Source organism: Rhizobium sp. 0TCS1.26 (assembly GCF_050455525.1).
In the GTDB taxonomy this organism is placed as follows: Bacteria; Pseudomonadota; Alphaproteobacteria; order Rhizobiales; family Rhizobiaceae; genus Neorhizobium.
Window position 1 is genome coordinate 1,002,759 of sequence record NZ_JBCIYV010000002.1, and the last position, 112,729, is coordinate 1,115,487.

At 63.9% G+C, this 112,729-nt stretch carries 111 protein-coding genes and 1 pseudogene (2 of these 112 only partly in view); 50 read left to right on the forward strand and 62 right to left on the reverse strand.

Annotated features, from left to right (window positions below; all coding sequences use genetic code 11):
• The 3 genes from AAIH46_RS12070 to AAIH46_RS12080 form a co-directional block, all read left to right on the forward strand.
• Positions 1–181 carry the 3' portion of a ribokinase gene (locus tag AAIH46_RS12070; RefSeq protein WP_430306100.1) on the forward strand. 719 nt of this gene lie to the left of the window's left edge, so the window shows 181 of its 900 coding nt (coding positions 720–900); its start codon lies off the left edge, out of view; it ends in the stop codon at positions 179–181.
• A 117-nt stretch (positions 182–298) separates the two neighbouring features.
• Complete coding sequence (locus AAIH46_RS12075; RefSeq protein ID WP_430306101.1) at positions 299–727, forward strand: Hsp20 family protein; 429 nt, start codon at positions 299–301, stop codon at positions 725–727.
• 43 nt (positions 728–770) lie between these two features.
• A complete protein-coding gene (locus tag AAIH46_RS12080; RefSeq protein WP_430306102.1) occupies positions 771–1,028 on the forward strand; it encodes a DUF1150 family protein in 258 nt (85 codons plus the stop codon).
• 27 nt (positions 1,029–1,055) lie between these two features.
• On the opposite strand, the gene trmB is transcribed toward AAIH46_RS12080, so the two are convergent.
• The 20 genes from trmB to AAIH46_RS12180 all read right to left on the reverse strand — a co-directional run bounded on the left by trmB (position 1,056) and on the right by AAIH46_RS12180 (position 20,467).
• Positions 1,056–1,760: a tRNA (guanosine(46)-N7)-methyltransferase TrmB gene (gene trmB, locus AAIH46_RS12085; protein WP_430306103.1), complete on the reverse strand. Its 705-nt coding sequence runs from the start codon at positions 1,758–1,760 to the stop codon at positions 1,056–1,058.
• Between the two features lie 2 nt (positions 1,761–1,762).
• Complete coding sequence (metK, locus tag AAIH46_RS12090; RefSeq protein WP_430306104.1) at positions 1,763–3,004, reverse strand: methionine adenosyltransferase; 1,242 nt, start codon at positions 3,002–3,004, stop codon at positions 1,763–1,765.
• Between the two features lie 198 nt (positions 3,005–3,202).
• The gene (locus AAIH46_RS12095; protein ID WP_430306105.1) at positions 3,203–3,622 is read right to left on the reverse strand and encodes a helix-turn-helix domain-containing protein; all 420 of its coding nucleotides are present in this window, start codon (positions 3,620–3,622) and stop codon (positions 3,203–3,205) included.
• A gap of 145 nt (positions 3,623–3,767) precedes the next feature.
• Positions 3,768–5,378 (reverse strand): apolipoprotein N-acyltransferase, encoded by a 1,611-nt coding sequence (gene lnt, locus AAIH46_RS12100; protein ID WP_430306106.1) that lies wholly within the window; start codon positions 5,376–5,378, stop codon positions 3,768–3,770.
• Between the two features lie 85 nt (positions 5,379–5,463).
• Positions 5,464–6,639, reverse strand: a complete 1,176-nt coding sequence (locus AAIH46_RS12105; protein ID WP_430306107.1) for a hemolysin family protein — start codon at positions 6,637–6,639, stop codon at positions 5,464–5,466.
• A gap of 9 nt (positions 6,640–6,648) precedes the next feature.
• Entirely contained in the window at positions 6,649–7,158 is a 510-nt protein-coding gene (ybeY, locus tag AAIH46_RS12110) for an rRNA maturation RNase YbeY (protein ID WP_430306108.1), read from the reverse strand.
• 15 nt (positions 7,159–7,173) lie between these two features.
• Complete coding sequence (locus AAIH46_RS12115; protein WP_430306109.1) at positions 7,174–8,229, reverse strand: PhoH family protein; 1,056 nt, start codon at positions 8,227–8,229, stop codon at positions 7,174–7,176.
• 37 nt (positions 8,230–8,266) lie between these two features.
• On the reverse strand, positions 8,267–9,670 hold the full coding sequence (miaB, locus tag AAIH46_RS12120) for a tRNA (N6-isopentenyl adenosine(37)-C2)-methylthiotransferase MiaB (RefSeq protein WP_430306110.1): 1,404 nt from the start codon (positions 9,668–9,670) through the stop codon (positions 8,267–8,269).
• 43 nt (positions 9,671–9,713) lie between these two features.
• The gene (locus AAIH46_RS12125) at positions 9,714–10,508 is read right to left on the reverse strand and encodes a lysophospholipid acyltransferase family protein (protein ID WP_430306111.1); all 795 of its coding nucleotides are present in this window, start codon (positions 10,506–10,508) and stop codon (positions 9,714–9,716) included.
• Positions 10,505–10,933, reverse strand: a complete 429-nt coding sequence (locus AAIH46_RS12130) for a Fur family transcriptional regulator (RefSeq protein WP_430306112.1) — start codon at positions 10,931–10,933, stop codon at positions 10,505–10,507. The genes AAIH46_RS12125 and AAIH46_RS12130 overlap by 4 nt, the downstream gene beginning before the upstream one ends.
• A 41-nt stretch (positions 10,934–10,974) precedes the next feature.
• Positions 10,975–11,469 carry a GNAT family N-acetyltransferase gene (locus tag AAIH46_RS12135; RefSeq protein ID WP_430306113.1) on the reverse strand — a complete coding sequence of 165 codons (495 nt, stop codon included), beginning with the start codon at positions 11,467–11,469 and terminating at the stop codon, positions 10,975–10,977.
• Positions 11,470–11,478: 9 nt separating this feature from the next.
• Positions 11,479–12,144, reverse strand: a complete 666-nt coding sequence (gene tsaB, locus AAIH46_RS12140) for a tRNA (adenosine(37)-N6)-threonylcarbamoyltransferase complex dimerization subunit type 1 TsaB (RefSeq protein ID WP_430306114.1) — start codon at positions 12,142–12,144, stop codon at positions 11,479–11,481.
• Between the two features lie 6 nt (positions 12,145–12,150).
• The gene (locus AAIH46_RS12145; RefSeq protein ID WP_430306115.1) at positions 12,151–12,717 is read right to left on the reverse strand and encodes a NifU family protein; all 567 of its coding nucleotides are present in this window, start codon (positions 12,715–12,717) and stop codon (positions 12,151–12,153) included.
• A 113-nt stretch (positions 12,718–12,830) separates the two neighbouring features.
• Positions 12,831–13,325 carry a universal stress protein gene (locus AAIH46_RS12150; protein WP_430306116.1) on the reverse strand — a complete coding sequence of 165 codons (495 nt, stop codon included), beginning with the start codon at positions 13,323–13,325 and terminating at the stop codon, positions 12,831–12,833.
• A 156-nt stretch (positions 13,326–13,481) separates the two neighbouring features.
• The gene (gene trpS / locus AAIH46_RS12155) at positions 13,482–14,546 is read right to left on the reverse strand and encodes a tryptophan--tRNA ligase (RefSeq protein WP_430306117.1); all 1,065 of its coding nucleotides are present in this window, start codon (positions 14,544–14,546) and stop codon (positions 13,482–13,484) included.
• A gap of 136 nt (positions 14,547–14,682) precedes the next feature.
• Positions 14,683–15,087 (reverse strand): VOC family protein, encoded by a 405-nt coding sequence (locus tag AAIH46_RS12160; RefSeq protein WP_430306118.1) that lies wholly within the window; start codon positions 15,085–15,087, stop codon positions 14,683–14,685.
• A gap of 55 nt (positions 15,088–15,142) precedes the next feature.
• Complete coding sequence (locus tag AAIH46_RS12165) at positions 15,143–16,750, reverse strand: ABC transporter ATP-binding protein (RefSeq protein WP_430306119.1); 1,608 nt, start codon at positions 16,748–16,750, stop codon at positions 15,143–15,145.
• A gap of 2 nt (positions 16,751–16,752) precedes the next feature.
• A complete protein-coding gene (locus AAIH46_RS12170; RefSeq protein ID WP_430306120.1) occupies positions 16,753–17,889 on the reverse strand; it encodes an ABC transporter permease in 1,137 nt (378 codons plus the stop codon).
• A complete protein-coding gene (locus AAIH46_RS12175) occupies positions 17,882–18,805 on the reverse strand; it encodes an ABC transporter permease subunit (protein ID WP_430306121.1) in 924 nt (307 codons plus the stop codon). The genes AAIH46_RS12170 and AAIH46_RS12175 overlap by 8 nt, the downstream gene beginning before the upstream one ends.
• Before the next feature lie 63 nt (positions 18,806–18,868).
• On the reverse strand, positions 18,869–20,467 hold the full coding sequence (locus tag AAIH46_RS12180) for a peptide ABC transporter substrate-binding protein (RefSeq protein WP_430306122.1): 1,599 nt from the start codon (positions 20,465–20,467) through the stop codon (positions 18,869–18,871).
• 356 nt (positions 20,468–20,823) lie between these two features.
• Between AAIH46_RS12180 and AAIH46_RS12185 the strand changes: the two genes are divergently transcribed.
• Positions 20,824–21,246, forward strand: coding sequence for a YcbK family protein (locus tag AAIH46_RS12185; protein ID WP_430306123.1), 423 nt, complete (start codon positions 20,824–20,826; stop codon positions 21,244–21,246).
• A 22-nt stretch (positions 21,247–21,268) separates the two neighbouring features.
• On the opposite strand, the gene murJ is transcribed toward AAIH46_RS12185, so the two are convergent.
• The 3 genes from murJ to AAIH46_RS12200 form a co-directional block, all read right to left on the reverse strand.
• Entirely contained in the window at positions 21,269–22,843 is a 1,575-nt protein-coding gene (murJ, locus tag AAIH46_RS12190) for a murein biosynthesis integral membrane protein MurJ (RefSeq protein WP_430306124.1), read from the reverse strand.
• The gene (locus tag AAIH46_RS12195) at positions 22,840–25,680 is read right to left on the reverse strand and encodes a [protein-PII] uridylyltransferase (RefSeq protein WP_430306125.1); all 2,841 of its coding nucleotides are present in this window, start codon (positions 25,678–25,680) and stop codon (positions 22,840–22,842) included. Before AAIH46_RS12195 ends, murJ begins: the two co-directional genes overlap by 4 nt.
• Positions 25,681–25,862: 182 nt before the next feature.
• Positions 25,863–26,864: a helix-turn-helix domain-containing protein gene (locus AAIH46_RS12200; RefSeq protein ID WP_430306126.1), complete on the reverse strand. Its 1,002-nt coding sequence runs from the start codon at positions 26,862–26,864 to the stop codon at positions 25,863–25,865.
• Between the two features lie 117 nt (positions 26,865–26,981).
• Here AAIH46_RS12200 and AAIH46_RS12205 point away from each other — a divergent pair, with 117 nt between their 5' ends.
• Positions 26,982–28,037 (forward strand): alpha/beta hydrolase family protein, encoded by a 1,056-nt coding sequence (locus AAIH46_RS12205; protein ID WP_430306127.1) that lies wholly within the window; start codon positions 26,982–26,984, stop codon positions 28,035–28,037.
• Positions 28,038–28,079: 42 nt separating this feature from the next.
• On the opposite strand, the gene mutS is transcribed toward AAIH46_RS12205, so the two are convergent.
• The 6 genes from mutS to AAIH46_RS12235 all read right to left on the reverse strand — a co-directional run bounded on the left by mutS (position 28,080) and on the right by AAIH46_RS12235 (position 36,591).
• Positions 28,080–30,722 carry a DNA mismatch repair protein MutS gene (mutS, locus tag AAIH46_RS12210; protein ID WP_430306555.1) on the reverse strand — a complete coding sequence of 881 codons (2,643 nt, stop codon included), beginning with the start codon at positions 30,720–30,722 and terminating at the stop codon, positions 28,080–28,082.
• Between the two features lie 342 nt (positions 30,723–31,064).
• Positions 31,065–31,937 (reverse strand): GNAT family N-acetyltransferase, encoded by an 873-nt coding sequence (locus tag AAIH46_RS12215; protein WP_430306128.1) that lies wholly within the window; start codon positions 31,935–31,937, stop codon positions 31,065–31,067.
• 107 nt (positions 31,938–32,044) lie between these two features.
• On the reverse strand, positions 32,045–34,057 hold the full coding sequence (locus AAIH46_RS12220; RefSeq protein WP_430306129.1) for an ATP-binding response regulator: 2,013 nt from the start codon (positions 34,055–34,057) through the stop codon (positions 32,045–32,047).
• Between the two features lie 64 nt (positions 34,058–34,121).
• A complete protein-coding gene (gene lspA, locus AAIH46_RS12225; RefSeq protein ID WP_430306130.1) occupies positions 34,122–34,640 on the reverse strand; it encodes a signal peptidase II in 519 nt (172 codons plus the stop codon).
• Positions 34,637–35,494, reverse strand: a complete 858-nt coding sequence (locus tag AAIH46_RS12230) for a TrmH family RNA methyltransferase (protein ID WP_430306131.1) — start codon at positions 35,492–35,494, stop codon at positions 34,637–34,639. The genes lspA and AAIH46_RS12230 overlap by 4 nt, the downstream gene beginning before the upstream one ends.
• Positions 35,491–36,591, reverse strand: a complete 1,101-nt coding sequence (locus AAIH46_RS12235; RefSeq protein ID WP_430306132.1) for a class I SAM-dependent methyltransferase — start codon at positions 36,589–36,591, stop codon at positions 35,491–35,493. The genes AAIH46_RS12230 and AAIH46_RS12235 overlap by 4 nt, the downstream gene beginning before the upstream one ends.
• A gap of 129 nt (positions 36,592–36,720) precedes the next feature.
• Here AAIH46_RS12235 and AAIH46_RS12240 point away from each other — a divergent pair, with 129 nt between their 5' ends.
• Positions 36,721–37,182: an SRPBCC family protein gene (locus tag AAIH46_RS12240; RefSeq protein ID WP_430306133.1), complete on the forward strand. Its 462-nt coding sequence runs from the start codon at positions 36,721–36,723 to the stop codon at positions 37,180–37,182.
• A 4-nt stretch (positions 37,183–37,186) separates the two neighbouring features.
• Here AAIH46_RS12240 and AAIH46_RS12245 read toward each other — a convergent pair whose 3' ends face one another.
• The 3 genes from AAIH46_RS12245 to sppA form a co-directional block, all read right to left on the reverse strand.
• Positions 37,187–37,534 (reverse strand): LapA family protein, encoded by a 348-nt coding sequence (locus tag AAIH46_RS12245; protein ID WP_430306134.1) that lies wholly within the window; start codon positions 37,532–37,534, stop codon positions 37,187–37,189.
• Positions 37,535–37,668: 134 nt separating this feature from the next.
• A complete protein-coding gene (locus AAIH46_RS12250; RefSeq protein ID WP_430306135.1) occupies positions 37,669–37,974 on the reverse strand; it encodes an integration host factor subunit beta in 306 nt (101 codons plus the stop codon).
• 27 nt (positions 37,975–38,001) lie between these two features.
• Positions 38,002–38,955 carry a signal peptide peptidase SppA gene (gene sppA, locus AAIH46_RS12255; protein WP_430306136.1) on the reverse strand — a complete coding sequence of 318 codons (954 nt, stop codon included), beginning with the start codon at positions 38,953–38,955 and terminating at the stop codon, positions 38,002–38,004.
• A 177-nt stretch (positions 38,956–39,132) separates the two neighbouring features.
• On the opposite strand from sppA, the gene lptC reads away from it, so the two are divergent.
• From lptC to ptsN, 6 genes are all read left to right on the forward strand, one after another.
• On the forward strand, positions 39,133–39,816 hold the full coding sequence (gene lptC / locus AAIH46_RS12260; RefSeq protein WP_430306556.1) for an LPS export ABC transporter periplasmic protein LptC: 684 nt from the start codon (positions 39,133–39,135) through the stop codon (positions 39,814–39,816).
• On the forward strand, positions 39,813–40,370 hold the full coding sequence (locus AAIH46_RS12265; RefSeq protein WP_430306137.1) for an LptA/OstA family protein: 558 nt from the start codon (positions 39,813–39,815) through the stop codon (positions 40,368–40,370). The genes lptC and AAIH46_RS12265 overlap by 4 nt, the downstream gene beginning before the upstream one ends.
• A gap of 30 nt (positions 40,371–40,400) precedes the next feature.
• Positions 40,401–41,195, forward strand: a complete 795-nt coding sequence (lptB, locus tag AAIH46_RS12270; protein WP_430306138.1) for an LPS export ABC transporter ATP-binding protein — start codon at positions 40,401–40,403, stop codon at positions 41,193–41,195.
• A 150-nt stretch (positions 41,196–41,345) separates the two neighbouring features.
• The gene (gene rpoN, locus AAIH46_RS12275) at positions 41,346–42,902 is read left to right on the forward strand and encodes an RNA polymerase factor sigma-54 (RefSeq protein WP_430306139.1); all 1,557 of its coding nucleotides are present in this window, start codon (positions 41,346–41,348) and stop codon (positions 42,900–42,902) included.
• Positions 42,903–43,201: 299 nt separating this feature from the next.
• Positions 43,202–43,774, forward strand: coding sequence for a ribosome hibernation-promoting factor, HPF/YfiA family (hpf, locus tag AAIH46_RS12280; RefSeq protein ID WP_430306557.1), 573 nt, complete (start codon positions 43,202–43,204; stop codon positions 43,772–43,774).
• A 67-nt stretch (positions 43,775–43,841) separates the two neighbouring features.
• Complete coding sequence (gene ptsN / locus AAIH46_RS12285; RefSeq protein WP_430306140.1) at positions 43,842–44,306, forward strand: PTS IIA-like nitrogen regulatory protein PtsN; 465 nt, start codon at positions 43,842–43,844, stop codon at positions 44,304–44,306.
• 84 nt (positions 44,307–44,390) lie between these two features.
• Here the strand turns inward: ptsN and grpE are convergent, their stop codons facing one another.
• A complete protein-coding gene (gene grpE / locus AAIH46_RS12290) occupies positions 44,391–45,029 on the reverse strand; it encodes a nucleotide exchange factor GrpE (RefSeq protein WP_430306141.1) in 639 nt (212 codons plus the stop codon).
• Positions 45,030–45,121: 92 nt separating this feature from the next.
• A complete protein-coding gene (gene hrcA / locus AAIH46_RS12295) occupies positions 45,122–46,207 on the reverse strand; it encodes a heat-inducible transcriptional repressor HrcA (protein WP_430306558.1) in 1,086 nt (361 codons plus the stop codon).
• 172 nt (positions 46,208–46,379) lie between these two features.
• Here hrcA and rph point away from each other — a divergent pair, with 172 nt between their 5' ends.
• The 5 genes from rph (at position 46,380) to AAIH46_RS12320 (ending at position 50,170) form a co-directional block, all read left to right on the forward strand.
• The gene (gene rph, locus AAIH46_RS12300; RefSeq protein ID WP_430306142.1) at positions 46,380–47,099 is read left to right on the forward strand and encodes a ribonuclease PH; all 720 of its coding nucleotides are present in this window, start codon (positions 46,380–46,382) and stop codon (positions 47,097–47,099) included.
• A 76-nt stretch (positions 47,100–47,175) separates the two neighbouring features.
• On the forward strand, positions 47,176–47,583 hold the full coding sequence (locus tag AAIH46_RS12305; protein WP_430306143.1) for a VOC family protein: 408 nt from the start codon (positions 47,176–47,178) through the stop codon (positions 47,581–47,583).
• A gap of 7 nt (positions 47,584–47,590) precedes the next feature.
• The gene (gene rdgB, locus AAIH46_RS12310) at positions 47,591–48,235 is read left to right on the forward strand and encodes an RdgB/HAM1 family non-canonical purine NTP pyrophosphatase (RefSeq protein WP_430306144.1); all 645 of its coding nucleotides are present in this window, start codon (positions 47,591–47,593) and stop codon (positions 48,233–48,235) included.
• Between the two features lie 6 nt (positions 48,236–48,241).
• Complete coding sequence (gene hemW, locus AAIH46_RS12315) at positions 48,242–49,417, forward strand: radical SAM family heme chaperone HemW (RefSeq protein WP_430306559.1); 1,176 nt, start codon at positions 48,242–48,244, stop codon at positions 49,415–49,417.
• Positions 49,418–49,432: 15 nt separating this feature from the next.
• Positions 49,433–50,170 carry a class I SAM-dependent methyltransferase gene (locus AAIH46_RS12320; RefSeq protein WP_430306145.1) on the forward strand — a complete coding sequence of 246 codons (738 nt, stop codon included), beginning with the start codon at positions 49,433–49,435 and terminating at the stop codon, positions 50,168–50,170.
• Positions 50,171–50,178: 8 nt separating this feature from the next.
• Here AAIH46_RS12320 and AAIH46_RS12325 read toward each other — a convergent pair whose 3' ends face one another.
• The 6 genes from AAIH46_RS12325 to mutM form a co-directional block, all read right to left on the reverse strand.
• Positions 50,179–50,424: a hypothetical protein gene (locus AAIH46_RS12325; RefSeq protein ID WP_430306146.1), complete on the reverse strand. Its 246-nt coding sequence runs from the start codon at positions 50,422–50,424 to the stop codon at positions 50,179–50,181.
• Between the two features lie 95 nt (positions 50,425–50,519).
• A complete protein-coding gene (locus AAIH46_RS12330) occupies positions 50,520–51,116 on the reverse strand; it encodes a class I SAM-dependent methyltransferase (protein ID WP_430306147.1) in 597 nt (198 codons plus the stop codon).
• Positions 51,117–51,133: 17 nt separating this feature from the next.
• Positions 51,134–51,832, reverse strand: coding sequence for a LysE family translocator (locus tag AAIH46_RS12335; RefSeq protein ID WP_430306148.1), 699 nt, complete (start codon positions 51,830–51,832; stop codon positions 51,134–51,136).
• A 46-nt stretch (positions 51,833–51,878) separates the two neighbouring features.
• On the reverse strand, positions 51,879–53,444 hold the full coding sequence (dnaA, locus tag AAIH46_RS12340) for a chromosomal replication initiator protein DnaA (RefSeq protein WP_430306149.1): 1,566 nt from the start codon (positions 53,442–53,444) through the stop codon (positions 51,879–51,881).
• A gap of 857 nt (positions 53,445–54,301) precedes the next feature.
• Complete coding sequence (gene rpsT / locus AAIH46_RS12345; protein ID WP_430306150.1) at positions 54,302–54,568, reverse strand: 30S ribosomal protein S20; 267 nt, start codon at positions 54,566–54,568, stop codon at positions 54,302–54,304.
• A gap of 209 nt (positions 54,569–54,777) precedes the next feature.
• Positions 54,778–55,668 carry a bifunctional DNA-formamidopyrimidine glycosylase/DNA-(apurinic or apyrimidinic site) lyase gene (gene mutM, locus AAIH46_RS12350; protein ID WP_430306151.1) on the reverse strand — a complete coding sequence of 297 codons (891 nt, stop codon included), beginning with the start codon at positions 55,666–55,668 and terminating at the stop codon, positions 54,778–54,780.
• A gap of 142 nt (positions 55,669–55,810) precedes the next feature.
• Here mutM and ubiE point away from each other — a divergent pair, with 142 nt between their 5' ends.
• The 5 genes and pseudogenes from ubiE to coaBC all read left to right on the forward strand — a co-directional run bounded on the left by ubiE (position 55,811) and on the right by coaBC (position 61,803).
• Positions 55,811–56,587, forward strand: a complete 777-nt coding sequence (gene ubiE / locus AAIH46_RS12355; RefSeq protein ID WP_430306152.1) for a bifunctional demethylmenaquinone methyltransferase/2-methoxy-6-polyprenyl-1,4-benzoquinol methylase UbiE — start codon at positions 55,811–55,813, stop codon at positions 56,585–56,587.
• Positions 56,588–56,624: 37 nt separating this feature from the next.
• Positions 56,625–58,199 (forward strand): 2-polyprenylphenol 6-hydroxylase, encoded by a 1,575-nt coding sequence (ubiB, locus tag AAIH46_RS12360; RefSeq protein WP_430306153.1) that lies wholly within the window; start codon positions 56,625–56,627, stop codon positions 58,197–58,199.
• Between the two features lie 116 nt (positions 58,200–58,315).
• Positions 58,316–59,592: pseudogene (locus tag AAIH46_RS12365) on the forward strand (hypothetical protein); the annotation flags it as partial.
• A 121-nt stretch (positions 59,593–59,713) separates the two neighbouring features.
• Positions 59,714–60,514 (forward strand): hypothetical protein, encoded by an 801-nt coding sequence (locus AAIH46_RS12370; RefSeq protein WP_430306154.1) that lies wholly within the window; start codon positions 59,714–59,716, stop codon positions 60,512–60,514.
• Positions 60,515–60,591: 77 nt separating this feature from the next.
• Entirely contained in the window at positions 60,592–61,803 is a 1,212-nt protein-coding gene (coaBC, locus tag AAIH46_RS12375) for a bifunctional phosphopantothenoylcysteine decarboxylase/phosphopantothenate--cysteine ligase CoaBC (protein ID WP_430306155.1), read from the forward strand.
• A gap of 6 nt (positions 61,804–61,809) precedes the next feature.
• Here the strand turns inward: coaBC and AAIH46_RS12380 are convergent, their stop codons facing one another.
• Both AAIH46_RS12380 and AAIH46_RS12385 read right to left on the reverse strand, forming a co-directional pair.
• Positions 61,810–62,337: a chromate transporter gene (locus AAIH46_RS12380; RefSeq protein ID WP_430306156.1), complete on the reverse strand. Its 528-nt coding sequence runs from the start codon at positions 62,335–62,337 to the stop codon at positions 61,810–61,812.
• Complete coding sequence (locus tag AAIH46_RS12385; protein WP_430306157.1) at positions 62,334–62,882, reverse strand: chromate transporter; 549 nt, start codon at positions 62,880–62,882, stop codon at positions 62,334–62,336. Before AAIH46_RS12385 ends, AAIH46_RS12380 begins: the two co-directional genes overlap by 4 nt.
• A gap of 135 nt (positions 62,883–63,017) precedes the next feature.
• Here AAIH46_RS12385 and AAIH46_RS12390 point away from each other — a divergent pair, with 135 nt between their 5' ends.
• Complete coding sequence (locus AAIH46_RS12390) at positions 63,018–64,016, forward strand: LysR family transcriptional regulator (protein ID WP_430306158.1); 999 nt, start codon at positions 63,018–63,020, stop codon at positions 64,014–64,016.
• Here the strand turns inward: AAIH46_RS12390 and AAIH46_RS12395 are convergent.
• Complete coding sequence (locus AAIH46_RS12395) at positions 63,992–64,786, reverse strand: class II glutamine amidotransferase (protein ID WP_430306159.1); 795 nt, start codon at positions 64,784–64,786, stop codon at positions 63,992–63,994. The genes AAIH46_RS12390 and AAIH46_RS12395 overlap by 25 nt on opposite strands.
• 271 nt (positions 64,787–65,057) lie before the next feature.
• Between AAIH46_RS12395 and otsB the strand changes: the two genes are divergently transcribed.
• Both otsB and otsA read left to right on the forward strand, forming a co-directional pair.
• Entirely contained in the window at positions 65,058–65,831 is a 774-nt protein-coding gene (otsB, locus tag AAIH46_RS12400; RefSeq protein ID WP_430306160.1) for a trehalose-phosphatase, read from the forward strand.
• Positions 65,828–67,252: an alpha,alpha-trehalose-phosphate synthase (UDP-forming) gene (otsA, locus tag AAIH46_RS12405; RefSeq protein ID WP_430306161.1), complete on the forward strand. Its 1,425-nt coding sequence runs from the start codon at positions 65,828–65,830 to the stop codon at positions 67,250–67,252. The genes otsB and otsA overlap by 4 nt, the downstream gene beginning before the upstream one ends.
• Here the strand turns inward: otsA and AAIH46_RS12410 are convergent.
• On the reverse strand, positions 67,201–68,112 hold the full coding sequence (locus AAIH46_RS12410; RefSeq protein WP_430306162.1) for a choline sulfate utilization transcriptional regulator: 912 nt from the start codon (positions 68,110–68,112) through the stop codon (positions 67,201–67,203). The two genes, otsA and AAIH46_RS12410, sit on opposite strands and share 52 nt — an antisense overlap.
• 95 nt (positions 68,113–68,207) lie before the next feature.
• Here AAIH46_RS12410 and choX point away from each other — a divergent pair, with 95 nt between their 5' ends.
• Positions 68,208–69,158: a choline ABC transporter substrate-binding protein gene (choX, locus tag AAIH46_RS12415; protein WP_430306163.1), complete on the forward strand. Its 951-nt coding sequence runs from the start codon at positions 68,208–68,210 to the stop codon at positions 69,156–69,158.
• A 29-nt stretch (positions 69,159–69,187) separates the two neighbouring features.
• Positions 69,188–70,702, forward strand: coding sequence for a choline-sulfatase (betC, locus tag AAIH46_RS12420; protein WP_430306164.1), 1,515 nt, complete (start codon positions 69,188–69,190; stop codon positions 70,700–70,702).
• 241 nt (positions 70,703–70,943) lie between these two features.
• Here the strand turns inward: betC and AAIH46_RS12425 are convergent, their stop codons facing one another.
• Together AAIH46_RS12425 and AAIH46_RS12430 are read right to left on the reverse strand one after the other, a co-directional pair.
• Positions 70,944–71,606, reverse strand: a complete 663-nt coding sequence (locus AAIH46_RS12425; RefSeq protein ID WP_430306165.1) for a S24 family peptidase — start codon at positions 71,604–71,606, stop codon at positions 70,944–70,946.
• Positions 71,607–71,787: 181 nt separating this feature from the next.
• Positions 71,788–73,371 carry a peptide chain release factor 3 gene (locus AAIH46_RS12430; RefSeq protein ID WP_430306166.1) on the reverse strand — a complete coding sequence of 528 codons (1,584 nt, stop codon included), beginning with the start codon at positions 73,369–73,371 and terminating at the stop codon, positions 71,788–71,790.
• Positions 73,372–73,470: 99 nt separating this feature from the next.
• Here AAIH46_RS12430 and dut point away from each other — a divergent pair, with 99 nt between their 5' ends.
• The 3 genes from dut (at position 73,471) to AAIH46_RS12445 (ending at position 75,736) form a co-directional block, all read left to right on the forward strand.
• Entirely contained in the window at positions 73,471–73,941 is a 471-nt protein-coding gene (gene dut / locus AAIH46_RS12435; protein WP_430306167.1) for a dUTP diphosphatase, read from the forward strand.
• A gap of 1 nt (position 73,942) precedes the next feature.
• Positions 73,943–74,860, forward strand: coding sequence for a GNAT family N-acetyltransferase (locus AAIH46_RS12440; RefSeq protein ID WP_430306168.1), 918 nt, complete (start codon positions 73,943–73,945; stop codon positions 74,858–74,860).
• A 264-nt stretch (positions 74,861–75,124) separates the two neighbouring features.
• Entirely contained in the window at positions 75,125–75,736 is a 612-nt protein-coding gene (locus AAIH46_RS12445) for a LysE family translocator (protein WP_430306169.1), read from the forward strand.
• Between the two features lie 24 nt (positions 75,737–75,760).
• Here AAIH46_RS12445 and AAIH46_RS12450 read toward each other — a convergent pair whose 3' ends face one another.
• From AAIH46_RS12450 to rsmI, 9 genes are all read right to left on the reverse strand, one after another.
• A complete protein-coding gene (locus tag AAIH46_RS12450; RefSeq protein WP_430306170.1) occupies positions 75,761–77,293 on the reverse strand; it encodes a YifB family Mg chelatase-like AAA ATPase in 1,533 nt (510 codons plus the stop codon).
• Between the two features lie 157 nt (positions 77,294–77,450).
• Positions 77,451–78,401 (reverse strand): glutathione synthase, encoded by a 951-nt coding sequence (gshB, locus tag AAIH46_RS12455; RefSeq protein WP_430306171.1) that lies wholly within the window; start codon positions 78,399–78,401, stop codon positions 77,451–77,453.
• 77 nt (positions 78,402–78,478) lie between these two features.
• Positions 78,479–78,988 carry a cupin domain-containing protein gene (locus tag AAIH46_RS12460; RefSeq protein ID WP_430306172.1) on the reverse strand — a complete coding sequence of 170 codons (510 nt, stop codon included), beginning with the start codon at positions 78,986–78,988 and terminating at the stop codon, positions 78,479–78,481.
• A 115-nt stretch (positions 78,989–79,103) separates the two neighbouring features.
• A complete protein-coding gene (gene ugpC / locus AAIH46_RS12465) occupies positions 79,104–80,231 on the reverse strand; it encodes a sn-glycerol-3-phosphate ABC transporter ATP-binding protein UgpC (RefSeq protein ID WP_430306173.1) in 1,128 nt (375 codons plus the stop codon).
• 1 nt (position 80,232) lies between these two features.
• A complete protein-coding gene (gene ugpE, locus AAIH46_RS12470) occupies positions 80,233–81,081 on the reverse strand; it encodes a sn-glycerol-3-phosphate ABC transporter permease UgpE (RefSeq protein ID WP_430306174.1) in 849 nt (282 codons plus the stop codon).
• Between the two features lie 9 nt (positions 81,082–81,090).
• On the reverse strand, positions 81,091–81,975 hold the full coding sequence (gene ugpA / locus AAIH46_RS12475; protein ID WP_430306175.1) for a sn-glycerol-3-phosphate ABC transporter permease UgpA: 885 nt from the start codon (positions 81,973–81,975) through the stop codon (positions 81,091–81,093).
• A gap of 75 nt (positions 81,976–82,050) precedes the next feature.
• Positions 82,051–83,367: a sn-glycerol-3-phosphate ABC transporter substrate-binding protein UgpB gene (ugpB, locus tag AAIH46_RS12480; protein WP_430306176.1), complete on the reverse strand. Its 1,317-nt coding sequence runs from the start codon at positions 83,365–83,367 to the stop codon at positions 82,051–82,053.
• A 146-nt stretch (positions 83,368–83,513) separates the two neighbouring features.
• Entirely contained in the window at positions 83,514–83,882 is a 369-nt protein-coding gene (locus AAIH46_RS12485; RefSeq protein ID WP_430306177.1) for a YraN family protein, read from the reverse strand.
• A complete protein-coding gene (rsmI, locus tag AAIH46_RS12490) occupies positions 83,872–84,783 on the reverse strand; it encodes a 16S rRNA (cytidine(1402)-2'-O)-methyltransferase (RefSeq protein ID WP_430306178.1) in 912 nt (303 codons plus the stop codon). The genes AAIH46_RS12485 and rsmI overlap by 11 nt, the downstream gene beginning before the upstream one ends.
• Positions 84,784–85,047: 264 nt before the next feature.
• Here rsmI and dnaN point away from each other — a divergent pair, with 264 nt between their 5' ends.
• The 6 genes from dnaN (at position 85,048) to AAIH46_RS12520 (ending at position 89,579) form a co-directional block, all read left to right on the forward strand.
• Entirely contained in the window at positions 85,048–86,166 is a 1,119-nt protein-coding gene (dnaN, locus tag AAIH46_RS12495) for a DNA polymerase III subunit beta (RefSeq protein WP_430306179.1), read from the forward strand.
• A 126-nt stretch (positions 86,167–86,292) separates the two neighbouring features.
• Complete coding sequence (pmtA, locus tag AAIH46_RS12500; protein WP_430306180.1) at positions 86,293–86,886, forward strand: phospholipid N-methyltransferase PmtA; 594 nt, start codon at positions 86,293–86,295, stop codon at positions 86,884–86,886.
• 171 nt (positions 86,887–87,057) lie between these two features.
• Positions 87,058–87,768, forward strand: coding sequence for an orotidine-5'-phosphate decarboxylase (pyrF, locus tag AAIH46_RS12505; RefSeq protein ID WP_430306181.1), 711 nt, complete (start codon positions 87,058–87,060; stop codon positions 87,766–87,768).
• Positions 87,769–87,788: 20 nt separating this feature from the next.
• A complete protein-coding gene (locus tag AAIH46_RS12510; RefSeq protein WP_430306182.1) occupies positions 87,789–88,076 on the forward strand; it encodes a DUF1330 domain-containing protein in 288 nt (95 codons plus the stop codon).
• 139 nt (positions 88,077–88,215) lie between these two features.
• A complete protein-coding gene (locus tag AAIH46_RS12515; RefSeq protein ID WP_430306184.1) occupies positions 88,216–89,196 on the forward strand; it encodes a complex I NDUFA9 subunit family protein in 981 nt (326 codons plus the stop codon).
• Positions 89,197–89,423: 227 nt separating this feature from the next.
• Positions 89,424–89,579 (forward strand): hypothetical protein, encoded by a 156-nt coding sequence (locus AAIH46_RS12520; protein ID WP_430306185.1) that lies wholly within the window; start codon positions 89,424–89,426, stop codon positions 89,577–89,579.
• A gap of 84 nt (positions 89,580–89,663) precedes the next feature.
• Here the strand turns inward: AAIH46_RS12520 and AAIH46_RS12525 are convergent, their stop codons facing one another.
• Positions 89,664–90,470 (reverse strand): undecaprenyl-diphosphate phosphatase, encoded by an 807-nt coding sequence (locus tag AAIH46_RS12525; RefSeq protein ID WP_430306186.1) that lies wholly within the window; start codon positions 90,468–90,470, stop codon positions 89,664–89,666.
• A 155-nt stretch (positions 90,471–90,625) separates the two neighbouring features.
• Between AAIH46_RS12525 and AAIH46_RS12530 the strand changes: the two genes are divergently transcribed.
• The 13 genes from AAIH46_RS12530 (at position 90,626) to guaA (ending at position 103,979) form a co-directional block, all read left to right on the forward strand.
• The gene (locus AAIH46_RS12530; protein ID WP_430306187.1) at positions 90,626–91,318 is read left to right on the forward strand and encodes a glutathione S-transferase family protein; all 693 of its coding nucleotides are present in this window, start codon (positions 90,626–90,628) and stop codon (positions 91,316–91,318) included.
• Positions 91,319–91,331: 13 nt separating this feature from the next.
• The gene (gene queG / locus AAIH46_RS12535) at positions 91,332–92,483 is read left to right on the forward strand and encodes a tRNA epoxyqueuosine(34) reductase QueG (protein ID WP_430306188.1); all 1,152 of its coding nucleotides are present in this window, start codon (positions 91,332–91,334) and stop codon (positions 92,481–92,483) included.
• The gene (locus AAIH46_RS12540) at positions 92,480–93,349 is read left to right on the forward strand and encodes an NAD(P)-dependent oxidoreductase (protein ID WP_430306189.1); all 870 of its coding nucleotides are present in this window, start codon (positions 92,480–92,482) and stop codon (positions 93,347–93,349) included. The genes queG and AAIH46_RS12540 overlap by 4 nt, the downstream gene beginning before the upstream one ends.
• Before the next feature lie 394 nt (positions 93,350–93,743).
• Positions 93,744–94,106: a septal ring lytic transglycosylase RlpA family protein gene (locus tag AAIH46_RS12545; RefSeq protein WP_430306560.1), complete on the forward strand. Its 363-nt coding sequence runs from the start codon at positions 93,744–93,746 to the stop codon at positions 94,104–94,106.
• A gap of 69 nt (positions 94,107–94,175) precedes the next feature.
• Complete coding sequence (locus AAIH46_RS12550; protein WP_430306190.1) at positions 94,176–95,456, forward strand: RsmB/NOP family class I SAM-dependent RNA methyltransferase; 1,281 nt, start codon at positions 94,176–94,178, stop codon at positions 95,454–95,456.
• A gap of 146 nt (positions 95,457–95,602) precedes the next feature.
• Positions 95,603–96,877, forward strand: a complete 1,275-nt coding sequence (locus AAIH46_RS12555) for an imelysin family protein (RefSeq protein ID WP_430306191.1) — start codon at positions 95,603–95,605, stop codon at positions 96,875–96,877.
• Positions 96,878–96,928: 51 nt separating this feature from the next.
• Entirely contained in the window at positions 96,929–98,512 is a 1,584-nt protein-coding gene (locus tag AAIH46_RS12560; protein ID WP_430306192.1) for a di-heme oxidoredictase family protein, read from the forward strand.
• Positions 98,512–99,621: an imelysin family protein gene (locus AAIH46_RS12565; RefSeq protein ID WP_430306193.1), complete on the forward strand. Its 1,110-nt coding sequence runs from the start codon at positions 98,512–98,514 to the stop codon at positions 99,619–99,621. Before AAIH46_RS12560 ends, AAIH46_RS12565 begins: the two co-directional genes overlap by 1 nt.
• A gap of 1 nt (position 99,622) precedes the next feature.
• Positions 99,623–100,705 (forward strand): DUF1513 domain-containing protein, encoded by a 1,083-nt coding sequence (locus AAIH46_RS12570; RefSeq protein WP_430306194.1) that lies wholly within the window; start codon positions 99,623–99,625, stop codon positions 100,703–100,705.
• A 55-nt stretch (positions 100,706–100,760) separates the two neighbouring features.
• Positions 100,761–101,213, forward strand: coding sequence for a TspO/MBR family protein (locus AAIH46_RS12575; protein WP_430306195.1), 453 nt, complete (start codon positions 100,761–100,763; stop codon positions 101,211–101,213).
• Positions 101,214–101,276: 63 nt separating this feature from the next.
• Positions 101,277–101,726, forward strand: a complete 450-nt coding sequence (locus AAIH46_RS12580) for a PaaI family thioesterase (protein WP_430306196.1) — start codon at positions 101,277–101,279, stop codon at positions 101,724–101,726.
• On the forward strand, positions 101,723–102,361 hold the full coding sequence (locus AAIH46_RS12585) for a 5'-methylthioadenosine/S-adenosylhomocysteine nucleosidase (RefSeq protein ID WP_430306197.1): 639 nt from the start codon (positions 101,723–101,725) through the stop codon (positions 102,359–102,361). Before AAIH46_RS12580 ends, AAIH46_RS12585 begins: the two co-directional genes overlap by 4 nt.
• 40 nt (positions 102,362–102,401) lie before the next feature.
• Positions 102,402–103,979 carry a glutamine-hydrolyzing GMP synthase gene (gene guaA, locus AAIH46_RS12590; protein WP_430306198.1) on the forward strand — a complete coding sequence of 526 codons (1,578 nt, stop codon included), beginning with the start codon at positions 102,402–102,404 and terminating at the stop codon, positions 103,977–103,979.
• Between the two features lie 172 nt (positions 103,980–104,151).
• Here guaA and AAIH46_RS12595 read toward each other — a convergent pair whose 3' ends face one another.
• Positions 104,152–104,724, reverse strand: a complete 573-nt coding sequence (locus AAIH46_RS12595; protein WP_430306199.1) for a TetR/AcrR family transcriptional regulator — start codon at positions 104,722–104,724, stop codon at positions 104,152–104,154.
• 82 nt (positions 104,725–104,806) lie between these two features.
• On the opposite strand from AAIH46_RS12595, the gene AAIH46_RS12600 reads away from it, so the two are divergent.
• Entirely contained in the window at positions 104,807–105,550 is a 744-nt protein-coding gene (locus AAIH46_RS12600; RefSeq protein WP_430306200.1) for an SDR family NAD(P)-dependent oxidoreductase, read from the forward strand.
• A 48-nt stretch (positions 105,551–105,598) separates the two neighbouring features.
• On the opposite strand, the gene AAIH46_RS12605 is transcribed toward AAIH46_RS12600, so the two are convergent.
• The 5 genes from AAIH46_RS12605 to AAIH46_RS12625 all read right to left on the reverse strand — a co-directional run.
• Positions 105,599–107,209, reverse strand: a complete 1,611-nt coding sequence (locus AAIH46_RS12605; protein ID WP_430306201.1) for a glycoside hydrolase family 43 protein — start codon at positions 107,207–107,209, stop codon at positions 105,599–105,601.
• A 69-nt stretch (positions 107,210–107,278) separates the two neighbouring features.
• Positions 107,279–108,412 (reverse strand): Gfo/Idh/MocA family protein, encoded by a 1,134-nt coding sequence (locus AAIH46_RS12610; RefSeq protein WP_430306203.1) that lies wholly within the window; start codon positions 108,410–108,412, stop codon positions 107,279–107,281.
• 23 nt (positions 108,413–108,435) lie between these two features.
• Positions 108,436–109,197, reverse strand: coding sequence for a sugar phosphate isomerase/epimerase family protein (locus tag AAIH46_RS12615; RefSeq protein ID WP_430306204.1), 762 nt, complete (start codon positions 109,195–109,197; stop codon positions 108,436–108,438).
• 43 nt (positions 109,198–109,240) lie between these two features.
• Complete coding sequence (locus AAIH46_RS12620; RefSeq protein ID WP_430306206.1) at positions 109,241–111,673, reverse strand: beta-mannosidase; 2,433 nt, start codon at positions 111,671–111,673, stop codon at positions 109,241–109,243.
• Positions 111,673–112,729, reverse strand: the 3' portion of a protein-coding gene (locus AAIH46_RS12625; RefSeq protein WP_430306207.1) for an ABC transporter ATP-binding protein. 32 nt of this gene lie beyond the right edge of the window; 1,057 of the gene's 1,089 nt are visible here — the last part of the coding sequence; its start codon lies off the right edge, out of view; the stop codon is at positions 111,673–111,675. The genes AAIH46_RS12620 and AAIH46_RS12625 overlap by 1 nt, the downstream gene beginning before the upstream one ends.

Genomic DNA, 112,729 nt, shown 5'->3' on the forward strand with positions numbered 1-112,729 from the left:
GCCGGTCGATACGGTGGGTGCGGGAGACACGTTCTGCGGCTACCTCGCTGCCGGCCTCGATCAGGGCCTGGACTTTGCCGCAGCGCTCAGACGTGCAGCAGTCGCCGGTTCGCTCGCCTGCTTGAAGAAGGGTGCGCAGCCTGCCATTCCGCTCTCGGCGGAAGTCGCGGAGCGGATCTGAGGCAGAGCTCAACAACCTGCCCCGCTTGCGTGGCAGCGCGGCGCCTCCCATATATCGTGGACGCCGCGCATGCCTTCGGGGTGCGCTCCGAAGTCGCTTGACATCAAGGACTGCACGATGAGCAGAATGACACAGTTCGCGAGCCCGCTTCTCCTCGGCTTCGATACCATGGAGGTCGCCCTTCAGCGGCTGGCCAAGGCGAATGATGGCTACCCGCCCTACAACATAGAGCGGCTGCGGCCGACCAGTGCCGGCGAACCGGATCGCCTGCGGGTGACGCTGGCGGTGGCCGGCTTTTCGGAAGAGGATCTCGACGTCAGCGTCGAGGAGAACCAGTTGACGATCCGCGGCCGGCAGAGCGAGACGGGCGAGCGCGACTACCTCTACCGGGGCATCGCGGCGCGCCAGTTCCAGCGCGTCTTCGTGCTTGCGGACGGCATGCAGGTGGGTGGCGCGAGCCTGCGCAACGGGCTTCTTGCCATTGATCTTATCCGGCCCGAACCGGCGCGCATGGTGCGAAAAATTAACATTTCCGTCTCAGATTAACTGTCTTGGCAGCAGTGCCAGACATGAATGGACGGAGGCTTCCATGCTCCTCAAAAATGCGACCTCGCAGCTGACGCAATCCGAGTTGGCTCACCTTGGCTCCGGCGAGATCGGTTATATCCGCCGGATGCGTTCCGAAGAGGTTTCCCGCTGTTTTCCCGAGGCTCCGGATATCGATCCCGCTCTTGACCTCTGGGCGCTGTTCGGCGCCGATGGCACGCCGATCCTGCTGACCGACAACCGTTCCAGCACCTTCTTCAAGGCAGCCGAAGACGACCTGAAGACCGTTAGCCTGCACTAGCGGTCAAGGCCAGAACGGCACGTCGAGTCAGACCCGGCGAAATGTCAGATAGGCGGAAGAGCGGCCCTCGCGCCGGGCTTTCGCCTCATAGCGGGTTCCCGGCCAGGTGGCGAAGGGTTCGAGCCAGTCGGACGGCTGCTCGGCAGTCCATTGAAAGCCGCCATGGGCGCGGCGATGCTGCAGCGTCCAGTTGACATAGGTGTCGATGTCGGAGGCAAAGCAGAACAGCCCGCCCGGCTTCAGCACCCGATGAAATCGTTCAAGATTGACCTGCGATACGAAGCGCCGCTTCCAGTGCTTCTTCTTCGGCCATGGATCCGGGTAGAGAAGGTCGATGCGATCGATCGATGCCTCCGGCATCCAGTCGAGCAGCTGCGTCGCATCGTCGTCATGGACGCGGATATTGTCCAGTTGCCGTTCGCTCACCTGTGCCAGCAGCTTCGCCATGGAATTGACGAAGGGCTCGACGCCGATGAAACCCGTTGCAGGGTTCTCACCAGCGCGATGCACAAGATGTTCGCCGCCACCGAAGCCGATTTCCAGGCGCAGGTTCTCGACCGGGCGCGCAAACAGCGTCTTGAGGTCGTCCGGCGCAGGCTGCGCCAGATCCACCTTCAAGGACGGCAGGAGCGTCGTCATCAGGTCGACCTGACGCTCCCTCAGTTGCTTGCCCTTGCGCCGACCGTAGAACGCCTCTGTGGCGCGCGATCGGCGCTCGGTTTCCTCAGCCATTCTCAGCCCTTCATTGCTTCCTTCAGCGGCTTGACGAGGTCGAGCTTCTCCCAGGAGAAGGAACCGTCGCGGCCAGCCTTGCGGCCGAAATGGCCGTAGGAAGCAGTCTTTGCATAGATTGGCTTGTTAAGGTCAAGATGTCGACGAATTCCGGTTGGGGAAAGATCCATCACCTGGCGGATCGCCGCCTCCACCTGGTCCTCGGTTGCACCCTTGCCGGTGCCGTGCAGATCGACGTAGATCGACAGCGGCTGGGCGATCCCGATCGCGTAGGAGATCTGGATGGTGCAGTTGTCGGCGAGGCCGGCAGCAACGACATTCTTTGCCAGGTAACGTGCGGCGTAAGCAGCCGAACGGTCGACCTTGGTGGTGTCCTTGCCGGAGAAAGCGCCACCGCCATGCGGTGCGGCACCGCCGTAGGTGTCGACGATGATCTTGCGGCCGGTCAGGCCGGCGTCGCCGTCGGGACCGCCGATGACGAACTTGCCGGTGGGGTTGATGTACCACTTGCAGTCGTCGGCGATCTTCAGGTCGCCCAGCGCTTCATTGATGTAGGGTTCCACGACTTCGCGGACCTTGGCGCTGTCCCAGCTGTCGTCGAGATGCTGGGTGGACAGCACGATCGAGACGGCTTCCGAAGGCTTGCCGTCGACGTAGCGGACGGTCACCTGGCTCTTGGCATCGGGACCGAGCTTGGCGACTTCGCCTTCACCCTTCTTGCGGGCGGTGGCCAGCAGCTGCAGGATGCGGTGCGAGTAGTAGATCGGCGCCGGCATCAGGTCGGGGGTCTCGTTGCAGGCGTAACCGAACATAATGCCCTGATCGCCTGCACCTTCGTCACCCTGCTGGTCGGCAGCGTTGTCGACGCCCTGCGCGATGTCGGCCGACTGCGAGTGTAGCAGCACGTCGATGCGGGCGGTCTTCCAGTGGAAACCGTCCTGCTCGTAGCCGATATCCTTGATCGCACGGCGGGCAGCCGCCTTGAATTTGGACGGGTTGATGACCTCGTTGCCGTCCTTGTCCTGCTTCATCAGGCTCGGCGGCAGGCGAACTTCGCCGGCGATCACCACGCGATTGGTGGTGGCGAGCGTTTCGCAAGCGATGCGCACCTTCCACGGATCGACGCCCGTCTTGGTCGCTTCACGGTAAACGAGATCGACAATTTCGTCCGAGATCCGGTCGCAGACCTTGTCGGGATGGCCTTCAGCGACGGACTCGCTGGTAAACAGATAATTGGCGCGCATGCTGGGATTCCCCTCAAGAACAAACCGCTGATTGTCGTAGTGAGTTCAGCTTGAAATGACAAGGACACAACGACATAAATATATCTTTATACGGCCATGGCAGCAGGCGATCCGGAAGAAACACGGATCCCTGGCGATCAAGACATGAAAAAGCGGCCTGGTGGCCGCTCTCAACTTCCGGATCCGGGAGGATGGGATCTATTCGAGTTCAGCCTCGGCGGCGAGCGCCTTGACGAGATCGACCAGTTTGCGGCGGACCTTCGGATCGCTGATCTTGACGAATGCGCGGTTCAACTGCAGTCCCTCGGAGGACGAGAGGAAGTCGACCACATAGTTCGAGCTGGTCGCTTCGGCCATGCCGGCTGCATTGGGAGCCTGATCGCCAGGGGCATCTTCGAAGAAGAACGATACGGGCACATTGAGGATGCTGGAGATGTTCTGCAGACGGCTTGCACCGACGCGATTCGTCCCCTTTTCGTATTTCTGGATCTGCTGAAAAGTAATGCCGAGGCTCTCGCCAAGCTTTTCCTGGCTCATGCCCAGCATGGTGCGCCGAAGGCGAATGCGACTTCCCACATGGATGTCGATCGGGTTCGGCTTCTTCTTATTCTCAATCATTGCAAAAGTCCTAGGTTAATCTCAGGCCCCCACCGCCCTCATGACGTGCTTCTCGACATAACTGACCTTACCGGTGCCCGGGCGATCAAGAGCAGCATACGTCGACACGGAGAGCGGCACACTATGCGTTCTTAGGGGTTTGCGGTCAATTGAGCCTGAATTTGAAACCAAAACGAGAAATTCCTGCAATCAGGAACAGGGCGACAACTATCAACCAGAAGTGCGTTTGCCGGCCGTAGCTGTCCCAAACCGGGACAGGAGAACCACCCAGAGTGGCATCAATGACGCCTTTCTGATTAAGCGCCAGCCCCTGTTCAACCCGGCCAAATGCATCGACGACACCGGAAATTCCATTATTTGCACTGCGAATCAGTGGGATGCCGTTTTCCACAGCCCGCAGTCTCGCCTGCTGGAAGTGCTGGTAGGGGCCGGGTGTGTCGCCAAACCATCCATCGTTGGTGACGTTGAGCAGTGCTGCCGCGCCTGCCACCAGCGGCTCGATCTCATCGGGGAAGATCGCTTCGTAGCAGATCAGCGGATAGAAGGACCGGCCGCTCGGAAGCGTCATCAGCGCATGTCGCGTGCCGGCCGTGAAGCCGCCCGGCATCTCGACGACATTGCCGATGCCCCAGCTGTTCAGGAGATCCTCGAAGGGCAGGTACTCGCCGAACGGCGTCAGGTGGACCTTGTCGACGGCGCCGATGATCTGGCCCTGGCTATCGATCGCATAGATCGAATTATAGTAGCGCGGCGGCTGGCCCGGAACCGCGTCCTCGGCACGCACCACGCCGGCGATGAGGATCTGGCCGTCAGACAGCATGTCTCCGATGCGGGTCAGGCCGTCACGATTCTGGGTGAGGATGAACGGAACCGAGGTTTCCGGCCAGATGATCACGTCGGGTCGGCGCGCGCCGTCTTTTGGCGGGAGCGCGCTGAGCGCCAGATGCTCCTCGAACACCGAAACCCGGTCGGAATTGTCCATCTTGCGGGCCTGGTCGATGACCGGCTGGACGATGCGCACGGCGAGCGGCTGCTCGCCCTGGGCGTCGACTGCCGGTGCCGGTGCCGGTGCCGCAGACAGTCGATAGGCGCCGTAGCCGAGATGTGCTGCGGCCAGCACTGCGGCAAGCGTCAGGCCGCCCGCCAGTCCGCGACGGGTGCCGAGCAGGGCTGGTGCCGACAGCACGAACACTGCAAGCGTCGAGACGCCGAAGATGCCGATGGGACCGGCCGACTGCATCATCAGCGGGATCGGCATGACGCCGTAGCCGATAGTGTTCCAGGGAAAGCCGGTGAACAGGAAGCCGCGCAACCATTCCGCCAGGCCAAATCCGACGGCAAGTGCCGCGAGCCGGCCGAAGCCGTCGGACCACAGGCACCCGGCAAGCCACGTGGCAAGCCCCCAGAAGATGGCAAGACAGGCAGGAAGCCCGAAGATGGCGAGCGGCAAGGCCCAGGCGAAACCCTCTGCATCGACGAGCAGCGCATTACCCAGCCACCAGAGGCCGGCGACGAAATAGCCGAAGCCGAAAAGCCATCCGAGCCAGAAGTTCGATCGCCAGCGGGCAAAGAAACCGGTTCCGGGAGCCGAGGCGGCCCCGTCCATCAGCCAGACGAGGAGGGTGAAGGAGACGAAGAGTGCGCCGATGAAGGAGAAAGGCGGCAGCGCAAGCGCACCGAGAGCACCGGCAAGGATCGCCAGGATCGCCCGACGCACACCCCACAGAAGGATGACCTTGCTGGCAATCCGCTCCATTGCTTACCGTTCCCCGCTCATCGCCCGCAACGGCCAGCGCCGCAGCACGTCACCCTCGCCCCGTCGTGTTTACGCAGGAACAGGTTCAGGGTCCACGCTGTTCGGCACCGCTGTCGGCGGTGTTCGGGTGGTGAGGCGGCGGTGGGCTCTCTGGACCGCCATGATCGGCCTCACCCTTGGCGAGCCGCCGACGTGCCACGAGCTGCCGCTTGCGGACGATACGGACCCGCTTGATGCGGCGGGGATCGGCGTCGAGGATCTGGAATTCGAACCCGGGAACAGCTTGCACCAGTTCGCCACGCACCGGAATGCGGCCGAGCGACGAGAAGATCAGGCCGCCGAGCGTATCGACGTCTTCCAGCTGATCGCGGACATCGAAGTCCGAGCCGATCGCTGCGGCGATTTCCTCAAGCTCGACCCGCGCATCGGCGATGAAGACATCATCGCTGGTGCGGGAGACCATGACCTCCTCATTGTCGTGCTCGTCCTCGACGTCGCCGATCACCATCTCGACGATGTCTTCGTGGCTGACCAGCCCGTCGGTGCCGCCATATTCATCGATCACCAGCGCCAGCTGCGTGCGTGCCGCCTGCATGCTCTGCAACAGGTCGGAAGCCTGCATCGACGGCGGAACGAAGAGGATCTTGCGCACTAGGCCGGCATCGGCAACGGTCGTGCTCAGGTCGACGCGACCGAGGTCGAACGCCGGCCGCGGCGTGCGCACGGTCTTTTCCTTCAGCACCGCATCCGGGGCGGCATCGACATGGACAGCCTTCGCCGCTGCGCCGCGGCGACGGTTGCGCGCCTGCTTGGCGAGATAGGACAGGAGATCGCGGATATGGACGAAGCCGCGCGGATCATCCAGCGTGTCGGCATAGACCGGCATCCGCGAGCGGCCGTTTTCCTCGAACTGAATGAGAAGATCGCCGAGCGTCATCGTCATGTCGACGGCTTCGATATCGGCGCGTGGCACCATGATGTCTTCGACGCGGACTTCGCGGAAGCGCAGGATGTTGTGCAGCATGGCCCGTTCTTCGGGCGAAAACGCGTTGCTGACATTGGTATCGGTCAGCAGCGCATCGGCAAGATCTTCGCGCAGTCGCTCCCCCTGCGATGGCCTCAGCAGCCGGACCACACGTGCCCAGAAGGAGCTGTGCGATCGGTGCGGAGCGTCACGTTTCGCCGGACTGCCGCCCTCTTCGGAAGACGACTGCTCGGAGTCGTTGCCGTCGCGGACGGCGCTTGTCGGATTATCGTTCATCGTTCCAATTTACACTATGGGATCTTGTCCCGCATAGGGATCAGATAGGCCAAGCGTGGCCAAAATGCGAGTCTCAAGGGATTCCATTGTCTCTGCTTCGTCAGTCTCGATGTGATCGTAGCCGAAAAGATGCAGGAAACCGTGCACCAGAAGGTGCGTCAGGTGCTCATCGAAAGGCTTGTCGAGATCGATCGCTTCCCGTTCGACGGTCTCCCGGGCAATGACGATATCTCCCAGCATCGGCCCCGGCATCTTGCCCGGCAGGACGGGGAAGGCCGGGAACGACAGGACGTTGGTCGGCTTGTCCTGACCACGCCACTCGGCATTGATCTCGCGAATCGCCGCGTCCCCGGTGAAAACCAGGGAAAGCTCGGAAGGTTGCGCCGGAAACGGCTGCTTCTCCTGCGCCTGCAGATAGGCTGCTGCAGCCGAGATCACCTTGTCCGTCAAGGTGAAGAGGCTGTCCTCGCTCGGCCAGCCTTCGTCTTCGACGCTGATCTGTATGTCTATGTCGGGCATCGCATCCGGTCCGCCTCAGCGGTCCTGCTCCTCGCTTTCCTCGTGAACAGCGTACTGCGCGTCGTAAGCCTGGACGATGCGGCCGACCAGCGGGTGGCGCACGATGTCTGTGTCCTTGAACCGGACGACGGAGATCCCCTCGATCTCCTTGAGGATCTGCAACGCCTCGACCAGACCGGACTTGACGCCGCGCGGCAGGTCGACCTGGCTCGGGTCGCCGGTGATGATCATCCGGGCGTTTTCGCCAAGGCGCGTCAGGAACATCTTCATCTGCATCGATGTGGTATTCTGCGCCTCGTCGAGGATGACGGCGGCATTCGCCAGCGTCCGTCCGCGCATGAAGGCGAGCGGGGCGATCTCGATGACACCTGCCGTGATCGCCCGCTCGACCTTGTCGCCGGGGATCATGTCGTAGAGCGCATCATATAGAGGCCGGAGATAGGGATCGACCTTGTCCTTCATGTCGCCGGGCAGGAAGCCCAGGCGTTCGCCGGCTTCGACGGCCGGCCGCGACAGGATGATCTTGTCGACGGCGCCGCGCTCGAGCAGCTGTGCGGCATGGGCAACCGCCAAATAGGTCTTGCCGGTACCGGCGGGACCGACGCCAAAGACCAGCTCGGAGCGCTCCAGCGCCCGCATGTAGGTGTCCTGCGTCGGCGTGCGCGCCTGCACGGTCTTCTTGCGGGTCGAGATCTGCGCCATGGAAAGCTTGGCCTTCCGCTCCAGGGTCGGGAGGGTCAGCTGATCGTCTGCCGCAACGGCCATGCGTATTGCACCTTCCACGTCGGAGGTTTCCACCGAGCCGCCCTTCTGCAGGCGCTCATAGAGAAAATCGAGAGCGCGGCGCGCCTGGTTGGTGGCAACGACCTCGCCGGAAATGCTGACGGAATTGCCGCGGGCGCGCGCATCGATCTGCAGGCGCTCTTCCAGAAGCTTGAGGTTCTGGTCAAACTGTCCGAACAACTCGCTGGCAAGGCGGTTGTTCTCGAACGTCAAGACGAAGTGATTGGCGTCGACCGCTGAGGTTCGGCTGTGGCGCGAGGGTGAGGTTACCAGTTCACGTCCGTTCAAGCAGTCAGGCTCCTCAAGAGATCCACCAAGACCTAAGTTAACGCTCAATTCTCTCGGCAAACAAGCTGTTTGGTCCTGTGCCGACGATTCGTACAGAAATAATGTCACCGATTTGCGATGACGCCGCATCGACATTGACGGACTGCAGCCAGGGAGACCGGCCGATCAACTGCCCCGGCATCCGGCCCGGCTTCTCCAGCAGGATGTCGATGGTCCGGCCGATGCAGGCCTCGGCAAACTCGTGCTGCTGCCTCAGCAACAACGCCTGCAACCGCTCCAGCCGCTCTGCCTTGACCGCGTCCGCGACCTGCGAACCGAGGTCGGCGCCGGGAGTTCCGGGACGCGTCGAATATTTGAACGAGAAGGCCTGGGCGTAGCGGACCGTCTCCACCAGCCGCAGCGTGTCCTCGAAATCGGCATCCGTTTCGCCGGGAAAACCGACGATGAAATCGCCCGAGAGCGCGATGTCGGGACGGGCGGAGCGGATCCGCTCGATCAGCCGCAGATATTCCTCGCCGGTATGCCGCCGGTTCATCGCCTTCAGAATGCGGTCGGAGCCCGCCTGGACCGGCAGGTGCAGGTACGGCATTAGAGCACGCAGGTCGCGGTGCGCCTCGATCAGCCGGTCGTCCATGTCGCGCGGGTGGCTGGTGGTGTAGCGCAGCCGCGCGAGGCCTCGGATTTCCGCCAGCCGGTAGAGCAGGTCGCCGAGCCCCCAGCTTTCGCCGTTCGGCCCCGCGCCGTGCCAGGCATTGACGTTCTGCCCGAGCAGAGTGATCTCGCGCACTCCGGCATCAACCAGCCGCTGCGCTTCGTCGATGATCTGCGACAGCGGCCGCGAGATTTCCGAACCGCGCGTATAGGGGACGACGCAGAAGGTGCAGAACTTGTCGCAGCCTTCCTGGACGGTGAGGAATGCCGTCACGCCACGCGCCCGGATCTGCGCCTTGTCGGTCTTCGGCAGGTGCTCGAACTTGTCTTCGACCGCATAATCGGTCTCGATCACCCGCTCGCCGGAGCGCGCCCGCCGCAGCGCCTGCGGCAGGCGATGATAGGTCTGCGGCCCGATGACCACGTCGACCGCCGGCGCACGCCGCAGGATCTCCTCGCCTTCCGCCTGGGCGACGCAGCCGGCAACACCGATCATCAGCTCGCCGCCGTTCGCCCGGCGCTCCTTCTTCATCTCGCGCAGGCGCCCGAGAGCTGAGTAGACTTTCTCGGCCGCCTTCTCGCGGATGTGGCAGGTGTTGAGGAGAACGAGGTCCGCCTCTTCCATGGCGTCGGTGGTCACATAGCCTTCGCTCGCCAGCGCATCGCCCATGCGCACCGAATCGTAGACGTTCATCTGGCACCCGTAGGTCTTGATGAACACCTTGCGCGTGTTGGCGATGTCACCGCCGGTGTGGGCAGCGGCAGGAAGTGTGGCGGTCTGTTCGGTCATGGTGGCTTCTTTACTGCAAGATCGCCCGGATTAGAAGGATGTTTCAGCCGGCTCGGCGGTAAAGCCGGCGCTGCAATTGCGCCCGCAGGCGGCTGACCACGGTCGCTCCGGCAACCTTGCGATTGGTCTCGGCGCGAAACTCGACCACCTCGCCGAAATCGACATCGACATCGATCGCCTGCGCCTTCAGCACGCCGAGAAGATGCGGCACCAGTTCGACATCGCCCGGCCAGGCGGCGATCGGTCGATGGTAGCGACCCATCGGCATGCCGTAGATGCCGGTATAGGCGATCGACACCGGCTGGACGTAGACGACTCCGTCCGGCGCCGAGGCGACAGCTGCGGCGGCAGCGCCGAACAGCGACGACTTGACGTCGAGAAGACGGTTGCCGTCGGAGGTGGTGCCTTCCGGAAACAGGACGATGATCTCGCCGCCGGCAAGCCGGTCGGCGATCTCGTTGACCTGATCGCCGGTGCGGCGCTTCTGCTCGCGAACGACGAACACCGACTTCTGCCATTTTGCGAGCAGCCCGAAGACCGGCCAGTCGGCCACTTCCGCCTTGGCGATGAAGGCAACGTCGGCGACTGCCCCGAGGACGAGGATATCCTTCCACGAGGCGTGGTTCGCCGCCAGCATCAGCGGTCTGCGGGCCTCGATCCGTCCGTGTGTGCGGATCCGGATGCCGAGCATGTAGCAGGCGATGCGGTGCCACCAGCGCGGCAGACGACGGCGCAGCCGCCAGTCGAAGCGCAGGGCCAGCAGCTGGAACGGCAGAAGGACAAGCGTCACCACCGAGAGGATGATGACGATGAGGCCGATCCGCAGCCAGTTGATCACGTGTCGTCCTTGTCCAGCGGAATACCGTAAAGCTCCAGACGATGACCGACGAGGCGAAAGCCATGCTCGCGGGCGATGCGCTCCTGCAGCGCCTCGATTTCAGCCGATCGGAATTCCACCACCGCGCCGGTCTTCACATCGATCATGTGGTCGTGATGCTCTTCCGGCACGGTCTCGTAGCGGGAACGGCCGTCGCGAAAATCGTGCTTCTCGATGATGCCGGCATCCTCGAACAGTTTTACCGTCCGGTAGACAGTGGAAATCGAGATGCGCGAATCGATCCGGGTGGAGCGGCGATACAACTCCTCGACGTCCGGATGATCGTCGCTGTCCTGCAGGATACGGGCGATGACCCGGCGCTGCTCGGTCATCCGCATGCCGCGTTCCGCACACAGCTCCTCAAGGGATTTTGAAAGGTCCGTCATATCGTACCGGCCTTGCATTCTCGGTCGCTCATCTGAACGGACTAACGAAGATCGCGCCGCATGACAAGCGCCGCGGACCGCGTGCCATCGGCCGCCGCATAGTAGGCCGGTCGACGGGCAACCTGCTCGAAGCCCAGCCGCCGGTAAAGCCCGACGGCAGCAACATTGTTCTCCTCAACCTCGAGGAACATCGTCTCGACGCCGCGCACCGTGGCCTCGCGCAGGGCGGCCTGCATCAGACGCCAGCCGAGGCCGCTGCGGCCGACCTTTTCGGCCACACCGATCGTCAGTATTTCCGCCTCACCAGCCGCTTCGCGGGAGAGAACGAAGCCGCCCAGCGGCCGACTGAAAAAGGCATTGGTCTGGAAGGCGCAGAAGCCGAAGACGCCCGGCTGCATCAAGAGACTGGCGATCTCCCCGTCGCCCCACTGCCGGGCGAAGCGCTGGCCGTGCAGATCCGAGACCGCGCGGCAATCGTCGAGCAGCATGGGAGCGATATCGAAGAAGGGTTTCCAGGTCAGATAGTCGTCGAACATTGCGAATCGTCAGGCACGGGCAAGAGCAAATCCGTCCTGGGGTTTAGCATCCGGACCACGCAGGTAAAGCGGTTTCGGACGCGCCGCGCCGGGACCCGCCGCGGCTCCGATGCGGGCAACCATGGCGATGTCGAAGCGGTCCGGTTCCGTGGATCCCGGCTCGCCCTGCAGCAGTGCCGCAGCGCTGCCGACGACCGTCGCGCCGAGACGGGCCGCCATGGACTTCAGGCTGTCGAGCGAGACGATCGCCGGATCTCCAAGCGGCCGTCCGTCGGCTGAGAACGCCTGCACATAGATCTCGTCGCGCTTGGCATCCATGGCGGCGATGACGGGTGTCAATCCAGTCCGCACTTCGGCAAGAAATGTCCTCGCCATCGCCTCCAGCGTCGTCACGCCGACGGCCTCGACCCCGAGCGCCAGCGCAAGTCCGCGCCCTGCGGCAACGCCGACCCGGATGCCGGTGAAGGATCCGGGTCCGATGGTCACGGCAATTCGATTGATATCCTGCATGTCGAGACGGGCTTGCGCCAGCACCTCGTCGATCATCGCCATCAGTCGTTCGGCGTGACCCTTGCCGATCCGCTCCATCGCCTGCGACAGGACTTCCGATCGGTCGGCGTCATAGACCGCGGCGGAACAATCCACCCCGGCCGTATCGATGGCGAGAAGCTTCATCGGCGATCAGAGAGCCTCGACGGCCTGGACTTCCGGAACGAAGTGCTTGAGCAGGTTCTGCACGCCGTGCTTCAGGGTCGCGGTCGAGGACGGGCAGCCGGAGCAGGCACCCTTCATGTTGAGATAGACGGTGCCGTCGCGAAAACCCTTGAAGGTGATATCGCCGCCGTCCTGGGCAACCGCCGGGCGAACACGCGTCTCCAGGAGCTCCTTGATCGTCGCGACGATAGTTTCGTCGCCGGTGGCGAAGAACTCGCCTTCCTCATCCGTGGCTTCCGCCATACTGGCGGAACCGCCCATGACCGGCTGGCCGGACATGAAGTGCTCCATGATCGAGCCGAGGATGGCCGGCTTCAGGTGCTGCCATTCCTGGGCTTCCTTGGTCACCGTGACGAAATCGTAACCGAAGTAGACGGCCGTCACGCCGGGGATATCGAACAGGCGGGCGGCAAGCGGCGAAGCTTCCGCGTCGTCGGCATTGCGGAAATCCGCCGTTCCCTTTTCCATCACGACCTTGCCCGGCAGGAACTTCAGCGTTGCCGGATTGGGGGTGGATTCGGTCTGGATGAACATCACGGTGCTCCTCGGCAGCCAAGACGGCGCCAGTTTAGAATTCTTCCAAAGAAGATAGTCCGGATCAGGTTTTCTTTCAAGTGCGCCTTTGACACAGGAGGGTCAAGACCCTGTCAGCAAAGCGCATCGATTTCGTCGTCGCTCAACGTGTCCGGCAGGACGGTCACCGGGATCGGGAACGCGGTGCTGCGCGCGGCAAGGGAGGCGACCAGAGGTCCGGGGCCTTCCTTGGCCGAGGATCCGGCGGCAAGCACAAGGATTGCGATGTCGCGGTCTTCCTCGATTGCGGCGTTGATCTGCTCGGAGGGGACGCCTTCGCGGATCACCACTTCCGGATCGATGCCGATCGTCTCGCGAACCTTCTGCGCCGCCTTGGCCATCACCGCCTCGGCTTCCTCGCGGGCTTCGGCGCGCATGATCTGCTCGACGCCCAGCCACTGCTGAAAATCGCCTTCCGGGATGACGAACAGCAGGACCAGGCCGCCATTGGTGTTCTGTGCCCGGCGGCCGGCATAATGAATGGCCTTTTCGCACTCCGGCGTGCCGTCGATGACGGCCATGAACTTGCGCCGGTGTCCTTCGAGCCTGGAAAGTCTTGTCGAAACCATGCTCGCCTCTCATTCCCGTCCACGTTCACGACCGAAGCAGTCGTGATGGCGAAATTATACGAACCGGCGAAAATGAAAACCCGCCGCAGAGACTGCGACGGGCATAGATTTTTACGGTAGTCACCGATCATCCGACTTCCGGCTGGTCGTCAGCGACTAGCGCAGGAAGCCGATGATGTCGAAGACGTCGTCCATCACCGCCTGCGCCCGCGCGCCTGCCCGCTCACCGCCGTCCCGCAGGATGGCGTCGATGTGGCTGGTATCGTCCATCAGCCGGCGCATTTCGGTGGTGATCGGTGCCAGCACGTGGACGGCGAGATCGGCAAGCGCCGGCTTGAACACCGAGAACTGCTGGCCGCCGAATTCCTTCAGAACGTCTTCCTTGGTGCGATCCGAGAGCGCTGCATAGATGCCGATCAGGTTGTCGGCTTCCGGCCGGCCCTTCAGGCCTTCCAGTTCCGACGGCAGGCCTTCCGGATCGGTCTTCGCCTTGCGGATCTTCTTCAGGATCTCGTCGGCATCGTCCATCAGGTTTATACGCGACAGGTCCGACGGATCGGACTTCGACATCTTCTTGGTGCCGTCGCGCAAGGACATGACGCGCGGCGCCGGACCATCGATCAGCGGCTCGACCAGCGGGAAGAAGCCGTGGATCGGCTCTTCGCCGACGACCATGTCGACACCCTTGCCGTTGGCGCGGATCTTCTCCTGGAAGTCGATGTTGAACTTCTGGGCAATGTCGCGGGCAAGCTCCAGATGCTGCTTCTGGTCATCGCCAACCGGCACATGGGTGGCACGGTAGACGAGGATGTCGGCGGCCATCAGGCTTGGATAGGCGAGCAGGCCGAGCGAGGCGTTCTCGCGGTCCTTGCCGGCCTTGTCCTTGAACTGCGTCATGCGGTTCATCCAGCCGATGCGGGCGACGCAGTTGAACACCCAGGCAAGTTCCGCATGCTGCGGCACGGCCGACTGGTTGAAGACGATATGCTTCACGGGGTCGATACCCGACGCGATGAAGGCGGCAGCGATCGAGCGGATCTGGCCGCGCAGGTCCTCATGCACGAGCTGGGCGGTGATGGCATGCAGGTCGACGACGCAGTAGATGCAGTCGTTGTTCTCCTGCAGCGCCACGAACTTGCGGATGGCGCCGAGATAATTGCCGAGATGCAGGTTGCCGGTCGGCTGAACGCCGGAGAAAACAAGCGGCTTGAAGCTGTTCATATCGTCCTCGATAGGCTGGTGGAGGGCCACAGGCTTTCGGAAACGGATCATCGGAAAGGGTGAAGGTCTGTCCGCGTTCCGCCCCTGAGGGCCATGGTACTAACGGCGCGCTTGAAGCACGGCGGATGGCCTGCGATCAAGAGGCAGTTTCGCCACGATGCTCGATCAGGTCCCAAAGGCTGCCATAGAGGTCGGAAAAGACCGCGACTGTGCCGTAGGGCTCGTGGCGAGGCTCCTCGATGAACGTGACGCCGTTTGCCGTGAAGGCTGCATGGTCACGGGCAAAATTGTCGGTGCTGAGGAAGAAACCGACGCGGCCTGCGGTCTGGTTGCCGACCGCGGCATGCTCCCCGTCGCCGTCCGCCCGCGCCAGGAGAAGCGAGGCGCCCTCGCCTCCTGTCGGCTTCACCACCAGCCAGCGCTTGCCCGCGTCGTCGAGCGGCTGATCGACCACGCAGTCGAAGCCTAGGACGTCGCAATAGAACGCCTTGGCGCGGTCGTAGTCGTCGACGACGAGCGTGACGAGGAACAGGCTCGGCATGCGGCGGTTCTCCAAAACATTTACGCCCGGCGAACCGGGCGTAACATGAAAGCGATCAATGGGTGAAGGCGGCGGCAATCAGCGCCTTCGTGTAATCCTGGGCAGGATCCTCGAAGATGTCCTCGGTCGGCCCCTCCTCGACGATGCGGCCGTTCTTCATCACCACCACATGATCCGAAATCGCACGGATGACGGACAGATCGTGGCTGATGAAGACGTAGGACAGGCCGTGCTTCTGCTGAAGGTCGCGCAGCAGCTCGATCACCTGACGCTGGACGGAGCGGTCGAGTGCCGATGTCGGCTCGTCGAGAATGACGACCTTCGGCTTCAGGATCATAGAGCGAGCAATGGCGATGCGCTGGCGCTGGCCGCCGGAGAATTCGTGCGGGTAGCGGTTGCGGGCCTGAGGGTCTAGCCCGACCTCTTCGAGGGCCGCGATCGCCCGGCGATCGCGCTCTGCCTTCGACAATTCCGGCTCGTGGACGAACAACCCTTCGGTGATAATCTCGCCGACCGTCTGGCGCGGCGACAGCGAACCGTATGGGTCCTGGAAGACGAGCTGCATCTGCTTGCGGTACGGGCGCATCGCCCGGCGGTCGAGAAGCGAGATGTCGCTGGTGTCGAACCGGTAGCGACCGTCCGATTCGAGGAGCCGCAGCAGCGCCCGCCCGAGGGTGGACTTGCCGGAACCGGACTCGCCGACGATGCCGATCGTCTGGCCGCGCCGCAGCGTGACGTTGACGCTATCGACGGCGCGGAAGGTCTTCTTGCTCTTGAACAGGATGCCTGAGCCGATGTCGAAGTCGACGACCACGTTACGGCCCTCGAGGATCACCGGCGCATCGGCCGCCGGCGGCGCCTTGGTGCCGCTCGGTTCGGCGGCGAGCAGCATCTTCGTGTAGTCTGCCTGCGGACGCTCGAAGATGTCGTCGCGGCTTCCCTGCTCGACGATCTCGCCGCGGCGCATGACGGCGACCCGGTCGGCGACGTGCTTCACAACGCCCAGATCGTGGGTGATCAGGATGATCGCCATGCCGAAGCGTTTCTGCAGGTCGGCGAGCAGGTCGAGGATCTGCGCCTGGATCGTCACGTCGAGCGCCGTCGTCGGCTCGTCGGCGATCAGCAGATCAGGCTCGTTGGCAAGCGCCATCGCGATCATCACGCGCTGGCGCTGGCCTCCCGACATCTCGTGTGGATAGCTGTCGATGCGCCGTTCCGGCTCGGGAATGCCGACGAGCTTCAACAGCTCGAGGACCCGCGCGCGGGCGGCCGACTTGCCCAGGCCCCGATGGTAGATCAACGGCTCGGCGATCTGCTTGCCGATCGTGTAGAGCGGGTCGAGCGAGGTCATCGGTTCCTGGAAGATCATGGTGATCTTGGAGCCGCGCACCGTGTTCAGCTGCTTCAGGCTGGCATTGACCAGTTCGGTCTCGCCGTAGCGAGCGGAGCCGGAAACACGGCCGTTGGAGGCGAGCAGGCCCATGATCGCCATCATCGTCTGGCTCTTGCCGGAGCCGCTTTCGCCGACGATGGCGAGCGTTTCGCCCTTCCTCACGGAAAAGCTGGTGCCCTTGACGGCATTCACCTCGCCGTCGGGCGTGGTGAAGTCGACCTTCAGGTCGCTGACTGAAAGAACGGTCGGGTTGGTGTCAATGGTATCCATGTTCAGCGATCCTTGGGATCAAGCGCGTCGCGCAGGCCGTCGCCGACAAAGTTCAGCGAGAACAGCGTGGCGACGAAGAAGATGGCCGGGAAGATCAGCAGCCAGGGCGCGTTCTGCATGTTGGCAGCCCCTTCGGAAATCAGAGATCCCCAGCTGGCAAGCGGCGCCTGGACGCCGAGGCCGAGGAAGGAGAGGAAGCTTTCCGTCAGGATGACATGCGGGACGACGACCGTAACGAAGACAATAACCGGGCCGATGGTGTTGGGGATGATGTGGCGGCGGATGATCTGCCAGTCGCTCATGCCGAGCGCCTGGGCGGCACCGACAAATTCACGCCGCTTGAGCGACAGCGTCTGACCGCGCACGATGCGGGCCATTTCCAGCCATTGCACCGCCCCGATGACGACGAAGATCAGCACGATGGAGCGGCCAAAGAACACCACCATGACGACGACGAGAAAGACGAAGGGAAGCGAATAGAGGATCTCGACGATGCGCATCATGACGTTGTCGACACGCCCGCCGAGATAGCCGGAGGTGGCGCCGTAGATGACGCCGATGCCGAGCGAGACGAGCGATGCAGCGATGCCCACCGCGATCGAGATCTGGCCGCCGAGCATCACCCGCACCAGCAGGTCGCGACCGTTGCTGTCGGTGCCGAAGGGGAAATATTCCTGCGCGACATTGCCGGTCAGCACCATCGACAGCTGGTCGGGCGCGGTCTCCTTGACCGCCGTGTTGCGGAACTCGTTGACGCGGTCGAAATAGCGCACTGTGCGCTCGTCGATCGGCCGGGGCGAACTGATCCGGGCTGTGAACGTGCCGTCCTCGACCTCGAAGCTGTCGAGGGTGAGGCGAGCGCGCTTGGCGGCGGCTCCTGCCACGTCTTCCAGCGTTTCCGGATCGGGCCGCGGCGTCAGGCTTGGCGGCACGGAGACGTAGGAGGAGAAGACCTGGTCGTAGGCGTGCGGCGAAAACAGCGGCCCAACGAAGGAAAACAGGGCGATCAGGATCAGCATCAGACAGCCGCCCATGGCCGCCTTGTTGCGGCGGAAGCGCAGCCAGGCCAACTGCCCGAGGCTGCGGCCGACCACTGCCTTGGGCAGGATCGGCGTCTCTGTGGTGGTTGTCTCAGTCATGGCGAACCCTCGGATCGAGCAAGCCGTAGGCGATGTCGACGAGCAGGTTGAAAACGATCACGAACACGGCCACCAGGACGACGGTTGCCATGACGAGCGGATAGTCGCGGTTCAGCGCGCCGAGCACGAAGAAGCGGCCGACACCGGGAATGGTAAAGATGCTTTCGACCACGGCCGAGCCTGTCAGCAGCGCGGCGGCAGCCGGCGCAAGGTAAGAGACGACCGGCAGCATGGCGCCGCGCAGCGCGTGGGTGAACACCACGACGCGCGATGGCAGGCCGTAGGCGCGAACGGTGCGGATATGGTCGGTGTGCAGCGCCTCGATCATCGAGCCGCGCGTCAGGCGGGCGAACACGGCCAGCTGCGGCAGTGCCAGGACGGTGATCGGCAGCACGAGATAATAGGGTGAACCATTGCCCCAGCCGCCGGCCGGCAGCCAGGCGAGGATGAGCGCGAAGATCAGCGTCAGCACCGGTCCCATGACGAAATTGGGGATCGTCATGCCGACGGTGGCGAAGGTCATCAACGCGAAATCGATGGCGCCGTTCTGACGCAGGGCCGCAATGGTGCCGAGAATGACACCACCGACCAGAGCCAGCCCGAGGGCTATCGACCCGACCTGGATCGAATAGGGCAGCGCCTGGGCGATCAGCTCGGCAACCGTGTTGTCCTTGTAGATGAAGCTCGGCCCGAAATCGCCGCGAAGGGCGTTGCCGATATAGGTGATGTACTGCTTCCAAAGCGGCTGATCGAACTGGTAGGTCTTGGCCAGCAGTTCCATCGTCTGCGGCGGCAACGGTCTTTCAAGATCGAAAGGACCGCCCGGCGCGACGCGCATCAGGAAGAAGGAAATGGTGATGACGACGAACAACGTCGGAATGGCGCTCATCAGCCGCCGGAAGATGAAGTTCAACATGCCCTGATAACGAACGCGCGACGGAATACCTTCTCCCGCCGCGCGTCCGTCTCCTGTTCTCGGTTATTCGGAAACGCTGAGGAACTTCGAAAGGTGCTCGTTGACGGCGTTATCCTGCCAGCCCTTGACCTTCTTCGACACCAGCCACAGGTCGGCCGACACCATCAGCGGCGCCACCGGCTGTTCCTTCATCAGAATTTCCTCGGCCTGGTGCATGATCTCCATGCGCTTGGCCACGTCCATCTCTTCGTACGAAGCCTTCACCAGCTTGTCGTAATCGGGGTTGTTGTAGTGGCTGTAGTTGAAGGCCTTGTTGTCGCTCAGCGCCAGCGCCAGGAAGTTTTCCGGATCGGCGTAGTCGGCAGACCAGCCGGCGCGGGCGACGTTGAACTTGCCGCCTTCCTTCAGGTACGAATAGTGCGAAGCAACATCGAGGTTGACCAGCGAGACATTGGCACCCAATGCCGTCTTCCACATGTCGGCGATCGCGGTTGCGACACGCTCATGGTTGGTGTTGGTGTTGTAGCGGATCTCGATGTTGAGCGGCTTGCCGCCCTCGCCGTAGCCGGCTTCCTTGATCAGCTTGACGGCTTCGTCTTCGCGATCGATCTGCGACATGTCGGCGAATGTGGTCATTGCCGGCTTCTCATAGCCTTCCATGCCCGGCGGCACGAAAGCATAGGCCGGAAGCTGGGCGCCCGAGTAGATTTCCTGCGAGAGGAAGTCGCGGTCGACGGCCATCGACAGGGCCTGGCGGACGCGCACGTCGTCATACGGCGGCTGGCGCATGTCGAAGGCGTAGTAGTAGGTGGCAAGCGCCGGGCTGACACGCACCTGCTCGGCGTATTTTTCCTTGAGGCGCTTCAGCTGATCGGCTGAAAAGTTGTAGGTGACGTCTAGTTCGCCGGCCTCGAAGCGACGGACAGCCGCTGCATCGTCTTCGATCGGGTAGAAGACGACCTTGTCGATCTTGACGTTCTGGGCGTCCCAGTAGTTCTCGTTCTTGACGGCGGTCAGGCTGTCGTTCGGCACATGCGCCTGCAGCTTGAAGGCACCATTCGACACCATGTTGCCAGGCTTGACGAACTGCTCGCCGAACTTCTCGTAGTTGGCCTGGCTGATCGGCAGCGCGGTGTAGTGCGCCAGCAGCTGCAGGAAGTACGGGGTCGGGCGCTCCAGGGTGATCTCGAGCGTCTTGTCGCCGGTTGCCTTGACGCCCAGCTGGTCGAGCGGCAGTTCGCCCTTGTTGACCTTCTCGGCATTCTTGATCGGGTAGAGGAGATTGGCGTATTCGCCGGCCGTCTTCGGATCTTCGATGCGGCGCATGGCGAACTGGAAGTCGCTGGCCTTGACCGGCGAACCGTCGGACCACTTGGCGTCGTCGCGGATCTTGAACGAGTAGACGGTGCCGTCATCGGAAACCGTCCAGCTTTCCGCGGCGCCGGGCAGGATCTTGCCGTCGGGACCGTGGATGGTCAGGCCTTCGAACAGGTCGTAGATGACGAAGCCTTCGATGTTGATCGAGATGTGCGCGTAGTCGAGCGACTTCGGCTCGCCGCTGTTGCCGCGATGCAGGACGACTTCTGCAAATGCGTTGCCGGCGCCGAACAACAGCGAACCGACCAGCACCGTGGTCGCCAGTTTGTGTTTGATGAAGGCCATTGGGTTCTCCTTTTCCCCGGATTGTTATGGGTATGCGCAAAGTAGAAATGCGAATCCTGATCGGAAAACAATAGGACCGCCGCCAATTTCGCTAGGCCTCGCCGGTTTTCAACCGGCCATTGCGCCCGAACCTTTCGTCCCGCGCCGTCGAGGCCTTGCCTGCCGCAGGCTCTCGTGCCCTGGCCCCGCCGTAATATCCACGATCATGGCAAAAGTTAATGCTAATTAACGATAAAGGCCGCATTTATCGCTAGTTTGAGCAATTTCGTCCTTATTGGCGTCACTTTCTGGAACGAAATGCTCCGTCAGTTCCATTCGGGCTTACCCGACGGATTTTCACAATTGACGGAGATCTAATGCGCACCCTGTTTTGCGTCGCATTGGCCACCCTGATGGCCTGCTCGTCGGCCCTGGCGGACGACACCAACACCACGAAAAAACGACGCGGCAACCTGTTCAAGCACGACTACAGTGCCGCCTATACCGTACAGCGCGTCAGCGTCCGCACAGGCTGCTTCCCCGAAAAGCTGGAAGCGATCCTGGCGCATATCGCCGGCAAGACCGGCCGCAAGCCGATCGTCACCTCCGGCCACCGGCCGCGCTCCGGAACCTCGCAGCACAGCAACTGCCTGGCGGCCGACATCCGCGTGCCCGGCGTTTCCGACCGCACCGTCGTCGCGGCAGCCAGCACCGCGCCCGGGATCGGCGGCATCGGCCGCTACTGCAACGGCATCATCCATGTGGATGTCGGGCCGAAGCGCCGCTGGGTCTACTGCTAGGACAGAGACCGGGGCCGACGCCTCAGGCGCCAGGCTTGCGCTTGCGCTTCAGGTTGCGGCGGATCATCCCGAGATCGGCACCACCGATCAGGAAGGCGCAGCCGAAATAGACGACCATGGCGATCCCGATCAGGACGAGCAGCGCCGCCACCTGCTCCAGCAGCCCTGTGCCGGGCGACAGATACCGACTGGCGTGAGTGAGCGCATAGGTCAGAGCGGCACACATGATCGCCGTCGATACGAGCAGCATCAGCGTGCGACGCGCCAGCGCCCACTCCCATTCGAGATGGCCGCGCCGCACCAGCGTCGCAAACAGCAGCACGGTGTTGATCCAGCCGGCCGTTGCCTCCGCCGTGGCGATGCCGCGCTCGGCGATCAATGGGAAGAGGCTGATCGCCAGCGCCGAATTGACGATCACAGAGACTATGGTGAACCGCATCGGCGTGCGGGTATCCTCGCGCGCATAGAAGCCCGGCTGCAGCGCCTTGATCATCACGAAGCCCGGCAGTCCAAGCCCGTAGATGGCAAGGATCGAGGCAACGACCGCCGTATTTTCCGCCGAGAAGGCGCCGCGCTCGTAAAGCACGCGAATGATAGCGTCCGAAAGCACCCAGAGCCCGCCCGCCGCCGGCAGAGTCAGGAACAGCACGAACTCCAGCGACCGGTTTTGGATGCCCGCCGCTTCCTTCATGTGGCCGGATTTGAGCGCTCGCGCCAGTTCCGGCAGCAGCACCACGCCGACGGCGACTCCGACCACGCCGAGCGGCAGCTGGTAGATACGGTCGGCATATTGCAGCGCGGCGATCGCGCCTTCCTTGCCAGACGCGATGGCCTGGCCGATGATCTGGTTGATCTGGGTGATGCCGCCGGTCACCGCCGCCGGCACCGCCAGGATCAGCAGGCGTTTGACGTTGGGCGTCATGCGCGGCATGCGAAAGCCGATGCTGATGCCCGCATGGCGCACGCCGATATAGACCACGGCCAGCTGCAGGACGCCCGCCACCAGCACGCCCCAGGACAGGTACCAGGCGGTGGTCAGTGGGTCGGCGCCGTTCCAGAGCGCGTAGAACAGCACGCCGATCATCACCAGGTTGAGGAAGATCGGTGCCACCGCCGCCGCGAAGAAATGATGCAGCGAGTTCAGCATGCCGCTCATCATGGCCGTCAACGACATGCACATGAGATACGGGAACATGATCGCAGCCAGGCGGATGGTAAGCGCGGTCTTTTCCGGATCGTCGGCGAAGCCCGGCGCGATGACGAAGCGCACCAGGAGCGGCATCGCCAGCTCCATGGCGATGGTGATCACCAGCAGCGCCGAAAACAGGACGCCGAACACTTCCTCCGAAAAGCGCTTGGCGCCGTCGACGCCATTCGCCTCGATCTCCTTGGAAAACAGCGGCACGAAGGCGGCGTTGAACGCCCCCTCGGCAAACAACCGGCGGAACAGGTTGGGGAAGCGGAAGGCGGCATAGAAGACGTCGGCCATGGGGCCGGTGCCGAGGGCGGCTGCCATCAGCGTCTCGCGGGCAAAGCCGAACAGCCGGCTGCCAAGCGTCGCGCCGCCGACGGTTGCGAATTTCTTGACGAGGCTCATGCGTCTGCCCTGGATTTGCGCGGCCCGTTGTCACGGGCGACGGCTGCCGGATCGGGCGCGATGATGCCGGACGGCATGCCGCGGCGCAGCTCATCCTCCTGCTCCGACAGCACCTGCCGCAGGCGCTGGACGATCGTGCCCTGGCGGTTCTCGTTGGTCACCTTCTGACCGACAAGATCGGTGACGTAGAAGGTATCAATGACCTTTTCGCCGAAGGTGGTGATGCGCGCCGAGTGGATGTCGAGCGACAGGTCGGCCAGAACCACGGTCATGTCGGCGAGCAGGCCGGTGCGATCCAGCCCCTCGACCTCGATGACTGTAAACTTGTTGGAAAGCGTGTTGGAGATGGTCACCGACGGATGGACGGTAAAGGTCTTGTTGCGCTTCTTCGACTTGGCGCGCGTGGCAATGACTTCCGGCAGCCGCTTCTTGCCCGACAGCACGTCCTCGATCATCCGACCAACGTTCGCTGCCCGCCGCAGCTCGTCCTCGTCGTCCTGGAACTCGCGGTTGATCAGGATCGTGTCCAGCGCCCGGCCGTCGGAGGTGGTGTAGATCTGCGCGTCGGCGATGTTGGCACCGGCAGCAGCACATGCGCCCGCGATGATCGACAGCAGCCGCGGATGGTCAGGTGCGAGAACGGTGATCTCGGTGATGGCGCGGAAACTGTCGGTCCGCACCATTGTCGACAGCGGATGGCCGGCACTGTCCGACTGGCGGATGAACTGCGCATGCCGGACCTGGTCGTCAAGCGCCACAGCCAGCAGGTAGGGCTGATAGTGGAGCTGGGAATAGGTTTTGGCATCCTCCGGGCTCCAGCCGGACAGCGCATGGGCAAGCGCTTCCTCGGCGTCCCGGGCGCGTTCCTTGCGCGATACCTCGGAAAACCCCCCCGACAGCAGCAGTTCCGTCTCGTAGTAGAGCGTCCGCAGCAGCTGTCCCTTCCAGCCGTTCCAGACCCCAGGGCCGACGGCCCGGATGTCGCAGATCGTCAGGATCAGCAGCATCTTCAGCCGGTCGAGCGACTGGACGATCTCGGCGAAGTCGGTGATCGTCTTGCGGTCGTGCAGGTCGCGTGTCTGGGCAACCATCGACATGGCCAGATGCTGCTCGATCAGCCAGGCGACGAGTTCCGTCTGCTTCGGCTTCAGGCCAAAGCGCGGGCAGAGCTTGCGTGCGACGCGGGCACCGGCAACGGAATGGTCTTCCTGCCGACCCTTGGCGACATCGTGCAGCAGCACGGCGACATACAGCGCCTCGCGCTCCTCGATATGCGGCATCAGCTTGTTGGCGAGCGGATGCTCATCGGCGAACAGGCCCTTGTCGATATGCGACAGTCCTTCGATGGCGCGGATCAGGTGCTCGTCGACCGTGTAGTGGTGATACATGCTGAACTGCATCATCGCGACGATCTTGCCGAATTCGGGAATGAACCGGCCGAGCACGCCCGCCTCGTTCATGCGCCGCAGCGTCAGCGCCGGCTCAAGCCGCGAGGTGAGGATGGAGAGGAACAGGCGGTTGGCCTCGGCATCCTCCCGCAACGCATCGTTGATCAGGTGCAGGCTGCGGGCGATCGCCTTCAGCGCATCGGGATGATATTCGAGGCCGTGCAGATCGGCGACGTGGAAGAGCCGGATGATGCCCGCCGGATCGCGCTTGAAGACCTCGGGATCGGCCAGCGCAATGCGCCCCTGGTCCTCGACGAAATCCGCACTGCCGGGAATTTTGCGAACCCGGCGACGGAAGCGGGTGATGACGCCGGTGATGCCGGGCGCCGGCTTTGCCTGCTCTTCTTCCAGCGCGGCGCAGAGGATGCGGGTGAGGTCGCCGACATCCTTGGTCACCAGGAAATAATGCTTCATGAAGCGCTCGACCGCCGACAAGGTCTGCCTGTTCCGATAGCCGAGGCTTTCGGCGATCTCGCGCTGGATGTCGAAGGACAGGCGCTCCTCGGCCTTGCCGGTAAGGAAGTGCATCTGGCAGCGCACCGCCCAGAGAAAGTCCTCGGCCTTCTGGAACAGCCGCCACTCCTGGCGCGACAGCACGCCGAGCTTGACCAGTTCGGCCGGCTCGCGCACCCGGTAGTGATACTTGGTGATCCAGAACAGCGTCTGGATGTCACGCAGGCCGCCCTTGCCTTCCTTGACGTTCGGCTCGACCAGATAGCGGGTATCGCCGGCCTTCTGGTGGCGCTGGTCACGTTCGGCAAGCTTCGCGGCAATGAAGTCCGGGCCGCTGCTGCTGACGATCTCCTGGTCGAAGCGCTTCTGCAACTCGTCTGCCAGACCCTGCTCGCCGCACAGGTAGCGGGTTTCGAGGATCGCAGTGCGGATCGTCATGTCCTGTTTCGACAGGGCTATGCATTCTTCGACGGTGCGCGTGGCGTGGCCGACCTTGAAGCCGAGGTCCCACAGCACGTAGAGCAGAAACTCGACGGCCCGGCGCATTTCCTCGGTGTTCTTCGACGGCAGCAGGAAGAGCAGGTCGATGTCTGAACCCGGTGCGAGCGTGCCGCGGCCGTAGCCGCCGACGGCCGTCACGGTGACGAAGGGTGCGGCGCTTCGGTAGAGGTGCTTCGCGACGGTCTCGTAGATGACGCAGATCAGCAGGTCCTGCACCCAGGAAATCCGCTCGGCGCAATTGAGGCCGCTGCCATCCCTGTCGAGCAGCAGCCGGGCCTTCTCGCGGCCTTCGTTGCTGGCCCGGCGCAGAACCGGAAGCAACGCTGCCCGTATCTCGAGGATCTTGCCGGAGCCGTTGCCGACGATGGCCTCGCATTCCTCGCGCAATTGCGCCTCATCCAGAAGTTCGGAGAAGTCGATTTCTTGTCTTGCCATGTCATCCTGCCGGTGCCATCCGGCGCTATACCCTGTTCCCAGCACTTTTGCATGAGGGAATTCGTCGAACGTACCTCGAATCCGAACATTGCCGCCATCGGATTTCCATCCGATTTCCGGCTCGGCCCGGGCTCCCTCGTAGAGATGAGTTTCGCGAGCCTTGGTTTCTCATGCGTTATCGATCATGCCGACCGATGGCTCTGGCGCCACTGCGAGGGACTGGTGCCGGCGACGCGGCGAAACTCGCGGTTGAAGTTGGATTTCGTGGCGAAGCCTACGGAAAACATGATGTCCGTCACGCCACGGTCGGTCTCCGCCAGCAGCCGGCATGCCTCGCGGATCCGCCGGGCGTTGACGAATTGAGAGACGTTGAGGCCCGTCACCCGGTTGATCACCGCCGACACGTCGCGTGCCGGCAGGCCTGCCTTGCGCGCCAGCCGGGCGAGGCTGAGGTTCTCGTCGCAGAAGAGTTCGCCGGCATCCAACGCTGATTCGATCTTCACGAGCAGCGCCCGATCGGCGGCATTCGGCAGAGCGGCGGCACGCGTCGCGGCGGGTGCCGGCGCGGCGCTCGGCTCAGGCAGGAAATAATAGATCAGCACCGCGGCGATGGCTGCGATGTTCATCAGGCTGACGGCAAGCGGAACCGTCTGGCGCCCATATGTGGTTGCCATCAGCGCGACGATGGTATCGGTTGCGGCAAAGAAGAACATCAGCCCCGCCGTCAGTCGCGCGGCGCGTAAGGCGGGCACCGCCCGGTGGAGAGACGCTTCGGCCACCGCTTCCGGATCCTTGACCGTCAGGCGGTAGAGGAGCACCCCGTAGACGGCAAACATCAGCACCAGCAGCGGATCGACAAGCGGCGGAAAGACGATGACAGCCGCTACCACCATGATTGGCCCGATGAGATGCCGCCCGGGCATGGCGACCGGCGCTGCGGCAAGGGAGCGAAAGGCAAGGTAGGCGAGCGGCGGCATCAACGAGGCTGTCGCCGGCTGAACGGTCGCCAGTGTCTCGATTCCGTAGCCGAAGCGCAGGCCGACCAGCATGCCTTGCAGCGCGTAGGCCGCCAGGAAAACCAGGAAGTACCGGCGCGGACCGGGAGTCTCGACACCCCGCAGGGTGCGGTAGAGCGTCAGCGCAAAGACCAGACCGGAAATGAATGGCAGGGGAACGGACAGCAAGACGGCGCCTCGTTTGGCCTGAAACGTGATCAAGGAGGCCTTTAACATGTTCAAGGTCGATCCGCAGCGCGGGACGTGAACTTTGTCGGGTGCCATCAACCGACAGGAGCTCCCGTCATGCCTTCCTTCTGCTTACCTTTCATGCCCTTGCTACTGCCCGTTTGCATCGCGTCGGCCATCGTCGCGCCGCTCCCCGCATCCGCATTCGAAGCCGGTACGCGGTGGCTGTCGCTCCAGCCGCCGCATCGGGCCGAGCGCGAAACCGTGCTCCTCACCTATCCCGCAAAGTCCGACGGCGATGCCTACACGCTGGGAGCCGACGCGCTTTGGCAGGGCGTGCCGGCACGCCGCAACGCGACGCCGGTTGCCGAGAAATTCCCGCTGGTGATCCTCAGCCACGGATCCGGCGGCAATGCCGCGGCGCTCGGCTGGTTATCGACCGAGCTTGCCCGCCACGGCTTCGTTGTCGCGGCGCCGAACCACCTGCATTCGACATCCGGCGATTCCATCCCCGTCGAGAGCTTCAAGATCTGGGAGCGCCCGCAGGACATTTCGTCTCTCATCGACCGGCTGACGAGCGACCCGCAGTGGTCGGGTCTCGTCGATCAGGATCGCATCGGCGCCATCGGCTTTTCCCTCGGCGGAACCAGCGTCATGCTGTCGGCCGGAGCCCGGGCCTCGCTCGATGCATTCGATGAGTACTGCGCCGGATCCGACGGCAAGGATGCCGGCTGCAACTGGTTCCTGCGCGGCGGTGTCGACTTCTCGAAGGTCGACCGCGAGGCCTTCGAAGGGTCCTACGCCGACCCCCGTCTGAAGGCCGTCGTCGCGGTCGATCCCGGCCTCGCCATGGCCTACCAGCCGGAGAGCCTGAAGACGATGGCTATACCGGTCAAGCTGATCAATCTCGGTGATGGCGACGCGATCATGCCGGGCGTGCGCGCGGAGACGCTGGCAAAGGCCATTGCGGCTGCCCAGTACGCCGCCGTGCCGGGCGCCGTGCATTTTACCTTCCTCGGCGTCTGCAACCCGGATGGCGCGGCGGTCCTGAAGCGCTACGGCGAGGAGGACCCGGTCTGCACGGACGGCGGCGATATCCCGCGCGGAGAGCTGCACAAGCAGATCTTCTTCCAGATCGCGGTGTTCCTGAGGAAGGCGCTTGCGGAGCGGTAGGGGCTCCGCCTTCTCCCGGACGTGGAGAAGGGTCGCTCGGCGTCACCCCAGCTGCCTTTTCAGCGCGTAGAGCGCGTCCATCGCCTCGCGCGGGGTCATGTCGTCCGGGTTGATCGCCTTCAGCGCCTCTTCGACCTTCGATGGCCCACGCCGCTCCTGTTCGCGGCGCACGGCAACCTGGAACAGCGGCAGGTCGTCGATCAACTGGCTGGCCGGGTTCTTGCGGTCGGCATCCTCCAGCTTGTTCAGCACGTCGCGGGCGCGCGCCACAACCGCCTCCGGCAGACCGGCAAGCTTTGCCACCTGGATGCCGTAGGAGCGATCGGCGGCACCTGGCCCCACTTCATGCAGGAAGATCACGTCGCCATCCCACTCCTTGACCCGCATCGTCGCATTCGACAGCCGGCCGAGCTTTTCCGACAGCGCCGTCAGTTCGTGGAAGTGGGTGGCGAAGAGGCCTCGGCAGCGGTTTGCCTCGTGCAGGTGCTCGACGGCAGCCCAGGCGATCGACAGTCCGTCGAAGGTTGCCGTACCGCGGCCAATCTCGTCGAGGATGACCAGCGACCGGTCCGTCGCCTGGTTGAGGATGGCCGCCGTCTCGACCATTTCGACCATGAAGGTGGAGCGGCCGCGGGCCAGATCATCCGAGGCGCCGACGCGCGAGAACAGCCGGTCGACGATGCCGATCTGCGCCAGTTCGGCGGGCACGAAGGAGCCCATCTGCGCCAGGATGGCAATCAGCGCGTTCTGGCGCAGGAAGGTCGACTTGCCGCCCATGTTCGGGCCGGTCAGCAGCCACAGCGCGCCGAACCCGCCGTCGCTCTTCGGCGACAGGTCGCAGTCGTTGGCGATGAATGAGGTTGCCGACTGGCGCCGGAGTGCCTGCTCGACGACCGGATGGCGTCCGCCCTCGATGCGGAACTGGCGAGACGCATCGACCTGCGGCCGGCAGTAATTCCACTCTTCCGCCAGGAGCCCCAGTCCGGCGGCCACGTCGATGACCGAAAGCGCCTGCGCACCGGCCTTGATCGCCTCGGCCTTCTGCAGAACGGCAGTGGTCATCGTATCGAAGGCGGCAAGTTCGATTGTCAGCGCCTGATTGGCGGCGTTGGCGATGCGAGTTTCGAGATCGGCAAGCTCCGTCGTCGTGAAGCGCATGGCGTTGGCCATGGTCTGCCGGTGGATGAAGCGGGACTTCGCCTCCGGCGTGTCGATCATCGGCCCGGCATTGCCGGCGGTCACCTCGATGAAGTAGCCGAGCACGTTGTTGTGCTTGATCTTCAGCGACTTGATGCCGGTCTCCTCGGCATATTGCAGTTGCAGGCCGGCGATCACCCGTCGCGACTGGTCGCGCAGCGCCCGCACCTCGTCGAGTTCACCATCCGCACCATCGCGGACGAAACCGCCATCGCGTTTCATGAGCGGCATTTCGTCGGCCAGCGTATCGGCCAGTTGCTGCTCCAGTGCGACAGGCAGCGCGGCAAGATCGCCAAGTGCAGCCGAAAGCTCTTCCGGCAGCAATACGGAACCCAGAAGTTCAGCTATTCGCCGTGCGGCTGACAGGCCCTGACGAATGGCATCGAGATCGCGAGGCCCGCCGCGATCAAGCGCCAGCCGAGACAGGGCGCGCGGCATGTCCGGCACGTGCTTCAACGCACCGCGCAGATCGCCGCACAAGGACGGCTCGTCGATCAGGAAGGCGACGCTGTCGAGCCGGCGGTTGATCGGGGCTGGATCGGTGAGCGGCGACATCAGCCGCTCGGCAAGCAGACGGGCGCCGCTGCCGGTGACGGTCCGGTCGATGGCCTTCAGCAGTGACCCGTCCCGATCACCCGACAGCGTACGCGTCAGCTCAAGGTTTGCCCGCGTTGCCGGATCGATGAACAGCGTCGAGGCGCCGCTCTCGCGTTCCGGTGCGCTGAGCGGCGGGCGCTCGGCGATCTGGGTCTTCTCGACATAGGCGACGGCGGCGGCCGCTGCGGCAAGCTCGGCGCGCGAAAACGTGCCGAAACCGTCGAGCGTCGAGACGCCGAAATAGCGGGTGATGCGCGTTTCGGCGGTGGCGCTGTCGAACAGCACACCCGGCTGCGGCACGGCCACCCGGCCCAGGATGTCGAAGGTCGACTTGAGGTCCGGATCGTGGAAGACCGTGTCGGGCACGATCAGTTCGCTGGGCTCGATGCGCATGATGTCGGCGAGCAGCCGCAGCGGCGTCGTCTCGGCAAGCCGGAACACACCGGTCGAGATGTCGATCCATGCGAGCGCCATCTGCACGTCGGCCGTGCCCCTGATCCGCGCCAGCGCCATCAGGTAGTTGGCTTGCGACGGCGACAGGAGCTTGTCTTCGGTGAGCGTGCCAGGCGTCACCAGCCGCACGACGTCGCGCCTGACGACGGACTTCGAGCCGCGCTTGCGTGCCTCGGCCGGATCCTCCACCTGCTCGCAGACGGCGACGCGGAACCCCAGCGAGATCAGCTTCTGCAGATAGTCGTCCGCCGCATGGATCGGCACACCGCACATCTGGATGTCCTGGCCCATGTGCTGGCCGCGCCGGGTGAGCGTGATGCCGAGCGCCCGCGCCGCTTCCACGGCGTCTTCGAAAAACAGCTCGTAGAAATCGCCCATCCGGTAGAACAGCAGGCTGTCCGGATTGTTGGCCTTGATCTCGATATACTGCTCCATCATCGGCGTCGCCGAGGCGCGGCTTTCCGGCGAGATCAGTTCGGCTGTATTCAAGACTTCTGAGGTGAGGCGTTCCAAGAGGGTCCGGGCCGTTGGCTGTTGCGCAGGATGACCCGCGACACTACCGAGTGTGCGCCCGACAAGACAATATCGGCGCCTCTAAACTTCTCGGATGCCCACAACATGCTGGAGCCGGCATGTCCGGCATGCGCTGACGACAATCGTGAGCGTCGAAAGGCGGAGGCGGCCCGGCGTTCCAGTGGGGGCAGCCGTCGAGACGGGCCAACCGAGGCTGCTGACCGCGGACGGGACCATCGGCCGATACGGGCATTTCCGTGTGGTCGGCTAGCTCGGGAAGCGGCCGGCGGCAGTGCCGAAGTGGTTGATGTATCGGCCGGAGATGACCGAGGTCGGCAGCACGATCAGCACGTCGGTGGTGTTGAAGGCCTGGTCGACAACCGCCCCTTCGCCGATCATAGCGCCGAGACGCAGATAACCCTTGATCAGCGGCGGCATGGCGGAAAGCGCCCGCTTCGGATTAACCGCCTCGTCCGGCATCAGGTCCATCTGGCGAAACAGGTCGGGCTTGGCGGAGACGGCCCATTCGCCCTTCGCCCGCACCGAGTGATGAAGGAAGGACAGTGCCAGCGCATGTTCTTCAGGGCGGACGCCCGGGAAGGAGGCACAGCCGAACATGGCGTGCATGTTGTGCTTCTGAGCATAGGCCCAGTTGCCCTGCCACAGCAGCTCGACGGTCCGCTTGGTGCGATATTCGGGCAGGACGCAGGAGCGGCCAAGCTCCATGAAGCGCTTGTCCGGATGACGGGCGAGCAGCGGCTCGATGTCGAATTCGCAAGCGGAATAGAAGCCGCCATGCGCCATCGCCACTTCCTGGCGCAGAAGCCGGTAGGTGCCGACGATCTGGTCTTCCGGATCGCCGTCCAGCGCCGTATCGACCACCAGCAGGTGATCGCAGATCTCGTCGAAGCTATCGATATCGCGCTTGCGGCGCATGGCATCGGCGGGGAGCTGCGCGTGCATTTCCTCGACGAACACACGGAAGCGGAGCGCCTGCGCCGCATCCACTTCACGGGAATTGCGGGCCAGCCGCGTTTCGAGACTGCCGATCCGGCCAAAGACGCCCTCGGCAGGACGCGCCATCGACGGGCCCTGGTCGACGTCGATCTTGGTTTCGCGATCTAACAAATCCATGGTCATGGCGTGTCGCCCGTCCTTAGTACCCGGCCCCATAAAACACCAATCTGCGACAGGAAAGTGACAAAGACTGAAGGAGTATACAGCCGCCTGGAGATTTATGACAGTGGTTATGAAACGCGGCGATGCTGTGGCGAGACGGGAACAACGGCGCCGATTTCCTCCAGCAAACGCTGGGGGTCGAGCGGCTTCTGGAGCACGCATCGGGCACCGCCCTCAAGCATCGTTGCGACAAGCGCGGGGTTGGTTTCGCCGCTCAGCACCAGCAACGGCACCGTCTCCAGCAGCTCTCCGGAGACACTCCGCAACGGCAGAAGCTCGGCAAGATCGCCATCCGGCATGTGGATGTCCGAGATGACGAGTGCCGGCGGGCTGTCATGCGCCAGCGCCTGCCGAAGCCCGGCGAGATCCGCTACGTGATGGACGAGGAAACCCGCCTTGCGCAGCATGGCGCCGACCATCAGGGCGCTCACTGGATCATCTTCGGCCAGCAGCACCGACAGGCCGCCCTCCCATCGCTGCGGCTGGGCCGGCATGGAAACCGCAACCGTCTGCCGGCGAACCTCGCGTGAGCGCTGGCTGCCGAACCCGCCGAGCCGTCCGCGCAACACATCGACCAGCGACTGCTCGCGCAGCGGCCTGATCAGCCAGGCGTCATAGGCGTCCCAGGACTGAGTGCCGCGTTCTTCCGGGCTGACCAGCAAGATGCGGCGCAAGCCATCGTTGGCGATATGGTCGGCGTCGGGAATCCGGTGATCGACGACCATGTCGGTGAAGGAAAGGCCCTGGCGTGCGAGCGTATCGATCGCGCGGACTGCCTCTTCGGCCGTTCTGACATGCCGACAGCGTCCGCCGAGTGTCTCGATCGTGGCAATCGTCGCTTCTGCCGCGCTGCCGACGGGCGCCAGCAGGAGGACGCGCGAGGAGCGCAGGAGGAGCATTCGATCCCTGCCCTCCTTCGGTCCGTCTGCCGAGAGTGCGGGGAAGCGGATGGCAAAGGTCGTGCCCCTGCCCTTGCGGCTGTTGACCGACAGCGACCCGCCGAATTCCTTCAGGATGCGTGCCGAGATCGACAGGCCGAGGCCGGCGCCGCCGCTGCGCTGTGTCGCGGAACCCGCCTGCTCGAATTCGCCGAAGATGCGCTGCTGTTCATCGGCCGTCATGCCCGGCCCGGTATCGGCGACGGTGATGACGATGTCGGATGCGTCGAGCCCGACGCGGATCAGCACGCCGCCCGCCTGGGTGAACTTGACGGCGTTACCGATGACGTTGAACAGCACCTGGCGCAAGCGTGCCGGATCGAAATCCATCAGGTTGGGTACGGCGAAGGAGACGGTGGCGCCAATCTCGATGCTCTTTTCGTGGGCGCGCGGCGCCAGCATCTCGACGACGCTTTCGAGCAGCTGGCGAAGGTTTTCGGCTCGGCTGTTAAGGCGGAAGCGGCCAGCCTCAATGGTCGAATAATCAAGGAGGTCGTCGACCAGTTGCGCAAGCGCCGACCCCGCCTGCCGGATGCCGCCGACATAGTTTGTCTGCTCGGGTGTCAGGCCCGACTGCTGCAAGAGCTGGCTCATGCCGAGAATACCATTGAGCGGCGTGCGCAACTCGTGAACGACGGTGGCGAGCTGGCGAGACTTGAGGCTGCTCGCCTCCTCCGCCTGCATCCTTGCATCCTCGCGCTCATGGGCCAGACGACGCTCCGCCGTCACATCACGCGCGGCACTCAGAACCAGAAGATCGGCGGGATCGGCGCCGCGGACGACGACGTCCTGCCAGGAATAGATGCGGACGCCGTCCCGCAAGGCGAATTCGATGTCGCGCGGCAGGCCTGGCTCGGCCGATACCGGCAGCCCAAGCTCCTCCAGAGTGCAGCCTTCGGGTGCCTTGCAGCCGGTCATCGTCTGGAAGGTCCGGTTGGCGCCACAGATCGTACCGTCGGCAAGACGGATGACCGCTGCGACCTGCAGCAGCTCGTTAGCCTGCAAGAACGCCAGGGATGCGGGAGGCAGATCTTCGGCCAGCGATGCAACAGCCTGCCGATCGATCGGAACGGATGATCCGAAAGCCTGGCGGAGACGGTCGTGAAGGTCGGCAAGATCACGCATGGAAACATGAATTAGCACATGTTTCCTTCCGATTGATTACGATGCCGGACGACCGACCGCGGCAGATTTCAGGCGGCAGTTCTTAGGCGGCAGGCGAGCGCCGGCGCGCGTGCAGGATCTCGTCGAGAACGACGCAAGCCGCGCCGATGGTGATGAAGCTGTCGGCCAGATTGAACACGGCGAATGACCAGCTCTGCATATAGAACAGGATGTAATCCACCACGTGCCCGTAGAACAGCCGGTCCAGCAGGTTGCCGATGGCACCGGCGATGATCAGCGCGAAGCCCGTATGCGCCAGCGGCCGGTCCTTCGGCGTGCGCCGCCACATCCAGATGACGAAGGCGACGATCAGCAGCCGCATGCCGACGATGAACCAGCCCTCCATGTCCGACAGCATCGAGAAGGCGACGCCGAGATTGTAGGTCCGGTAGAGGGCGAGAAACGGCACGACGTGCACCGGCTCCTGCAGCGGCAGATAAGCCTCGACCGCCACCTTGATCAGCTGGTCGGCAAGCACCGCGAGAATGACGAAGACCAGGATCGGGATCGGCCGGGAGAACAGCGTGGGCTTCGAGGGTGTCAGTTCTACGTCCGTCGTCATTTGGTCTCCAGGGTCAGCAGATGGCGGCGAGCTTCGAAGAGCATGACGGCGGTGGCGACTGCAAGGTTGAGCGAATCCGCCCTGCCCTGCTGCGGGATGCGCGCCAGCCTGTCGGCCGACTTGGCAAGCGTTTCCGGCAGCCCGGACTGCTCGTTGCCCATCAGCAGCACCGTCGGCCTGGGGCGGTAGTCGATGGTCCGATAGTCGACGGCGCCGGCAAGATGCGTGGCGACGACCTGGGCGCCGGATCCCTTGCTCCAGCGCAGGAACTCCTCGGCCGTTGCCCGGTAGAGCGGCAGCGCGAAGACCGAGCCCATGGTGGCGCGCACGGTTTCAAGGGAGAACGGATCGGTGCATTCGCCGACCAGGATGACGCCGGAAGCGCCGGCGGCATCGGCGGTGCGGATGATCGTGCCGAGGTTACCAGGATCGCGGACGCGGTCGAGCGCGACGAACGTCTCGCCGGATGCCGGCTTGAGGTCTGAGAGACGTTTCCACTGATGCTCGAATATGCCGACCACCATCTGCGGATTGTCGCGCCGGGTTACCGACGACAGCACCTTTTCACTGACCTCCAGTACCAGGCCGCCGCGCGCGATGGTCTTTGCCGCCACCTGCTCCACCAGCGGCTTGCCCTTGGCGGCCTTGGCGTAGACGAGCGTGCGGATCGCCCAGCCGAGCTCGACCGCATCGATCACCAGCTTCAAGCCCTCGGCCAGGAACGTACCGGTTTCCTCGCGGTCCTTCTTGTTGGTGAGCGCCTTGATGTCCTTGATGATCGGGTTCGAGAGGCTGGTAACCTCCTTTACCTGCCCGACCCGGCCCGTGAAGTTTCTGCGATCCTGATCCGTCATTCGTTTACCCAGCGGCTGAACAGGGAGGTAGAGAGGGCGCGTGCGGGCGTCTGCCCGTCGGTACCGGCTTCGCGGATGACGAGTTCGCCGGATTCGACGATACCCCCCGCGCCGCGCATGGTCTCGCGCATCAGCTCGTGGATCGAGTAGAAGCTGGCGCGGATCGAGTAGGCTGTCAGCACCATGCCGACCGCCTTCGGCGACAGGATCTCGCGGCAGATGTCGAGCATCGACGGGAGCTGTTCGAAGAGGTGGAACACCTCGCCGTTCGGTCCGCGCCCGAACTTCGGCGGATCGGCGAGAATGATGTCGTAGCGGCTGCCGCGACGCTCTTCGCGCTGGATGAACTTCATCGCATCCTCGCAGATCCAGCGGATCGGTGCCCGCTCGAGGCGCGACAGCGCCTGGTTCTCGCGCGCCCAGCCGATCGCCTTCTTCGAGGCGTCGACGTGCGTGACCTCGGCCCCGGCAGCGGCTGCCACCAGTGAGGCGACGCCCGTGTAGCCGAACAGGTTGAGCACCTTCAGCGGTCGCCCGGCGCGCTCCACCTGGGTCTTCATCCAGTCCCAGTGAACGATCTGCTCGGGAAATACGCCGACATGGCGGAAGGCGGTGAACCGGCCAAGGAGATCGACGCCGAGCAGCGAGACCGGCCAGGTTTCGCCGAGCGCCACCTTCGGAAAGCGCCAGCGGCCCATTCCGTCCTCATCTGTGTCGCCGGTGAAGACGGCATCAACCTTCTCCCAGACATGCGCCGGAAGTGACGGCTGCCACAGGGCCTGGGCCTCGGGTCTGACGATCCGGTAGGGGCCGTATTGCTCGAGCTTCAGGCCCGCGCCGCTGTCGATCAGGTGAAAATCACCAGCGCCGGACGATTCCAGGATGACCGGCACCCGCTCGCGCGGCAGATCGCCAGTGCGGGCGATCAGCGGGCGGGCTTCGGCAGCCTCTGCCCGAGGGGCGGGCTGTTCGGATTTATGACGGGCGGCAGGCGGCGCGGACCGCTGTTCGGGCACGCGCTGCGGCTTGTCGCGGCGTGGTGCGGCCGGCGCTTTCTTCGGTGATCGCGACTCCTGCCGCTCGGGTCTCTTCTTCAACGCGTTTGCTCGCTGTTTTGCGGAATTCGTGGAGCAGATAGCATCGGCAAAGCCCTTGGCAAAGCGCTTTCCCTTCTGCGATACAGGAGAGGAGGAGCGCTGGCGGAAGGAGCCGCCGGGAGGAGAACCATGGAAATCACTGGTGAAGAGCGAATCCTGGCACCGCGATTCCTCGTGTGGCAGGCGCTGAACGACCCGGAGACCCTGCGCCGATGCATCCCGGGCTGTCAGGAGATCGAGCAGCGATCGCCGACCGAACTGTCGGCCACCGTCAAGCTGAAGATCGGGCCGGTCTCGGCAAGCTTCAAGGGCGACGTGACGCTGTCGAACATCCAGGCGCCGGAGAGCTATCGGATCTCAGGCGAAGGCAAAGGCGGCATCGCCGGCTTCGCCAAGGGTTATGCGGATGTGGTGCTGGTCGAGGATGGCGAGGAAACGATCCTGCGCTACCAGGCGGATGCGCAGGTCGGCGGCAAGCTCGCACAGCTCGGCTCCCGCCTGATCGGCTCCACCTCGCAGAAGCTGGCGCATCAGTTCTTCGCCGACCTGAATGCCGCGATTACCGAGCGCACGCCGGTCGACGAGCCCTGATCGTTCAGGCCTTGTGGGCGGCAACGAGGCTCGAGCCGTTTGCCGGACGCCGGGTTTCCGGCAGGCCGATCTCCTTCTCACGGCGGATCGCCGCGCGCGCTTCGATGCGCGCCTGCTTGCGGTACTTGCCCTGTGCCACCCAGGTGGCTGCCGAACCGATTACCATGCCGAGAATGATGGCCAGGAACAGGTAGACGAAGAACGGGCCGTCGACCGACAGCACCGGATCCTGCGGCTGGAAGGGGTTGAGCGCCAATGTCACCGTCTGCCGATTGGCGACGCACAGCACGATCAGGATGATTGCCACCGGCACGAAGACGACAAGGCTGGCGATTTTCTTGATCCGGCTCATTGCGGTCTCCCGACAGAGGTTTGCAGGCCGCGCATCGGCGCGGCCATCATCATGGGTAGGATAGGAGGCAGACGCCGGCTTTCAAGGCGACTGGGTCCAGGGGACGGCGGAAAGCCGGTTTCAGGACGGACCTTTCAGTCCTCGTCTTCCTCGTCGGCAAGATCGGGGTTCAGCCGCTCGCGCAGTTCCTTGCCGGTCTTGAAGAACGGCACCCACTTCTCCTCGACGAACACTGTTTCGCCGGTGCGCGGATTGCGGCCGGAGCGCGCCGGCCGATTCTTGACCGAGAAGGCGCCGAAGCCGCGCAACTCGACGCGGTTTCCGCCGGCCAGGGCATCGGTGATCTCATCCAGAACCGCATTGACGATATTTTCGACGTCACGGTGGTAGAGGTGCGGGTTTCGCGCCGCAACGATCTGCACCAGCTCCGATTTGATCACGGCTACCCCCTGAAAGAATTGGTCTTTTCAATCGCCAACCTGCCAAACCGAGACCAGACCGTCAAGGAACAACTTCCGGCCCATGAGGTCCTGGACGGCACCCGGTACGCCGGCCGGATCGAAGCCGGCAAGCCGAGCGATCTGCGACACGGCGGAGGAGAGCGAAAACAGACCGCCTTCAGACTGCTTTTCCCACTCGACGATCGGCAGCTGGTCGGACACGCCGCGCGTCGACAGGTAGCTGCGGATCTCCGGAACGCCGCCGAGCGTATCGATCAGCTTGACCTTCAGCGCCTGCCGGCCGGTGAAGATGGTGCCGTCGGCCAGCCTCAGAACCTCCTCGCGCGGCATCTTGCGGCGGTCGGCGACGAGATCGACGAACCAGTCGTAGCTGTCCATCACCATGCTGCGGATCATCGCCTGGGCTTCCGGGCTCGGCGCGTGGAACGGCGACGGCTCGGCCTTCAGCGGCGCCGACTTGATCTCCTGCAGCGACACGCCGATCTTGTCGAGCATGTCCTTGACCTGCGGGTACTGGAAGATGACGCCGATCGAGCCGGTGATCGAGCTTTCACCGGCAATGATGGTATCGCCGGCCGTGGCGATCATGTAGCCGGCAGACGCGGCCAGCGTCCGGACGTCGGATACGACGGGCTTTTCGGCAGCCACCGCACGCAGCGCCTTGAAGATGCGCTCGCCGCCGTAGGTCGTGCCGCCGGGCGAGGAGATCGAGACGATCAGCGCCTTTGCCTGGCTGTTCTTGCGGATGCTTTCGAGACGCTCCAGCAGTTCGTCGTCATCGGTGATCATGCCGGAGATGTCGATGCGCGCCACATGCGGGCGCACGGAAGTTTCGGCGCCGCCCATGGTGACGCTGTAGACGGAGAAGCCGATGGCGACCAGCAGCACGGCTGCGGCAACGCGCCAGAAGGTGAGCTTGCGGCGTAGCTGCCGGCGATCCGCGATTGCAGACTGGTCCATTATGCTTCCTCGTCTCTATTGCATGCGACCCGCCCCTCAGGGATGAGCCTCGGTCGGAGTACACGATTTTGTGTCATCCGTTATTGTTTCTTGATGAATAAAAGCCATATTGGGTTCCGATGGAAGAGGCACGTCCTCATTGTCCCGCCTGACACGCCGAAACGACACGACAGGTTTATGCTGCAGAAAATGATTGGCACATTGCAGGCCGGCCCGGCCGCAGGAGAGCGCGTCGATGCCTACAAGGCAGCGCTGGCGCATTCCCGCCGCGTGCGACGGCTGAGGTTCATGCTGCCGGTCGCGGCGCTGGTGATTTCCGCCGCCTTCATCGTCGTTTCCTTCGTGCGCACCTACCTTCCTGAAAATCTGACGGTCCAGAGCGCGCGGATCGAGAACGGCAAGATCGTCATGGAAAGCCCGGCGATCGCCGGCCGTAACGAGAAGGGCATCAGCTACTCGCTGAATGCGACGCGGGCGCTGCAGGATATTGCCGATCCCAACATGATCACGCTCGAGAACGTCAAGGCGGCGATGCCGCTGAATGCCGACGTTATGGCGCGGGTGACGGCCGAAGGCGGTATCTTTGACCGCTCGGCCGACAAGCTGAACATGACGGCGCCGTTCCAGGTCAACCTCAGCAACGGCATCACCGCGAATTTCAAGTCGGCGCATCTCGACGTGCCGAAAAGCATCATGGAAAGCTCCGATCCGGTCGAGATCAAAACAACCGACGCGTCTATTGTTGCGCAGTCGATGAAGATATCGGATAACGGTCAAACCATTACCTTTGTCGGGCAGGTCCAAGTCAACGTGGCCGGCTCAGCTATTCACCAAGAAGGCAACCAGAGCCCGTCCCGATGACCCTTCGCCGCACCCTCGCCACACACAGTGTTTCATGTCTCGTCGCGGCCCTGGCCATCGCCGGGACCATCTCCTCAGCCGGAGCCCAGACCACCAGCAAGACGATGGGAGGGATGAAGCTGTCGAACGACAAGCCCATCCAGATCCAGAGCGACCAGCTGGAGATCAAGGACGAGGAAAAGAAGGCCTTCTTCACCGGCAATGTCGAGGTTGTGCAGGGCACGACGACGATGAAGTCGCTGAAGATGACCGTCCTCTACAAGGGCGAAGGCGCCACGGTTTCCGCCGGGCAGACCGACATCGACAAGATCTTCATCGACGGCAAGGTGCTGCTCACATCCGGCACCCAGCAGGCGACCGCCGACAACGGCGTCTTCGACATGGCGTCGCAGACCTTCGTGCTGACCGGCAAGCAGGTGGTGCTGTCGGATGGACCGAACGTCTTCAAGGGCTGCAAGCTGACCGTGCTGATGACCACCGGCGAGGCAAAGCTCGACAGTTGCGGCGGTCGCGTCGAGATCATGCTCGATCCCAAATCGCGTCCACAGCAGTAAGCCCAGCACTCAGCAAAGTCACAAAATTTGATGTCCCTGTTCTCACGGCGCACCAAGACGGACGCACCAGAAGGCTTCGACCCGCGCGACAAGGCGCGGTACGAAGGCACGCTGATCGCGCACAGCCTCTCGAAGACCTATGACACGCGCCGCGTCGTCAACGGGGTGTCGCTGATCGTGCGGCGGGGCGAAGCCGTCGGCCTTCTCGGTCCCAACGGCGCCGGCAAGACCACCTGCTTCTACATGATCACCGGCCTTGTCGGTGTCGACGAAGGCATGATCGCCATCAACGGCAACGACGTGACACGCATGCCGATGTATCGGCGCGCCCGCATCGGTGTCGGTTACCTGCCGCAGGAAGCCTCGATCTTCCGCGGCCTGACGGTCGAAGACAACATTCGTGCCGTTCTTGAAGTGCACGAGCGCAGCCGCGACAAGCGCGAGCGCAAGCTCGACGAACTGCTCGAGGAATTCAACATCAGCCGGCTGCGCAAGGCACCCGCCGTCGCGCTGTCGGGCGGCGAACGTCGCCGCCTCGAAATCGCCCGCGCTCTGGCGACGGATCCGGCCTTCATGCTGCTCGACGAACCGTTTGCCGGTGTCGACCCGATTTCGGTCTCGGACATCCAGAATCTCGTGCGTCACCTGACGGCCCGCGGAATCGGTGTGCTGATTACCGACCACAACGTGCGCGAGACGCTTGGCCTGATCGATCGCGCCTACATCATCCATGCCGGCGAAGTCCTGACGCACGGCCGAGCCGACGACATCGTCAACAATGCCGACGTTCGTCGCCTCTATCTGGGCGACAAGTTCCATCTGTAACGCCCCGGCCGGCAAGAAAACGCCGGCTGCCGCTCTGCAGAGCTTGACCAAACCTCTTAAACACGCAATTTTTGGGCCAAGTGCTCTTCGTAACCCATTTCCTGCGCGGAACCGGGTGCAATTGGAGGTTTAGGGAGTTTAGCGTCAGCCATGGCATTGTCCGCCAGCCTTTTCCTGCGCCAGACCCAATCACTTGTGATGACGCCGCAGCTGATGCAGTCGATTCAACTGCTTCAGATGACGCATTTCGAACTCAACCAGTTCATCGCCCAGGAAGTCGAGAAGAATCCGCTGCTGGATTTTGCGCCAGCTGATGGCGAAACGGGCAGCGACGTGCCCGATCCTGCGGAGATCCATCCGCACCAGCACCGCGACGACGGCCCGGGCAGCGGCGAGACGCAGGCTGACTGGTTCGACAGCCCGTCCGGCACGCCAGAGCCTCTGGGCGAAAGCCTCGACGCCGATTTCGAGAACGTTTTCCCCGACGATGCACCGCAACGCCGGCCCGACGCACCCGAGCTGATCAGCCAGTGGAAGTCGATGCCCGGCGGCGACGGCGGCGAAAGCTTCGATCTCGACGACTTTGTCGCCGGCGACGTGACGCTGTTCGATCATCTCGCGCAGCAGATCCCGTTTCTCCTTCCGACCGCGAGGGAGCGGTTGATCGCCCGGCACCTGACGGACCAACTCGACGACAACGGCTACCTGCATGGCGAGATCGCCGAGGTGGCCGAACAGCTCGGTGCTGCGGACGCGGAGGTCGAGGATGCGCTCGCCGCCCTGCAGACGCTCGATCCGCCGGGCGTCTTTGCAAGGACGCTCAGTGAATGCCTAGCCATCCAGCTGCGCCAGAAGGACCGCTTCGATCCGGCCATGCAGGCACTCGTCGCCCATCTGGAGCTACTGGCCAAGCGTGATTTCGCGGCCCTGCGCAAGATCTGCGGCGTCGACGACGAGGACCTGGTCGACATGCTGGCGGAGATCCGGGCGCTCAACCCGCGCCCCGGCAGTGGCTTCCAGTCCGGCGTCTCGGAATCGATCCTGCCGGATATCGTCGTACGCGCTGCCAATGACGGCGGCTGGGCGATCGAACTCAATCCGGACACGCTGCCGAAAGTGTTGGTCAACCAGACCTATTTCCAGACGGTGTCGAAACGATCGGTGAAGTCTGCCCGTCCGGACGAGGACCAGAACTTCCTCTCCGAATGCCTGCAGAACGCAAACTGGCTGACCCGCAGCCTGGACCAGCGGGCGAAGACGATCATGAAGGTGGCAACCGAGATCGTCCGCCAGCAGGACGCGTTCCTGGTGAATGGTGTCGATCATCTGCGGCCGCTGAACCTGAAGACGGTCGCCGATGCGATCAAGATGCACGAATCGACCGTCAGCCGCGTCACATCCAACAAATACATGCTGACGCCGCGCGGCCTTTTCGAGCTCAAGTATTTCTTCACCGTCTCGATCAACTCGGCGGAGGGTGGCGACGGACATTCTGCGGAGGCGGTGCGTCACCGGATCCGCGCGCTGATCGAGAAAGAGACGCCGGAGGCCGTGCTGTCGGACGACGATATCGTCGTCAGCCTGAAGACCGGCGGCGTCGAACTTGCCCGCCGCACGGTCGCCAAGTATCGGGAAGCGATGAACATTCCGTCCTCCGTGCAGCGGCGGCGGGAAAAGCGGGCAAGGGCCGGCATCGCCGCCTGCTGAGCTTGCGGATTGCCGTCGCGGGGGACTGCCGTGTCTTCATTTTCCCCACGTTCCTCTAGCCTTGTGCCAGGCGCTCCGGTGCACCTCTCGGGCCCGCCCCGAGCGCTGCCGTTGACTTTCCCCTCGCCCCCCGCTAGAAGCGCGCCGCACCGGCACAATGGTAGGAACGCGCACGCAACAACGTCCGATAATTGGGCAATCGGCATACATTTAAGCTTTGCCTCACGAGGAACGCTTGGATGAGTGGACGGCTTGACGTAGACTGCACTTGCAAGTCACGACAAGAAGGAAGGAATTCCATGAGTGTGCGCGTATCCGGAAAGCATATGGAAATCGGCGAGACGTTCAGACAACGGATCGAGACCCATATTGGGGAGGCGGTGACGAAATACTTCGACGGGGGCTATGCGGGGCAGGTTATCGTCCACAAGTCCGGCTCCCGTTTCGCAACGGACTGTAACCTGCATCTCGACACCGGCGTTGTTCTGCATGCTGCAGGCGAGGCCAACGATCCGCAGGTGAGCTTCGATGCCGCCGCCGAACGCATAGAGAAGCGATTGCGGCGCTACAAGCGCAAGCTTCGCGACCACCATGCGGGCACAACCCCGAACGGCTTTGCCGAGATCGCCTATACGGTGATGGACAGCGTGCCGGAAGGACCGGATGAGGTGCCGGAGGATTTCGCGCCGACGATCGTGGCGGAAAGTTCGCGGCCGTTGAAGACTATGACTGTCGCAAGTGCCGTCATGGCGCTCGACATGACCGACGAGCCGGTCCTGTTCTTCAGGAACCCGGCGAAGCAGTTGAACATCGTGTACCGCCGCAACGACGGCAATATTGGCTGGATCGACGCCGCCAGTATCAAAGGCTAAAAGTCTGACGGGAGTGCGGCTGCGCACTCCCATACTCCCGACCCCGGGGGTAGAAGGGATGATAAGAATGGCGTTGGCAGATCTCCTGCAACAGGATGCAATTATTCCCGCCCTCAAGGTGAATTCAAAGAAGCAGTTATTGCAGGAACTCGCAGCCAAAGCCGCCAAGCTGACTGGCGTGCCGGAGCGGGAAATCTTCGACGTCATTTTGCAGCGCGAGCGATTGGGCTCGACCGGCGTCGGACACGGCATTGCCATTCCGCACGGCAAGCTCGGCAGCATCGACTCGATCAAGGGCCTCTTCGCCCGGCTGGAAACGCCGGTCGATTTCGAAGCGCTGGACGACGAACCCGTCGATCTGGTCTTCCTGCTGCTGGCTCCGGAAGGGGCTGGCGCCGACCATCTGAAGGCATTGTCGCGGATCGCCCGCGTGCTGCGCGACCAGGACCTGGTGGCAAAGCTCAGGGCCACCGATTCCGCATCGGCAATCTACGCCTTCCTGAACGAGGAGCAGGCGTCGAACGCCGCCTGATCCGACGTATCCGCATAAGAGAAAGGCCCGCCATCCTTCCGGATTGGCGGGCCTTCCTGTTTCCGGTGTCGGTTCGTCCGCGACTCAGGCCTTGTCGGCCGTATCGCCGGCGTTGTCAGATGCAGCCGCATCCGCCTTGGGGCCACCCTTCGCCACACCGACCATTGCCGGGCGCAGAACACGCTCGCCGATGACGTAACCGGCCTGGACGACCTGCACGACGGTGTTGTTCGGTACAGCCGGGTTGGGGATCTCGAACATCGCCTGATGGAAGTTCGGATCGAATTTCTGACCTTCCGGATCCATCTTCTTGACGCCGTGGCGCTCGAGCGCCGACAGCATGGCGCGCTCGGTCATGTCGACGCCTTCGATCAGCGCCTTGAGGCCGGCGTCTTCGCTGGCCTTGGCTTCGGCTGGAATGGCATCCAGTGCCCGGCGCAGGTTGTCGGAGACGGCCAGCATGTCGCGGGCGAATGCGGTCACCGCATACGACTTGGCATCCTTGACGTCGCGGTCCGTGCGGCGGCGAAGGTTGTCCATTTCTGCGGCCAGGCGCAGGAAGCGATCGCGCAGCTGCTCGTTTTCAGCCCGAACCGCTTCAAGCGGATCGGGTGCCGGTGCCTCTGCCTGCGCGGCGTTCTCTTCCAGGGCGGAAGCGACGGCCTCCGCGATGTTCTCGTTCTCAGACGCGTCAGGTCCGTTTCTCTTCGACTCGTCGGTCATGACGTACTCCGGTCAGTGTTGTCGGATTTTGTGCCCGATATCGAGGTTCGGCGCTGAAAAATCAAGGCTTGTCGAGCGATCTCGCGGCATGGCTAGAGAGGATTGCGCGTCATCCGGCTGAGAAGCTGGGCCGTGTAATCAACCATCGGCACGATGCGCGAGTAATTGAGACGGGTCGGACCGATGACGCCGACCGCACCGATGATGCGTTCTTCCTCGTCACGATAGGGTGCGACGATGAGCGACGAGCCGGACAGCGAGAACAGCTTGTTCTCCGAGCCAATGAAGATCCGCACGCCCGGCCCGGTTTCGGCGAGATCGAGGATCTCGATCAGGCTGTCCTTCTTCTCCAGGTCGTCGAACAGCAGCCGCAGCCGGTCGATGTCCTCCGTGCCGGCGAGCCCTTCCAGCAGATTGGCGCGACCTCGAACGATCAGCCTCGCCGGCTTGCCCTCGTCGCTGTCTCCCGCCCAGACGGCAAGCCCGCGCTGCACCAGATCCTGCGACAGCGCGTCGAGTTCCGTCTGCACCTGCTCCTTGAGGCTGGTCAGCTGGGTTCTGAGCTCCGGCAGGGTCTGACCGGCAAGATGCGCGTTGAGGAAGTTCGCCGCCTCGACGAGCTGCGACGAGGTGACGCCTGCGGGCAGGTCGATGATGCGGTTCTCGACCTGATTGTGTTCGCCAACGAGGATGGCAAGCGCCTTGGTCGGCTCCAGCCGGATGAACTCGACATGCTTGAGGATGGGATCGTTCTTGGTGGTGATGACGATGCCTGCCCCGCGGGAGACCCCCGACAGCATCCGTGTCGCTTCCAGCATCAGGCTTTCCATCGGCCGGTCGCGATCGACGGAACGGATCTGCCGCTCGATGCTGGCGCGCTCGTCCGCCGACAGATCACCGACCTGCATGAAGGCATCGACGAAGAAGCGCAGGCCCGTCTGGGTCGGCATGCGGCCGGCGCTGACATGCGGTGCATAGATGAGACCGAGCTCTTCCAGATCGCTCATGACATTGCGGACGGAGGCCGGCGACAGCGACATCGGCAGGAGACGCGACAGATTGCGCGAGCCGAGCGGCTCGCCGGTATCCAGATAGCTCTCGACGATGCGCCTGAAGATCTCGCGCGAGCGATCGTCGAGCACGGACGCGGCTTGGCTTCCCGATGACTGCAGATCCATTCGACGCATGTTACCCGATCATTCCTGTTCTGCCTGAATATAATGACGCAGACCCCGATGGCAAAACGGATTCGCCGCCCGACCGGCTGCGGCACGCCCTTCGGCCGGGTTTTCCTTTGCAAAAGCGCCGCCCGCGCCTTAAGACGCCCTCACGTAACGTCAGGAGATGAGCATGCGACCGTCAGGCAGAAAAACCGATCAGATGCGCAAGGTGAGTTTCGAGCGCAATGTGTCGAAGCATGCGGAAGGCTCCTGCCTCGTCAAGTTCGGCGATACGCACGTGCTGTGCACGGCAAGCCTTGAAGAAAAGACGCCGCCGTGGCTGCGCAATTCCGGCAAGGGTTGGGTAACGGCCGAGTACGGCATGCTGCCGCGCGCCACGGGCGACCGGATGAAGCGCGAGGCAGCTGCCGGCAAGCAGGGCGGCCGCACGCAGGAAATCCAGCGTCTCATCGGCCGCTCGCTGCGCGCCGTCGTCGACCTGGAAGCGCTCGGCGAAAAGCAGATCACCGTCGACTGCGACGTCATCCAGGCGGATGGCGGAACCCGCACGGCCGCCATCACCGGCGGCTGGATCGCACTGCACGACTGCCTGAAGTGGATGGAAGCGCGCAGCATGATCAAGCTCGATCGCGTGCTGAAGGATCACGTCGCGGCAATCTCCTGCGGCATCTTCGCCAGCCAGCCGGTGATCGACCTCGACTACCTTGAGGACTCTGCTGCCGAGACGGACGCCAACTTCGTCATCACCGGAAGCGGTGGCATCGTCGAAGTGCAGGGTACGGCCGAAGGCAAGCCGTTCAGCCGCGAAGAACTCTCGCACCTGCTGGATCTGGCGACCGCCGGCACGGCGCAGCTGGTCGAAATGCAGAAGCAGGCGATCGGCGGCTGAGGTCGGGAGGCAGGGGTTCGCCGCTGCCATCGCCCCCGGATGCAGGTGATGCAGCGCCATGGCAGGAGCAGGCAGCATGACCATCGACGGCATTCTCGAGACAGCCCTTTACGCCGAGGATCTCGATGCAGCGGAACACTTCTACGGCGGCATCCTCGGCCTTCAGAAGCTGATGCGTGCCGGCGACCGCCACGTCTTCTACCGGTGCGGGCCGGGCATCCTGCTGATCTTCAATCCGCACGAGACGGTGAAGCCGCCGCCCGACGATGCGCTGCCGGTGCCGCCGCATGGCGCGATCGGCCCGGGGCATGCCTGCTTCCGGATGGACGGCAAGGCGATTGACTTGACCGTCGAAAAGCTGAACAAGGCCGGCATCCCCATCGAAAGCGATTTCCGCTGGCCGAATGGCGCCCGCTCGATCTATTTCCGCGATCCGGCCGGCAACAGCCTGGAATGCGCGGAACCGAAACTCTGGAACCTGTAGGTCCGACATGCGCAAGCTCGAAACCCGCACCATCGTCGTTGCCAGCCACAATGCCGGCAAGATCCGCGAGATTGCCGATCTTATCGGCCCCTTCGGCTTTTCCGCCAAGTCTGCAGCGGAACTAAGCTTCGCCGAGCCGGACGAAACAGGGACAACGTTCGAGGAAAACGCGGCGATCAAGGCGCTGGCTTCGGCCAAGGCATCGGGCCTGCCGGCGCTGTCTGACGACAGTGGCATCGTCATCGACGCGCTGGATGGCGCGCCCGGCGTCTACACGGCCAACTGGGCCGAGCGCGAGGATGGCACCCGCGACTTTCCCTGGGCAATGCAGAAGGTCGAGACGGCGCTGCAGGACAAGGGCGCGACGACGCCGGAGGCTCGCACCGCGCGTTTCGTCAGTGTTCTCTGCCTTGCCTGGCCAGACGGCCATACGGAAATGTTCCGCGGCGAAGTGGAAGGCGTCATTGCGCCGGAACCGCGTGGCACCCAGGGCTTTGGTTACGATCCGATCTTTCAACCGGACGGTTTCGACACCACATTCGGCGAGATGAGCGCCGAACAGAAGCACGGCTGGAAGCCCGGCGACGCGGAGGCTCTGTCTCACCGTGCGCGCGCTTTCAAGATCTTTGTCGAAACCTGCCTGGAAGGCTGATCCTTGCTGACCGATGCCCCTCTCCTGCCCGATACCGGCGAACCGGGCTTCGGTCTCTACGTGCACTGGCCGTTCTGCGCGGCGAAGTGCCCGTATTGCGACTTCAACAGCCATGTGCGCCACCAGCCGGTCGACCAGCAGCGCTTCGCCGCTGCATTCCTGCGCGAAATGGACGCGATGCGCCTGCTCAGCGGCCCCAAGACCGTCACCAGCATTTTCATGGGCGGCGGCACGCCGTCGCTGATGCATCCGGCGACCGTTGAGGCCATCCTCGACGGCATCGCCAGCCGCTGGCACGTGCCTGCCGGCATCGAGGTGACGATGGAGGCCAATCCGTCAAGCGTCGAAGCCGATCGCTTCCGCGGCTACCGGGCCGCCGGCGTCAACCGCGTGTCGCTCGGCGTTCAGGCGCTGAATGACCGGGACCTGAAATTCCTCGGCCGCCTCCACAATGTCGAGGACGCGCTGAAAGCCATCCGTCTGGCGCGCGAGATCTTTCCGCGGATGAGCTTCGACCTCATCTATGCCCGCCCCGACCAGACGGTCGAGGCGTGGGAACGCGAACTCAACGAAGCCGTCACCTACGCGGTCGATCACCTGTCGCTCTACCAGCTGACCATCGAGGAGGGCACGCCCTTCTACGGCCTGCACAAGGCCGGCAAGCTGATCGTGCCGGACGAGGACCGGGCGGCGGACCTCTACGAAGCGACGCAGCAGATCACAGCCGGTTTCGGCATGCCGGCCTACGAGGTATCGAACCACGCCAAGCCGGGCGCCGAGAGCCGCCACAACCTGACCTACTGGCGCTACGGCGACTATGCCGGCATCGGCCCCGGAGCCCACGGGCGGCTGACCCGCGGTGGCTCGAAGATCGCAACCGCCACGGAGCGTCGTCCCGAAGGCTGGCTGGAACTGGTGGAGCGCGAGGGCCACGGCATGGTGGACCAGGAAATCCTCGGTGGTGACGAACAGGCCGACGAACTGCTGCTGATGGGGCTTCGACTGCGTGAAGGCGTCGACCTCGCCCGCTGGCAGCAGCTTTCCGGACGCGATCCGGATCCGCAGCGCGAGCAGACTTTACTGGAACACGGCTTCATCGAGCGGCTGGGAAATTCACGCCTGCGCTGCACGCCGAAGGGCATGCTGATCCTCGATGCCGTGGTCGCCGACCTCGCCTTCTAGAGGAGACCTGACGCCATGCCTGTCGACGACGCCTTTGCCCGCCGCGACATGGCGATCCTCTACGACAGCTTCAACGCGCACGGCGCCGACCGCGATTTCTATCTCGATTTGGCCGCAGATCCTTCGCGGATTCTCGATATCGGCTGCGGCACCGGACTGCTGACGCTGGCCCTTGCCGCGCGAGGCCATGACGTCACCGGCGTCGATCCGGCAGCCGGAATGCTCTCTGTTGCCCGCGACAAGGACGAGGCAGGTCTGGTTCGCTGGATCAAGGCCGGTGCCGATCAGCTTGAGCTTCCGGAGCGTTTCGATCTGGCGATCATGACGGCGCACGTCTTCCAGGTGTTTCTCGACGACCGGGAGACTTCGGCGGCGCTGACCAACATCCATCGCCACATGGTGTCGGGCGGACGGCTCGTTTTCGAGAGCCGCAATCCCGATGCCCGCGCCTATGACGGCTGGACGCAGGAGCGGACCCTCCAGACTACGGAGGTGCCGGGCATTGGTCCGGTCGAGGTGTTCTACCAGGTCCGCCAGCGCGACGGCGAGCACATCAACGTCGATGCGGTGTTCACGCTGCTCGAGACCGGAGAGCGGCGGATCAGCGAAAGCACGCTGCGCTTCGCGCCGAAGGACAAGATCGTCGCGCTCGTCGAGGAGGCGGGCTTCCGGATCGAGTCGGTCTTCGGCGACTGGGACCGCTCCTCCTTCGGCCCGGCGAGTCCCGAGATCATCGTCATCAGTGCCGCCTGAGGCTTTGCTCAGGGACGAGCAGGCCGCAGACGGCGCCAGAGACGTCCGTCGATGGCTGCCAGCCCCGCTGCCACCAGCAGCAGACCGAAGAGATGGCGTAGTTCCAGCTCTTCGCCGAGAACAAGCGCTGCAAGCAAGATGGTGAGCGGCGGCCATGCCTGCACCAGGATACCGTTGAACAGAAACGAGCCGCCCCAGAGGATGGACAGGGCTGCCAGCATCAGCCATTCGAGCGCGTTCATCTGTCGTTGCATCGGCCTCTCCGTCGGTCTCTGCTGCTACTCGATCAGCCGCGCGACCGCCACCCGAAACGAGACTGTCCCGGTGTTGCCGCCCAGCTGCGCCGGCGTCACTTGGCCATTCCCCAGACATGCAGCCATTCGGTCGATTGCCGATCATAGCCGCTGCCGGTCTCGCCGCTGATCTCCAGCGAGGCCCACGGCAGCGTTGCATAGGTAGCCTCAAGCTCTTCCGCCGACGGGTAGTTGTAATAGCGCCCGAGGCCGTCGCGCCCGTCGCCGTTGCCTGCCTTGTAGCTCGCATAGAAGATCCCGCCCGGTCGCAGCGCCCGATGGATGCGGACGAGAATGCCGGCAAGCTCCGGCCGTGGTACATGCAGGAGACAGGCGTTCGCCCAGATGCCGTCGAACGTGCCGACCGCCTCGATATCGGCAAAGCGCAGTACCGGAACGTCGACGCCAAGGCGCCGTGCCGCCTCCTCGGCCATCTCCCGGGTGCCGTCGGTCGGAATGACATCCAGACCGCGTCCGATCATCCAGGCGCTGTCGCGGCCATTGCCGCAGCCTAACTCCATGACGCGCGCATTCTCTCGAAGCCGAGCCACGAACCGCTCGAGCCGGGTATGGTTCGGCTCTCGGCTGTGCGCCGCATAGGCGGCGCTGTTGCTGGCGTAGAAGAGGTCGGTTGGATCATCGTCGACTGCCATCCGGGCCCCCGCCCCGCCTACCGTTGTGACAGAAGAAGCTTGGTGCCGAAGCCGACGAAGACGGTCGCGACGCCAAGATCGATCTTGCTCTTCGCCTTCAGGTAGGCGGCAGCCACGCGCGGATGGGTGATCAGGCCGATGAGGCATGTGTAGTAGCAGGCAGACACCGTGACCATGACGGCGATCGCTGCAATACCATACAGGAACGGCGTGCCGGCCGGCATGGTGACGGCAAACAGGCTGGCGACGAAAAGCGCCGACTTCGGATTGGCGAGATTGGTGGCAAGCCCCATGCGATAGGCGGTCTTCAGCGGCACGGCGATCCTGGCCATCGCCAGTTCCGGCGCCTGGCGTGCCTTGCGGACATCGAGGAAGACGCGAAGGCCGAGCCACACCAGATACAGCCCACCGACGATCTTCAGCGCCAGATAGGCGAAGGGTGCCGCCTGGAACAGGGCATTGATACCGAGCCAGCCGGCGAGCCCCCAGAGGAAGGTACCGGTGATGGTGCCCATGGCCGCGACGATCGCCACCTTGCGCGGCGCCGTCAGGCAGTAGCGGATGACCAGCAGCGTGTTTGGACCGGGCGTGATGCAGGCAACCGCCCAGATCGTCGCCACCGACAGAAGAAACATCAGACGCCCCCGCTCATCAACCGTGCCGTTGATGAGCCATTGCCAGGCAAACGTCAACGGCTGGAACAGCAGAGCCGGCATGCCTTCTCGGGCGCGCCGGCTCGATCTCATCTGCAGGCCTGATAGATCAGGCGTTGTTCTCGTTGATCAGGCGCTTCAGAAGCTCGATCTCGTGGCTGAGCTTGGTGTCGCCGGAGATCAGGTCCTCGATCTTGCGCACCGCATGCAGGACGGTCGTGTGGTCGCGGCCACCGAAACGCCGGCCGATTTCCGGAAACGACCGCGGCGTCAGCGTCTTTGCCAGATACATGGCGATCTGCCGCGGCTTGACGATGACCCGCGTGCGGCGGTTCGAGACCAGCTCCTGGCGCGACACGTTGTAGTGCCGGGCGACGATCCGCTGGATGTCCTCGATGCGGACGCGCTTGGCTTCGCCGGCACCGACCAGGTGGGCGAGAAGTTCGTCGACGCGTTCGATCGACAGTTCCGGCTCGAACGAACGGCGGAAGACCAGCTGGTTGAAGGCGCCTTCCAGTTCGCGACCGGAATTGGCGACATTGCGGGCCACGTGGCTGAGGATCTCGTCCGGAATGTCGAGCGCGGCATCATCCTGGCGGGCGATCTCGAGGCGACGCTTCAGCATCTCGAAACGCATCTCGTAGTCCGGCGTCTCCATCTCGATGGCAACGCCGCCCTGGAGGCGCGACCGAACGCGCGGATCGAGCGATTCCAGTTCCCACGGAGCGCGGTCAGCAGCCACCACGACCTGCTTGGCGCTGTCGAGCAGCATGTTCAGCAGATGGCAGAACTCGTTCTGGATCATCTTGCCCTGCAGGAACTGCATGTCGTCGATGATCAGCAGGTCGATGTTGCGCAGCGACTCCTTGAGGGTCAGGGCATCATTGTCGCGGATGGCGGTGGCGAACCGCCACATGAAGTATTCGGCGGTCAGGTAGACGACGCGCGGATTGCGGCTGCTGCCGACGGCAGCGTTGGCGACCGCCTGGAGGAGGTGCGTCTTGCCGAGGCCGACGCCCGAATGGATGAACAGCGGGTTGAAGCGGACAGCACTCGCACCGGCTTCGGCGATGGTCTTGGCGGCTGCCATCGCGACGCGGTTAGACGGACCTTCGACGAAGGTGTCGAAGGTGTAGCGGAAGTCGAGCGGCGAGCCGAACAGCGGTGTGCCGTGGCTTTGACGGGCGGCAGGCACCGGCTGTGCAGCGACGGGAAAGCTGGCGATCTGGCCGAGTGCCTGCGGGCCCGTGCGGCGCTGCGGCTGCGGTGCTGCCAGTTCGCCGGCGACCGCCGGGCGGTCCTCGCTGGCCGGGCGGACCGCACGGCTGGCGGTGCGCACCAGGATCTCCACCTTAAGGATCTCCGGATCTTCCGCCTGCAGGATGGCAGTGATCTGGTCGAGATAGCGGTTGTTGATCCAGGACTTCAGAAAGGTGGTCGGCACGCTGAGGCGCACGACGCTCTTGGACGATGAATGCAGTTTCAGACGACCGAACCAACTGGCGTAGACTTCCGGTCCTACCTGAGCCTTCAAGCGCGCGCTGAAACGCTCAAATAGTGCATCATGCTTCATGTCCGATTTTTTCCCTTCCGCCTGGGAGCAAATTGAAACGCCAGACTCCGAGGCCTGGTTCCCACTCTCCAGCGCCCGGGTCGATACCGTATTCATCTGCATTCTGTGCCGCCTTTTCAATCGTTGCCCGCCGGCCGGATTGCCCGACCGTCAAGATATCTGTTCTTTCGTGCGAGGGTCGGTTTCTCGTCAAACCGCCCATGCCCCATCTCGTTCGGCTGCGCCGCGTCGGCACTGCCCGGCAAGGTCAGAAAGCCGACCAGCCGCGGACGCTCCCCAAGCGCCCCTTCGAGACCCCCACCTCGTGACAGGGGGTCTCAAAACATTTCCTTTCACTGCCAGCAGATGCGACGCCCCGCACCCGACACACTGAACACTCCAGGTTTTTCATCGACACACAGAGACTGGCCCGGTTATCGCATGATACCCGGTGCACAACTCTGAGTTACGTGAAAAGAACGGGAAGTTACCTGAACCCGTTGCAAGCGCCAAAGGGCCAATACGCCGGTAAAACCGGTGTGCATCAGGACCTTCCCGGGAAGTTCTCCCCGCTCTTGCTGGGCTTATTAAGGCAGGATCGAGAGGCGAGATCAACGATGAATTTTACGCAAATTCTAGAGCCGAGCGTTGACTCTCAGGCGCCAATTTGACTCGGCAGACCCCCATCGGAGGAGAATCTCAGTCGAATCAAAGGGATTCAATTTTGGCGGTCTGCGGGAGGATGTGTGACGGCGTCAAAATAAAAATTCGCTTGACTACATGCCGGACCCGAGGCGTCCCCAACAAATTGGCCCGACGATGGGCCTCCTCCATCATCTGCTTGAAAAAACTGGGCTTTTTCTGTCATGCCGGCGTCACAGGCGCGGCTAAATCAGCCAGTTCTAATTTCCAAACGTCAGGAAACACGAAAAGCCCGGTCAATGACCGGGCCAATTTCGTGACAGATGTTTATGACGGAATTAGGCCGAGAGGGCCTTCACGCGCTGTGCCAGACGCGACACCTTTCGCGATGCCGTGTTGCCATGCATGACGCCCTTCTGGGCGGCGCGCTGCAGTTCCGGCTGAGCCGCCCGCAGGGCTTCGGCTGCGATTGCCACATCACCCGTTGCGATCGCTTCTTCGACCTTGCGGATGAAGCCACGAACGCGCGAGCGACGAGCCTTGTTGATTGCGGTGCGGCGTGCGATCTTGCGGGTCGCCTTTTTCGCCGAAGTTGTATTGGCCATCTCTGCCTCTCTTCGAATTCGAACAAAAACTCCCCCGCCGCCGCGCCTGGTCCTTGCGACCTGTCATCCAGCAATTTGGGAGCAATGGAGGAAGCCGTCAAAGGCTTTCCCAACTGTGGGCGGCGATATAACCGGAATGCGGGTTTCAGTCAACGCGCATTTTTCACCGCAGCTGCCTTCCTCTTCCCGGAATGCCCCCAATCATGGATTCAATCCTGGCAGACCGGGCAGAAGAAAGTCGAGCGGCCGGACTGGACGATGCGGCTTACCGTTCCGCCGCAGCCGTCCCGACGGCAGGGCTCGCCCTCCCGATCATAGACCGAAAAGCTGTGCTGGAAATAGCCGAGCGAGCCATCGGTCTGGATATGGTCGCGCAACGAGGATCCACCCGCGGCGATGGCATCGGCGATCACCTCGCGGATCGCCGTCGCCAGCACCGGCAGCGCTGCCTTCGCCCGGCCGGTCGGCGTCACCAGGCTTCCGGCCTTGCGCTTCGGCGAAAGCCTCGAGCGCCACAGCGCCTCGCAGACGTAGATATTGCCAAGCCCGGCGATCACCGTCTGGTCGAGCAGGATGCCCTTCAGCGGCTGCGCACGATCCCTGAACCGCTCCGCCAGATAGGCGGCGTCGAGGAGATTGCCGGTCGGCTCCGGACCGAGCCCCGAAAAGGCCGGATAGAGATCGAGATCGGCCCGCGGCCACAGATGCATGAAGCCGAAGCGCCGGGGATCGTTGTAGACGACCCGCACCGGCCTGCCCTCGTGCTCCAGGTGAAAGATCACGTGGTCGTGCTTCTCGTCCTTGGAGCGCGGGTGGTGGAAGGTGCCCGGAACCTCGGCCGCATCGTCCTCCTCGATGCGGAAGGAGCCGGACATGCCGAGATGGGCGATCAGCGTCGTGCCGTCATCGAGGTCGATCAGCAGGTATTTCGCCCGCCGGCCAAGACCGATGATGCGCCGTCCCGAGACGCGCTCGGCAAATGCTTGCGGGAAGGGAAATCGCAGATCGCCGCGGCGTGTCTCCAGGCGCCGGATCGTCGCCTTTTCCATTGTCGGCGCAAGGCCGCGCCGCACGGTCTCCACCTCTGGCAATTCGGGCATCGGTTTCCTAAGTTCCTGTTTCCAACGGCGTGTCCGGTGCTTTATAGACCAGCGCAAAGTGCCGCACCTGCGGCGAAAGATAGTATCGCAGCCGCGACTTCGCTATGGTCGCTTGGCGAGCATCGAGAGGATAGTGAAGCCCATGGCCGATAGCCGAACCTCAGCCGAAGGCGGCATGGAAACCTCCTATGGCTTCCGCGACGTGGCGGAAGGCGAAAAGCAGGGCCTCGTCAACGACGTCTTCCACAAGGTGGCCAAGCGCTACGACATCATGAACGACGTGATGTCGGCCGGCATGCACCGGGTGTGGAAAGACAGCATGGTCGCAGCGCTCAATCCGCGACGGGATCCGTCCTACAAGGTTCTCGACGTTGCCGGCGGCACCGGAGACATCGCATTCCGCATCGTCGAGGCATCGAACCGGCTGGCGCACGCCACCGTGCTCGACATCAACGGCTCGATGCTCGGCGTCGGTGCGGAACGGGCGGCCAAGCGCAAGCTTTCCGACAATCTGACTTTCGTCGAGGCGAACGCCGAGGAACTGCCGTTCGAAGCCAACAGCTTCGATGCCTATACGATCGCCTTCGGCATCCGCAACGTGCCGCGCATCGATGTGGCGCTGTCGGAAGCCTACCGGGTGCTGAAGCGCGGCGGCCGCCTGCTGGTGCTCGAATTCTCGGAAGTCGAGATGCCGTTGCTCGACCGTTTCTACGACCAGTGGTCGTTCAAGGCGATCCCGCAGTTCGGCAAGATGATCACCGGCGAAGCCGAGCCCTACCAGTATCTGGTGGAGTCGATCCGCAAGTTCCCCAACCAGGAAAATTTCGCCGCGATGATCCGCACCGCCGGCTTCTCGCGCGTCACACATACCAACTATACCGGCGGCATTGCCGCCCTGCACTCCGGCTGGAAGCTGTAGGTATGACGACAGGCTGCAAACGAGCCGGAGCGGGCCGATGAGCACGATCGGCGCCTATTTCCGCCTTGCCCGCGTCGGCTGGGTTCTGGTGCGCGAGGGCGTGGTTGCGGCTTTGCCGAGCCAGGGCCTTCCACCGATCGTCGTGCTTGCCAAGTCCGTCGCCCAGATCTTTACGCGACCGGCCTCGATCCAGGAGAGCCGCAGCGTCCGCCTGACGCGCGCCGTCGACCGGCTCGGACCATCCTACGTCAAGATCGGCCAGTTCCTCGCAACGCGCCCGGACGTCGTCGGTGTCGACTGGGCACTGGACCTTTCGATGCTGCAGGACCGCATGGCGTTCTTCCCGACCGACATCGCCAAGAGCAGCATCGAGATGTCGCTCGGCCGGCCGATCAGCGACCTTTATACTCGCTTCGACGAGCCGCTGGCGGCGGCCTCGATCGCTCAGGTTCACCAGGCCAGCGTACGGTATCCCGACGGCGACCGGACGGTAGCGGTGAAAGTGGTGCGGCCCGGTGTGCGCCAGCGTTTCGCCCACGACATCGAGAGCATGTATCTGATCGCCCGCATGCAGGAACGGCTGATGTCTTCGGCCAAGCGCCTGCGGCCGATCGAGGTGACGCGGACGCTTGAGCAGACCACCAAGCTGGAGATGGACCTGCGCCTCGAGGCCGCAGCACTGTCGGAAATCGGCGAAAACACCAAGGACGATCCGGGCTTCCGGGTGCCGAAGGTGGATTGGGAACGTACCGGCCGCGACGTCATCACCATGGAATGGATCGACGGCATCAAGATGTCGGACGTCGACGGCTTGAGAGCCGCGGGCTACGACCTGGAGAAGCTCGCCGAGACGCTGATCCAGTCATTCCTGCGTCATACGCTGCGCGATGGCTTCTTCCATGCCGACATGCATCCCGGCAACCTGTTTGTCGATCCGGACGGGTTGATCGTCGCGGTCGACATGGGCATTGTCGGGAGGCTGGGCCGCAAGGAACGCCGGTTCCTTGCCGAAATCCTCTACGGCTTCATCACCCGCGATTACCTGCGCGTCGCGGAAGTGCATTTCGAGGCCGGCTACGTTCCGCCGCATCACGATGTGGCAAGCTTTGCCCAGGCGATCCGCGCCATCGGCGAACCAATCCACGGCCAGCCGGCCGAGACAATCTCCATGGCCCGTCTGTTGGCTCTGCTGTTCGAGGTGACCGACCTCTTCGAGATGCAGACACGACCCGAGCTGATCATGCTGCAGAAGACCATGGTGGTGGTCGAGGGCGTGGCGCGCATGCTCGACCCGCGCTTCAACATGTGGCGGGCGGCAGAGCCCGTGGTCGGCAGTTGGATCCGCGACAACCTGGGACCCAAGCGGATCGTCGCCGACATGCGCGACGGGCTGAAGGCGGCGATGAAGCTTGCCGAGGCGGCACCGGATATCGCCGCAAAGACGGAGCGCTTCCACCAGCAGCTGCTGCACATGACAGAGCACGGCGGGCGTTTCGACCCAGCTACGGCGGAAGCGATCGGCAAATCGGAAGCCAGGCACAGCCGGTTCGGCCGCGCGGCACTCTGGGTGATCGCCGCGGCGATGGTCTACATCGCCATACAGATCGGTTGACCGCAGGGCGGCTGGCGTACGGAGCGCAGTGACAGGCGGACGCGCAGCGACCAAGGCCTTCATTTCGCCCGTTTCTTCATGGTTTGTTAAGAAAACATTCCTTGGAGATGGACTAGATGGCGCTTGGCGCTTCGCACCGGCTGCATGACGGGGTCGCCGCCGTCGAAACCATGACCCGCTTTGCGCTGGCCGTGCTGGCGCTGGCCTCCGGCGTCTACACCTATCTCGGCGTCCGCAGCATCCTCGACGGCTCGCCGACGGCTGTCTTCTTCGCCGCCATCATCTATTCCGGCTCGGTATCCGTCGCCATCTACGCCTTCTGGTCCTACATGGCGCGGTTCTTCCCGCATGTCACGGGGCCTGCGGCACGTGGCGCGATGCTCGGCGTCATGGCGCTCGGCTGCGCGATGATCATCGCCATGTCGAGCTGGCTGAATGCGGCAGCACTTGCCGGATCCGCCGCTCTCGAGCAGCATCTGGCGGAGACGGTCGAAGGCTATACCGGCGATCTCGATCGGGCGCACCAGAACGCGCTGGCAGCCCAGAGCCTGCTGCCGGACATCCAGCGGGCCTCCGAGCGCTTTGCGCAGCTTGCCGATGCCGAGCGCCAGTCGGGCGCGCTCACCGGCACCACGGGCGCCGGCAGTGTCGTCGCCCTTTTGTCGCAGATGTCGGCCCAGCTGAAGGAGCTGGAGAACGGCATCAACGCCTCGCGCGAGCAGGTGGCAAACCTCTTCGGCGAAGGCCAGAAGCGATTGGCGACCATGCGTACGCTGGTTTCGGCGCCGGGTGCCATCGCTCCGCGCGCCGACCAGTTCTCGTCGGAAGTCGTGGCGCTGACCGGCGTCGTCACCTCGCTCAACCAGACCTCTATCGCGCCTTCCATCCGCCGCGCCGCCGATGATCTTTCACTCGGCTTCATCGCGCCGGTGGCGGATGGCCAGGCAGCTGATCTCGCCAACCGGCAGGACCAGGTGATGGAGACGATCCGCACTTCGGTCGCTGCCCAGTCCAAGGTGCTGAGCCAGGCCGCCGACGAGATCCTGTCGCGCCCGCCGGTCGCCGAGCGTCGCTTCGTGCCGCTGTCTTCTGCCGAGGCCGTGCTGCGCTATGCCTCGGACTTCATTCCGGCCTGGGCCGGCGCCATCTCCATTGACCTTCTGCCGGCCGTGCTGGTGTTCATCTTGCCACCGTCCACGGCGCCATCCGTCGCCAAGAGGAGGGCCTGCCGTTTGCGCAGCGCATCACCGCGGCCGAACTGCTGGAGGCGATCGAGGTGCAGCGGGCGCTGACCGATCGCGGCATCGACATCCGCGAGGCCGTGGCAAGGGCCGACGAGCGCGACCGTGCGGAGGCGCTGCGGCAGGAGCCGAACACGGATCCTCGGTCTCGGGAGGATGTCAGCGAGCCGGCAGGCCGTGAACCGGCGACCACCGATCCCGATGATCACAAGGTCACCAGCCTTGAACTCGGCAAGCTGCCCCGCAAGGGTCCGACCTCATGAGGTGTGGCGCATGAGGCCCAACCAGGCGCTAGGCCGCTTCTGGCACGCGGTTGCCACCGCCGACGACGGCGTTCTGATGCGCGGCGCCTTCTTCGGCCTGCTGGCGACGGCGGCAGTGTTTCTGGTCATCGACGTCCGCGAGATCTACCAGACAGCCAGTCAGGAACTGCCGGGATTTGATCCGCAGCGCACCGGCCAGCCGGTGCTGCCGCCGGCACTGACCGACGGAAAGCCGCACGAGGCCCCGGTGCAGCCGGAGACCGACGCCGAGGTGCTGCGCCAGCCGATCCGCTTCGAGTTGAAGACCGGCGGGATCCTCAGTGCCGAGGGCGCCATCGATCCCGGTGCCGCGGCACGCTTTGCCGCGGAGATCGAGGCGCGCGGCGAGTATGTAAAGGTAATCTCGCTCAATTCTCCCGGCGGGGCTGTCGAGGATGCGCTCGCCATGTCGACACTGATCCGCGACAAGAAGCTGACGACGCGCGTTGCCAAGGGTGCGCTCTGCGCCTCCTCCTGCCCGATCGTGATGGCTGGCGGCGCGGTGCGCGAGGCGGAGAAGGATGCGGTCATCGGCGTCCACCAGGTGTTCAACGGCGGCACGGATCGTCCCTCTCCCGAACAGGCGATGTCCAGCGCCCAGACGGCAACCGCACGCGTGGCGCGCCATCTGGACGAGATGGGCATCGGCTCGGGCCTTTGGTTCCATGCGCTGGAGACACCGCCGGACAGGCTTTACTATCTTACCGAGGCGGAGCTGAAGCAGTTCAAGCTGGTGACCGAGCCGCCGGCCACGGCCAGGAAGAAGTCCTGAACTCAGCCGTTGACAGAACCGTTTCCATTTCTGTGAAAAGGCTTTAGGTTCCGGCCGAACCCCGACGGGAGAGGTCCATGGAGCTTGCCGGCAAGCGCGTCCTTCTGATCATTTCCGGTGGCATTGCCGCCTACAAGAGCCTCGACCTGATCCGACGTCTGCGCGAACGGGGCGCCAGCGTGCGTCCGGTGATGAGCCGCGCGGCTCAGGAATTTATCACGCCGCTTGCGGTGGGGGCGCTGGCTGCGAGCCATGTCTACACCGATCTGTTTTCCCGCGAGGACGAGCAGGACGTCGGGCACATCCGGCTGGCGCGCGACTGCGACCTGGTGGTGGTGGCACCGGCAAGCGCCGACCTGATGGCGAAGATGGCGCATGGGCTTGCCGACGACCTGCCGAGCGCCGTGCTGCTGGCGACCGATCGTCCGGTGCTGCTGGCACCAGCGATGAACCCTGTCATGTGGAACGCCGCGCCCACGCGCCGCAATATCGAGACCCTGAAGGCGGATGGCCGCCACATGATCGGTCCCATGAGAGGCGAGATGGCCGAGAGTGGCGAGGCCGGCACCGGCCGCATGGCCGAGCCGCTGGAGATCGTCGCGGCCGTCGTTTCCCTCTTGGCGCCGGGCGAGAGGCCGCTTGCCGGACGGCGCGCCATCGTCACCTCCGGCCCGACGCATGAGCCGATCGATCCGGTGCGCTACATCGCCAACCGCTCGTCGGGAAAGCAGGGCCATGCGATCGCCGCAGCCCTTGCAAGGCTCGGCGCAGACGTGACGCTGGTGTCCGGCCCGGTGACGATCGCCGATCCTGCTGGCCTGCGCACCATCCATGTGGAGACGGCCGAGCAGATGCTGGAGGCGGTTCTCGGTGCCTTGCCTGCCGATATTGCCGTCATGGTGGCGGCTGTCGCCGACTGGCGGGTGGTCGGGGCGGCAGGCCAGAAGATCAAGAAGCTGCCCGGTTCAGCGCCGGCACCGCTTGCGCTTGCGGAAAACCCCGACATCCTGAAGACCATCGGCCACCATGCTGAGCGGCCGACCTACGTGGTGGGCTTTGCCGCCGAGACGCAGGATGTCGAGGAAAACGGGCGACGCAAGCTGCAGGCCAAGGGCGCCGACATCATCGTTGCCAACGATGTCTCGCCCGACACAGGCATCATGGGTGGCGATCGCAATCGGGTGAAGCTGATTTCGAAGGCCGGCGTCGAAGAGTGGCCGGATCTTGGCAAGGACGAGGTCGCCGCGCGGCTGGCGTCACGCATCGCCGCAGAACTTTCGGGCGGCTAGGCGCGATCAGACGAAACCGCTGGCGAGGCCTGCGGCAGCACCGAGCCCCAGCACCGCCACCGGATGCGCGCGGGTGAAGATCGTCAGGGCGGCGGCACCTGCCGTGATGACGGCAAGCGGCAGCGAGTGAACGCTGGCGACCGTGATGACCGAGGCACTGGCGGCCACCAGGCCGGCGGTGACCGGCACCAGTCCGCCCTGCACCACCGCCCGCCACGGCCGGTCGCGAAACCGTTCCCAAAGCGTCACCGCAAAACAGGTGATCAGCGACGAGGGCAGGAATTTTGCGAGCGAACTGACCGCCAGGCCCGGAAGCCCCGCGACATGCCAGCCGATCAGCGGCACGATCATCATGTTCGGGCCGGGTGCCGCCTGCGCCAGAGCAAACAGGGCGCTGAACTCCTGCGGCGTCACCCAGTGCTGCACCTCGACCACGCGCCGCTGCATTTCCGGCAAGATGGAATTGCCGCCGCCGAAGGCGATCAGCGACAATTCGGTGAAGATGACGGCAAGCGCCACAAGCGTCGGGATCATCGGCGCATCCTCCAGCTGATCAGAATGGAAAGCGGCGCGAGGCAAAGCATCGTCGCCAGCAGTGGCATGCGCAGCAGCGCAATGGCGACGAACATCGCCGCCACCACCGCCAGCGCCCAGGGTTGCCCGAGAAGCGGCCGCATCACCTTCCAGGCAAGCGAGATCAGCAGGCCGGCAGCGGCTGCCGCGAGGCCGGCAAATAGCGCCTGTACCTGCGGCTCGTCGCGGTAGCGATCGTAGACGACGCCGAGACAGATGACGATCACGGTGGGTGCCGCGATGATGCCGAAGATCGATGCCAGCGCACCGCGCCAGCCGCGGAACCGCATGCCGACGGCCACGGACATGTTGATGATGTTGCCTCCCGGCAGGAACTGGCAGAGCCCCAGCAGATCGGTAAACTCTTCCGGTGTTAGCCAGCGGCGATCCTCCACCAGCATGCGACGCGCCAGAGGCAGAACACCGCCAAAGCCGATCAGCCCAAGGCCGAGAAAACCGGTGAACAGCTGCGCGCAGGTCGGCGCGGGTGCGACTGTCTCGAGCATGATCGGCTCCGGTGTGAGCGGCCGCCGCAGATCGGCTGCTGGATTGAACGGGGGCTCGCTCCGCGGATCGGACATATCTGTCTTCCTTCGTTTGTCCGCTTTCGCCTAGACCTTCGTTGAACCGTTGTCCAATATATGGTTTCCGCCCATTCCATATCTCAGAGGTATCGCATGCTAGAGCTGCGCCATTTCCGTTATGCCGTCGCGGTCGCCGAGGAGGGACACGTCACCCGCGCCGCCGCGCGGCTGGGCATCCAGCAGCCGCCCCTCAGTCAGCAGATCAAGGCACTGGAGGAGATGATAGGCGCGCCGCTGTTTCGCCGGCTGCCACGCGGCGTCGAATTGACCGATGCGGGCCGCGCTTTCATCGACCGGGCGCGACAGGTGCTGGCCGACGCGGACGGCGCGATGGAGGCGGCGCGCCGGGCTGCACGCGGGGAAACCGGGGCGCTGGCAATTGGTTTCACCAGTTCTGCCGCGTTTCACCCGCTGGTGACCAGCGTGATGCGCGGATTTCGCCTGTCGGCGCCCGACCTTTCGCTGCGCCTGGAGGAAGGATCGACCACGGAGCTGACAGCCGAACTCGCGGCCGGACGGCTGGACGCCGCCTTCATCCGCGCCGGAAGCGAACGGGCGGCGATTGATCGGATGGACGAACTGGTCATTGAGCAGGTGGACGAGGAGGAGATGCTGCTCGCGGTTCCCGACCACCATCCGCTGAGCGCCTCGCGCGCCGCCGAACGGATCGATCTGGCAGACCTCGCCAATGAGACCTTCATTCTCTATCGCCGGCCGAGCAGCCAGTTTCTCTACGACCAGATCATTGCCGCCTGTCGCGCTGCCGGCTTCAGCCCGCGGATCGCCCAGGAGGCCCCGAAAATGGTGTCGACGCTGAGTTTCGTGGCTGCGGGCCTGGGCATGTCGGTGGTGCCGGAATCGATGGCGCGGCTGGAAACCTCCGGCGTGACCTATCGCCGTTTCACGCAGAGCGGCAGGCTCGTCGCACCGCTCTACCTCGCCTTCCGGAAGGATAGCGGCGGCGCGCTGCAGCGCTTCATCGAGGCGGCACGGCAATCGGCCCGATCAGCAACGAATGTCCACTCGCCGCCTCAGGCAGCTTCCGCCAGACCGTGAGGCGCAAATCCTACAGTCGACATGCCGGCCTCGGAGACGGTGACGGCGCTGCCGTCGGGGATTTCCATCCATGCGTCGATATCGTCGTTCAGCGGCTCGGACACCAGGCAGTGGCCCGTCCTGCCGCCCATCGGCGCTGCGTAGAGGGTCGGCGGACGATGATCCGTCGCGTAGCGGACGGCATAGAGCGTATCGCCATCGGAGAACGCCGCCGTGAACCGCACCAGCGGATCGAGCTGCTGGTCGAGAGACAGCTGCTCGACGACGGCAATGGTCCGGGCCATCGCGCCAAGTGGATCCTCGGCCAGCCCCATCTCCAGGGCCATCAGGAAGAGCAGTTCGGAATCCGTCGTGCCGGTGCGCGTGTTGAACAACGCGTCACTGAGCGATGCTTCCATCCGCCGACGGATGCGATCGAAGCCGGCGATCTGGCCATTGTGCATGAACGACCAGCGGCCGTGAACGAACGGGTGGCAATTGTCGCGCCGCGTGCCGCCATTGGTGGCCGCCCGGACATGGGCGAGGAACAGCGGCGACTTGATCTGCCGGGCAAGGCTGCGCAGATTGCAGTCCGACCAGGCCGGGAGAATGTCGCGGTAGCGCCCCGGCTCCGGGTGGTCGCCGTACCACGCAATGCCGAAACCGTCGCCGTTGGTCGCAGTCTTGGCACGGCTGGCACAATGGCTCTGCTCGATGAGCGAATGTGCGGGGGAGGAGACGAGCTCCTCGAGATACAGCGGATTGCCGCGATAGGCAGCCCAACGACACATGATCCAGTCCTGCTCCGATCGCCGCCCAAGGCGGCCAGAAACGAGTCGAAAGGATCGAACGAAAGGGTTAACCATTGGTTACCGCGCCGCGCACTCAGCTCACTCTCAGCCGGCGCGCGCTGCGGGTCTGACTACCTGGCAGCATCGCAGCCTGACTGGTCTGCCTCGGCTGAGGGTTGCCTTCTCGCCGGCCTCTCCTACATTCGTCCGCATGTTACCGACCGATACATCACGTGAAGACGGCGCCCTTGCGCCGCAACCGGATGGGCAGGTGCTGAGCGTTCTGCGCAGCCAACCGCAGGCCTACGCTCTCTTCCTCGACATCGATGGAACGCTGATCGATCTTGCCGAGACGCCGGATGCCATTGTCGTACCGCCGGATCTGCCCTCCCATCTCGAAGCGCTTTCGACGCATCTCGACGGAGCGATGGCGCTGGTGACCGGCCGCGCCCTTCCCTATGCCGACCGGCTGTTTGCACCGCTTGTCCTGCCAATCGCCGGCCTGCACGGAGCAGAGCGGCGACGGGCGGACGGCAGCATCGATGCCGCCGACGCCGATCCCGCCTTCAACACGCTGAAGCGCTCGCTGGAGCGGGTGACCGCGGACTGGAAGGGTGTTCTGATCGAGGACAAGGGGGGCGCCGTTGCCGCGCACTTCCGCCAGGCGCCGGAATGGCAGCGGTCGCTGGAGGCCGTCATGAATTCGGCGCTTGAGGAAGCCGGTCCTGACTATGCCCTTCAGAAGGGCAAGATGGTCATCGAGATCCGTCCGGCGCGCGCCAGCAAGGGCGCCGCCGTGCGTGCCTTTCTGTCCGAACCGCCATTTGCAGGCCGCAAGCCGATCACCATCGGCGACGACCTGACGGACGAAGCCATGTTCAAGGCTGCCAACGAGCTTGGCGGCCTGTCTATTCGCATCGGGGAGCCCGGCCATACTGCCGCGCAAGCCACGATCCCGTCCACCGATGCCCTTCGGGCGATCCTGCGCGATCTGGCCGCCGGGATGAGCGGCGGGACGGGACATTCCGGGGAGAGTTTTGCGTGAGCCGACTTGTCGTCATTTCCAACCGAGTTCCGATGCCGGAAAAGAACGGCAACGCGCCGGCCGGCGGTCTTGCCGTGGCGCTTCAGGCCGCCCTCGAAGAGCGCGGCGGGGTGTGGATGGGATGGTCCGGAAAATCCAGCGGTGCGCGTGAGCCGGCGCCCCTCGAACTGACCGAGCGCGGCAACATCACCTATGCGCTGACCGACCTGACCAAGACCGATGTCGAGGAATATTACCACGGCTTCGCCAACCGGGTGCTCTGGCCGATCTGCCACTACAGGCTCGATCTTGCCGAATATGCGCGCAAGGAAATGGCCGGCTACTTCCGGGTCAATCGTTTCTTTGCCCATCGCGTCGCGCCGCTGATCAAGGAAGACGACGTTCTCTGGGTGCACGACTACCACCTGATCCCGCTGGCCGCCGAACTGCGGCAGATGGGCTTCAAGAACAAGATCGGCTTCTTCCTGCACATCCCATGGCCGCCGGCCGACGTGCTGTTTGCCATGCCGGTGCATGAGGAGATCATGCGCGGCCTGTCGCATTACGATCTCGTCGGCTTCCAGACCGACCACGACCTTGAGAATTTTCGCGGCTGCCTGGTGCGCGAAGGGTTCGGCAACGCCATCGGCGATGGGCTGTTCACCTCGAACGGCCGCACCTTCAAGGGCGACTTCTATTCGATCGGCATCGAGACGGCCGCGTTCGCCGAATATGCGCGCAAGGCCGCCAACAGTGTGATGGTGCGCAAGGCGCGCCAGAGCATGGAAGATCGCGACCTGATCATCGGCGTCGACCGGCTGGATTATTCGAAGGGCATCACCCAGCGGATCGATGCCTACGAATCCTTCGTCAACCGCAACCCTGCCGCCCAGGGCAAGGTGACCTATCTGCAGATCACCCCCAAATCCCGTTCCGAAGTGCCGGAATACGAACAGATGCAGCGCACGGTCGCCGAACAGGCCGGCCGCGTCAACGGCGCGCTCGGCGCCGTCGACTGGGTGCCGATCCGCTACATCAACCGGTCGATCGGGCGTCCGGTTCTGGCCGGCCTCTACCGGCTGGCCAAGGTCGGCCTGGTGACGCCGCTGCGCGACGGGATGAACCTGGTTGCCAAGGAGTTCGTCGCGGCACAGGATCCGGAAGATCCGGGCGTTCTGGTCCTCTCGCGATTTGCCGGTGCAGCGCGCGAATTGAAGGGCGCACTGCTGGTCAACCCTTACGACATCGAGGGCACCGCCAATGCCATCGCCCGGGGGCTGACCATGAGCCTGGAGGAGCGCATCCAGCGCTGGCGGGGCATGATGGACCACCTCCTGGAAAACGACGTCAAGCGGTGGTGCGACGACTTCCTGGAGGACCTGGTGAGCGATCAGCCGGTCTCCGCGCCGCCGAGTTCGGACATCAGCCAGGCGCAGAGCTGATCGGTTTCCGGCTTGCGCTCCGCCGGCGGCAGGATCCAGTAGCCGCGCTCCAGGGATGTGAGGACCGGACCTGCCTGGACAAGCAGGCCTGTCGTCAGAAGCTGATCGAGCAGGCCCAGCCAGCCGATCGCCATGCCCTGCTCGGCGATGGCCGCCTGGACCACAAGCGAATAGGTGTTGAAGCGCAGCTCACCCTGACCAGCCGCCTGGGCGTTGCGAACGCCGAGATCCTTGAGGTAGCTCGCCCAGTCGTACCAGGGCGATGGCCCCTGGGCGTCGAGGTGCAGAAGCGTCGCACCGGCGATCTGCGAGGCATCATCCAACGGGCCGTTGGCTGCGAGGAAACCGGGTGCGCAGACCGGCGCCACCCGCTCCGGCATCAGCAGCGTGCCGATGCGGCCGAACTCGCTCAGTGTGCCGAACACCACCGCCACCTCGCCTTCCTCCGACCGGTCGTGATCAGTCCGGTGGGTAGCGACGATCTGGATGTCCATGTCCGGATGACTTTTGCGGAAGGCGTGCATGCGCGGCATCAACCACAACGACGACAGGGCGTAATCCGTCTTCAGGCGGATCGCCGGGCGCTGCGGACGGTGACGGAAGCTCTTGGCCAGCGCATCGAGATCGGCCACGGTGCGCGACACGGTTTCCATCAGTCGCCGGCCTTCCGCCATCAGCGCCACGCCGCGATGCTGGCGCTGCAGCAGGCTCACCTGCAACTGCTCCTCGATACGGCGGATCTGGTAGCTGACGGCCGGCTGGCTCAGTCCCAGACGGCCCGCCGCCAGCGTGAGGTTGCCAGTCCGCCCGACTTCCTGAAAGATCCGCATCCACCCCAAATCGAATTTCGGCTCTGCCATAGAAATTCCTTGTGGCTTCCATCAAAACAAGCCTACTTCACAGCCCTGTTGAAGCCAAGGTTCAATAAACCGTTCGAATAGAAGGGGACATCGCCATGAAAACCTCAGCCCGAATCCGCCGCATTGTCGCCGGCATCACGCTTTCCGCATTCGCCGCTTCCGGCGCCATGGCCGCCGATGACGCCTCCTGCAAGACCATCCGGCTGTCGGATCCGGGCTGGACCGACATCACCGCCACCAATGGCATCGCCTCGGTGGTGCTGGAAGCCCTCGGCAACCAGCCGGACGTCAAGACGCTGTCGGTGCCGATCGGCTACCAGTCGATGAAGAACGGCGAAATCGACGTCTTCCTCGGCAACTGGATGCCGGCGCAGAAGGCCTTCATCGACGACCTGACGAGCGCGAAGGCGATCGAGGTGATGACGAAGAACCTGGAAGGCGCCAAGTTCACGCTCGCTGTCCCGTCCTATGTGGCAGGCAAGGGCGTCAAGGATTTTGCCGACCTGCAGAAGCAGGCGGACGGTTTCGGCAAGAAGATCTATGGCATCGAGCCCGGCGCGCCGGCCAACACGAACATCCAGAAGATGATTGATGCCAATGATTTCGGCCTGAAGGACTGGCAGCTGGTGGAATCGGGCGAGCAGGCGATGCTGGCGCAGGTCGACCGCGCAAGCCGCGACAAGTCGGACATCGTCTTCCTGGCCTGGGCGCCGCATCCGATGAACACCCAGTTCGAGATCACCTACCTTTCGGGTGGCGACGCCTATTTCGGCGCGAACTACGGCGGCGCCGAGGTCTACACGCTGGCCCGCACGGGGTGGCCGGCCAAGTGCCCGAATGCCGCGGCGCTGTTCAAGAACATGCGCTTCGAGATCGGCATGGAAAACGAGCTGATGGGTGCCATTCTTGGCGGCGAGGAACCGAAGGCAGGGGCCAAGGCATGGCTGAGCGCCAATCCGGCGGTCGTCGAACCCTGGCTTTCCGGCGTCACGACGCTGGACGGCAAGCCGGCCGACGCCGCGGTCAAAATCGCGCTCGGCCTCTGACACCTCACCCCAAGGCAGCAGGAAACCCCATGAGCCGGCCGAACGTTCTGATACTGATGGTGGACCAGTTGAATGGTACGCTGTTTCCCGATGGGCCTGCGGATTTCCTGCATGCGCCGCATATGAAAGCCTTGGCGCAGCGATCCGTCCGCTTCGCCAACACCTATACCGCAAGCCCGCTCTGCGCCCCCGCCCGCGCCTCGTTCATGTCGGGCCAGCTGCCGAGCCGCACACGTGTCTATGACAACGCGGCGGAATTCGCCTCGGACATCCCGACCTATGCGCACCATCTGCGGGCCGCCGGCTACCACACGGCACTGTCGGGCAAGATGCACTTTGTCGGCCCGGACCAGTTGCACGGGTTCGAGGAACGGCTGACCACCGACATCTATCCCGCCGATTTCGGCTGGACGCCGGACTATACCAAGCCCGGCGAACGCATCGACTGGTGGTACCACAATCTCGGCTCGGTGACCGGCGCCGGGGTCGCGGAAATCACCAACCAGATGGAGTATGACGACGAGGTCGCCTACCACGCCTGCCGCAAGCTCTACGATCTGTCGCGCCGACAGGACGACCGCCCCTGGTGCCTGACGGTGAGCTTCACGCATCCGCACGACCCTTACGTGGCGCGCCGCAAATACTGGGACCTCTACGAGGACTGTGCCGAGCTCGACCCGAAGGACGGCGACTTGTCGTTCGACGAGCTGGACCCGCATTCCCAGCGGCTGCTGGAGGCCTGCGACTTCCGCGCCTTCGACATCAGCCGCGAGCAGGTCCGCCGCGCCCGCCAGGGCTATTTCGCCAACATCTCCTATGTCGACGACAAGATCGGCGAGCTTCTGGACGTGCTGGAGCGGACGAGAATGACCGAGGACACTATCGTCCTCTTCGTTTCGGACCATGGCGACATGCTGGGCGAGAAGGGCCTGTGGTTCAAGATGTGCTTCTTCGACGGCTCGGCGCGCGTGCCGCTGATGATCGCGGCGCCCGATTGGCAGCCGGCACTCGTCGAACAGCCGGTCTCGACGCTCGACGTGACGCCGACCCTCGCGGCACTTGCCGGCATCGACATCGCCTCGCTCGCCCGCTGGACGGATGGCGAGGATCTTGCGCCGCTTGCGACCGGCAGCGGTTCGCGGACCGCCGTGCCGATGGAGTATGCGGCCGAAGGCTCCATAGCGCCGCTCGTCGCGCTGCGCGACGGACGGTTCAAGCTGACGCTTTGCGAGGCGGATCCGCCGCTGCTGTTCGACCTCGAGAGCGATCCGCACGAGCGACGAAACCTGGCGGAAAGCTCCGACCATTACGAGACGCTGGCACGCATGACCGCGACCATGCTCGAACGGTGGAATTTGCAGCGCTTCGACGAAGCTGTCCGCGAGAGCCAGGCGCGCCGCTGGGTGGTCTATCCGGCACTGCGCAACGGCGCCTATTTCCCCTGGGATTATCAGCCGCTGCAAAAGGCGTCGGAGCGCTACATGCGCAACCACATGGATCTCAACGTGCTGGAGGAGAACCAGCGGTTTCCGCGGGGAGAGTAACGCTGCCGAGGCGAGGAGGCAGGCTTAGCCAGTGGGCAGTAGTGCCGGCCGCCCTGGTCCGCTGCTGCAGGCCGGCGGCTGGCTATTACTCGAACACTTCGGCGACGGGAAGCTCCCCGGAGCCGACGTGGCCATGTCGCGTGCATGCTGGTTTGCCGTGGGGAGAACATGCTCGTTCAGAGTGACAAAGTCTATAAACGGTGCGACATTTGTAGAGGGGCATCTATTCCGGTGGGCGGCTTCAGTCTCGGCTGGCCAGTACTATCGGATGTACGGATAGGACCTCGGTTCGGTCAAACTCTAAGCGTCCATCTGGGCTATATTGGCGCAGTATAAGGCGGTTCTCTTGCCAGCCAACGAACTCCTTCACATAACCCAACGGCGGGAACCCAGCGCCGTCAGGCGGAATGGTCTGGACGATCACGTCGTCGCCATGCCGGGCTGGCTTGCGCGGGTGGACCCATACAGTTTCGCCAGGGCGGTAGCGCGGCGACATGGATTCGCCATAGATGAAGACGGCATAGGCGCCTAGAACGCTCTTGAGTGATGGCGGGCAGGCGACATAGTCAAGTACCGTACCATTGAACAGGTAGACTCCATCCGCCACTCCAACCGCTTCGCCGAGGACCGGAACCATCTGGCCGGCCGAGGCAGGCGGGCGCAGCGCCCCCTGCGGTTTAGCATTTGGCTCGACGGAAATGCCTGCAGTCGTCAGCCACTCGTCGTCGCGAATCCCCAGGACCTTGTTCACTGCCTGGCGGTACTGTGGCTTGCGGACGCGTCCAGTGAGGTAATTGTTGATGTTCTGCTGACTGGTGCCGACTAGGCGCGCGAGTTCGCTCTCGTTGCCACCAAGGACAGCATTTAGTTTCGTCTTGAGCAGGCGTGTAAGTGGGGTGTCCAAACGTTTGCCCTCTTGTTTCTTTGCGCTGATAACAAAGCATCTTCAGGCCAAACAAACAAACTGGCTGGTTTTCAAAAATTTGTCAGATCTTGCGACCTCGACGAACGACCGGGAGCCGAAGGATGCAAGATATGGAAGAGGGTATCCGGAAAGCGACTTGGCCGCTCCCGACGCAGGAGTATCACGCCGCGCTGGCGACCTGGTACTCCTTGATCGCCACCATCCTGATCGCCGGATAGCGCTCCGACTCGTAGCGTAGCGAGAACGCGTCCTGCGCCAGAAACACCGGATCGCCATCGAGGTCGCGGGCGATATCGCCGCGCTTGACGGTCAGGAACTTGTCGAGCTCCGCCGGCTGATCGGACGAAATCCAGCGGCAGACGGAAAAACGCGACATCTCGAACGAGACGGGCAGCGTGTATTCGCCCTGCAGCCGTTCCTTCAGCACGTCGAGCTGCAGCGCGCCGACCACCCCGACGATCGCCGGCGAGCCATCCTCCGGCGAGAACAGCTGCACGACGCCCTCTTCGGCCATCTGCTGCAGTGCTTCCTTCAGCTTCTTCGCCTTCATCGCATCCTCCAGCCGCACGCGGCGCAGGATTTCCGGCGAAAAGTTCGGCACACCCTGGAAGACCAGCGCTTCGCCCTCGGTCAGCGTGTCACCAATGCGCAGCGTCCCGTGGTTTGGGATGCCGACGACATCGCCGGCATAGGCGGTATCGGCCAGCTGGCGCTGCGAGGCGAAGAAGAACTGCGGAGCCGTCAGCCCCATCAGCTTGCCGGTGCGGGCAAGCTTTGCCTTCATGCCGCGCTCCAGCTTGCCGGAGCAGATACGGGCAAAGGCGATACGGTCGCGGTGGTTGGGATCCATGTTAGCCTGGATCTTGAAGACGAAGGCAGTCATCTTGTCTTCCGCCGCATGCACCTTGCGCACGTCGGCCACCTGGTCGCGCGGCGGCGGCGCGAAATCGCCAAGCGCATTGATCAGATCGCGGACGCCGAAATTGCGCAGCGCCGAGCCGAAGAAGACCGGCGTCATATGGCCTTCGAGGAATGCCTGACGATCGAAGCGGCGGCAGGCTTCGCGGGCCAGCTCCAACTCGTCGATGAAGGCCGCACGCTCGTTTTCCGGCAGATGCTCGGCAACGGTCTGCGGACCATTGACCGGCTGGCCCTCCACCTGCGTATCGCTGCCACGGAACGTATTGTCGGCGAGATTGTAGGAGCCGCAGAAGTTCTTCGAGCGGCCGACTGGCCAGGTGACCGGCGCCGTATCCAGCGCCAGCTTCTCTTCCACCTCGTCGAGGATTTCGAACGTATCGCGGGCCTCGCGGTCCATCTTGTTGACGAAGGTGATGATCGGGATGTCGCGCATGCGGCACACCTCGAACAGCTTCAGCGTCCGCGGCTCGATGCCCTTGGCGCCGTCGATGACCATGACCGCGGCATCCACTGCCGTCAGCGTACGGTAGGTGTCGTCGGCAAAATCCTCGTGGCCGGGCGTATCGAGAATGTTGAAGACATTGCCGTCGAACTCGAAGGTCATCACCGAGGTTACGACCGAGATGCCGCGTTCGCGCTCGATCTTCATCCAGTCGGAGCGCGTCTGGATGCGGTCCTTCTTGGCCTTGACCTCGCCGGCAAGCTGGATGGCACCGCCGAACAGCAGCAGCTTTTCGGTCAGCGTCGTCTTGCCCGCGTCTGGGTGGGCGATGATCGCGAAGGTGCGGCGGCGGGAAACCGCCTCTGCAATGCTTTCGGCCATGGGTCAGAAAATCCTTTGAGTTGCCGCGTATCTAGCGACTCCGTGGATAACTTTCAATTCGTGTTTGACCCCGCAAGCCCCGGGTCCGCAAATGGGATCATGAATATGCACGCTTCCTCCACGCCCCGGCTCTCCGTCATCCGCCTGCCGCATGCCGATGGGCTCGACCTGCCGGCCTACGAGACGGCGGGCGCCGCCGGCATGGACTTGCGGGCCGCACTCGGCGATGGCGAGACGATGACGCTTGAACCGGGGAAGCGCGCGCTGGTGCCGATCGGCTTCATCGTCGAGATCCCGCACGGCTTCGAGGCGCAGATCAGGCCGCGCTCCGGGCTTGCCTTCAAGCACGGCATCACCTGCCTCAACACGCCGGGTACCATCGACAGCGACTATCGCGGCGAGGTGAAGGTGCTGCTGGTCAACCTCGGGGACCAAAATTTCGAAATCAGCCGCGGCATGCGCATCGCCCAGATGGTGGTGGCGCCCGTTACGCAGGTGCAGGTGATCGAGACGAGACAGGCGAGCGACACCGAGCGCGGCGCCGGCGGCTTCGGCTCCACCGGGGTTTGAGATGCGTGGGCGGTCCTGCGACAGCAACGGCCTCGTGCTGCGTTCTGACTACTTCGGCGATCCGCTCGCCTGGCGCGCCTTCTGCGACCTGCTGTTCGACATATTCCGCTTCGATGTCTCGCCCCTGACCGTGCTTGGCGGCCCCGATCCGACAAGCATGCCGACGGGCTACTTCGATGCAGACGGACGATGCATCGCCAATCTCAGCGCCTTTTCAATGCCTATGATGATGGACGGGAAGCATATCAAAGCCGCCGGTTGGCAATCCGGCGCGGTGCGGCCGGAATGGCGCGGCCGCGGCCTGTTCCGCGACCTGATGCAGATCACCTTCGACCGCTGCCGTGCGGCGGGCTTCGAGACGATCCTCCTCACCACACGGCATCCTGCACTGTACCAGCCTCTCGGCTTCCGGACCGTGCCGCAGTGGCGCTTCTCAGGCCCGGTTCCGGCTCTGCCGGGCGGGATCCCGCCCGCCCGTCGCCTGGACATACGTCAGCCGGGCGATCTCGCGCTGATCTGCGAGGCGCTCCGTTGCCGCCAGCCAGTGTCGGACCGGTTCGCAGTCCTCGACCAGTCTCACATGTTCCTGCTCAACGCCTGGCTCTCCCCGTCCATCTCGCTGCACTGGATGGAGCAGGAGCACTGTGTCCTCGCCAGCGAGCTGACGAATGACGAACGGCTTTCGCTTCTCGATGTGGTGGGCGCGGCCATTCCCTCGCTCGGCACCCTGATCGGGGCAACTGCTCCCATGGCGACGCATGTCGATGTTAATTTCCCGACAGACAGGATCTGCGCTGACGGACAGCCATGGGACGCGCGCGCCGAGCCCGACGAAGGCGCAACCGTGCTGATGATGTGGAGCCTCCCCATGGCACTGCCGCACGGCTCCGTGAAGCTCTCACCAATGGCCGATTTCTGACCACGTGCTCAGCGTGATGGATCTGCTGCGGCACCGCCTTCTGTCCACTTCACCATGCGCAGGCGCGGCCGAAATGATCGCCGCGCGAGGCCAATCTGACATGTTCACCGTTGGGTCTCCTCTTCCGACGTCGTCAGCACCGGAGCGGCAACCGCTGGGGTCCGGCATATGACCTCCCACGTGCGTCCATCGATCCGCCAGCGGCAGCATATTGCGCGGCGCCCGTTTGCCTGCCATGGAGGATCCGACGGCGAGGGCCCCTTCATGACAATCACCACACTCATTGCTTATGCCGGCGCGCTTTTCATCGCAGCCGCCATTCCGGGGCCCGGCATGACTGCCATCGTGGCGCGCGCGCTCGGGTCCGGCTTCCGCCCCACCCTCTTCATGGGACTTGGCCTCATCCTCGGCGACCTGGTCTATCTGACCGCCGTCATTTTGGGCCTCGCCATCGTGGCGCAGAATTTCACCACGCCTTTCCTGATCATCAAGTATGCCGGTGCGGCCTACCTCATCTACATCGCGTGGAAGCTCTGGACGGCCGGTCTCCTGCCGCAGGAGATCAAGGCGCAGAGCGCGCCAAGCATTGGCCTTTCCTTTCTCTCCGGCCTGCTGGTGACGCTCGGCAATCCGAAGACCATGCTGTTCTACGTGGCGCTGGTGCCCACCCTCATCCCTCTGCAGTCCATCGGACCGCGCGACTACGCAGCCCTGGTGGCGCTGACCTTCGTCGTCTTGATGGCAGTCCTGCTGCCCTATATCCTGCTGGCCTCCAAGGCACGCATCCTCCTCAAGAAACCGAGCGCATTGAAACTTCTCAATCGGTCTGCAGCCAGCATTCTCGCCGGCACGGCCGCCTATATCGCTGCCCGCTGAGCAGCGCGTGTCCGGCGTACTCGCTCAGGCCGCCGCCGTCATCCTTTCGCCCGCCATCCGGTAGGAAATCGCCTCGGCCAGGTGAATGCGCCCGACACGGTGCATGTCGTCGAGATCGGCAAGCGTCCGCGCCACCTTCAGCACCCGGTGATAGCCGCGGGCGGTGAACTTCAGTTTTTCCGCCGCGTCACGCAGCAATTGCAGCCCTGCTGCATCGGGTTCTGCGAACCCCTCGATCAGCGAGGTCGAGCAACGGGCATTGGTGCCGATGCCCGGCAGTCCGGCCTCGATGAAACGCTGGCGCTGCCGTTCGCGGGCCCGCGCAACACGGGCTGCCACCTCGGCACTGGCTTCGGCCGGCCGCGGGCGGATGAGATCGGACGCCGAGACCGCCGGCACCTCGATGCGGATGTCGATGCGATCCATCAGCGGCCCGGAGATGCGCCCCTGATATTCGGTGAGGCAGCGGTCGCCCCGGGCGCAGACATGCCCCGGCTGGCCGGCCATGCCGCACCGGCACGGGTTCATCGCCGCCACCAGCTGGATGCTGGCCGGGTAGGTGACGCGGTAATTGGCTCTTGCCACCACGCACTGCGCCGTCTCCAGCGGCTGGCGCAGCGCATCCAGCACCTGCGGCGAGAACTCCGGAAACTCGTCAAGGAAGAGCACCCCGTGATGGGCAAGCGAGGCCTCGCCGGGTTTTGCGCGCAGCCCGCCGCCGACCAGCGCCGCCATGGTTGCCGAGTGATGCGGTGTGCGGAACGGTCGACGGTCGGACAGCTTGCCGCCCGACAGCTGGCCGGCGATCGAGTGGATCATCGACACCTCCAGCAGTTCGGCGGCCTCCAGCGGCGGCAGGATGGACGGCAGGCGGGCGGCAAGCATCGATTTGCCAGAACCGGGTGGCCCGATCATCAGCAGGTTATGCCCGCCGGCCGCCGCCACCTCCAGCGCCCGCTTGGCACTCTCCTGGCCCTTGATGTCGGCAAGATCCGGCAGGTTCGTCGCCGGCGTGCGGATTGCCGGCTGCGGCCGCGTCAGGACCTGGGTGCCGCGAAAATGATTGGCGAGCGCGATCAGGCTGCGCGGCGCAAGGATATCCATGTCCGGACCCGCCCAGGCGGCCTCCGCACCGCTGTCGGCTGGGCAGATCAGCCCCTTGCCGAGACCGTTGGCCCCGATCGCCGCCGGCAGGGCACCGGCCACCGGCGCCAGCGTTCCATCGAGGTTGAGTTCGCCCAGCACCACATAGCCAGCCAGCGCATCGGCCGGTATGGCGCCGAGCACCGCCATCAGCCCCAGCGCAATCGGCAGGTCGTAATGGGAGCCTTCCTTCGGCAGATCCGCCGGCGCAAGGTTCACGGTGACCTTTTTCGGCGGCAGTGCCAGACCTGAAGCATGCAGCGCCGCCTGAACCCGTTCACGGCTTTCGGCGACCGCCTTATCCGGCAAACCAACGATGTGCATGTTAAGCTTGCCCGGCCCGATCATGACCTGAACATCGACGGGCACGCCTTCGATGCCTTGGAATGCCACCGTACTGACCCGCGCCACCATGTGCCACCTGCCCCGCGTTCCAGCGCTTGGTCAGAACCCGCACTGGCCTCCAAGACGCGCAAGTACAATCCAACCACAGTTTATGGTTGAGTACAAGAACATTTGCGGAACAATTCGTGGCGCGCAGCACGCCGACGATCCGGTGCGGGTTTGGCGGTCAGCCGCGCTTGGCTTCGATCGCATCCCACAGCAGCGACGCGACGTCGGCGCCGCCGAACTTCTTGACCTCGCGGATGCCGGTCGGCGAGGTGACGTTGATCTCGGTCATCACGTCGCCGATCACGTCGATGCCGACGAACAGGAAGCCGCGTTCACGCAACGCCGGGCCGATGCGGGCACAGATCTCCTTCTCGCGCGCCGTCAGTTCGGTCGGCTCGGCGCGGCCGCCAACATGCATGTTGGAGCGGCTGTCAGTCTCTGCCGGCACGCGATTGATCGCACCGACCGGCTCGCCGTCGACCAGCAGAATGCGCTTATCGCCCTTGCGGACCGCCGGCAGGTAGGCCTGGGCGATGTAGGGCTCGCCGCGATACATCTGGCCGAACATTTCGAGCAGCGAGGTAAAATTGCGGTCGTCGCGGGCCGAATGGAAGACGCCGGCGCCGCCATTGCCGTAGAGCGGCTTCAGGATGATGTCGCCGATCTCATCGCGGAAGCTGGCGATCTCGGCCGGGTCGCGCGAGATCAGCGTCGCGGGCATCAGGTCGGCGAACTCGGTGACGAAGATCTTTTCCGGCGAATTGCGCACCCAGGCCGGGTCGTTGACCACCAGCGTCTTCGGGTGCAGCCGTTCGAGAAGATGCGTGGAGGTGATGTAGCCCATGTCGAAGGGCGGATCCTGGCGCAGCATGATCACGTCGATGGTCGACAGATCGACCCGCTGTCGCTCGCCGAGGGTGAAGTGGCTGCCCTTCTCGTCGCGCAGCTGCATCGGTTCGATCGAGGCGAAGATCCTGCCGTCGCGCATGGTCAGCCGGTCGGGCGTGTAGTGGAACAGCTCGTAGCCGCGGGCCTGCGCTTCCAGCGCCATGGCGAAGGTCGAATCGCCGGCAATGTTGATGCTGGACACGTGGTCCATCTGGAATGCGATTGTGCGGATCTTGGCCATACCCTGTCCCTTGTCAGATTGCCCGCCAGATGTAGGACGACGGGCAAGCGAAGGCAACGGTAGAGATCGGAAGGCTTCTAGAGGCCGAGCCCGCCACCCTTCAGGGCACGGCGAACACGGTTGCGGACCCGGTAGACAAGAGCGAGCGGCATCCAGATAGGCTGGCGCATGAAGGCGATCTTGCGAACGTAGCGGTCGATGCGCCAGGTCGCCCAGGTGCCGGCCTTGAAGTAGCCGATGTCTCCCGCGCGCAGCAGTCGCTGGGTGCCGTCCTCGGCGGTGATCGACACCTCGCCGTCGAGGATGACCACCGTCTCGTCGTCGCCGAAGAACCAGCGGAAGGTGCCCGCCGTGCAGTCCCAGATGGCCGTAGCCGAACATTTGTCGGCGGTCGTCGAGTGCGAGACGACACGGGCCTGCGGGGTGCCGTCGAGGATCCAGGCGGGTTCGATCGGCGCCGGCTGCAGCTCCCGCGCCAGGGCTTCCGCCGAGGCACCGATGAACGGCGGGACGCCGCCGCCTGGCGCACTGGTGCGGCTGCGATAGGCAAGAGCGATCGCCCCCGCGAGTGCCAGTTTCAAAACCATGTGACCCCCTTATCCCGGACCGGCAGAGGGTAACACCTGAGTTTCAGCGCAAGGTTGTCAGGATCGCTTGCATTTTATCGATCCTGCGCATCACGACGGCAGCCCTGCTTCGCCTTCAGGTCACCGGATCTAACTCTGATGACAGCAACGGCGAAGGCACCATTTCCGGAACCGGCGTTGCACGGATGACGGCCGGGCCGATGCGTCGGCCATCGGCCGCACCGAAGAAATGCAGGCGCTGCGTATCGTAGGCGAGCCGCATGTCCTCCGCCACCGGAGTTTCCGGCGACAGCGCCGCCGTCAATTTCTGGTCGCCCACCTGTCCGTGCACGAGACGCTGCGAGCCGAGCTCTTCGACATAATCGAGACGGAACGGCAGGAAATCCTCGCCGTCTCTGGCGACCCGCAGATCCTCCGCCCTGACGCCCACCATCACCGCGCCGGAGGTCGGCGCTTGGTCGAGCTCGATCGCTGCCGGGCCGATCGCCAGCCGGTTGCCGTGAAGCTCGCCGGAGATCAGGTTCATGGCCGGGGCGCCGATGAAGCTTGCAACGAAGGTCGATGCCGGAGCGTGATAGACCTCGAGCGGCGAACCGATCTGCTCGATGCGGCCACCGTTCAGCACCACCAGCCGGTCGGCCAGCGTCATGGCTTCCAGCTGATCATGGGTGACATAGATGGAGGTGGTGCCGAGCCGACGCTGCAGGCGCTTGATCTCGCCGCGCATCGACACGCGCAACTTGGCATCGAGGTTCGACAACGGCTCGTCGAACAGGAAGGCGGCGGGCTTGCGGACGATTGCGCGCCCCATGGCGACACGCTGCCGCTGACCGCCGGACAGCGCCCTGGGCTTGCGCTCCAGATACGGCGTGATCTCCAGCATGCGGGCGGCTTCTGCAACCAGGGCTTCGATTTCCGTCTTCGGCGTACCGCGGTTCTTCAGCCCGTATTCGAGGTTCTGGCGAACCGTCATGTGCGGATAGAGCGCGTAGTTCTGGAACACCATGGCGATGTCGCGTTCGGCGGGCTCCATGCGATTGACGACACGTCCGCCGATCGACACCTCTCCGCCACTGATCGCCTCCAGTCCGGCAACCATGCGCAGCAGGGTGGACTTGCCGCAGCCTGACGGGCCGACCAGCACGATGAACTCGCCGTCGGCGATATCGATCGAGACCGCGTCGACGGCCTTCACTCCGCCCGTATAGACCTTTGAGACATCGGCTATGTTGATGGTCGCCATGTCACTTCTCCGTTTCTGTAAGTCCGCGGATGAACAGCCGCTGCATGAGGATGACGATGAGGATGGGAGGCAGCATGGCCAGCACGGCCCCGGCCATCACCAGGTTCCACTCGATGACGCCGTCCTGAACGGTCACCATGCGCTTCATGCCCATCATCAGCGTGTAATAGCCGGGATCGGTCGTCACCAGCATGGGCCAGAGATACTGCACCCAGCCATAGATGAAGAGGATGACGCAGAGCGCGCCGATATTGGTGCGCGACAGCGGCAAGAGGATATCGCGGAAGAACTTCATCGGGCCGGCGCCATCGACGCGCGCCGCCTCCATGATCTCGTCCGGCACGGTCATGAAGAACTGCCGGAACAGGAAGGTCGCCGTGGCCGAGGCGATCAGCGGAATGGTGAGCCCTGCCCAGGAGTTCAGCATGCCGAGGTCGGCGACGATCTTGTAGGTCGGCATGATGCGCACTTCGACCGGCAGCATCAGCGTCACGAAGATGATCCAGAAGGCCAACTGGCGGAAGGGAAAGCGGAAGTAGACGATGGCAAAAGCCGACAGGATCGAGATAGCGATCTTGCCCACCGTAATGACCACCGCCATGATCAGCGAGTTCAGCGCCATGTGCGCATAGTTCGGCAGCCCGTTGGCCGCCGAGGCGCCGGTCAGGATCTCCCGGTAATTGTCGATGAAATGCGATCCCGGCAGAAGCGGCAGCGAGGTGCTGACCAGCGTCGTGGTGTCATGCGTCGAGGCAATGATCGCCACATAGACCGGAAACGCCACCACCAGAAAGCCGCAGATCAGGAAGGCGTGGGTGAGAAAGGTGAGGAAGGGGCGATTTTCAACCATGGTCGTTCCTCAATACTGCACGCGGCGTTCGACATAGCGGAACTGCACGAATGTCAGCAGCATCACGATCAGCATCAGCAGCACCGATTGCGCCGAGGACGAGCCGATGTTGAGCCCCACATAGCCGTCCTGGAACACCTTGTAGACGAGCGTCGTGGTGGATTGCGCCGGGCCGCCGCCGGTCGTGGCGTCGATGATGGGGAAGGTATCGAACATCGTGTAGTTCACGTTGATGATGAACAGGAAGAAGGTGGTCGGCGAGATCAGCGGCAGAGAGATGTTGAAGAACCGCTTGACCGGACCCGACCCGTCGATGGCGGCCGCCTCCATCAGCGACTGCGGCACCGACTGCAGGCCCGCCAGGAAGAACAGGAAATTGTAGGAGATCTGCTTCCAGGCAGCGGCGATGATGATGAGGATCATCGCATGGGTGCCGTTCAGGTCATGATCCCAGCGGATGCCGATGATCTGCAGATAGTAGGGCAGAATGCCCGTGGACGTGTTGAACATGAACCACCAGAGCACCCCGGCGATGACGGGTGCCACCGCATACGGCCAGACCAGCAGCGTCGTATACACACGGCCCGTGCGCACCAGCCGGTCGACGGCTGCGGCAAAGGCAAGCCCCAGCACCATCGACAGCACCGTCACCGAGATCGCAAACACCGCCGTGCGCCCAAGCGCATCGAGGTAGTTCGGATCGGCCAGCAGGTTGCGATAATGCGTCAGACCGACGAAGACGGTCGAGAAGCCGAATGGATCTTCCCGCTCGAACGACGATTTGACGGCCTGCGCCGCCGGCCAGATGAAGAAGACAATGGTGATCAGCAGCTGCGGCGCCAGCAGGAGATAGGGCAGCAGTCGTGCGTCGAAGGTGGTGCGTTTGGTTTCCATGGTGCCCTGCGCAAGCGAGCCTAAAGGAGAGAGGGCCGGCATGGTGACCGGCCCTCTCCCGCGGATCAGAGGCTGTCAGTTCGCGGCTTCGAATTCGCGCAGCAGCTGGTTGCCGCGCGTCACGGCGCTGTCGAGCGCCTGCTTGGCGTCCTTCTTGCCGGCGAGGAGAGCCTGGAATTCTTCGTCGACGACCGAGCGAACCTGGGTGAAGTTGCCGAAGCGGACACCCTTGGAGTTTTCAGACGGCGTGCCGCGGGTGATCTGCTTGATCGCAATGTCGGAGCCCGGGTTCTTGGCATAGTAGCCCTGGCTCTCGCCCAGCTCGTAGGCGGCATTGGTGATCGGCAGATAGCCCGTGTACTGGTGCCAATCGGCCTGAACTTCCGGCTTCGACAGGTAGGTGAAGAACTTGGCGACGCCCTTGTAGGTGGCCTCGTCCTTGCCGTTCAGCACCCAGAGCGTGGCACCGCCGATGATCGAGTTCTTCGGCTCCTTGGTGACATCGTCATAGTAGGGAAGCGGCGCGAAGCCCGGCGTGAAGGTCTTGGCGTTGTTGATGACGCCCGCGCGGCCGGCCGACGAGTTCATCGTCATGGCGCATTCCTGGGCATAGAACATGGTCGCCGCCTGGTCGCCGCCCACCGGGCCGCCATACTTGAAGAGGCCCTCGTCCTGCCACTTCTTCAGGTTCGCCCAGTGCTTGATCTGGACGTCGCCATTGAAGGTGAACTCAGTGCCGAGACCGCCGAAGCCGTTCTGCATCGTGCCGAAGGGCTTGTCGTGCAGGGCCGAAAGATTTTCAGTCTGAACCCAGGTGATCCAGGCCGAGGTAAAGCCGCACTTTGCGGCACCCGAAGAGACGATCTTCTTGGAGAAATCCTCGACTTCCTTCCAGGTCTTCGGAGCAACCTCAGGATCCAGGCCGGCCTTCTTGAAGACGTCCTTGTTGTAATACATGATCGGCGTCGACGAATTGAACGGCAGGGACAGGATGTTGCCGCTGGTATCGGAGTAGTAGCCGACGACCGGCGCCAGGAACGACTTCGTGTCGAACGGCTCGCCTGCGTCCTTCATCAGCTTGTAGACCGGGTATACAGCGCCCTTGGCGGCCATCATCGTGCCGGTGCCGACTTCGAATACCTGGACGATTGCCGGCTGCTGCTTGGCGCGGAAGGCGGCGATCGCAGCGGTCAGAGTTTCCGGGTAGGAACCCTTGTAGATCGGCACGACCTTGTAGTCGGCCTGGCTGTCGTTGAACTTCTGGGCGATTTCCTCAAGCTTCTTTCCCAGTTCGCCACCCATGGCATGCCACCAGGTGACTTCTGTCGCGGCAAGCGACGTCGATGCGGAAAGTGCGAGCGCGGCTACGGCAAGGCCTAGCTTCTTGAACATGGATTATCCCTCTTCTCCACTGGTTGGGTGAGGGTGGCTTAGCCTCCTTGCGTGACAGGTCCTTAACAGTTCCATGACGGCATTGTTACAGTCCCGGATCGGCTCCAAAAGGCGTTCCAGGGCTTGCAGTATTCAAGGTTGCCGCGTCAGAACGCGTCCGGGAAGTGCCGTGGAAGACGCCAGGGGCGGATCACGAGGATGTCGTAACGCTGCGACAGACGGTGTCCGTCACGCCGCCGGCCGAGCCAGAGATCGCTCGCCGCGCGGATCCGCCGCTGCGACATAGCGCTCACGGCAGCGATCGCCTGCATCTCCTGGCGGCGTGCCTTGACCTCGACGAAGGCGACCAGATCCCGTTTGCGGGCGATGATGTCGATCTCGCCCACCGGCGTCCGATAGCGCATGGCAAGGATGCGGTAGCCTCTGGCGATCAGGTACAGCGCGGCGACATATTCGGAGAACCGCCCGTGGCGCTCCGCCTTGCGACGCCGGCCGATCGGATCGTCAGCCGCCATCGGCACCTTTCAGCTCGATCAGCCGCTGGTAGAGGTCCTTGCGCGACAGGCCGGTCAGCCGCGCTGCCTCGGCCGCCGCCTTGGTGGCCGGCATCGACTGCGCCAGCTCACGCAGCATGATGTCGACGTCGATGGCCGCCGGAATGTCGTCATAGGCCGGCGGGCCGACGACGAGGACGATCTCGCCCTTCACGGTCGCATCGGCATACTCGGCGGCGAGTTCGCCGAGAGAGCCACGACGGAACTCTTCGAAGGTCTTGGTCAGCTCGCGGCAGACGCAGGCGGCGCGGTCTGGCCCCAGCACGTCGGCGGCGATCCTCAGCGTGTCGGAGATGCGGTGCGGCGATTCAAAGAAGATCAGCGTCGAGGGGATCTTCGACAGCTCGGCTAGCCTATCCCGCCTGCCCTTTTCCTTGACCGGCAGGAAGCCGGCAAACAGGAAGGCGTCCGAAGGCAGGCCGGAGCCGACCAGGGCAGCAAGCGGCGCCGAGGGACCGGGAATGGGCACGACGCGATGGCCGGCCTCAAGTGCCAGCTGCCCCAGCCGATAACCCGGATCGGAGACCAGCGGCGTGCCGGCATCCGACACCAGCGCCACCGACTTCCCCTCGTCGAGCGCCTTGATCAGCCGCGGCCCGACTTCGTTGGCGTTATGCTCATGATAGGCATAGGGCCGACCGGTGATGCCAAAGCGGTCGAGCAGGACGCGGGTGACGCGGGTATCCTCGCAGGCCAGCACGTCGGAACCGGCAAGCGTTTCCAAAGCGCGCAGCGTTATGTCGCCGAGATTGCCGATCGGCGTTGCGACCAGGTAGAGCGCGGGCTCGATCGGACGGGCGGGTACCGCCACGTTTGCAACCCGATAGGTGCGGCTCGCCGTCTTGTCCTCGTCTTGCGTCACGTCTGTCCTCGATCACCTGGCCGGCGTTGGCGGCCTCGACGCTGTTATGCGGGAGCCGGCTCCGGACCGCAAGCACGGGCGTCGGACGTGGAAAGCTGTGCGCTATGCCGCGCCGCAACGTGAAATTCGGGAACACCGGACCGGCGCCTCTTGCGTTCCGGCGGGAAACTCTGCCATTTTGCCCGTCCACATCGTCCGGCCAGACTGACGGACAAGCATAATCTTCGGTCCCTTGGACCGGCACGGTCGAAAGCGGTAGCGTCCATGCGTATTACTCTTGAGCGGTCCAACCTCCTGAAGTCGCTGAACCACGTCCATCGCGTGGTGGAGCGCCGCAACACGATCCCAATCCTGTCGAACGTCCTGCTGAAGGCCGCAGGCAACGACTTGGCCTTGAAGGCGACCGACCTCGATCTCGAAATCACCGAGGAACTGCCGGCGATGGTCGAGCAGGCCGGGGCGACGACCGTCCCGGCGCACCTCCTCTACGAAATCGTCCGCAAGCTGCCGGATGGCGCCGAAGTGCGGCTCGCCACCAATCCCGACGGCGGCAGCATGACGGTGCAGTCCGGGCGCTCCAAGTTTTCGCTGCAGTGCCTGCCGGAAACCGACTTCCCCGATCTGACCGCCGGCAGCTTCACGCATACCTTCAAGATGAAGGCGACCGATCTGAAGATGCTGATCGACCGCACCCAGTTCGCCATCTCCACCGAGGAGACACGCTACTACCTGAACGGCATCTTCTTCCACACGATCGAAGCCGACGGAAAGCTGAAGCTGCGCGCCGTGGCAACCGACGGTCACCGGCTAGCCCGCGCCGACATCGAGGCGCCGTCAGGATCGGAAGGCATGCCGGGGATCATCATTCCCCGCAAGACTGTCGGCGAGTTGCAAAAGCTCGTCGACAACCCGGAAGCGATGGTCACGGTGGAAGTGTCGGACGCCAAGATCCGCCTGACGATCGGCGGCATCGTCATGACCTCGAAGCTGATCGACGGCACCTTCCCCGACTACCAGCGCGTCATCCCGACCAGCAACGACAAGGAAATGCGCGTCGACTGCCAGAGCTTCACCAAGGCGGTCGACCGCGTCTCGACCATCTCGTCGGAGCGCGGGCGGGCCGTGAAGCTGGCGCTCAGCGAGGGCCAGCTTCTGCTCACCGTCAACAACCCGGATTCGGGCAGTGCGACTGAGGAAGTCGCGGTCGGCTATGACAGCGATGCCATGGAAATCGGCTTCAACGCCAAATATCTTCTCGACATCACCGCCCAATTGTCGGGTGAGGACGCGATTTTCATGCTCGCGGACGCCGGCTCGCCGACCCTGGTGCGGGATACGGCGGGTGACGATGCACTCTATGTTCTGATGCCCATGCGGGTTTGAAGAAGAAGGACCGGTTCGCCGGTCCTTTTTTTGTCGCCTTTTTTGAATGCGACATTTTTCCTTGATTTTGCGTCATCGGGGCGCACTTACCTTAATCAGCCATGAGCAGGTTGCGTGGAGATCATGATGGAATTGCGTTTGAAAGAGCGGCTTGGCCGGAAATTCGACGAGGAAATCCGCTTCTTCAAGGGATGGATCGACGGCCCGAAACGCGTCGGTGCCATTCTGCCGACCTCCGGTGTCACGGCACGGCGCATGGCAAGCGTCATCACGCCGCAGTCGGGACTGCCGGTCCTCGAACTCGGGCCCGGCACCGGCATCATCACGAAGGCGATTCTGGAGCGCGGCATCGCGCCTGAGAAACTGGTCTCCATCGAGTTTTCGACGGATTTCTACCAGCATCTGACGCGCAGCTTTCCGCAGGTGCAGTTCATCAACGGCGACGCTTTCGACCTTCAGAATACGCTCGGCAGTCTGCGCGACCAGCAGTTCGACTCGGTGATCTCGGCGATCCCGATGCTGAGCTTTCCAATGGAGAGGCGCATCGCGCTTCTCGAGGACCTGCTGGACCGCATGCCAGCCGGCCGGCCGGTGATACAGATCACCTACGGCCCGGTGTCGCCGATCGTCGCCAGACCCGACCGCTACCAGATCAAGCATTACGACTTCGTCGTGCGCAACATCCCGCCGGCTCAGCTGTGGACCTACACGCGTCCCTGACCGGACGTTTCGATGCTTCCGGTTCGCGAAAGCCCTCACGAGCCAGCCGGACCGGCTTGAGAATTGCGAGCGGCCGCGCAATCTTTTCGGCGTCGTCCGCCGTGCCTGCCTTGCCGATTTGCAGTTCGCATGCGACTGGACGGCGGTGAAATCAGCGCAGGGAGAGACGACATGAACGCACGCGACCGCTTGATCGTAGGTCTCGACATTCCGACCATCGCGGAAGCCGAGGACATGGTCGCCACGCTTGGCGACAGCGTCTCCTTCTACAAGATCGGCCACCAGCTGGCCTTCATCGGTGGCCTGGAGCTGGCGCGCGATCTTGCCCGCGACGGCAAGAAGATCTTCCTCGACATGAAGCTGCTCGACATCGACAATACGGTGGCAAAGGGCGTCGAGGCGATCGCCGGCATGGGCATGACGATGCTGACGCTGCACGCCTATCCGAAGGCCATGCGCGCGGCCGTGGAAGCCGCGAAGGGATCCGACCTCTGCCTGCTCGGCGTCACCGTTTTGACCTCGATGGACGCGGCTGACCTTGCCGAGGCCGGCTATGCGCAGACGCCTGCGGAGCTTGTCCGGACCCGAGCTGCGCAGGCGCGCGAGGCCGGCATGGGCGGCATCGTCTGCTCGGCGGAGGAATCCTCCGCGGTGCGCGAGATCGTCGGCACCGATATGGCGGTCGTCACCCCCGGCATTCGTCCCAAGGGCGCTGATGCCGGCGACCAGAAGCGCGTCGTGACACCATTCGATGCCCTGAAGGCAGGATCGAGCCATCTCGTCGTCGCCCGTCCCATCGTCAAGGCCACTGACCCGCGTCAGGCGGCGGAAGCCATCCTCGACGAGATGCGCCAGGCCCTCTGGCCGGCCAACGACGCCTGAAAACCAAAGGAGAGACAACAATGCCCAAGGGATACTGGATCGCCCGCGTCGACGTGCACAATGCCGAGCGTTACAAGGACTATGTGGCCGCCGCCAAGCCGGCCTTCCAGAAATACGGCGCCAATTTCCTCGCTCGTGGCGGCGCGATCACCGAACTCGAAGGTCCTTCACGGGCCCGCAATGTCGTGATCGAGTTCCCGTCGATGCAGGCTGCCGTCGACTGCTACAATTCCCCGGAATACCAGATCGCCGCGAAGATCCGCCAGGAGGTCGGCGACGCGGAGATGGTGGTGGTCGAGGGCGTCTGAGGATCTAGCGTCCCGCAATCCAGCAGTGCGGACCAAAATCTTGGCCCGGCGTGACGCCAGGCCACGCCGAGGCTTCACCTCGACGACCGATTAGGCTAGAGACTGATCACCCTATTCTACCTGCTTTCGGAGCATTCCCATGACCATGTCCAATCTTCCGCCGCTCGTCACTGTGTTCGGGGGCTCGGGCTTCGTCGGCCGGCATGTGGTTCGGGCACTTGCCAAGCGCGGCTACCGCATCCGGGTCGCGGTGCGCCGTCCCGATCTCGCCGGCTTCCTGCGGCCGCTCGGCTATGTCGGGCAGATCCAGCTGGTCCAGGCGAACCTGCGCTACCGCGCGTCCATCGACCAGGCCGTCTCCGGCTCCGCGCATGTCGTCAACTGCGTCGGCATCCTGTTTGAAAGCGGCAAGAACTCATTCGATTCCGTGCAGGAGTTCGGCGCCAAGGCCGTGGCCGAAGCCGCCCGGGCCGCTGGTGCAGGCCTCACCCACGTCTCGGCTATCGGCGCCGATGCCAAGTCCGCCTCCTCCTACGGCCGCAGCAAGGGCCGTGCCGAGGACGCCATCCTGTCGATCCTGCCCGAGGTCGTCATCCTGCGGCCGTCGATCGTGTTCGGCAAGGAAGACAGCTTCTTCAACAAGTTTGCCGACATGGCGCGGATGATGCCCTTCCTGCCGCTGATCGGCGGCGGCAAGACGAAGTTCCAGCCGGTCTTCGTCGGCGATGTCGCCGAGGTCATCGGCAACTCCGTCGACGGCAAGGTTGCCGGCGGCAAGATCTATGAGCTCGGCGGGCCGGAAGTCCTGACCTTCAAGCAATGTCTGGAACTGGTGCTGAAGGTCACTTGTCGCAAGCGCCGCTTTATTTCGCTGCCCTTCGGCGTTGCATCTTTGATGGGCAGCGTCGCCTCGATGGTGCCGCTCATTACGCCGCCGCTGACGAGCGACCAGGTGACGCTTCTCAAGAAGGACAATATCGTGTCGGATGCCGCCAAGGCGGAAGGCCGCACGATCGAGAGCCTCGGCATCCGCCCGACGCTGATCGAGACCGTCCTGCCGAGCTATCTCGTGCAGTTTCGTCCGCAGGGCCAGTTCACCAATTCCGGCAAGGCCGTCTGAGCCACCCGGTTTCGGAGCGGAGCATGTGAGGCAGGCGTTGAGACCCGCGTCACATGCCAACATCCTGATGTGACACAAATGACGCATCCGCCAACAGGCTTGCGTTAACCGCGGCTTCAGCAAGTTGCTCTATTGAATTCCTGGGCGACGGCTCGTAAACCCCGGAAGCCGAGCGAGACCTCGTCAGCGCCGCGACACTCACATCATTCTCCGAAAGGCATTCCTCCATGGGCAAGTCCATCGCACTGTTTTTTGCGTGTGCGGCACTGGTTATTCTTGCAGGCTCCTTCCTGGCGCCTGGCACGGTTGCGGCCAACAAGACCGCCTGCGCACCCGCCTATGGCGTCGATCCGTGCAGCACGGGTTCGATCACGGCTCGCTGAGCCGTCACCTTTGGCCCTCGGGCCTTCGAGGCGGACCGGCCGGTCCGCCTGAGCTATAGAAGTTCCCACTCAAGACGATTGTCTTCAGTTGAAGACCAGCAGGGCGATCAGCCCGACGGTGCCGACGGCGATACGCCAGTAGGCAAACGGCGCAAAGCCGCGGCTGGCAACGAAATCCAGAAGAAAGCGCACAACGAAGAGCGCCGTCACGAAGGCGGCGACGAAGCCGACGGCGATGATGCCGAGATCGTCGAAGCTCAGGATGTCGCGGTTCTTGTAGAGATCCAGCGCGAAGGCGCCGACCATCGTCGGCATGGCGAGGAAGAACGAGAATTCCGCCGCCGAACGCTTGTCCGTGCCGAGCAGCAGAGAACCGACAATGGTCGCGCCCGAGCGCGAGGTGCCGGGGATCATCGCCAGGCACTGGAAGAAGCCGATCTTCAGGGCGAGTGACGGCGGATAATCCATCACGTCCGTGTAGCGCGGCTCGAGCTTCATCCGGTCGACGGCCAAAAGGATGAAACCACCGACGATCAGCATGACGCAGATCAACAGCGGCGTCTCGAACAGGACGGTCTTGATGAAGTCGTGCGCCAATGCGCCGATGACGGCAGCCGGCAGGAAGCCGACAAGCACCGTCAGCACGAAGCGGCGCGACTGGACGCTGCTCGGCAGGCTGAGGGCAATCTGGGTGAGCTTGCGGGCATAGACGAGCAGGATCGCCAGGATGGCGCCGAGCTGGATGAGAACGGCGAAGGTATTGCCGGGCGACTGAAAGCCGAGAAACTGGCCGGCCAAAAGCACGTGGGCGGTCGACGAGACGGGGATGAATTCAGTCAGGCCTTCAATGAGTCCGAGGACGAGGGCGCTGACGATGGACTGGTCCGCCATTCTTGATCCTTTGTTAACAGGGATGATTACTATAGTGGGTATAGCGCGACATTGGCCTACCAAACCCACCGCTCCGCCTTATGTCAGCCACATTCCGGCTTTGGTGATCGCGTGCGATTCAAGCTTATAGCAACAATTTTCCACTCCGAGTACCGATGCCCACTCTCTATCATCATCCCATGTCGTCTGCGTCGCGCTTCGTCCGGCTGATACTGGCGGAATACGGCTTTCAGACGGATCTGGTCGAAGAGCAGACCTGGGAAAAGCGCAGGGAGTTCCTGGCTCTCAATCCGTCCGGTTCGCTGCCCGTCTATGTGGACGACAGCATGCGCGTGCTGTGCGGTCCCTCTGTGCTTCTCGAATTCCTGGACGAGACGCACGGCGTGCTGAAACGCGACAGGCGTCTTCTGGCGGAGGATCCATTCCAGCGCGCCGAGATCCGCCGGCTGACGGAGTGGTTCCTGCAGAAAATGGAACAGGACGTGACCCGGCCGCTGACGCGCGAGCGCGTCTACAAGCTGCAGATGAGCAATGCGCAGGGTGGCGGCGCGCCCGATTCCAAGGTGCTGCGCACGTCGCGCGCCAACATTCGCCAGCACATGAAATATCTCTCCTGGCTTGCCGCATCGCGCACCTGGCTTGCCGGCGAACGGCTGAGCTACGCCGATCTCGCTGCCGCGGCCTCCATCTCGGTACTCGACTATCTGGGCGAGATCGATTGGCAGGAGACACCGGTCGCCAAGGAGTGGTATCAGAGGCTGAAATCGCGGCCGTCCTTCCGACCGCTGCTCGCGGAGCGCATCCGCGGCATCACGCCGGTATCTCACTATGCGGATCTCGACTTCTGACACACAGCCCGCGATGCCCGCACCGTCTGACAAGCAGGCGGAGCGGAAACGCAAGCTGACGGCATTCCTGCGCGCGGAAGCATTGGCGCAGGGGTTCGATCTCTGTCGGGTTACGCTGCCGGACGCGATCCCCAGGGCACCCGAGCGGCTGGCCGAATTCATCGCCGCCGGCCGCCACGGCAGCATGTCGTGGATGGAAGAGACACAGGCCCGACGCGGCGATCCCCGGGTGCTCTGGAGCGACGTGCGCTCGATCGTCATGTTCGGCCTCAACTACGGACCGGACGAAGATCCGCGCGGCATCCTGTCGAAGACCGATCGGGCGGCAATTTCCGTCTATGCGCGCAATCGTGACTATCACGACGTCATCAAGGGACGGCTGAAGGAAGTCGCGACGCGGTTTGCCGCGCGGGCCGGCGAGGACGTCAAGGTGTTCGTCGACACGGCGCCGGTGATGGAGAAGCCGCTGGCGGAAGCGGCCGGCCTTGGCTGGCAGGGCAAGCACACCAACCTCGTCAGCCGCAGCCACGGCTCCTGGCTCTTCCTCGGCAGCCTGTTCACGACGGCGGATCTGGAGATCGACGAGGCCGAGCGCGATCACTGCGGCTCCTGCCGCGCCTGCCTGGACGCCTGCCCGACAAACGCGTTTCCGGCGCCATACAAGATCGACGCGCGGCGCTGCATCTCCTACCTGACGATCGAGCACAAGGGGCCGATCGACCCTGCCCTACGGCCGCTGATCGGCAACCGCATCTACGGCTGCGACGACTGTCTGGCAGCCTGCCCGTGGAACAAGTTTGCCGCCAGCGCCGCGGAGATGAAGCTGCAGGCGCGCGAGGATCTGAAGGAGCCGTCGATCGCCTTTCTCCTGACGCTCAACGACGCAGCCTTCCGAAGTTTCTTCAGCGGTTCGCCGGTCAAGCGCATCGGCCGCGACCGTTTCGTCCGCAACGTGCTGATCGCCGCCGGCAATTCAGGCAGGGAAGATCTGATCGACCCCTGCCTTCGCCTCATGGAGGACGGCTCGCCGGTCGTGCGCGGCATGGCAGTCTGGGCGCTCGGGAGGCTGATGCGGCCGGAACAGTTCCGCCAGCTTGCCGTTTCACGGAACCAGGACGAGCCGGAGGTGGAGGCCGAGTGGCAGAGAGCGGAATGCGGCGCATGATGATGATCTTCGGCGCCGGGTACTCCGGCCAGGCGATCGCCGCGAACGCCCGGGCAGCCGGCTTTGCGGTCGCCGGCACGAGCCGAAGCGCCGACAGGCTGGAGAGCCTGCAGCAGCAGCATATCAAACCTTTGCTGTTTGACGGCATGCGCCTGTCTGCCGAGCTGGAAGTGGCGATGGCGCAGGCGACGCATCTGGTCCAGTCGATAGCGCCGGGATCGGCTGGCGATCCGCTGCTGATGCTGACCGGAGGCGACCTGCGTCGCTATTTCCCCAAGCTTTGCTGGGCCGCCTACCTGTCCACCGTCGGCGTCTATGGCGATCACGGCGGCGCCTGGGTGGATGAAGAGACGCCATGCCGGCCTGTCTCAAGACGCTCCGTCGAGCGCGTAGCGGCCGAAACCGGCTGGTGCGACGCCGGCAAGCGCGCCGATGTTCCGGTCGCGGTGCTGCGCCTGTCTGGCATCTACGGCCCGGGACGCAACGGGTTCGTCAATCTTTCGCAGGGCACCGCCCGGCGTCTCGTCAAGCCCGGCCAGGTGTTCAACCGCATCCGGGTCGAAGACATCGGAGCGGCAAGCCTTTTTCTCAGCGAGCGGCAGGCATCCGGCATCTTCAACATCACCGACGACGAGCCGGCCCCACCGCAGGATGTGGTGAGCGAAGCGGCACGGCTGATGGGCATCGAAGCGCCCGCCGAACAGGCGTTCGAGACGGCTGAACTGACGCCCATGGCGCGCTCCTTTTACGGCGAGAACAAGCGTGTCTCGAACCGGAAGATCCGCAACCTGGGGTTTCGGTTCCGCTATCCCGAATATCGCGCATCGCTTGGCGATCTCTGGACGAGCGGCCGCTGGAGCGGCTGAAACCCACCATCTCCGGGCGAGACATCGGCGCCCTTCAAAAGATGAAAATTCCTACTTGGCGGCTCTATCCGGTCATCCATTCTTAAGATCTGCGGCAACGTGCCCAGAAATTTGCTGAATTTAGGCAGTTCTCGCACCCGCCGAACAAATTTTTTTCGCGTTCTTTCGTGATCCAGAGACAGACCCGATTCATGCCGGAATGCCATTCCAGTTCATGACTGATTCCGTTGAACTTTTTCCGTCCGAACACGTAGTATTACTTAGCCGGCTTCCTATCACGAATGTTACATCCATTAATATTGCGTGATCGCGACGCCCACGTTTCTGCCTTTTTTGACCCTGCTTAAGCCCGCCGCACACGAAATTGCAGTTGCTTGACAGGGGACACCTCGATTTGAAGCTCATAAAAAGTTCAATTTTTGCCGCGGCAGCCATCGCATGCACTTCGCTCATCGGCACCGCATCCGCCAACGCTGCGCCAGGTTGTGGTCACGCCTCCTGGTATGCCCTGACGTCCAAGACCGCGTCGGGCGAACGGATGAACCCGTCCAAGCTCACGGCGGCGCACAAGTCGCTCGGCTTCGGCACCAAGCTGCGGGTCACCAACAAGCGGAACGGCAAGACCGTCGTTGTCCGCGTCAACGATCGGGGCCCGTTCATCCGCGGCCGCGTGCTTGACCTTTCGAAGGCCGCCGCGCAGAACATCGGCATGGTTTCGTCCGGCACCGCGCAGGTTTGCTACGAGGTTATGAGCTGATCAGGCCTCGGCCTTGCTCTGGCGAAGGATCGCGTTTACACGCCGCATGAGCAATCAGGGGAGCGCAGCATGCGGTTGGGCGGACGGATGGCAGCAGCCATCGAAGTGTTGACGGATGTCGAGAACAGACGACGTCCGGTGGCAGACGCCCTCAAGGACTGGGGGCTGTCGCATCGTTTTGCCGGCTCGGGCGACCGCGCGGCCATCGGCAACCTCGTCTATGACGCGTTGCGCATGCGGCTTTCCCACGCCTGGCTGATGCAGGACGACAGCGAAACGGCACTGGTCCATGCTGTCCTGCTTCGCCAGTGGGGCTATACGCCAGAGACGCTTTCCGCAGAACTCCAGGACGACAAGTTCGCGCCGGCCCTGCCTGACTTCTCGGGCCTTGCGACGCGATCGCTTGAAGATGCACCGCCGAACGTCCAGGCCGACATCCCGGATTGGCTCGTCGCCTCCTTCGAAAGGTGCTTCGGCGACCGCTGGCTCATCGAAGCCCAGGCCATGGCTGGTCGGCCGACCCTCGACCTGCGCGCCAACACGCTCAAGGCGTCGCGCGACAAGGTCGTCAAGGCACTCGACAGATCCGGCGCTCGACCCACGACCATCGCCCGGCATGGGGTGCGCATCCCCGCAGGCGAAGGTGCCTCGCGTCTTCCCAACGTCACCGCCGAGCTTTCGTTCCAGAAGGGCTGGTTTGAAGTTCAGGACGAAGGATCGCAGATCGTCGCCGATCTGGTACAGCCGGCCGAGGGACAGCAGGTTCTCGATTATTGCGCAGGTGGCGGCGGCAAGACGCTGGCGCTGTCGGCAGCCATGAACAACAAGGGCCAGGTGCACGCCTACGACGCGGACCGCAAGCGTTTGGCGCCAATCATCGAGCGCCTGCGCCGGGCCGGCACCCGAAACGTGCAGGTTCACGACGATGCCCGCGACCTTGCGACGTTCGAGAACCGCCTCGATGCGGTCCTCGTCGATGCACCTTGCACCGGCACCGGCACATGGCGGCGCCGGCCCGATACCAAGTGGCGGCTGACGCCGAAGAACATCGAGGAACGCCAGGAGCAGCAGCGCGACGCACTGACATCCGCGGCCCGCTATGTCCGCCCCGGCGGCGCGCTGATCTATGTCACCTGCTCCGTGCTGCCGGAAGAGAACGACCAGCAGGTCGCGCGCTTCTGTTCGGACAATCCGTCCTTCAGCCCCGTGCCCGTGATGCCCGTCTGGGAGACGCTGTTCGGTGCCGACGCACCGAAGCCGCATGCACCGGATGGCCGCAGCCTGACGCTCAGCCCGGCACTGACCGGAACCGACGGTTTCTTCTTCTGCCGCATGCAGAAATCCGCCTGACAGAAGCCTTCGCTCGTAACTGGCAAGGCAGCCCTGCGCATGGCATCCCGGTAGGCTGAAAGCGTTCTAAACTAGATTGTTTGACACCAGTATCATCATCGGTCATGACAACGACTGACGGCCAAGAGACTGCCGCAGGAGGGATTATGATCCGCACGATGATCTTGAAAGCGAGCCTGGCTGCGCTGGTGGCTTCGGCTTCCGCGATTGCCACGCCATCGGCGGCTGCCGAGCCGGCCGCGGTTCTCACTCATTACGCCGACCTGGCGCATGCGAAATTTCAGGATGCGCTGACGACCGCGCAGACGCTCGACAAGGCGGTCGATGCGCTGATCGCCAAGCCCTCGGCGGAGACCATGGCTGCGGCCCGCAAGGCGTGGATCGCCGCACGCGTCCCCTATCAGCAGACGGAAGTCTACCGCTTCGGCAATCCGCTGGTCGACGACTGGGAAGGCCGGGTCAACGCCTGGCCGCTCGACGAAGGGCTCATCGACTACGTCGATCCGGCCTATGGGACGGAAAGCGACGCCAACGCCTACTTCACTGCCAATGTCATCGCCAACCCGAAGATCTCGGTGAACGGCGAGACGATCGACGCCTCGAAGATCACGCCGGACTTCATCCGCAGCCTGCACGAGGCCGGCGAGGTGGAGGCCAACGTGGCGACCGGCTACCACGCCATCGAATTCCTGCTCTGGGGCCAGGATCTCAACGGCACCGGCCCAGGCGCCGGTGAACGGCCATTCACCGATTACGACAAGGCACAGTGCACGCACGGCAATTGCGACCGGCGCGCCGGCTACCTGAAGTCCGCCTCGACGCTGCTGGTGCAGGATCTGCAGGAAATGGTCGCGGCCTGGGCGCCGGCCGGCGACGCGACGAAGGCGGTCACCGCCGATCCCAAGCAGGGCCTCACGGCCATCCTCACCGGCATGGGCTCCCTCTCCTACGGCGAACTGGCCGGCGAGCGGATGAAGCTCGGCCTGCTGCTGCATGATCCGGAAGAGGAGCACGACTGCTTTTCCGACAATACCCATGCCTCGCACCTCAACGATGCGATCGGCATCGCCTCGGCCTACAACGGCACCTACACGCGCCTCGACGGTCAGAAGCTGACCGGCGCTTCGCTGTCCGATCTCGTGAAGGCCAAGGATCCGGCACTCGACAAGGAGATGACGGCCAAGCTCGACAAGACGCTATCGGCGATGCAGGCGATGGCCGATCGTGCGGCGAAGGGCGAAGCCTACGACCAGATGATCGGCGAGGGCAATGCCGAGGGCAACGCCACCGTTCAGGCGGCCATTGACGGATTGATCGACCAGACGAAGACGGTCGAGCGGATCGTCACGGCGCTTGATCTCGGCACGGTGAAGCTCGAGGGATCGGACAGCCTCGACAACCCGAACGCGGTCTTCCAGTAAGCCACCGGAGCCGGCCGTCGGGAGATCGCTTCCGCCGGCCCCAGAGACGAGATGCTCAAGCGTCGGGTTGACAGCGCCCTCTCCAGAACCGGCCTCAGAGCCCTGTTGCTGAGCCTGTCGCTCGCCGGTGGCGGGCTTTCCGGCGCAGGGCTCGGCTTTGCGTTTGCGACTGACGCCGACTTCTCGGGGCTATTTGGCCCGCGCGCCGATCTCTCCCCGGCGGACGACGCGCGGGTGAAGTCGGTGGTAATCCCGACCGCTGATTTTTCCAGGCCGGAGCCTTTCGAAACGATGGCCGGTGGCGCCGGATCCTCCAATGCCCGGATCAATGCAGCGGCGTTCTCGCATCCGTCGTCGGCCATCCCCTTCCCCGAGCGGCAGGACTTTGCGCTCGGCGGCGCGCTGTTTTCCAAACTCTGGGTGGCCGCCCCCTCCTCGACGCAGGCGTCGGACGGGCTCGGGCCCCTCTACAATGCCCGCGCCTGCCAGAGCTGCCACATCCGCAACGGCCGCGGGCATCCGCCCGAAGGGGCTGCGGACCATACCTCGATGTTGCTGCGGCTGGCCCGGCCGGCGCGGACGGCGGAGGAGCGGGCAGCGTTCGAGCGGCACGCGGCGCCGAACTTCGGCGACCCTACCTACGGTGAGCAGTTGCAGGATCTTGCCGCTCCGGGGCTCAGCGCCGAGGGAGAGATGCAGATCCGATACGTGGAACAGCCGGTGACGCTCGGCGATGGCACTGTGGTGTCGCTGCGCCGGCCTTCCTACTCGCTCGGCAAGCTGGCCTACGGGCCACTCGATGCCGAAACCACTCTGTCGCCGCGGGTTGCTCCACCGATGCTCGGCATGGGGCTCATCGAAGCGATCCCGGAGGCGGACATCGCCGCCCATGCGGATCCAGAGGATGACGACGGCGATGGTATCTCCGGTCGGCCCGCGATCGTTCGAGACCACCGCACGGACCGACTTGCGCTCGGCCGCTTCGGTGCAAAAGCGCAAAGCGCCACGGTGCGCGACCAGGTTGCCCTGGCGTTTTCGGCGGATCTTGGCCTGTCGACACCCGATCGGCCGGACCCGTTCTGCGACTGCACCCTTGCCGAAGTCGACTGCAGGGCGCTGCCGACCGGCGTCCAGCCTCGTCTCGGCAACAGCGAGGCGCCGGATCCGGTCATGGAGCTTGTGACCTTCTACTCGCAAAATCTTGCAGTGCCGGTGCGCCGCGATGTTGGCGATCCGATCGTCCTTAGCGGCAAGGCGCAGTTCTATGCAGCAGGGTGCCCGGCGTGCCATATCCCGAAATACGTCACCCGCCGTGATGCCGCGGACAAGGCGCAGGCGTTCCAGCTAATCTGGCCGTATTCGGACTTCCTCCTGCACGACATGGGCGAAGGTCTGGCGGATGGCCAGGTGGTCGGTGTCGCCGGCGGTCGTGAGTGGCGCACGCAGCCGCTCTGGGGTATAGGGCTCACCAGGGCTGTCAGCGGCCATACCTTCTTCCTGCACGACGGGCGAGCCCGCAGCCTCACGGAAGCCATCCTGTGGCACGGCGGGGAGGCCGGCGCCGCCCGGGATGCCTTCGCTGCACTGACCCGCAAGGACCGCGAGGCCCTTCTCGCATTTCTGGAGTCGCTCTGATGCGCAGACTGATTGCCGCATGCCTCGTGGCCGCGCTGGCCTCGACCTCCTCCACGTTGGCGCAGGATGCCCCGCCCGCCGCGGCGCCGCAGTTGACGATGGACCAGGCGAAGACGGTGATGGCCAAGGTTGTCGACGGCTTCATCCGGCCGGGCTATCGACGATTCGCAGCTTCGAGCGCCACGCTTACCGACAGCATGCTGCACCTCTGCTCGTCGCCCTCGGAGGACGAGCTGAATGCTGCGCGCCACGCGTTCGAGACGGCCGCCCTCGATTGGGGGCAGATCGAGATCGTTCGCGTTGGGCCGGTGATCGACGAGGCGCGCTTCGAACGCATCCTCTTCTATCCCGACCGCAAGGGAACCGGCCTGCGTCAGGTGCAGGCGCTGCTTGCCAAGCCGGACGACATCGTCACGACGCCGGACGGATTGTCGACCAAGAGCGTCGCCATGCAGGGACTGGGAGCCTTGGAGTTCCTGCTCTACGGCACAGACGCCGAAACGCTGTCGACGCAGCCCAACGGTTTTCGCTGCCGCTACGCTCTTGCGGTTGCCGGCAACATGCAGCGGGTGGCGACCGAACTGGCGCGGCTGTGGGACGAGCCGGACGGCGTGCAGAACGACTGGAAGAACCCCGGCCGGGAAAGCGCCAGCTTCTACGACGCCGGCGAGGCGATCACCGAATTGCTGGGTATCCTGGTCCATGCCGCCGAGACCGTGCGCGATCAGCGGATCGAGACCTTCTACAAGGGCGAAACCGGCAAGACCTTTCCGCGTCAGGCGCTGTTCTGGCGCTCCGATCTCACCTTCCCGATGCTTGCCGCGAACCTCAAGGGTATCCGGACGCTGCTCGACACCTCCGACATCGAGGAACTGCTGAAGCCCGACCAGCAACCCATCGTCGCCTCGATCGATGCGGATCTGGATGCGCTGCTGCATGTGGTCTCGACGGTCAATCCGGAGGTAGAGATTGCGGTCGCCCAGCCAGAGCAGCGACAGAAGCTGGATACCCTCCTGCAGACGTCGCGGGACCTGATCCTGCGGCTCAACGACAAGCTGGGCGGCGGTCTCGGGCTTGGGGCCGGCTTCTCGTTTTCCGACGGAGACTGAGATGATCCGCAGCGGCGCCATCGACCGTCGCAGTTTCGTCCGGGCCGCCGGTATCGGCTTCCTGTCGGCGCTCGCACCGCGCCAGTTGCTGGCGCTCGAGCGGGCCGACAGCGTCTATGCCGCGGGCTTCCGCTCACCCGATGGCAGTTTCGGCATTGCCACGATCAGCGAGCGCGGCGAGGTGATCGACCGCATCGACCTGCCGTCACGGGCACATGGCCTGGCGTTCTGCCGGGCGAGCGGCAAAGCTGTCGCGTTTGCCCGCCGGCCCGGCACCTTTGCGATGATCTTCGACCCGGCGAACCGCACGAGGCCGGTCGTAGTCCATGCGCCGGAGGGCCGGCACTTTTACGGGCACGGACATTTTTCGCCGGACGGGCGCATCCTCTATGCGAGCGAGAACGATTTCGACGGCAATCGCGGCGTCATCGGGCTCTATGATGCAGGCGGCGATTTCACCCGGCTCGGCGAGTTCGAGGCCGGCGGCATCGGCACGCACGACATGACGGTGTCCGACGACGGCCGGCTGCTGATCGTGGCCAATGGCGGCATCGAGACGCATCCGGATTTCGGCCGCACCAAGCTCAACCTCGACAGCATGGTGCCATCGCTGGCGATCATCGATGCCCGCACAGGTGAGACGATGCAGCGGCACACGCTGCCCGATGCGCTACGGCAACTGTCGACACGCCACCTGGACCTGGACGAAGCCGGTCGGATCTGGTTCGCCTGCCAATACGAGGGGCCGCGCAGCGACCTGCCGCCGCTTGCCGGCCATTTCTCGCCGGGCGAAGACCTGCGCTTCGTCGACCTGCCGGAGAGAACGACGCGGCTGCTTGCCAACTATGTCGGGGCGATTGCCGTCAATCGGAAGGCCGGGCTTGTCGGGCTGACCTCGCCGAAGGGCAATGCGGCGGTCATTCTCGATGCTCGGTCGGGGAGCGTTGTCTCGGAGCAGACGGTTGCGGAAGCGGCGGGCGTGGCGCCGTCACCGGATCGCATTGCCGTCTCATCCTATACCGGAAGGCTTGCCGAGACACGTTCCGAGCTTGCCTGGGATCAGCACCTGGTGCGCCTCGGCTAACGCTTACGAAGCCTGGCCGCTGGCGAAGCCTGGCCACCGCCCTAGATGACGGGCCATGAAGAAAATCCTCATCCACGTGCTGTTCATCGCCGTCGTTGTCGGGCTCGGGGCGCTGATCGGCGTCGCCAATATTCCCGGTGCCTGGTATCAGTCGCTGGCCAAGCCGCCATTCAACCCGCCCAACTGGATCTTCGGCCCGGTGTGGAGCGCGCTCTACGTGCTGATCGGCATTGCCGGTGCCCGCACCTGGCTCGCCCACCCCGCATCCGGCCGCATGCAGCTTTGGTTCGGCCAGATGGCCCTGAACTTCCTCTGGACGCCCGCCTTCTTCGGCGCCGAAAGCACGATCCTCGGGCTGATCGTCATCGTTCCGCTGCTCGCCGCCATCCTCGTCTTCATCCGCGCGAGCTGGCACCGGGACCGTATCAGCGCGCTGCTGTTTGTCCCCTATGCAGTCTGGGTGGGTTTTGCGACGCTTCTCAATCTGTCGCTGTTCGTCCTCAACTGAGGCCTCGCTTGCAGCGAAACGGCGGGCGTGCGAGTTTCGCGGTTGCGAACAGGATGGGCAGGCATGGACGGCATAGATCCGGGAGATTTCCGCGCGCGGGTGAAGCGAAGCTTCGAGCGACAGGAGGCGATGCGCACGATTGGCGCCGAGCTGACGCGCATCGAACAGGCGACGGTCGAGATCGAGATGCCATTCGACGTCAAGCTCACCCAGCAGCACGGTTTCCTGCATGCCGGCGTGATCGCGGCCGGTCTCGACGCCGCCTGCGGCTACGCGGCCTATACGGTCATCGAGCCGGAAGCCTCCATCCTCACCATCGAGTTCAAGGTCAACCTGATGTCGCCCGGTCGTGGCGAGCGTTTTCTGTTTCGCGGCGAGATCACCAAGCCGGGCTCCACCATCATCGTCGCCGACGGCCGAGCCTATGCGATCGGCGACGGGCCGGCAAAGTTGATCGCCTCGATGAGCGGCAGCATGATGGTGATCCGCGGACGCCAGGACATCAGCGGATGACGATCGAGCCGAGCCGCATCGGCGGCAGATCCGTGCTGTTCGTCATGGCAGCGCAGGCCGAGTATGGACCGCATCTGCAGGCGCGTTTCCAACCGCTGATCACCGGCGTCGGACCGGTGGAAGCCGCCGTCTCGGTCTCGGCCTGCCTCGCGAGGCTGGCGGCCGCCGATCTTCTGCCAGATCTTGTTGTCTCGCTCGGCTCGGCCGGCTCGCGGGTCCTGGAGCAGACGGAGATCTATCAGGCCTCCTCGGTCGCCTACCGGGACATGGATGCCTCGCCGCTCGGTTTCGAGAAGGGCCGCACGCCGTTTCTCGACCTGCCGGCAGCAGTCCCGCTGCCCCATGTGATCCCCGGCCTCGGCTGCGCCACACTGTCGACCGGCGCCAACATCGTCTCCGGTGCCGCCTACGAAGCGATTGATGCGGAGATGGTCGACATGGAGAGCTTTGCCGTTCTGCGCAGCTGCCAGATGTTCAACATCCCGCTCGTCGCGCTGCGGGGAATTTCCGATGGCAAGGCGGAGCTGCGCCATGTCGGCGACTGGACCGAATACCTGCACGTGATCGACGAGAAGCTGGCAACCGCCGTTGATCGGCTGGCCGAGGCCCTGCAATCGGGCGAATTGCGGCCCTGACGGAGTTGCAAAAAATGCAAACCTTCATTAAAGGCTCGCCATGACCCAGATAGCGCACCCCGACAGCATCCTCATCATCGATTTCGGCAGCCAGGTGACGCAGCTGATTGCGCGCCGCATTCGTGAAGCCAGGGTCTATTGCGAGATCCATCCGTTCCAGAACGCCCGCGAAGCCTTCCTGAAGATGCAGCCGAAGGGCGTCATCTTCTCCGGCGGCCCGGCTTCGGTAACGGCTGAAGGCTCGCCGCGCGCGCCGCAGGAAGTCTTCGAGACGGGTGTGCCGATCCTCGGTATCTGCTATGGCCAGCAGACGCTCTGCACCCAGCTTGGCGGTGTCGTCGAAGGCGGCCATGCTGCCGAATTCGGCCGCGCCGACGTGGAGATCAAGAAGGAAAGCCCGCTGTTCGACGGGATCTGGGAGGCCGGTGGCCGCTACCCGGTCTGGATGAGCCACGGCGACCGGGTGACCGAGCTGCCGGACGGCTTCGAGGTCATCGCAACGTCGGAAAACGCACCCTTCGCCATCGCTGCCGACGAGAGCCGCCGCTATTACACGACGATGTTCCACCCGGAAGTGGTGCACACGCCGGACGGCGCAAAGCTGTTGTCGAACTTCGTGCACAAGATCGTCGGCCTCAAATCCGACTGGACGATGGCTGCCTACCGCGCCGAGATGATCCGCAAGATCAAGGATCAGGTCGGCTCCGAGCGCGTCATCTGCGGCCTGTCCGGCGGCGTCGACTCCTCCGTGGCGGCCGTTCTGATCCATGAGGCGATCGGCGACCAGCTGACCTGCATCTATGTCGACCATGGCCTGATGCGCCAGGGCGAGACCGAACAGGTCGTCGGCATGTTCCGCGACGCCTACAATATCCCGCTCGTCCACGTGGACGCCTCTGACCTGTTCCTCACCGAGCTTGCCGGCGTCTCCGACCCGGAAGTGAAGCGTAAGACGATCGGCCGCCTGTTCATCGAGGTATTCGAGGCGGAAGCCGCCAAGATTGCCGCAGACGGGAAGGGCTCGCCTGCCTTCCTGGCGCAGGGCACGCTCTATCCCGACGTTATCGAGAGCGTCTCGTTCTCGGGAGGTCCGTCCGTCACCATCAAGAGCCACCACAATGTCGGCGGCCTGCCCGAGCGCATGAACATGCAGCTCGTCGAGCCGTTGCGCGAACTGTTCAAGGATGAAGTGCGGGCGCTCGGCCGCGAGCTCGGCCTGCCGGAAAGCTTCATTGGCCGCCACCCGTTCCCGGGTCCGGGCCTTGCCATCCGCTGCCCTGGTGCCGTGACCCGCGAGAAGCTCGACATCCTGCGCAAGGCGGACGCGATCTACCTCGACGAGATCCGCAAGGCCGGTCTCTACGACACGATCTGGCAGGCGTTTGCCGTGCTGCTTCCGGTCCAGACCGTCGGCGTGATGGGCGACTACCGCACCTACGATTTCGTCTGCGCCCTGCGTGCTGTAACCTCGGTCGACGGCATGACGGCGGATTTCTACCCCTACGACATGAACTTCCTCGGCCGCGCGGCAACCCGCATCATCAACGAAGTGCGCGGCATCAACCGCGTCGTCTACGACGTGACGAGCAAACCGCCCGGCACGATCGAGTGGGAATGATTTTTCTGCCAGCCGCGGGTGTCCGAAACTACGCTCTGTTACGACGTAGTGACGGACTCAAAAATGCAATTTCGCCTCCGCCTACCGACATCCATAAGTGGGCGTAGGTTACGTCCGGCGGCCTCGCTGCCGGACTTCTCCCCAGTTGATCAACTGCGAAACGACAGTTCCGTCAGGGCAAATGGGGCCCATGACGCACGACAATACCGTGCAGGAACAGATCAACCAGATGAGCAACCCGCGATTTGGGAGAGCTCTCTTTTTCGAGCGCTATCGAAATCGCAATAACAACAGTGATGAAGTCGTCGAAAGTGACTTCCCGCCGGATCATGCCAGCTTCTTGCGCGCGCCGAAGCAAGCGATTGCCTTCAGCGGTGATCGCATTGCAACCGGGCGTGCCGCACTGAATGACCGTCCCGAGAGATGCGGCAAAGCTCCGATAGATGCTGGTATTTAGCGCGAGATCTTCAAGATAGGCCCGTATTGCGGTGTTCGGATCGTGTTCCGGATCTCGCAGGCGGCTTGTTGCCGCAACCGACAGGAACCGCTCGTTGCTGGTGGCTGCCAAGAGCTCCTCGCGTGTCGGGAACCTGCGATACAGTGTGCCGATGCCAACGTTTGCGCGCTTTGCGACCTCCTCCAGCGCAACGCCTACTCCCCGCTCAAGAAACAGTTCTTCCGCCGCAATGAGAATGCGTTCGCGGTTGCGTCGCGCATCGGCCCGCAGATCAAGGTCGTCGCTCATTTTTACCTTCTCGGACTTGTCAAATGGAGGATACCTCCATATTTGAAGTGGAGCAACCCTCCACTTCAGCAAGGATACTCAGATGGTAAAGCGCTTTGAAGACAAGGTCGTGGTCATTACCGGCGGAAGCGACGGCATAGGCCTGGCAACGGCAAAAATGTTCGCTGAGGAAGGCGGCAGAGTTTATATCACCGGCCGCCGACAGGAACTGCTCGATGAAGCTGTAAAACAGATCGGCCACGGTTCTGTCGGCGTACAAGGCGATGTCACCAAAAATGCCGACCTGACGAGGCTCTACGAACGGATCGAGCGTGACCACAACAAGGTCGATGTCGTTTTTGCCAATGCCGGAATTCACGAGGTCGTTTCGCTTGAGGCGATCGACGAAGCGCACTTCGATACGATGTTCGGCCTCAACGTTAAGGGGATGGTCTTTACCGTGCAGAAGGCACTGCCGCTGATGAGCAACGGAAGTACGATCGTCCTCAATGGCTCGATCGCCGGCTCGAAAGGACTACCGGGCCAGTCGCTCTACAACGCCAGCAAGGCAGCCGTCCGCTCGTTCGCGCGGAGCTGGACGACCGACCTCAAGGCGCGCGGCATTCGCATCAACGTCGTGGCGCCGGGTGGCACAGAGACGCGCCTTATCCGTAGCTATCTCGATACGCGACCGGGAGCGGAAGACGCCCTTAACCAGGGTGTGCCGCTTGGGCGGTTGGGGCAGCCGGACGAGGTAGCGCGCGCGGTGCTCTTCCTGGCCTCCGCGGAGAGCAGCTTCGTCGCTGGCCACGAACTGTTCGTGGATGGTGGCGTCGCAGCCGTCTGAGGGCAGACAGACGGCGCGCTCCCTTCAAGGTCGGCGGCAACGGATGGCTTAGGCCAGCGCCTCGTAGACGAAGCCGTGGAAATCCGCGGGCTTGGCTCGTCCGGTAATGTCGAAGGCGAACATGCCGGCAAAGGCGCCGGTGAACGAACCGTGTTCGCCGCGACCGCCTTCGTCCGAGACGACGCCGGCGTCGAGCAGCGGGCCGAGCGGCTGCCAGTTGCCGCCTTCGCCGCTGCGGAAGAAGAACTGCAGGTCGTTGTCGCGGATATCCATGGCCAGATGCACCGGCCCGTCGGGCACGGGTTCGCCGCTCTCCACGGGGAACACCATCCGCGCATGCGGAAAGTCGCCGGGGCATGAGAAGATCGTCACCACCCGGCCGAGCTTCTCATGCCAGGTAACCACCACCGCATGGAACTTGTGGCGGTTGTAGTAATGCGTCAGCCCGGCAACCTGCTGATAGGTTTCCGGCGCAAAGTCGACCACCGTCTCGGCGCGAAAGCTGTGGTGCTCCTGGCGCCGGGCGACCAGCGCCTGCTCGAACCACGAGCCGATGCTTTCGCGGCCATGGAGCCTCAACCTGCCTGGATTGTCGGTCAGCGAAAAGATCCTCTCAGGCTCAGGCGTGCGCAGCCACTGGAAATCGTCCGGCGGCTGCGGGCCGTCGAAACGATAGTCGATCCGCTTCGGTTTGGCGTGAGGCTCGGCATCACCCGGCGACGGGACATCGATCGCCGGCACCACGCCACCATGCTCCAGATAGAGCCAGTCGTCGCGCCAGACGCATTTCTGCAAGCCAGTTTCCCGCCCGAGCGTACAACGGCGCTGCGGCGGCATAGGCCGACCGCACAGATGAGTGTGATAGGCCTCGCCCTCCGGCGTCTCGACATATTGCCCGTGGCCGGCCCGCTGCAGCACCGCATCGGGCGCATCTTTCGACGTGATGAGATGCGTGTCCGGGTGTATCTCGTAGGGACCGTCGATCGCCTTCGACCGGGCCAGGGTCACCGCGTGATTGTAGCCCGTTCCGCCCTCGGCGGTCGTCAGGTAGTACCAGCCATTGCGCTTGAAGAGATGCGGGCCCTCCACCAGACCAAGCGGGCTGCCGGCGAAGATGTTCTTGATCGGCCCCTTGAGACTCTTCGTCCCGGCATCCCATTCCTGCATCAGGATGCCGTCGAAGGCCGGGTGCTTCGGTGCGCCGCCATAGCTTTCCGTGCGGTGGTTCCACTGCATGTTGAGGAACCACTTGCGCCCGTCATCATCGTGGAACAGCGTCGGATCGAAGCCGGACGAATTGACGTAGATCGGGTCGGACCACTCGCCGTCGATCGTCGGCGCGGTGACGATGTAGTTGTGGGCGTCCTTGAAGTTGCCGTCCAGCCGCTTGACGTCGGTGTAGACCAGCCAGAACAGACCATCCGCATAGGAGAGGCACGGCGCCCAGACGCCGCAGCTGTCCGGGTTGCCGCGCATGTCGAGCTGGCTCTTGCGCTCAAGCGGACGCCGCACCAGCGTCCAATTTGCCAGGTCGCGGGAATGGTGGATCTGCACGCCGGGAAACCACTCGAAGGTGGAGGTGGCGATATAATAGTCCTCGCCGACACGGCAGATGGACGGGTCCGGATTGAACCCGGGCAGGATGGGGTTGCGGATCATTGGGTCAGTCTCCTCACGGTCTTCGACCTGCAGCGCCGGCCACGGCAGATGCGCGTCCGGCGGACGGTCTCAGCGCAGCAGCGCCAGCGCCTCATCGATACCGAGTGCCGCCGGCTGTGTGCAGGTGGTCGTCATGTCGACGAACCGCCCTTCCTCGCCGGATTTGAGGATCCCGGTCATCACGTCGATACCGTGCAGCGAGCGCTCCAGCGAGCAGCGTGGATCACGCCCCTCGATCAAAGCGATGGCCATATCGGCCAAACCGGCAGTGCGGTAATTGGCGCGCGGGCCGCGCGGGCTTTCCTGGTTCTCCTTGCCGAAGGGATGATCCCAGGGCGTCAGCGGCTCGATGTCCATGCTGCGGCCGGATGCCTCGACCTTGCCGCCAAAGAAGTTCGGGTCCGGCACGTAGATTGAGCCTTCGGTGCCGTAAAGCTCCATGTTGGCATGCCGGTGCGACCAGACATCCCAGCTTGCCGACAAGGTGATCGTTGCGCCGCTGACGAATTCCAGCAGCGCATGGATGTTCGTGGGCGTCTCGACCGGGATCGACTGGCCGGCGAGCGGCTGGCTGGTCACGGTGCGGGTCGGGTTGGCCATGGAGGTCAGAGCCCCGACGCGCTTCACCGGACCAATGAGGTTGATGAGGTTGGCGATGTAGTAGGGGCCGAGATCGAGGATCGGGCCACCGCCGGCAAGGAAGAAGAAGCCGGGGTTCGGGTGCCACATCTCCATACCGGGGCTCATGACGTGGCAGGTGCCGGAGGTGATGCGGCCGACGCCGCCCTCATCGATATACTTGCGGGCCAGCTGGTGCGAGCCGCCGAGAAAGGTGTCCGGTGCGCAGCCGACCGCCAGCCTCTTGGCCTTGGCGAGCGCCCGCAGTTCCTCGCCCTCTTCCAGCGAAAGAACCAGCGGCTTTTCCGAATAGACATGCTTGCCGGCCTCGAGGATCGCCTTGGAGACGGCGAAATGCGATGCCGGAATGGTCAGATTGACGATCACGTCGAGTTCGTCGTTTGCCAGAAGTTCGTCGATCGACTGCGCCTTGACGCCATATTCCTCGGCGCGCAGTTCGGCGGCGTTGCGATTGAGATCGGCGCAGGCGAGCATCTTCAAGCCGTTGAAGAGCGGTGCCAGCGACAGGTAAGTGGTGGAGATATTGCCGCATCCGATGATGCCGACGCCCAGTTCCTTGGCCATTTGGGGCTCCGGATGTTCGAGGTTCAATAGGTATCGAAGGCTGCGGCCGACCGTGCGATCAGCCGGTCGACATCCTTCGGATTATCGTGTTCGAGAACGAAATGCTTGGCCGGCGTCTGCCGGAGGGCTGCCATCAGAGCCTTCCAGTCGACCGTGCCGTGGCCGACATCTGCCCAGCCGTCCTCATCGACATTCTCACCCGCCGGGGCGATGTCCTTGACGTGCACGGCCTTGATGCGCTTGCCGTAGCTCTCGATCCAGGCCATCGGATCGGCGCCGCCGCGAATGACCCAGGCAATGTCGGCTTCCCAGGCAAGATCGGGTCCGCCGGCAAAGATCTGCTCCTGCGGCGTCGAGCCGTCGGCAAGCGTCTTGAACTCGAAATCATGGTTGTGCCAGCCGAACACGTAGCCGGCATCCTGGTAGCGCTTGCCGACCTCGCCCAGCCGCTGGCCGAAGGCGCACCAGCCGCTCGCATCGGTGGGACGCTGGTCGGGCGCCAGATGCGGGCAGTAGATCGCTTCGATGCCGAGCGTCCTGGCGATCGTCATCGCCTGCGCCGGCTGGTTTTCCAGGAGATCGAGGCCGAAGTGACCGGTCGGCATGGTCAGGCCGTTGGCATCGAGGTCGCTGCGCAGCGCCTGCAGCGCCGGCTCGTCCAGGCTGCCGTAGATGCCGCCATAGCCCTCGACTTCCGTGTAGCCGGCTTGCGAAAGCTTCTTCAGCGTATCGGACAGCGGCGGAAAATTGCGGGCGCTGTAGAGCTGGAAACCGAGTGTCGTCATGTCTTCCTCCCGGGCCGCGAGGCCCACTCTTCTTCGATTGAACTCACCCTGCGGCAGAACAGGACTGCAGGTCGTAGATGCGGAACGATGGGTCGCCATCCATGGGCGATGAGGGGGTGAACGTGATCCGGCGGCTTTCCCCGGCGGCCAGGTCGAAAGCGTTGTCGGAGTAGCGACCGGGCATATCGCTCTCGATCAGCACGAACAGCGCAAGGCCGTTGGCCTGAACGAGGATATCGAAGCCGCCGGTCGGCGCCGGCGTAACGTCAACCGTCAGGCCGGCCGGCAGCAGGTCGAGCGCCTTGTAGGTGCCGGGCACATGATGCCCCTCGCCGCCCATGCCGTTGTCGGCGGTAAAACTCCAGGCGAGCAGGCAATCTGCAGGGATCTCATTCGCATTGATGGTGGTCACCGTCACTGCGGCGTCCGGCGAAACGACCGCATCGAGGGTGCGAAGGTGCCGCCGCTCGCCGGCAAGCGTCAACAGCGACAGGGTGAGCGTCACCGTCACGTCGTCCAGCGTATCGTTCACCAGCGACAGGCGGATCTCGGTACCGTCGGTGGAGGGGATGGCCGCCACCGTCACCGGCTGGAAGAAGCGGCGGGCAACGTAGTGCAGCACCTTCCAGCTGCCGCCGTAATCGAGGCTCGACCAGGAGGCGACCGGCCAGGTGTCGTTGAGCTGCCAGTACAGCGTGCCCATGCAGTGCGGCTTCAGCGAGCGCCAGTAATCGACAGCGGTGCGGATGGCGATCGCCTGCTGCACCTGACTGAGATAGACGAAATTGGCAAAGCCTTCCGGAAAGCGGAAATAGCGGAACATGGTGGCAGCGATGCGCTCGTTGCCGCCGACGTTCTTCTGGTGCAGCTCCATCACCGGCGAGGCGATGTTCATGTCGCTCTCGGCAGCATAGTTGCGGATCACCGGCAGCGAGGTGTAGGACTGGAAGCCGAACTCCGAGCAGAAGCGCGGGCGGACATTGCGGTAATCCTCGAACGGCTTGTTCTCGTGCCAGACGGACCAGTAATGCATGTCGCCGGAGCCGTCGGCGTGCCAGGCGTCGCCGTAGTCGAGGTAGCCGGACGCCGGGCTCGAGGGCCACCAGATAGCTTCAGGCGCTGCCGTCAGCAGAGCCTGCTCGATCGTGCGGTTCAGCCGGTCGTAGGAGACCAGGTATCGGTCGCGGTTTTCCAGCGACTCCTTGAACCAGTTGAGGGCGCCGACCAGTTCGTTGTCGCCGCACCACAGCACGATCGACGGGTGCGAGATCAGCCGCTGCACCTGATAGCCGACTTCCGCCGCGACATTTTCGAGAAAATCCGGCGTCGACGGGTAGAGGTTGCAGGCGAACTGGAAATCCTGCCAGACCATCAGGCCCAGCCGGTCGCACAGGTCGTAGAACCAGTCCGCCTCGTAGAAGCCGCCTCCCCAGACGCGGATCATGTTCATGTTGGCGTCGGCCGCCGATTGCAGCAGGTCACGGGTCTTCTCCTCGCTGGTCAGCGAGAACAGCGCATCGGCGGGGATCCAGTTGGCGCCGCGGCAGAAGATCTCGCGGCCGTTGATGCGAAGCGCAAAGCGGCTGCCGGCCTCGTCGTCATCGGTCAGCAGCTCCACCGTCCTAAGGCCGATCTGCCGTGTCACCGTCTCAGACGGGGTCTCGACGCGCAGCTCGTAGAGTGCCTGCTCGCCGCATCCCGCCGGCCACCAGAGACGCGGGGCCTCGACGTGGAAGACGTGGTTGACGATCGTCTCGCCGGCCCTGACGCCGCAATCCAGCCGGACCCGCTCCTCGCCAAGCGCCAGCACCAGCGGCAGAACGCCTTGCGCCTGCGCCTGCAGCGCCACCGTCACCGTCACGTCCACGGCACCGTCCTGGTGCTGCTGACGGGTCGTGACATGCTCGATGCGGGCGATCTCCTGCTTCTTCAGCGCGATCGTGCCGTAGAGACCAAGCGGTGCCAGCGCGATATTCCAGTCCCAGCCGAAATGCGACTGCGGCTTGCGCAGCATGTTGCCGTTGGGGATTGGGCAGTTGGCGATCGAATAGGGAATGTAGAAGGGCTGCCGCAGCTGGCGCTCGGCGCTTTCCCTGACGCTCGAGCGGAACAGGATGCGAATGCGGTTGTCGCCCTGTGTGAGCGCCTCCGTCACATTCGGTCGGTAACGGCGAAAGCAGTTCTCAGCTTCGAGAACCGTAACTCCGTTGATCTCGATGCGTGCTACCGTGTCGAGCCCGTCGACATCCAGGTACCAGTCGCCATCGATCTCGGGAAGCTGGAAGTCCTGCTCGATCTGCCAGTCCTGCTCCGCTACCCAGCGCAGGTCCAGCTCGTTGCGGCCGACATACGGATCAGGGATCACCCCGGCGTTCTTCAGGGCGGTGTGCACGTCGCCAGGGATGGGCATCAGTGCCGTGGTTTCCTCGTCCAGCGAGGACAGGCGCCACGTGCCGGCAAGATCGACGGTGGTCATCAGATGCGCTCTTCCGTCTCGGCGTCGAACAGCGATGCCATGCTCATGTCGAAGGCCATGCGCACCTGACTGCCGGGCGCATAGCGGCGCGCCCCGCCGATCCGGACCGACATCAGGTGGCCGGCATGCTTCAGCCAGAGCAGGTTGTCGGCACCCATCGGTTCCTCGATATCGACGACGGCGTGATGGACCTCGCCCCCGGCCACGTCGCCATCAATGGCGATATGCTCGGGACGAGCGCCGAGCACCACCCGGCGGCCCGGCGTCAACGCTTCGGAGGCCTCGTACCCGGCAAGCGAGAAGCTGACGCCATGGGTGAGGAAGACCGGCCGGCCGTTCTCCTCGCCGATCTCGCCATGCAGGAAGTTCATCGACGGCGAGCCGATGAAACCGGCGACGAACAGGTTGCGCGGCTTGTTGTAGATGACGATCGGATCGTCGAGCTGCTGGATGACGCCGCTCTTCATGATGGCGATGCGGTCGGCCAGTGTCAGCGCCTCGATCTGATCGTGGGTAACGTAGACCATCGTATTCTTCAGCGACTGGTGCAGCCGCTTGATCTCGACGCGCAGCTCCGAGCGCAGCTTGGCATCGAGGTTGGACAGCGGTTCGTCGAACAGGAACACGTCGACGTCGCGCACCAGGGCCCGACCAATCGCCACGCGTTGCCGCTGACCGCCCGAAAGCTCCGCCGGCTTGCGCTTCAGGAGCGGGCCGATCTGCAGGATCTCGGCGGCGCGGGCAACCCGCTTGTCGATCTCCGGCTTCGGCATCTTTGCAACCCGCAGACCGAAAGAGAGGTTCTTCTCCACCGTCATCTGCGGATAGAGCGCATAGGACTGGAACACCATGCCGATGCCGCGGTCCTTCGGTTCCTCCCAGGTGACGTTGCGGTCCTTGATGAAGATCTGCCCCTCAGTCGGCTCCAGCAGGCCGGCGATGCAGTTGAGGAGCGTGGATTTTCCGCATCCGGAAGAGCCGAGGAGAACGATGAACTCGCCATCCCGGATGTCGAGGTTGAGGTCGCTCAGAACCTTCACCGCGCCGAAGGACAGG

Bases quoted from the DNA above. Each gene is read 5' to 3' on its own strand.
- choX (WP_430306163.1), top strand. From the start codon at position 68,208: ATGAAAACCTCAGCCCGAATCCGCCGCATTGTCGCCGGCATCACGCTT.
- dut (WP_430306167.1), top strand. From the start codon at position 73,471: ATGAATATGCACGCTTCCTCCACGCCCCGGCTCTCCGTCATCCGCCTG.
- AAIH46_RS12560 (WP_430306192.1), top strand. From the start codon at position 96,929: ATGCTCAAGCGTCGGGTTGACAGCGCCCTCTCCAGAACCGGCCTCAGA.
- AAIH46_RS12215 (WP_430306128.1), bottom strand. From the start codon at position 31,937: ATGACCATGGATTTGTTAGATCGCGAAACCAAGATCGACGTCGACCAG.
- AAIH46_RS12565 (WP_430306193.1), top strand. From the start codon at position 98,512: ATGCGCAGACTGATTGCCGCATGCCTCGTGGCCGCGCTGGCCTCGACC.
- AAIH46_RS12430 (WP_430306166.1), bottom strand. From the start codon at position 73,371: ATGGCCGAAAGCATTGCAGAGGCGGTTTCCCGCCGCCGCACCTTCGCG.
- AAIH46_RS12445 (WP_430306169.1), top strand. From the start codon at position 75,125: ATGACAATCACCACACTCATTGCTTATGCCGGCGCGCTTTTCATCGCA.
- ugpA (WP_430306175.1), bottom strand. From the start codon at position 81,975: ATGGAAACCAAACGCACCACCTTCGACGCACGACTGCTGCCCTATCTC.
- AAIH46_RS12520 (WP_430306185.1), top strand. From the start codon at position 89,424: ATGGGCAAGTCCATCGCACTGTTTTTTGCGTGTGCGGCACTGGTTATT.
- lptB (WP_430306138.1), top strand. From the start codon at position 40,401: ATGTCCCTGTTCTCACGGCGCACCAAGACGGACGCACCAGAAGGCTTC.
- lnt (WP_430306106.1), bottom strand. From the start codon at position 5,378: ATGGAGCGGATTGCCAGCAAGGTCATCCTTCTGTGGGGTGTGCGTCGG.
- murJ (WP_430306124.1), bottom strand. From the start codon at position 22,843: ATGAGCCTCGTCAAGAAATTCGCAACCGTCGGCGGCGCGACGCTTGGC.
- AAIH46_RS12515 (WP_430306184.1), top strand. From the start codon at position 88,216: ATGACCATGTCCAATCTTCCGCCGCTCGTCACTGTGTTCGGGGGCTCG.
- grpE (WP_430306141.1), bottom strand. From the start codon at position 45,029: ATGACCGACGAGTCGAAGAGAAACGGACCTGACGCGTCTGAGAACGAG.
- AAIH46_RS12395 (WP_430306159.1), bottom strand. From the start codon at position 64,786: ATGTGTCGTTGGGCTGCCTATCGCGGCAATCCGCTGTATCTCGAGGAG.
- AAIH46_RS12550 (WP_430306190.1), top strand. From the start codon at position 94,176: ATGCGGTTGGGCGGACGGATGGCAGCAGCCATCGAAGTGTTGACGGAT.
- AAIH46_RS12530 (WP_430306187.1), top strand. From the start codon at position 90,626: ATGCCCACTCTCTATCATCATCCCATGTCGTCTGCGTCGCGCTTCGTC.
- AAIH46_RS12305 (WP_430306143.1), top strand. From the start codon at position 47,176: ATGACCATCGACGGCATTCTCGAGACAGCCCTTTACGCCGAGGATCTC.
- trmB (WP_430306103.1), bottom strand. From the start codon at position 1,760: ATGGCTGAGGAAACCGAGCGCCGATCGCGCGCCACAGAGGCGTTCTAC.
- dnaN (WP_430306179.1), top strand. From the start codon at position 85,048: ATGCGTATTACTCTTGAGCGGTCCAACCTCCTGAAGTCGCTGAACCAC.
- AAIH46_RS12325 (WP_430306146.1), bottom strand. From the start codon at position 50,424: ATGCAACGACAGATGAACGCGCTCGAATGGCTGATGCTGGCAGCCCTG.
- lptC (WP_430306556.1), top strand. From the start codon at position 39,133: ATGCTGCAGAAAATGATTGGCACATTGCAGGCCGGCCCGGCCGCAGGA.
- metK (WP_430306104.1), bottom strand. From the start codon at position 3,004: ATGCGCGCCAATTATCTGTTTACCAGCGAGTCCGTCGCTGAAGGCCAT.
- trpS (WP_430306117.1), bottom strand. From the start codon at position 14,546: ATGAACAGCTTCAAGCCGCTTGTTTTCTCCGGCGTTCAGCCGACCGGC.
- AAIH46_RS12165 (WP_430306119.1), bottom strand. From the start codon at position 16,750: ATGGATACCATTGACACCAACCCGACCGTTCTTTCAGTCAGCGACCTG.
- AAIH46_RS12595 (WP_430306199.1), bottom strand. From the start codon at position 104,724: ATGAGCGACGACCTTGATCTGCGGGCCGATGCGCGACGCAACCGCGAA.
- mutS (WP_430306555.1), bottom strand. From the start codon at position 30,722: ATGATGGAGCAGTATATCGAGATCAAGGCCAACAATCCGGACAGCCTG.
- AAIH46_RS12095 (WP_430306105.1), bottom strand. From the start codon at position 3,622: ATGATTGAGAATAAGAAGAAGCCGAACCCGATCGACATCCATGTGGGA.
- AAIH46_RS12510 (WP_430306182.1), top strand. From the start codon at position 87,789: ATGCCCAAGGGATACTGGATCGCCCGCGTCGACGTGCACAATGCCGAG.
- AAIH46_RS12185 (WP_430306123.1), top strand. From the start codon at position 20,824: ATGCGCACCCTGTTTTGCGTCGCATTGGCCACCCTGATGGCCTGCTCG.
- AAIH46_RS12245 (WP_430306134.1), bottom strand. From the start codon at position 37,534: ATGAGCCGGATCAAGAAAATCGCCAGCCTTGTCGTCTTCGTGCCGGTG.
- AAIH46_RS12440 (WP_430306168.1), top strand. From the start codon at position 73,943: ATGCGTGGGCGGTCCTGCGACAGCAACGGCCTCGTGCTGCGTTCTGAC.
- rdgB (WP_430306144.1), top strand. From the start codon at position 47,591: ATGCGCAAGCTCGAAACCCGCACCATCGTCGTTGCCAGCCACAATGCC.
- AAIH46_RS12450 (WP_430306170.1), bottom strand. From the start codon at position 77,293: ATGGTGGCGCGGGTCAGTACGGTGGCATTCCAAGGCATCGAAGGCGTG.
- AAIH46_RS12460 (WP_430306172.1), bottom strand. From the start codon at position 78,988: ATGGTTTTGAAACTGGCACTCGCGGGGGCGATCGCTCTTGCCTATCGC.
- ptsN (WP_430306140.1), top strand. From the start codon at position 43,842: ATGGCGTTGGCAGATCTCCTGCAACAGGATGCAATTATTCCCGCCCTC.
- betC (WP_430306164.1), top strand. From the start codon at position 69,188: ATGAGCCGGCCGAACGTTCTGATACTGATGGTGGACCAGTTGAATGGT.
- AAIH46_RS12385 (WP_430306157.1), bottom strand. From the start codon at position 62,882: ATGCTCGAGACAGTCGCACCCGCGCCGACCTGCGCGCAGCTGTTCACC.
- AAIH46_RS12485 (WP_430306177.1), bottom strand. From the start codon at position 83,882: ATGGCGGCTGACGATCCGATCGGCCGGCGTCGCAAGGCGGAGCGCCAC.
- tsaB (WP_430306114.1), bottom strand. From the start codon at position 12,144: ATGAAGCTTCTCGCCATCGATACGGCCGGGGTGGATTGTTCCGCCGCG.
- AAIH46_RS12335 (WP_430306148.1), bottom strand. From the start codon at position 51,832: ATGCCGGCTCTGCTGTTCCAGCCGTTGACGTTTGCCTGGCAATGGCTC.
- queG (WP_430306188.1), top strand. From the start codon at position 91,332: ATGCCCGCACCGTCTGACAAGCAGGCGGAGCGGAAACGCAAGCTGACG.
- AAIH46_RS12105 (WP_430306107.1), bottom strand. From the start codon at position 6,639: ATGAACGATAATCCGACAAGCGCCGTCCGCGACGGCAACGACTCCGAG.
- AAIH46_RS12585 (WP_430306197.1), top strand. From the start codon at position 101,723: ATGACGATCGAGCCGAGCCGCATCGGCGGCAGATCCGTGCTGTTCGTC.
- hrcA (WP_430306558.1), bottom strand. From the start codon at position 46,207: ATGGATCTGCAGTCATCGGGAAGCCAAGCCGCGTCCGTGCTCGACGAT.
- ugpC (WP_430306173.1), bottom strand. From the start codon at position 80,231: ATGGCGACCATCAACATAGCCGATGTCTCAAAGGTCTATACGGGCGGA.
- AAIH46_RS12600 (WP_430306200.1), top strand. From the start codon at position 104,807: ATGGTAAAGCGCTTTGAAGACAAGGTCGTGGTCATTACCGGCGGAAGC.
- ugpB (WP_430306176.1), bottom strand. From the start codon at position 83,367: ATGTTCAAGAAGCTAGGCCTTGCCGTAGCCGCGCTCGCACTTTCCGCA.
- ubiE (WP_430306152.1), top strand. From the start codon at position 55,811: ATGGCCGATAGCCGAACCTCAGCCGAAGGCGGCATGGAAACCTCCTAT.
- AAIH46_RS12580 (WP_430306196.1), top strand. From the start codon at position 101,277: ATGGACGGCATAGATCCGGGAGATTTCCGCGCGCGGGTGAAGCGAAGC.
- AAIH46_RS12240 (WP_430306133.1), top strand. From the start codon at position 36,721: ATGGAAATCACTGGTGAAGAGCGAATCCTGGCACCGCGATTCCTCGTG.
- hpf (WP_430306557.1), top strand. From the start codon at position 43,202: ATGAGTGTGCGCGTATCCGGAAAGCATATGGAAATCGGCGAGACGTTC.
- AAIH46_RS12615 (WP_430306204.1), bottom strand. From the start codon at position 109,197: ATGACGACACTCGGTTTCCAGCTCTACAGCGCCCGCAATTTTCCGCCG.
- AAIH46_RS12575 (WP_430306195.1), top strand. From the start codon at position 100,761: ATGAAGAAAATCCTCATCCACGTGCTGTTCATCGCCGTCGTTGTCGGG.
- gshB (WP_430306171.1), bottom strand. From the start codon at position 78,401: ATGGCCAAGATCCGCACAATCGCATTCCAGATGGACCACGTGTCCAGC.
- AAIH46_RS12320 (WP_430306145.1), top strand. From the start codon at position 49,433: ATGCCTGTCGACGACGCCTTTGCCCGCCGCGACATGGCGATCCTCTAC.
- AAIH46_RS12265 (WP_430306137.1), top strand. From the start codon at position 39,813: ATGACCCTTCGCCGCACCCTCGCCACACACAGTGTTTCATGTCTCGTC.
- dnaA (WP_430306149.1), bottom strand. From the start codon at position 53,444: ATGCAGATGAATACGGTATCGACCCGGGCGCTGGAGAGTGGGAACCAG.
- AAIH46_RS12570 (WP_430306194.1), top strand. From the start codon at position 99,623: ATGATCCGCAGCGGCGCCATCGACCGTCGCAGTTTCGTCCGGGCCGCC.
- AAIH46_RS12525 (WP_430306186.1), bottom strand. From the start codon at position 90,470: ATGGCGGACCAGTCCATCGTCAGCGCCCTCGTCCTCGGACTCATTGAA.
- guaA (WP_430306198.1), top strand. From the start codon at position 102,402: ATGACCCAGATAGCGCACCCCGACAGCATCCTCATCATCGATTTCGGC.
- AAIH46_RS12150 (WP_430306116.1), bottom strand. From the start codon at position 13,325: ATGGTTTCGACAAGACTTTCCAGGCTCGAAGGACACCGGCGCAAGTTC.
- AAIH46_RS12170 (WP_430306120.1), bottom strand. From the start codon at position 17,889: ATGACTGAGACAACCACCACAGAGACGCCGATCCTGCCCAAGGCAGTG.
- AAIH46_RS12130 (WP_430306112.1), bottom strand. From the start codon at position 10,933: ATGACGGACCTTTCAAAATCCCTTGAGGAGCTGTGTGCGGAACGCGGC.
- AAIH46_RS12175 (WP_430306121.1), bottom strand. From the start codon at position 18,805: ATGTTGAACTTCATCTTCCGGCGGCTGATGAGCGCCATTCCGACGTTG.
- AAIH46_RS12145 (WP_430306115.1), bottom strand. From the start codon at position 12,717: ATGTTCATCCAGACCGAATCCACCCCCAATCCGGCAACGCTGAAGTTC.
- AAIH46_RS12195 (WP_430306125.1), bottom strand. From the start codon at position 25,680: ATGGCAAGACAAGAAATCGACTTCTCCGAACTTCTGGATGAGGCGCAA.
- pyrF (WP_430306181.1), top strand. From the start codon at position 87,058: ATGAACGCACGCGACCGCTTGATCGTAGGTCTCGACATTCCGACCATC.
- AAIH46_RS12180 (WP_430306122.1), bottom strand. From the start codon at position 20,467: ATGGCCTTCATCAAACACAAACTGGCGACCACGGTGCTGGTCGGTTCG.
- AAIH46_RS12620 (WP_430306206.1), bottom strand. From the start codon at position 111,673: ATGACCACCGTCGATCTTGCCGGCACGTGGCGCCTGTCCTCGCTGGAC.
- AAIH46_RS12605 (WP_430306201.1), bottom strand. From the start codon at position 107,209: ATGATCCGCAACCCCATCCTGCCCGGGTTCAATCCGGACCCGTCCATC.
- sppA (WP_430306136.1), bottom strand. From the start codon at position 38,955: ATGGACCAGTCTGCAATCGCGGATCGCCGGCAGCTACGCCGCAAGCTC.
- AAIH46_RS12390 (WP_430306158.1), top strand. From the start codon at position 63,018: ATGGTTTCCGCCCATTCCATATCTCAGAGGTATCGCATGCTAGAGCTG.
- AAIH46_RS12160 (WP_430306118.1), bottom strand. From the start codon at position 15,087: ATGCCGAGCCTGTTCCTCGTCACGCTCGTCGTCGACGACTACGACCGC.
- AAIH46_RS12410 (WP_430306162.1), bottom strand. From the start codon at position 68,112: ATGGCAGAGCCGAAATTCGATTTGGGGTGGATGCGGATCTTTCAGGAA.
- AAIH46_RS12555 (WP_430306191.1), top strand. From the start codon at position 95,603: ATGATCCGCACGATGATCTTGAAAGCGAGCCTGGCTGCGCTGGTGGCT.
- AAIH46_RS12230 (WP_430306131.1), bottom strand. From the start codon at position 35,494: ATGACGGATCAGGATCGCAGAAACTTCACGGGCCGGGTCGGGCAGGTA.
- rph (WP_430306142.1), top strand. From the start codon at position 46,380: ATGCGACCGTCAGGCAGAAAAACCGATCAGATGCGCAAGGTGAGTTTC.
- AAIH46_RS12610 (WP_430306203.1), bottom strand. From the start codon at position 108,412: ATGGCCAAGGAACTGGGCGTCGGCATCATCGGATGCGGCAATATCTCC.
- AAIH46_RS12370 (WP_430306154.1), top strand. From the start codon at position 59,714: ATGAGGCCCAACCAGGCGCTAGGCCGCTTCTGGCACGCGGTTGCCACC.
- AAIH46_RS12330 (WP_430306147.1), bottom strand. From the start codon at position 51,116: ATGGCAGTCGACGATGATCCAACCGACCTCTTCTACGCCAGCAACAGC.
- coaBC (WP_430306155.1), top strand. From the start codon at position 60,592: ATGGAGCTTGCCGGCAAGCGCGTCCTTCTGATCATTTCCGGTGGCATT.
- AAIH46_RS12540 (WP_430306189.1), top strand. From the start codon at position 92,480: ATGATGATGATCTTCGGCGCCGGGTACTCCGGCCAGGCGATCGCCGCG.
- rpoN (WP_430306139.1), top strand. From the start codon at position 41,346: ATGGCATTGTCCGCCAGCCTTTTCCTGCGCCAGACCCAATCACTTGTG.
- miaB (WP_430306110.1), bottom strand. From the start codon at position 9,670: ATGACCGAACAGACCGCCACACTTCCTGCCGCTGCCCACACCGGCGGT.
- ubiB (WP_430306153.1), top strand. From the start codon at position 56,625: ATGAGCACGATCGGCGCCTATTTCCGCCTTGCCCGCGTCGGCTGGGTT.
- rpsT (WP_430306150.1), bottom strand. From the start codon at position 54,568: ATGGCCAATACAACTTCGGCGAAAAAGGCGACCCGCAAGATCGCACGC.
- mutM (WP_430306151.1), bottom strand. From the start codon at position 55,668: ATGCCCGAATTGCCAGAGGTGGAGACCGTGCGGCGCGGCCTTGCGCCG.
- ybeY (WP_430306108.1), bottom strand. From the start codon at position 7,158: ATGCCCGACATAGACATACAGATCAGCGTCGAAGACGAAGGCTGGCCG.
- AAIH46_RS12205 (WP_430306127.1), top strand. From the start codon at position 26,982: ATGCCTTCCTTCTGCTTACCTTTCATGCCCTTGCTACTGCCCGTTTGC.
- pmtA (WP_430306180.1), top strand. From the start codon at position 86,293: ATGGAATTGCGTTTGAAAGAGCGGCTTGGCCGGAAATTCGACGAGGAA.
- AAIH46_RS12075 (WP_430306101.1), top strand. From the start codon at position 299: ATGAGCAGAATGACACAGTTCGCGAGCCCGCTTCTCCTCGGCTTCGAT.
- AAIH46_RS12135 (WP_430306113.1), bottom strand. From the start codon at position 11,469: ATGTTCGACGACTATCTGACCTGGAAACCCTTCTTCGATATCGCTCCC.
- AAIH46_RS12080 (WP_430306102.1), top strand. From the start codon at position 771: ATGCTCCTCAAAAATGCGACCTCGCAGCTGACGCAATCCGAGTTGGCT.
- lspA (WP_430306130.1), bottom strand. From the start codon at position 34,640: ATGACGACGGACGTAGAACTGACACCCTCGAAGCCCACGCTGTTCTCC.
- AAIH46_RS12380 (WP_430306156.1), bottom strand. From the start codon at position 62,337: ATGATCCCGACGCTTGTGGCGCTTGCCGTCATCTTCACCGAATTGTCG.
- ugpE (WP_430306174.1), bottom strand. From the start codon at position 81,081: ATGGTTGAAAATCGCCCCTTCCTCACCTTTCTCACCCACGCCTTCCTG.